This is a genomic window from Calditerrivibrio sp. (assembly GCF_049968475.1).
Taxonomy (GTDB): Bacteria; Chrysiogenota; Deferribacteres; order Deferribacterales; family Calditerrivibrionaceae; genus Calditerrivibrio; species Calditerrivibrio nitroreducens_A.
Genome location: NZ_JBMFQS010000006.1, coordinates 1 through 115343, shown reverse-complemented (window position 1 = coordinate 115343; position 115343 = coordinate 1). Strand labels below are relative to the sequence as shown.

The following is a 115343-nucleotide window of genomic DNA, read 5'->3' as shown; positions in this document are numbered from 1 at the left end:
ATATCTTCTAAGCTATGCTTTATTGATACTATGTCAATTATTTCGACAGAAGAGTTTTTTAAGATTTCCATCACGTAAAAGAAATCATTCTTGTTGACTTCTACTTGCATAAGATCGTCATTTAATGCATCAATTTTATAGTTGGGGATAAGAATATTTCGTTTTTTGAAAATTATTTGAAAACCTGATGTGGTTAGATGTTTTATTTGAAGCCGATCAAGCTCATTTACGACTTGTCCAGACTTTACTATAATTACCTTTGAGCATATCTCTTCTATATCTGGGATGATGTGAGAACTAAAAAATATTGTAGTCCCATTTTTATTCAATTCATTCATGATATTTTTAAATAGAACACGTCCTATAGGGTCAAGACCGCTCATCGGCTCATCTAAAATCAAAATTTTAGGATCATGGATTATAGCTGATGCAAAACCTATTTTTTGAATCATACCTTTACTATATTTCCTAAGCTGTTTTTTTGCTGAGTCTATCAAACCAAAAGTCTCCAAAAGATTCAAAGCTTTTTTGTATGCTATATCTCTTTTTAATTTAAACATAAAAGCAGAAAGCATTAATAGATCTAAGCCCGTTATATTATCATAATATTGAGGATTTTCTGGCATGAAACCGATATTGATACGGGCTTTATAATCAGTTGAAGGTAATCCCATAATCCTAACTTCGCCAGTATCAGCTCTAATAAGATCCATAATGATTTTTATAGTAGTACTTTTACCGGCACCATTAGGTCCTAAAAATCCGTAAATCTCACCCTGTTTAACGGAAAAACTCATTCCATTTAGTGCTGCTACCTTTATATACTTCGATTTAAAAGTTTTAAATAATCTATCAACTTCTATTACATTCATCTCTTCATTTCACCTTCACTATTTTTATTCAAGAATGCCAATTTGCTTGTTGTTCTTACTCTATTGTTTTCATCTAAATAAAAATTTCCACCGTAGGGATCTTTTGGGATCTGTTTTAAGTACCCTAATAAAACCAACTCTTCAATATTACGAGGAAACCTGTCTTTTTCTGCTTTGAATTTTTTAACTGCATTTTCTATCTCAAATATAGCCTCAAGAGCTTTCAGTCTCACTTGATACTGCTTTTTTAAGTTATCTTTTGTTGTGGTAGAGATCATAACTTTAATATAGTTTATAGCCATAGCTGTATCCCCCCCCTCGAAAAAGAACCTTGATGCAAGCCCAACATAGAGGGGAGCACCTGATAATTCTGAAGCTTTTTTGAAATAGAAAGCAGCTTTTTTATAATCTTTTAAAAAATAAAAATGATTAAAGCCAAGAAAGAAAGGTATTTTATAGTCCCAATTTCTAAAATTGCTTACATACTCCAATATCATATTTATCTCTCTTACACGGCCAATATCCCAAGTAAAAACCGATTGTGCGAAATAATATATATCTTCATTGTAGGGGTTTAGTAATACAGAGGCTTCAACAGTTCTGTATAAATTATAATATTCGATCTCTTCAAGTATACCTTGTTGCAGATATTCAAATCTGCTACCATAGTAAATAATCGACTTAAAAGATAGGTAGTCACCTAAATACCACCTGTATTCTCCAGCAACAGCCTTATAAAATTTACCAGAAGGGGTATACCCAAGTTTTTGAATGTTGGATTTTGTTTTGTTGACTTCTATAAAATGGTCCAAAAAAACAGTATAAGTTGAAATAAGAATTAATAACGTTATTATAATGAATTTTGTTTTATAAAAGAAACACATACCTGTTTTATGTAAAATCTCTTCTATTGATCATTAATATAGTGCATAATATAACTATACCAAGATAAAGTATGAAGTAGATGAATGTTTTTAGTAAAATACTTGGTTCGTAAGGTAAAGAATAGCTCGCATGAGCTGTAAAATCAAAGGAAGATAGATTTGGGAAAGTATAGTAAATAAAATTTATCACTTTTTTTATTATTATATTAAATTTATCCCCTTCTTTCGATACAAAATCGTATAGACCCTGAGAAGCATTGCCTATAATATATACTGAAATGGTTAGAAAAATAGGAACATAAAATGATGTTGCAATAGAGGAAAATAAAAATGCAAATGCTAAGATAAGGATATATTTAAAGAGAGAAAAGAAATAAGCAACAACAATATGATCTAATAAAAGTGGTAAATCAGATTTATAAATAGTAGATGAAAATTTAATCACTATAAGTCCTATTAACAAATTAACAACGTTAATGAAAAACAAAACAATCACTACCGCAAAAAATCTCTGTAATAAATAACTCGCTCTGGATATAGGGTAGCTTAAAACAGTAAAAGCATACTTTTTCTCGATATCTCTCCATATAGTAAAGGTACCACCAAAAATGGATATAATTAGAAGTATGAAGGAGTTTAATGTCAATGACATTGTAATCGCTATCTCTTGTAACTGTCTAATAGAAAAGTAACTAAATACCGGTATTAAGAAGTAAAAAAAAATGAAGATTAGCATCAAAACAAAAACTCTATCTGAAATTAAAGCCTTAATTGTTTTTGATATCAATGCCATTCTTATGAAATTAAGAGGTGCCTTTCGGCACCTTGGCTGTAATTTTTATTTAGCAGTAAAACCACTAAAAATAGTTGCTGTGTCATTATCACTATATGAACTAGGTTCTGTAGTGATTAATTGAGAGCTATTATTATCCGAAGCTGCAAATGATTTTTCCCAAATTTGAGTAGTCATACTTCCTGTAGCATAAGCTTTTGTACCTTTATTATGCACTGTAGATATTACAAAAGCGGATTTATTATTAGGAGAGAAATAAGTTCCAATTACATCATTAGACAACTTTGCTGCATTACCTAAATCACCGCTAAGAACAGTAGCTAAATCTTTAGCAAATGCTACACTAACAACAATCGAAAGCATAGATATAATTATAAAAAGTTTTCTCATAATTTCCTCCTATTAGTCTTCTGGGTATTCTTGCTTGTCTGCAAAGTAAGATTCAAGTGCTGTTTTTGCATTCCTGATATCTGAATTAGCTGCAGAATTATATGCGTTTTGCCTGTACTTCGCAAACTGTGGAATAGCAATTGCGGCAAGGATTGCAATAATTGCCACAACTACCAATAGCTCGATGAGCGTAAAACCTTTTTTTACACTTTTCATAAATATTACCTCCTTATTTTTGTTTTATACGCTATTTAAGCAATTTAAGGCTATTAATGCAATTTAAATGCCAACACAAGCTATTTAAACCCAACATTCAAGACCCTTATCTATCCCGACATAATGATAGATATCTTTAATACACTTTTACATTTTTGTCAACCTATTTGACAAAAATGTCAAATAGGCTTCATCCCATACATCTTACACTTACTCCAATCCTGATAAATTGTAATCTTTTGGATACTCCACGCTGTATTTCAACAATATCTCCTTTTTTTTCTTGCGGGGATAGGCTAATGTTCCAGGATATTATACCATAATCAGATATTATCGCTTTATCCTTAGTAGGATCTATCTGATTTACTTTTATCATCTCATATCTGTATACAGGCAACTGGTCTTTTACGTTTAATATTATTCCATTCTTCTTCGTATTTTGGATGGTAATGAGATACTCATAGCTTACCCTAACATTCTTATCCCCAAAACCAACGTATTCGGTAAACCTTTTGACCTGTTTTCTATCTACTTTTATACTTTCATCCTTTCCTAAGGAAACCTCTACCCCCTCATCCGGCATCGTCTTATTGAGATTTATCTTTGCCACATAGTTACCATCCAGATAGATTGAGGCACTCCCCTGAAGTAATGGATAGCCAAAGCTATTTTTCACAGTGGGCTTTAAAAAAGCCGATTTGTCCATCTTTGGTATAGCATAATAGAAAAATTCCACTTTACTTTCCTTTTCAGCTATCTGAAACTTATAAAAACTATTACCCGAAGGTATAGTTACCTTATAAGGTATTTTGAATAAAAAAGATGTTGCCTCTTCCTTTATCTACGGATCGATAAATGATAAAGACTTGTTTGTCTTAGACGCAACACTATCCTCCAAGAAATCCTCTTCCTTTTTATACCCAAACTGCGGAACATATTTTTCAAGATAAATGGGGAATATCTCCGGAAGCCTTCCGGTGAAGCTTTTCAAGCTCTCTATCCAGATAAACCAATTTTTCCAGTTTTGCAGAGATGATCTTTTCATTAAAATATCTTCTTCATATGCACCTCCTGAATATTATTATAACAGATAAAATATTTAATAAACAAAATCATATGATAAAAAATAAAAAATCTCTTTGGTATTGACAAAAGAGATAAAGATTGCTATATGTTTACTTCCATTAAAAAGCCTGGGTGGTGGAACTGGTAGACACGCAGGACTAAGGATCCTGTGGGGTAAAACCTGTGGGGGTTCGAGTCCCCCCTCAGGCATTTTTTCAAAGTCCGACGTCTGAAGTTCAAGGTTTAAAGTTTGTCGATAAAAAATGGGGAGCCGTTAACTGCTCCCATCATCACCTGTTAGATAGTATTCATCATCAGATCCGCTATTTTTCTGGAAAAAGCTGACGGGTCTTTCGGCTTTTCTCCATCCGAAATCAGCGCTATATCAAAAATCATATTTGCAATTTCTGTGATCTTTGAGCTTTTGGGATCGATATCGTAGAGATCTTTGAGTTTTTTCATCACCGGATGATCGAGATTCAATTCTAAGATCTTTTTCGACTTTGGCACCTCCTGCCCCATAGATTCAAACAGTCTTCTCATCGACTCATCCATTGCATTTTCATCCATCACAAGACAGCAGAGGGAATCTGTCAATCTTGCACTCGCTTTTACATCCTGCAGATCTTCTTTTAGTTCATCTTTTATCTTTTCCAGAAGAGGTTTGTAGCTTTCTTCTTTCTCATTGAGATCCTTCAAATCCTCATCTTTGATCTTTATATCCCCCTTTGTGACAGATTTTAATTTTTTACCTTTATACTCAAAAAGTCCTCCGATGATAATTTCGTCAAATTCACCTGTAAAAAGGATGACGTCGATCCCTTTTGTTTTAAAATACTCTAATTGTGGGGAATTGATCAACTCCTCCACAGAACGCCCCACTATATAATAGATTTCCTCCTGACCATCTTTGAAATTTTCTATATAGGTATCAAGATCTATCATCTTTTCCCTATGGTTTAGCGTGTTGAATATCATAAGCGACGCAATCTCTTCTCTTCTTTCAAAATCTGTATGGATCCCCTCTTTTAACACATTTCCAAACTCATCAAAAAACTTTTTATATTTTTCCGGATCATTTTTCTTCATACCTTTGAGGGTATCTAAAACTTTTTTCGTGATATTTTTATTTATGTTTGCGACCTGCCTATTGTTTTGAAGCATCTCCCGGGAAACATTCAGAGGTAGATCTGAAGAGTCCACGACCCCTTTTATAAACCTGAGGTACGCCGGAATCAGTTCATCACAGGCATCCATAATTTGCACTTTTTTTACGTAGAGTGCTGGCCCAATCTTTGCACTTTTATAATATATATCAAAAGGTTTCTTTGAAGGGATAAATAAAAGGGCGGTGAATTCATTAACACCTTCGGCTTTATAGTGGATAGTTTCAAGTGGATCGTTAAAATCGTGGGAGATATGCTTGTAAAATTCGTTGTACTCCTCAGGCTTGATCTCCGATCTCGATTTAAGCCATAAGGCCTGCATAGAATTTAAAGTTTCCTCTTCCACCTTCCCATCCTTTTTCGACTCAAGGACTATCGGGTATTCTATGTAATCAGAATACTTTTTGACAATCTGTCTTATTCTCCATTCATCTAAAAACTCTTTTTCATCTTCCTTCATATGAAGAATCACAGTGGTACCAAAACCTTCCCTTTCCACCTCATCAATTTCGTAGCTTCCATCTGCGGAAGAAGTCCACTTAATCCCCTTTTCCTCCCCTATCTTCTTTGAAATCACGTCTATTCTACCTGCCACCATAAAAGCAGAGTAAAAACCCACACCAAATTGCCCTATCAGGTTGATATCTCCGGTTTCTTTTGCCTTTTTAAGGGTTTCCAGAAATTCTTTTGTACCAGATTTTGCAATCGTACCAAGATTGTTTATCGCTTCCTCTTTATTCATACCGATACCGTTATCAATTATCTTAAGCATCATAGAATCCTTATCCGGCACTATCTTTATCTTCCAATCTGTACCCACAAGATTCAATTCGCTATTGGTAAGACTTAGATAACGTGCCTTATCAATGGCGTCAGATGCGTTGGATATAAGCTCCCTCAAAAATATCTCCTTGTGGGAATATAGTGAATTGATGACAAGGTTTAATAGCTCTTTTACTTCCGCCCTAAATTCAAATTTCTCCATACTGTTAGCACCTCCATTTCATTGTTGCCAGATTGATAAAATATCTTTTTTTTTATTTTTTGCAAGAGATTAAAGATTAAGTAGCATTTAAGTTGACCAATATGTTTTTTTATAGTATCTATTTTAAATCAGGAGGTTGTATGGGATTTAACTGTGGAATCGTAGGTTTACCAAATGTAGGGAAATCTACGCTGTTTAATGCACTTACAAAAGCTCATGTGGAAAGTGCAAACTACCCTTTTTGTACTATAGATCCAAATATTGGAATTGTAAATGTACCGGATGAACGACTCGACTTCATCGCATCAGTGATAAACCCCAGAAAGGTCACCCCCACCACGATTGAGTTTGTGGATATAGCAGGTCTGGTGAAGGGGGCAAGTAAGGGGGAAGGGCTTGGAAATCAGTTTTTGACTCATATCCGTCAGGTGGATGCCATCGCACATATCGTGAGATGTTTTGAAAATGACGATGTTACCCATGTTGAGGGGGCAATCGATCCAATCAGGGATATCGAGATTATCAATAGCGAGCTTTTACTCTCAGACCTTGAGATATTGGAAAAAGCCCTCAATAAGTATAGCAAAGCCGCAAAGAGTGGGGATAAAGATTTAAAGGAAAAGGTGGAAATTCTAAAAAGGCTTTATGACAGTGCTTCAAACGGCGTAATGCTCAGGAATCTAATGACTGCAGAAGAAAAGGAACTTTTGAAGGAATACAATTTTATCACATCAAAACCGGTGATGTTTGTAATGAATGTGGATGAAGAGGGATTACAAAAAGACAACGATTACGTAAAAAAAGTCATCGATTACGCCAATAAAGAAGGATCAGTTTGCATAAAGATATCCGCCAAAATCGAAGCTGAGATTTCAGAGTTGGAAAAAGCGGAGGCTAAAGAGTTTTTAACCGCTTTGGGATTAAAGAAGTCTGGCTTGGAAATGATGATACAAGAAGGGTACAAACTACTTAATCTCATTACCTTTTTCACCGCAGGGGAAAAAGAGGTGAAAGCTTGGACAATTCAAAACGGCACCAATGCCCAAAAAGCCGCCGGAAAGATACACACCGACATAGAAAGGGGGTTTATCAGGGCTGAAGTCACCGATTACGAAACGTTTGTGGAGCTAAAATCTCTGCAGAAAGCTAAAGAATTGGGAAAAACACGATTGGAAGGGAAAGATTATATCGTAAAAGATGGGGATATCATATATTTTAGATTCAACGTATGAGGTAATATATGAAATTGACGCACTTTGATGAGGAAGGCAGAAGTAGAATGGTGGATGTCACAGAAAAAAATGACACCTTCAGAGTGGCTGTGGCATCAGGAAAAGTCTTTATGAAACCTGAAACGTTGAAGAGGATTTTGGATAAAGAGATTGAAAAGGGGGATGTATTTGGGGTTGCCAGAGTGGCAGCCATTATGGGGCTAAAAAAGACTTCAGATCTTATCCCTATGTGTCACCCTTTGAATATCACCGGGACAGATGTCTATTTCAAACCGAATACAGAAGAGTCTTATGTGGAAATAACCGTATCTGTCAAATTGACCGGTAAGACAGGTGTGGAGATGGAGGCTCTCACAGGGGTATCGATTGCGGCACTTACCATCTATGATATGTGTAAAGCTATTGACAAAGAGATGACAATATCTGATATTATGCTATTATCAAAAAGTGGTGGCAAAAGTGGAGAATTTAAAAGGGGTAGTCTGTGAAGATCTATATCTCCCAGATAAAACCGTTCCTCGGGGACCTATCAAAAAATATAGAGCTACATAAAAACGAGATTCAACATGCTATAGATCAAAAAGCTGATATAGTAATCTTCCCGGAGCTATCACTAACTGGCTACTTTTTAAGGGATTTAGTCCATGATGTAGCATTAAAAAGTAACTCTGAAACTATAAAACTATTTGAATCTACCTCCAAACGTATAGGTATTATTGCAGGTTTTGTTTATGAAGATGAAAACCATCAGTTTTTTAATGCAGCCGGATACTTTGAGGCTGGGTCGCTGAAACACCTGCACAGAAAGGTTTATCTACCAAACTATACAATGTTTGAAGAATCCCGTTATTTTGCTGCAGGTAAAAGTTTTGAAACATTCGATATGTTTGGAAGTAAAACTGGGATTCTGATATGTGAAGATGCCCTGCATTTGAGCTCCCTCTATCTTTATTCACTGCAGGGGGTAAAGAATCTATTGATAGTATCAAATTCACCAGCCCGAGGCTTCTATAGCGATAGATTCTACTCTCAAGAGTTGTGGTATAATACTATTAAATTTATAGCCAATAACCTCACGGTAAACACCATCTTCGTAAACAGAGTGGGTGTAGAAGATGGGGTGACATTCTGGGGTGGATCTTTGGCAATAGATGCATTAGGTAGTGAGATTGGAAGATGTGATCTGATTAGAGAAGACAACCGGATCGTTGAAATAAAAGATGAAACTGTTCGTAGAAGTAGAATATTATCCCCATTTTACAGGGATGAGGATCCTGAGCTCTTTTTGGAATTCATCAGAAATAAGGGGATCATAAAATGAATTTAAACTATAAAATGGTGGCAGATGTTTTGGTAAATTTTATAAAAGAGGAAACAGAAAAAACAGGTTTTGCAAATTTGGTAGTTGGTTTAAGTGGTGGAATCGACTCTGCACTTTCGGCAGTCCTTGCAACTAAGGCTGTAGGAAGGGATAAACTATTTGCTTTTGCCCTTCCATATAAAACAAGCAGTAAAGAGAGTTTAGATGATGCAAAACTGTTGGCGGATAAATTTGGTATAAATCTGCAAGTAATAGAGATTACCCCATACGTAGACCCCTTTCTTGAAACGTTAAATCTGGATAATAAGCTCCGTATGGGAAATGTAATGGCAAGGATGAGAATGGTAACCCTTTTTGATATGTCTTCAAAATATCGGGCGTTGGTGTTGGGTACCAGCAACAAGACAGAACTCCTCTTAGGGTATGGTACATGGTATGGGGATCTTGCTTCGGCTATAAATCCGATCGGAGATCTTTACAAAACGCAGGTTTGGGAGCTTTCCAAATATCTCGGAATCCCCGAGAAGCTGATCAATAAAAAACCTACAGCAGATCTCTGGCTTGGACAAACAGATGAGGATGAATTGGGGTTTTCCTACACAGAAGTGGATAGACTACTTTATCATATGATCGACGAAAGATTGTCAAAGAGCGAACTGATAAACTTGGGATTCAGCGAACAGTTTATAATGAATGTAGCCGAAAGGGTAAGAAAAAATCAGTTTAAAAGACAGCTGCCTATAATCGCAAAGATAAGCAATAGAACTATCGATAGAGATTTTAGATATAGTAGAGATTGGGGATATTGACAGGCAAAATTTAGAAGGTAAAAATACTTACAATTTTTTCTCAAGTTTTCCTTATACAGAGCATTTTATATGTATTTGAGAATAAATTTTTTAGGAGCAACTGATGAATAAAATAATCAAAGAAGCATTGACTTTTGATGATGTCCTATTGGTCCCTGCTAAAAGTGACGTGCTACCCCATGAGGTTAGTACCAAAACGATGTTGACCAAAACGATATCTCTCAATATCCCAATTGTCAGCGCTGCAATGGATACCGTTACCGAGGCAAAAATGGCTATTGCCATAGCCCAAGAAGGTGGAATAGGGTTCATACATAAGAATATGACTATAGCAGAGCAGGCGGAAGAGGTGGACAAGGTGAAAAGGTCCGAAAGTGGCATGATAGTGGATCCAATAACGATTGAGTCCGGTAGTACTGTGGAAGATGCCCTGAAATTGATGGCAAAATACAAGATCTCCGGCATTCCTGTTATAAAGAATAACAGGCTTGTGGGAATATTGACAAATAGAGACCTCCGTTTTGTGGATAAATACAATGAACCAATCGATAATTACATGACAAAAGAGAATCTGGTCACCGTCCCGGTTGGGACATGCCTTGAAGAGGCAAAAAAACATCTCCAGGAACATCGGATAGAAAAACTACTTGTGGTGGATGACAATTACAATCTTAAAGGGCTTATTACCATCAAAGATATAAACAAAAAGCTCAAATACCCCTACGCCACCAAGGATAAATTAGGTAGACTTATGGTGGGGGCAGCCGTTGGTACCGGTATAGATACGATGGAGAGAGTGGCAGCCCTTGTTGAAAAAGGGGTGGACGTCATTGTGGTGGATACCGCCCATGGACATTCAAAAAAGGTACTAGAAACAGTGGAAAAGATCAGATCAAAATACAACGATCTACAGATTGTAGCAGGAAATGTTGCAACATATGAAGCGGTAATAGATCTTGCAAAGGCTGGTGCCGACTGCGTAAAGGTGGGGATCGGACCAGGATCCATCTGTACCACAAGAGTGGTGGCAGGTGTGGGGGTACCGCAAATCACAGCCATTATGGACTGTGCCGAAGCGGCTGCCAAAGCTGGAGTAACAATTATAGCAGATGGTGGGATCAAGTATTCTGGGGATATCGTAAAGGCAATTGCCGCCGGGGCAAATGCCGTAATGATAGGATCTCTACTTGCAGGTACAACAGAATCACCAGGAGAGATAGAGCTATATCAGGGCAGAAGCTACAAGGTTTACCGAGGAATGGGATCTGTGGGTGCAATGAAAAAAGGCAGTAAAGACAGATACTTCCAGGGTGAAGTCGAGATGGAAAGTAAGTTCGTTCCGGAAGGGATCGAAGGTAGGGTACATTACAAAGGTGATTTAAGCCATACTATTTATCAGCTTGTGGGGGGATTAAAATCTGGCATGGGTTATACCGGATGTGCCACCATAGAAGAATTGATGAAAAAAGCTAAATTCGTCAAGATAACCAATGCCGGATTGCGGGAAAGTCACGTGCATGACGTAATTATTACCAAAGAAGCACCAAATTATTGGATTAATACTTAGGTGATACTATGGATATACATTCTGAAAAAATTTTAATATTAGATTTTGGTTCCCAGTATACCCAGCTTATAGCAAGAAGAGTGAGGGAGCATAGGGTTTACTGTGAAATTTTCCCTTGCAACGTTAGCTACGAAAAGATAGTGGAGTTTGCTCCAAAAGGTATCATCCTATCCGGAGGTCCCTCCTCCGTTTACGATAAAAATGCCCCCTTTTGCGACAGAAGGGTCTTTAATCTTAATATTCCGATATTAGGTATATGCTACGGGATGCAGCTCATCTGTCAACATTTTGGTGGTATTGTGGCAGCCGCCCAACACAGGGAGTATGGTAGAAGTGAACTGTTTATCAAAGAAGACCCATTTTTTGATAATCTTAAACTTAATGGTAATAAACTCACCGTATGGATGAGTCATGGTGATAGGCTGGAAAAGATCCCGGAGCTATTTGAAATCGTTGGATGGACGGATAATGCCCCCATAGCCGCGATGAAGCATAGAGAAAAACCGATCTATGCAATTCAATTCCATCCTGAAGTTGCCCATACCGACCAGGGGGATATCCTTTTGAAAAACTTTGTTGTGGATATATGTGGTTGCAAACAGATATGGACCCCGGGAAATTTTATACATTCAGAGATAGAGAAGATTAGAAATATTGTGGGGGATAAAAAGGTCCTCTGCGCCCTGAGTGGTGGAGTGGATTCATCAGTGGCAGCAGTGTTAGTACATGAAGCAATAGGTGACAATTTAACCTGTGTTTTTGTAAACAACGGCCTTTTAAGATATAAAGAGGCGGATCAGGTTTTGAAAACCTTCAGGGATAATTTTAAAATCAACCTTGTATACGTTGATGCTGAGGACAGATTTTTACAAGCATTAAAAGATGTGGAAGAACCTGAAAAAAAGAGGAAGATAATCGGTAATCTTTTTATAAGGATTTTTGAAGAGGAAGCTAAAAAACTTGGTGATTTTGAATTTTTAGTTCAGGGAACCCTTTATCCAGACGTAATAGAGTCTGTATCCTTTAAGGGACCTTCCGCCACCATAAAGACCCATCACAACGTTGGGGGTCTGCCGGAGGATATGAAATTTAAATTGATCGAGCCCTTACGGGAGCTTTTTAAGGATGAAGTAAGAAAAGTGGGACTGGAATTAGGCCTTTCGGAGGATATCGTTTTCAGACACCCCTTCCCTGGACCTGGACTTGCCATAAGGGTATTGGGCAGTGTTGATAAATCAAGGCTTGACCTTTTGAGGATAGCGGATCATATCTTCATCGAGGAGATAAAAAAAGCTGGACTTTATAGAGAGATATGGCAGGCATTTTCGGTGCTTTTACCCGTAAGATCTGTGGGGGTCATGGGTGATGAGAGGACGTACGAAAATGTGCTTGCTTTAAGAGCAGTCACAAGTGTGGATGGTATGACCGCCGACTGGGCAAAGATCCCTTACGAGATTTTGGGAAAGATATCAAACCGTATAATAAACGAAGTAAAAGGTATAAATCGAGTGGTATACGACATCAGTTCAAAACCACCAGCAACAATAGAATGGGAATAAGCTACTGATGAAAACAGAAAACTTTATAGCACTAAGATATATAAAATCAAAAAAAGAGACAAAAGCCATCTCTTTTATCTCCGTAATAGCCGTCATCGGAATACTTCTGGGTGTAGCCACTCTGATAGTAGTCACAAACGTCTTTACTGGATTCGAAAATAACCTGAAGGATAAAATACTGGGCGCCAACTCCCACATAATAGTAAATAGGATAGACGTGGGTACCATTTCAGATTGGCAGAAAGTGGAAAATAAAATTAGAGAAACAAAGGGGGTGGTGGCGGTATCACCTTTTGTTTTCAGCCAGGTACTTCTAACAGGACCTGCCAATGTAAGTGGTGTGATGCTGAGGGGGATAATCCCGGAAAAGGAGGCCCAAGCCATCAATATAAAGCAGTTTATCACGGCTGGGGATCTTTTTAAATTAAGATATGATTTTGACAATAAAAGTGGGATAGTACTGGGCAAAGATCTTGCTTTGACACTTGGTGTAAGGCTATACGATGAAGTGGTAATGGTGGCACCTTTTGGAAAAAAAGGCCCCTTTGGATTTACCCCAAAGATGCAAAAGTTTCATGTGGTGGCTATATTCGATTCCGGCATGTATGATTACAACAATGGTCTTGCATTTGTGGATATAAAAGCAGCGCAAAAATTCTTTGACCTCGGGGATTCCATAACAGGGTTTAGCGTCAAAGTGGATAATATAGATAGGGCATCCAAAATAGCCAAAGAGATAGCCGCAAAGTTAGACTTCCCCTTCTGGGCAAGAGACTGGTTGAGTATGAATAAAAATCTATTTTCAGCCCTTGAACTGGAAAAAGCAGCTATGTTTGTGGTACTTACACTTATTGTGGTGGTGGCATCCTTTAATATCGTAAGTCTCATTACAATGACCGTAAAAGATAAAAAGCGTGATATCGCTATACTAAGGGCGATGGGTGCCTCCGAAAAGATGATCCAGAAGATCTTCATAAAGCAGGGGCTGATAATCGGTGTGGTGGGTACTTTTCTGGGGGATATACTTGCTCTTGTGATCTGTCTAATATTAAAAAAATACAAGATCATATCCCTTCCCAAAGATGTCTATTTTATGGACAGAATCCCCGTGGAAATCGTACCGGAGGTATTTTTAATCGTAACCGTATCTGCAATACTAATTACCTACCTTTCCGCCCTTTATCCGGCAAGGCAGGGGGCAAAGATGGATCCTATAGCTGCGTTGAGGAATGAATGATGAGCTTTTTAGAAATCCTGAATATATCCAAAAGCTACAGAAAATCAAACAACGTAATCCAGGTTTTAAATAACTTTGTTTTAAACGTTGAAAAAGGGGAATCGGTGGTTGTTGTGGGGCCATCTGGATCAGGTAAATCCACACTTATGCATATCATAGGTGGATTGGATAGACCAGATACCGGAAGTATAGTCTTCAAAGGGGAGAATATCTTTAATCAAAACTACCCCATCGATGAATATCGGAATAAAAAAGTAGGTTTTGTATTCCAATTCCACTACCTATTAAATGATTTTACCGCATTGGAAAATGTAGCGATGCCCGCAATGATAGCCGGCACTCCCATTAATAAAGCACTTAAACATGCCGAATTCCTTCTGGATAAGGTGGGGCTATCCCAGAGATACCATCATCATCCCAATGAGCTTTCCGGTGGAGAACAGCAGAGGGTTGCGGTGGCAAGAGCACTGATGAACGATCCGGAGCTTCTTCTGGCAGATGAACCAACGGGTAACCTTGATGGTGCAAACACACTGGAGATCATGAAGATATTTGATAAATTAAAATCAGAAGGGGTCACCATCATAATGGTAACCCATGATGAAAAGCTCACCCACAATTTTAATAAAAAAGTGGTGTTAGAGAAATTATGACCATCCTGTACCTTCTTGACCTATTGGGCACCATAGCCTTTGCAATTAGTGGAGCCCTGGCAGGCGTAAGAAAAGAGATGGATCTATATGGGATATCAGTGTTGAGCCTTGTGACGGCGGTGGGTGGTGGAACTATTAGAGATCTGCTTGTGGGGCGAATTCCACCTTTTATTTTTAGAGATTACAATTATATAGTTTTATCACTATTATCGGCACTTATCGTATTTTTCTTTTATAGAAAAGTTGAAAGGGGATATAATACACTACTGATTATGGATGCACTGGGATTGGGTGTTTTTACTGTAATCGGAGTTAAGGTGGGGATTGACTATAATATCGGTTATATCGGTTCGATATTCATGGGGGTTATGACCGGTACAGTAGGTGGGATGATTAGAGATCTTTTGCAGGGAGAGATTCCACTGGTACTAAAAAAAGAGGTTTACGCATCAGCATCTCTAATTGGTGGTGTAGTATACTTAATACTTTTCGAATCTATAGGCGAAAACTATATCACTATTATTATTGCCATTCTGGTGGTATTTCTTTTGAGGGTGTTGGCTATATGGAGAAACTGGAACCTACCAAAACCAAGGGTATAAAATTCAAATATAATTTAGTGGAGTTAGCATGAAAATAGGGATTATAAGTGGCACAGGCTTCCTCGTGGAAGAAGGGTTTAAGTTTGTGGAAGAGATAAATTTATCAAATAAGTACGGTTTACCATCCTCCAGCTACAAAAAATATCTCTTTGGGGATAATGAGATCTATTCCCTTGCAAGGCATGGAGAAAAACATGAATTCCCTCCCCATTTAATCAATTATAGATCAAATATATACGGATTTTATGAACTCGGCGTGGACTTCATTGTGGCTTTTGGGGCTGTGGGGGGGATAAATACCCTACTTTTGCCCGGTGATTTTTTGATACCGGATAATATAGCAGACTGGACATACGGCCGTGCATCAACATATTCAGATGTAGGAGATACTTACCATATAGATTTCACATATCCATTCTGCCCATCAATAAGGGAAGAGCTTATAAATATACTAAAAAAATCCGGATCACGTTTTCATCCAAAGGGGGTATACCTATGCACAAACGGCCCAAGATTGGAGAGTGCGGCGGAGATAAACGCTTTTTCAAAACTGGGGTTTGATGTTGTTGGAATGACCCTTATGCCGGAAGCCGCCCTTGCAAGGGAGCTTGGTATATGCTATGCAGCCGTAAATATCGTATCAAATTTCGCAGCCGGTATTAGTAAAACTCAGCTTACCACAGATGAAGTGGTGGAGCATGTGAGAAGAAATGAAGTTGTCATCAGGCTTATAATCAAAGAGATGGCTTCGATGAAGACGAAATCCCCCTGTAGCTGCCATGAGGCAATAAAAAATGCTAGATTTAAATAAGATCATCAGAAGCAACGAACCTTTAGGTAACCATTGCAGCTATAAAACCGGAGGCCCAGCGAGATTTTTTGCCGAACCAAAAAATAACTTAGAGTTAAAGCTCACCTGGGACTTTTTGCATGAGAGGAACTTAAGATATATTGTAATAGGCAACGGGACGAATGTACTCTTCGACGATGCAGGTTTCGACGGAGTGGTTTTATCTCTAAAAAAACTTAATCGATTTATGATAATAGATAAAAATATCCTGACCGCCGGATCCGGGATTTTACTGGATGATATGGTGGTATTTTCTATCATAAACAATCTTTCCGGCATCGAACATCTATCAGGTATCCCCGGCACAGTTGGGGGAGCCATTTACATGAACGCCGGAGCCTTTGACACAGAGATAAAAGACGTTGTTTACTCTGTGGAGATATTCAAAGATGGTAAATTTACCACATTAAAGGCCAGTGAATTATCCTTTTCTTACAGAAAAAGCTCAATAAAGGATGAAATTATCGTATCCGGATCGTTTAAACTCAATTTCGCCAAGAATGATCTAAAAAAGATAAGGGAAGAGATATTAAATAAAAGGGGGGAGAAACAACCCCTTGAATACCCATCCTGCGGATCTGTATTCAAAAGACCTTCAGGGACATATGCCGGCAAGCTTATAGAAGAATGCGGACTGAAAGGGTTTTCCATCGGTGGGGCAAAGGTTTCGGAAAAACACAGTAATTTTATCATAAACTTTAACAATGCCAGCAGTAAGGATATAAAAGATCTGATATCCCACGTAAAAATGGTTGTTTTCCAAAAAACCGGCATTAAGTTAGAGGAAGAGGTAAAAATAATTGAAAGGTAGATATGTACAAATACTTCGGTAAACGTATAATGGATGTAATATTTTCTGCATTGGCAATCCTACTGCTCTTACCAGTGTTTATCGTCATTGCATTATTGATAAAGCTTGATTCAAAAGGTCCGATATTTTATCGACAGATCAGGATGGGTAAAGATTTTAAACCTTTTGGACTTTACAAATTCCGCACTATGGTGGTGGATGCCGATAAGATAGGCCCCCTTGTTACCAAAGATAGAGATCCCCGCATCACAAAGGTGGGGTATTATTTGAGAAAATGGAAGTTAGATGAGCTACCTCAATTTCTAAACGTTTTAAAAGGGGATATGAGTCTTGTGGGACCAAGGCCTGAGGTGGAAAGATTCGTAAAACTATTCAAAGATGATTACAGCATCGTATTGACTGTCAAACCAGGGATAACCGATTATGCAACGATACTATTCCGTGATGAAGAGGATATTATAGCTCAGCTTGATGACATTGAAAAGGGGTATACCCAGGTGATCCTTCCCAAAAAGATTGAGCTTTATAAAAAATACATCGAAGATATCTCATTTTTTACAGATATAAAATTATTATATTTGACTTTTTTAAAAATATTGAGAATATAATACTATGCTAAAGAATAGAAAGTTTATAAGGGTTGCAATCATTTTGCTAATACTACTAATCGTAGGCATATCGTCAGGATTCAGGTATTACCAGCTATATGATTGGAAAGTAAACCACCCATCTTATTTTGTGGGAAATACCGTTTCTTTAACCACCCTCGATGGGTATTACTGGTTAAGACTCGCCAAAACCTATGACAATCTGACAGACAAAAACACCCCCGATACCTATAGGGGTTACCCTGATTACCCATATACCTACAAGCTTGAAATGAACAATCTTCTGGTCTATCTCATCAACAAAACTTCAAAACTCATAGGGAATTACTATTACGCAGGAGTATATCTTGTAATAATACTCTCCAGCCTCTTTATCATCCCCCTTTTTTTGTATCTCTCCTCCTGTGGTTTTACTTCCCCAGCTATAGTTGCAACACTACTAACCACCTTCAGCTATTCATATCTTTACAGAACATTTGTGGGGAGGGTGGACACAGACTGTCTAAATCTATTTTTCCCTTTCATGATGAGCTACCTGATCTATCTCATACCTAGGCTCGAAGGTTATCGTAGATATATCGCTTCAATTGCCCTTGGCATTACCGCATATCTCTTTATGTGGTGGTACCCGTATCCAGGTTTTCTGATAGTTTATCTGGGGGTATTTGTATTATACCTCATCATAAAAAGGGTAAAGTTCTGGGCTATCTTGACCTCAAGCGTCCTATTCATCCTATTTGCAAACCCAAAATATTTTATAACCGGTATCGATAATATTATATATTTCATCTTTGGTTCGAAATATTTTGCCGGTGAGGCAATAAATGTAAATAAAATAGCTTGGCCAAATATAGCAGAATTCATATCAGAAACCCAAAAACAAGGGTGGCAAACAATTCTATTATACGCCGCCGGCAACAAGTATTTAGGATTGGCAGGATTAATCGGTCTTGCACTTTTTATTCTCCGATTAAGATTTGATATATTACCTCTTTTACCAATATTACTGCTGGGGCTTATATCATTTAAATCTGGCAATCGATTCACCATGTACCTGTCTCCATTTATTTTTGCTGGTCTGGGATTTTTAATATACTTCTCATCGGAATATTTCGTTTACAATGGGCTAAAGGTATTTAAAGAATATGTAAAAATGTTCACTGAAACTATATCCACCATCATATCCATAATATTTGTGGCTATTGCAATCTATTTTTTTAGTGGTATTCATTACAAACCCACCCCATCAGTACCTTTGAATATCCAGCAAACTATGATAGATATGAGAAATCGATTTGGAGCAGCTCCGGTAGTCTGGACATGGTGGGATTTTGGTTATGCTTACCAGGATCTTGCAAATTTTAGCACCGTCCATGATGGAGGGATACATGGAAAGGAGAGAACTTACTTTGTGGGTTTGAGTCTTTCATTGCCGGATCAGATGAAGATGAGAAACATCATAAGCTATTTTGATAATAAAGGATTTAGAATGCTTGAAAAAGGTGATTTAGATCCCAAAAAAATCGTCCTCGAGGCAACAAATTTTACACTTCCGGTAAAAAATAGAGATATACTTGTGGTAGTTTCTTACGATATGGTACACAAATATGATGGAATCGATTTTTTTGCCAAATGGGATTTTGATAAGAAAAAAAGCGACTACGACGATTACGAAAAGCTCTCCTGCAATTACGATAGTTCTACTCTTAGATGTAATGACGTAGACGTGGATTTAACTCAGGGGGGTTGGGGGGATGAACAGCTTTCAAAAGTATATATAATAGATGAATCCGGCATATTAAAATATTATGATTTCAACGTCGATGGAAGAATTATTCAGATCGTATTGAAGAATAATCAGGTTTTTATATCATATATTTTAGATGATTCTGTGTTTCAATCAAATTTCAACCAGTTATACTTTTTTGGAAAATATGATGCCAAAATATTTGAAAAGGTTTATGACAATTTTCCCATAATGAGAGTTTTTAGAGTAAAGTAGGGGGTTTTTGATGAAGAAGATTTCCATATCAGTTGTTCTTTTAATTGTTTTTACCACAATAACGTTTGGAATATCCACGTATAAAAGGTTCTGGCAGCTTTCCGTATGGAACACCCAGAAAGAAGCCACCTATGCTAAGGATGGTAGAATTTCAATGACCACACTTGATGCATATTACTGGACAAGGCTGGCAAAGGAATACAATAACGGTAAATTTGGGGATAACAAAACAGATCCACTCAAATCTTACCCCGATCATGAATCATTCCCTTCATATCCTACACTGCTGGTTTTTCTGCTGGCAAAACTACCAAAACTTTTCTCCAGTGACATGTACATTACAGGGATATACTTCACATCCATCTTCGCCGGTCTTTTTATCATCCCCCTTGGAATTTATTTCTACAGAATTGGTCTTGGTCTTGTGGGTATTGCCGGAGGGTTATTCGGAACATTCAGTTATGCCTATTATGTACGATCCTGTAATGGAAGGGTTGATACAGACAGCTTACTCCTTTTTTTCCCCATAATAATTGGGTTGTTTTTCCTTATGATTACCCAAACGGAAGATAAGAAGAAGCAGTACATTTATGCAGGATTGGCAGGATTTTTCATGCTTTTGATGAACTGGTGGTATCAGCATTACGGGTTTGCCGTTGTTTATGGAGTTGTACTTGTGATATATCTTTTGATTTATAGATTTAAAATAAAAGATATAACTATACTTACAGGTATTTATATCCTTTTCTCCAATCCATTGTTTTTCATCTATGGCATTGGAAACCTCTTCGATTTTGTTTTCAAAACAGGTTACTTTCATAAAACCTCATTAAAACTGGCGAATGTATCATGGCCAAATATAATGGAAACAATATCTGAATCGAATAAGAAAAACTGGGGTGAGATCCTGAGCATGATTTTGGGAAACCCTAAAGTGGCAGCTATTGGGATCATTGGTATTTTGATGACATTTATTACGAAATTTAAGCAGATGATCCCCCTTTCCCCTCTGCTTGTGCTTGGTATGCTGGCATTTATCTCAGGAAATAGATTTTCTATGTTTCTGGCACCACTTGCAGGGGCAGGTCTGGCTTATATACTATTTCTTATACTGTATTACGGATTGAAATACCTTAATATGAATCAGAAGATCAATGATTTCGTTTTACCTCTCGTTATCTACCTTATATTTTTTGGGGCTTCAAACACCCTTACCGCCTACAACGTAGTGCTACCCCCATCCATCCCCATACCGATCCAAAACAGCTTTCTTGATATAAAAGATAAAGTCCCAAAAGGATCTCCGGTATTTACCTGGTGGGATTTTGGATATGCCCTGATGGATATCGGGGAGTTTTCAGTCTACCATGATGGGGGTGCTCATGGGGCTGACAGAAGTTATTTTGCCGCCAAAGCATTTGTGGAAACCGACCAGAAAAAGATGTATGGTATCATTAGTGCTATAGACAACTTTAAGTTTGAAGGGATAAACAGGATGCTTGATGACAACAAATCCACCAACTCCGTGGTTCAGAGAATAATGAATTACGCAGGAAAACCAAAAAACGAAAATATCATCGTTCTCTACACCTCCGATATGATTGGAAAATATGGTGCACTTGCCTTTTTCGGAAACTGGGATTTTGAAAAAAAAGAGACAAAGCCTGAGGGATACCGGGAGTTGAGTTGTAAAAGCTTTGATGGTAAAATCCTACAATGTGAAAATGCCATTCTGGATACGGAGACTGGTCTAATAAATAAACAGGTACCCATAAAACGTTTCGTTATTACCCAAAATGGTAAACTTATTCAAAACCTTGAATATCCCCATACTTCGGATATAACAATCCAACTCGTTGCTTATAATAACAATCTAATAGGATCATTTATTCTTACCGAATCGGTATATAGATCAAACTTCAACCAGATGTACCTTCTGGGAAATTATGATACCACTCTGTTTGAAGAGATATACAACAATTTTCCCCACGCAAGAGCCTTCAAGGTAAAAGTGAAATAGGATATGAACGTAAAAAAGGTTGTGGCAGTAATTTTATTTATAACTATCGCCATCTTTTCCATATATGCATCGTATCTTTTAAGATTTGAATTTAATATTCCAGATGACTTTTTTAACGAACTTGTAAAACATCTACCTTTGATAGTATTCACGAAGCTTTTAGTATTCTGGTATTTCAACTTTTTTAGAGGTTGGTGGAGGTTTGTATCTATCTATGATGCAATAAATATAACCCGATCAAGCTTTATATCAACCTTTTTTATAATGGTTTACCTATACCTGATTTACGGCTTCTACAAAATGCCACGATCTGCTTTCATCATAGATCTGTTCCTTTTTACGATCCTTATATTCATTTTAAGGGTATCCCCAAGGCTTTTAAAAGAAAGTTATGGTAAATTTTTAGGGAAAAAGGTCATTAAAAAGAGGGTGTTGATTGTGGGGGCAGGCAGCGCAGGGCAGATGATAGCAAGGGAGATAAAAAACAACGACAAATTACATGCAGAAGTGGTGGGATTTGTGGATGATGATGCGAGAAAGATTAAAACAAAAATCCTTGGGATACCAGTAATTGGATCCACCGAAGAGATACCCATAATAGCCAAGGATGATGAGATAGATGAAATAATAATAGCAATCCCCTCCGCAACTAAAGAAGAGATGCAGAGGATCGTTGAAAAATGTAGGGAATCTGGTGTTAAATATAAGATTACACCGGGGTTTGGGGAAATACTTGAGGGTAAACTTTCTGTAAATAGGATAAGAGATGTTGAGATCGAAGATCTGCTTGGGCGTCCACCCATTCAGCTTAAACTTGCTGAAATTGAAAAATACCTCAAGGATAAAGTAGTACTTGTGACGGGGGCTGGTGGTAGTATTGGTGGAGAGATCGCAAGACAGGTATCTAGATATTTCCCTAAAAATCTTATAATTCTGGATATAGCAGAAACTCCCCTCTTTTTTATAGAAAATCATCTGAAATCCTCTACGACTGATTTAAATTTAACAACAGTAATCGGTGATGTAAAGAATATTAATAAGATGGAACAGCTGTTTAAATCTCACAAACCTGATATCGTAATACACGCCGCAGCCTATAAACATGTCCCGATGATGGAATTAAATCCAGACGAAGCTATATGGAATAATATATTTGGTACAAAGGTAATAGCTGATCTATCGTGTAAATATGAAGCGGATAAATTTATACTGATATCCACGGATAAAGCAGTTAACCCCACAAATATAATGGGGGCAACAAAAAGAATTTCAGAGCTTTACATAAAAACATTCCCGGATGGTATAAAGACAAAGTTTATCATTGTGAGATTTGGAAATGTCTTAGGAAGCAACGGCTCCGTGATACCTATATTTAAAGAGCAAATAAAAAATGGTGGCCCCGTCACAGTTACCCATCCTGAGGTCACAAGATATTTCATGACGATACCTGAGGCGGCTCAACTGGTACTACAGGCGGGGGGTATTGGCAAAGGTGGTGAGCTATTTCTACTTGATATGGGGGAACCTGTAAAGATTCTCAAACTTGCCGAAGAGATGATAAGACTTTCAAATTTTGAGCCTTATAAAGATATAGAGATCGTGTTTACAGGATTAAGACCTGGAGAAAAGCTCTACGAAGAGCTTCTGCTGGTTGAAGAAGGTAGCACGAAAACGGAATATGATAAAATATGGATAGCAAAACAGAAACCAGTGGATAGTGATCTTATATTAAACATCATAACTGAGCTACTGGAAAAAAGTGGGAGCTTGAACCTATCAGAGATCAAAGATATTATGAGGAGAATAATACCTAATTTAAAATAGAGGAGGATTTATGAAAAGATACATTTTTACGATCTTTTTTACAGCATTCTTTTCCCTTTTTGCCCATGGAACCCCAATCAAGATCGGGTCCCTATCAAACCCCAATGTGGTGGTTGCATTTGTTATGAAGGAAAAGAACTACGCAGAGATGCAATTTGTGCCTGTGATGGGCGATGTTTCAACGATGGTGGGGCTTATGAAATCAGGTAAAGTTGATGCGGTATTTGTAAACTACGAAGCTGCCCAGAAATTGGCAAAAGATCTAAATTGGGTATATGCAGGATCCTCCATAAGCAAGGCGGTTCATATCATCACCACAGAGCCGATCAAAGACAAAACCGATCTGGAAAGATTTAATATCGTCGGTTCCTTCAGAGGTGGTTCACCGGATATTCTCTTTAGAAAGCTCAATATCAAAAAAGAGCCTCTTTTCACCGATTTAAATATAGCTGTGCAGCTATTTCTCAAAGGTGAATACAATGCCATATTCCTGCCGGAACCCCATGTGAGCAACGTTATACTGAAAATGAAAAAACTTAATAAAAATTATTACGTTTATGATATTCTTTCTCTTTATAATACCCCTTATAGGTATCCAATAAATGCCCTATTGGTAAAAGATCTGGAAACTCAAAAAATATTAGTTGAAGCAACTAAGAAGGTGGTGGAGTTTATCGAAAACAATCCGGAGGAGACCGTAAAAATATTTAACAAAAACTTTAAAAATTATTTCAACATGGAATTTCCTTCCGCAGCACTGGAGGAAGCCATAAAAAATAAAAGATTGAAATTCGAATATTTTGAACACAAAGAATGAAGTTAAAGATTTTTTTGGTGATCCTGTTTGTATCGATCTGGGAGGTTGCTTCCTTTTTTACCGAAAGCTACATCCTCCCGGATCCTTTACAAGTATTAAAAGTAATCTACCAATCCATAAATTATGACCTTTTCAAGAATATCTCAGGTAGTCTTCTGAGGCTACTTATTGGATATACCATTTCCCTCATAACAGCACTTCTACTTTCGATATTTGCACAAAAATACGACATCATAAAAAGATCCGTCTCAATAGTATCATCTTCCGCTTTAAAGGTGCCAAATATCGCTTATCTTACCTTCTTTATGCTTTTTGTGGGGGTTGGAGATTATACCGTTATCCTGACTATTGTTGTGACATTAATCCCTACGATAACGTTATCTTTTCTATCAGTTTTCGATCAGCTAAATAGACATGTGACAGAGATCTCTGATATATTCAAAGTCCCATTTTATAGAAGAACCATTTATTTTTACATCCCATCCCTCGTGGAAAGTTTTTCATCGATACTGAGCCTTACATTCTCTTTGGGATTCAAATTACTCATAATGGCCGAGTTTATAGCTGGCACAAACGGTCTTGGATATAGACTCGTGGAAAAAAAGGTAAGTTTCAACATGGATGAAGTGATGGCTTATATCTTAATCATAGTCATCTCCGGACTATTAGCAGAAAAAGTTTTAGAAATTGGATTTAAGAGAATAAAACGATGGATATTCTAAGATTACAATCACTATCGTTTGGCTACGAAGGCAAAACGATCATAAAGGATCTCAATATCAGTTTTAAATTAAACAGATTTGAGGCTATCTTAGGTGAAAGTGGAATAGGGAAAACCACACTGACCAACCTGATCCTTGGAAGATTAAAACCAACCAGAGGGGAGATAATTAGAAACTTTAGAAAGGTGGGGTTCGTTTCCCAATATGATTCTTTGATAGAAAATATATCGGTACTTAAGAATATAGAGTATGTATCCGGAGATAAAGATAGTTCATTAGAAGCTCTCAAGCTGGTGGGACTTTCAAACGTTGCCCATCTTAAAGCTCGGGTCTTGAGTAAGGGGATGAAAAAAAGGGTGGAGATAGCAAGGGCTTTAAGCATAAATCCAGATCTGATTATAATGGATGAGCCTTTTGGTAATTTAGATTACTTCACAAAATTAAACCTCGTAGCAAGATTAAAACATTTCATAAAAAGTATAAATGCCACATTCATATATATCACCCATGATATCGATGAGGCTCTAATTATATCAGACAACGTAACAATTTTTAATACAAAACCGTTACAAAATAATTATATGCGTATAGAAGGGGTAGAATTGCTTGATAAAAAGAGTACTAAAGAAGATATTTTAAAATTTATTTCAAAAGGTCAGATAAAAATAACCTCAGGGGGATAAAAATGGACATCCATCAGATGAAGATATTTTTATCAGTGTTTACCGAAAGGAGCATCACAAAAGCGGCGGAGAAACTGAACATCACCCAGCCAACCATAAGCGAACATATAAGAAACATGGAAAATGTTATGGGAAAAAAGCTCTTCATAAGAAGCGGTAAAGAGATGAAACCCACAGAGTTTGCCTGTGAAATATTTCCAGGCATTATAGATTTAATAAACCGATATGATAAATTTTTAGATCAGCTTGATATAAAGAAAGAATCTGTCGATAAGCTTTCTATTGGAAGTAGTAGTGTACCCAAGATCGTAATTTTACCTATAGCAATTCATAACTTCCAGATGCACTATCCAGATGTCAAAATGATTATTAATATATCCGATTCCGTAAGTATCATCGAAAAAGTCAAAAGATATGAAATTCCATTGGGCTTTGTGGGAACTGTTATCCCGGATGACAGACTTACATATGAGAAGATATTCGAAGATGAGCTTATAATAGCTTGCAGAAAAGGGTTATTTCATAGAATCGACTTGGAGATTGATGATCTATTTAAATATAAATTCGTATCAAGGGATGAGGGCTCTGGGACGAGAAAAGAGGCGGAATCTTATCTAAAAAAAGCAGGCTTATCAATCAACAAATTTAAGCCTACCATAGTTACGAACGACTTTGATATCTACGTTGATCTTATTAGAAAAAACGACTTTTTTGGATTTATGTCGAAAGTTGTAGCCGAAAAAAAAGAGCTATCTATACATCGCATTAAAAATATCAAACTGAAAAGAGGGATATACGCTCTATATAGAAATGATATAGAACTCCCCCACGAATATAATAGCTTTAAAAATATCTGCAAATCGATATAGGCTAAACCTATATTTTGAAAATCACAATTCCTATTTTTCTATTTGACTATTAGCATATTTAAATATATCTATAATACCTACATTAAAACCATTCAGGAGGCATAATGAAGAAGCTACAATTAATTTTACTGTTTGTATTAATATCCATTTCAGCTTTTGCAGGACTTTTTTCCAGCTACAACTATATTTCTGGTGATGAGCTGGTAAACTGGATCAAAGCAAAAAAACAGTTCATCATAGTTGATATTCAACCCCAAAAAGCCTTTGATGATGAACATATTGTCGGAGCAATACCAACCTATGCATTTCCAGCCAAAACTGATGAAGAGAAAAAAAGGCTTGATCCTGTTATTGAAAAGATCAAACAAAACAACCTGCCCGTAATCATTGTTTGCCCCTCCGGTAAAACTGGGGCAGAAAATGCCTACAAATATATAAAAAGCAAAGGTATCAGTGATAAGAGACTTTACATACTAACAGGTGGCATGGGGAGCTGGACTCACAATGAATTTTCAGAACCAAAATAAGATAAAACAGCTTTCAGAAAAATACTTCAAAGAAGGGCTATACTGTTCTGAGTCGATTTTAAAAGCCTTTGAAGATGTCACCGGATACAGCTTTTCAGAAGACTTCAAAAGGTCAATGACGATTTTAGGTGAAGGGATTGGGGAAAGCGGATGCATCTGCGGAGCCCTTTCCTCCGCCATTCTAATAGCAGGCCATTTTTCCGGAAGAACTTCGGTGGAAGCCGATAGAGGATATGCCCAGAAATTAGGTAAGATAATCATAGATAAATTTAAATCTAAATATCAAACAACCTGTTGCAAAACACTTAAAAAAAGAAGTGAGATAATGTTTGGGATAGGCCAGTATAGACATTGTCCCGAAATGACTTCCTTTTGTGCAGAGATGATCTACAAGATTGCCTTAGAAGAAGGCTGGATAAAGGAGGAATAGATTGTACAACGTTGGTGATCTGATAAAGAAATCGTATGAAGGTGAAAGTCTTAATTTTGAAGAGATAGTCTATCTGCTCAATTTTTTGCCAAATTCACCGGAGGGCTACGAAATAATCAAAGCTGGAGGCCTTCTTTCGAGAAAACTATCAAACAACGTAGCAGAGATACACGGACAGTTTGCCCTCAATCTTTCCCCCTGCCCTGCGGACTGCAAATTCTGTTCATTTGCATCCATCAACAAAGTATTTACCGAGCCCAAAGAATTGAGTATCACAGAGGCAATAAACTATGCCCTTGATTTTGAGAAAAATTCTGAATGCGCATGTATATACATAATGACCACAGCCAACTACGATTTTGGAAAATTTATAGAATATACCACAGAAATCAAAAAATATTTAAAACCAGAAACTATACTAATAGCAAATATAGGTGATCAACCATTAAATAATGCCATAAGAATGAAAGAAGCAGGGTTTACCGGAGTATACCATGCAGTAAGAATGGGTGAAGGAAGAGACAACAAACTATCGAAAAAATTAAGACTGAAGTCGATAGAAAATTTTAAGTCTGCAGGGCTTCTGGTGGGCACATGTGTGGAGCCAATAGGTTCGGAGCATACAATGGAGGAGATTGCGGAAAAAATACTCATTGCCGCTGAGATAAACCCGGTTTTCAGCGGTGCCATGAGGAGAATAAATATACCTGGCAGCGAACTGGCCAAATTCCAAATGGTATCAGAGCTTAAAATGGCTCAAATAGTAGCAGTCACAAGACTTGCCACTCCACATAATATAATCGGCAACTGCACCCACGAACCGAATCCATTGGGGATCTTTGCCGGTGCAAACCTTATCTGGGCGGAAAGTGGCGCCAATCCTAGAGATGTAAAAGAAAAGACTGAGGAGAGTAGAGGCTTTTCTGTCTCTAAATGTGCCGATATGATGGAAGATATGGGCTGGAACCTCTTACATGGACCGTCAAAATATTACAGTGGTTGATAAAGCAATAGCAATATTCTGCAAGCCTCCAAAAAAGGGGTATGTAAAAACAAGACTTGCAGCTGATACAGATGAGGAGTTTGCTCTTAGGATCTACGAGATACTTTTAAGAAAGATCCTAATACAGCTCGATGCCTTTAATCAGATGGATAAAACTGTAGATATATACTATTACATTTCTGATGCGGATAGGTCGGAATTTGAAAGATTCCTCTCAGATAACCTATTGCTCTCAAGAGATAAATTCCTAAGGGTTCAAAATGGCTCCGATTTAGGTGAGCGAATAAAGAAAGCTTTTGAAGAACTTTTTAGTAATAATTACCAAAAAGTAATCATCATAGGTAGTGATATATTAGGAGACCTGGTCTATAATATTACAATAGCTTTTGAATATTTAAAAAAAAGTAACTACGTGGTAGGCCCCTCCTTTGACGGGGGGTTTTATCTCATTGGTGCAAATCGGTCTTTTGATGAAGAGCTATTCAACGGAATCACATGGAGTAGTAATAATGTATTAAATAAGCTTAAAGATAATCTCCATGGAAAGCTTTATAGCTATCGCCTTCTTGATACTTTGTTGGATGTTGATAGGTATGAAGATCTAATAAAGGGTATACAGATGGGGATTTTGGATAAAAATCTACTCTACAGAAGCAAATAATGAAAAGGTTTGGGGTATTTGTGATCATTTTTTCGATTTTTTTGGTTATCAGATTCTCTGGGGTTGCAGAATATCTTACACTGGAAAATCTTCAAAAATATAAAGTTATTTTGGAAGAATATGTTCATAAGTACTTTTTCATAACATCTATCAGTTATATCATTTTGTACATTTTAGTGGTCACCTTTTCAATACCTGGAGCTTCTGTCCTAAGCCTCGCAGGGGGTTATATATTTGGTCTCTTCCCAGGTCTTTTATATATAAACTTTTCGGCTGTTGCAGGAGCTACCTTAGCATTTTTAGCTGCACGATATATAATCGGTGATCTTCTGCAGAAAAAATATGCAGAAAAATTGCATCGATTCAATGAAGAGATGGAACAAAACGGACACCTACATCTACTCACACTGCGGTTTGTTCCTATATTCCCATTTTTTATGGTAAATATATTTGCTGCCCTCACCAATGTGAAGCTTTACACATATATATGGACAACAGCCGTTGGGATATTCCCAGCTTCCATAGCATTTACCTATGCTGGTAAGACATTGGCAAACATAAGATCTGTAGACGAAGTTTTATCCAAAGAGCTATTTTTTGCTCTAATATTACTCGGAATAGTTTCCCAACTTCCCCGCATAATAAAAACTGTTCGAAAAAAATAGATCCTTTTATGAAAGTCACCCTCATCATACCCACATACAATGAGATCGGTATAGAGGATAAGATCATAAAACTTACGGATGAGCTAAGATCCTTCGATTACGAAATTATCATTGTGGAGGGTTTTGATAGCCCCATACCACCGGTTGAAGAGATAAAAACCCCTTTTAAAGGTCTTAAAGGTATATATCATATAAAATATCCAAAAGGGCGAGGTATTCAACTTGCCAAAGGGGTAAATCTGGCAGAAGGTGAATTGTTAATCTTCCTACATGCAGATACTGCCTTTACCAGAAATCAGTTGGAAGATATTTTTGAAAACTGGGAAGATTTTGATTATGGAGCCTTTAGATTGAAAATAGATGGTGGAGGTCTGTTGTACCGCCTTATCGAATTTTTTGTCTATCTTAGAAGCAGAATATTTAAGCTTCCCTACGGTGACCAAACAATATTCATAAAAAGTGATAAGTTAAAAAAAATCGGCTCGATAAAACCGTTACCTCTGTTCGAAGATGTTGAGCTTATGATCCGATGTAAAAAAGAGGATCTCAGATTCTACCTTTCCAAATACCATTCGATCACATCTAATAGACGATGGCAGAAAAATGGAGTATTAAAAACATCTGTAAAAAATCTATCCCTATTAATTCTATATTTAGCCGGAGTAAAAGTAGAAAAGCTCTACAGGCTTTATTATAACAATCGGTGAATCCTCATTTGTCAATTTCTACTGGAAAACGGAAGTTGTATATAATCATTTAAGATAATAAAGTGTCACAAATATGACTGTTGATTACGAGATTTTTGGGTAGGAGAATTTAACGGCTATATTATAAAACATTATGCCTTTGAAAGAAAACAAATAAGAGTTCGGATGAAAATAGTATTGCTAAATAAATATCAGATACCTATTAAGACAAAGCTACTATTAAATGTGTGTCATCTCGTTTATAAAATCTCAGGTTTTGGAATTGAAAAAAAATAAACCGATTATCGGTGCAAACAGTTTTACTCATGAATCCGGCATGCATGTTGATGGTGTGTTGAAGGACCCATCCACATGCGAGCCTTACAACCCAGATATTCTAAATTTAAAAAGAAAGATCACCTTTGGTTCTACATGTGGTAGAGTAAATATTGTATTCTTAAATATGCTAAAAAACAGATTATCTTCCAAAAAATATATCCCGATGGAACTACTTGATGACTTGAAATATGCAAATTATAATATTATTAATAGAGGATAAAATTTTTTAAAAATCTGCCATCACTCTCAACCCCTCTTTTTGGGATCTATCTTGTTATAAAGGTGGTAAGCGGTATCAGGACCGGTTAATTTCTTAGCAGCCTCAGTGGGTAAATTTATTTTGCCTTTCAATATCAACTCTTTATACTTAGCTTTAATTCTTATCTCTTCCGCCTTGATATCTTTCATATCATCCCCTTTTCATGTTATAATAAATTTAAAGATAAAAAAAACAAGAGATTCTTGACATTATAAAAAGTAACGATATATTAAAACAAAAAAAAAGGTGAAAATATGCAAGAATTAACGTTGTATGGTGTTTTTTTTGCGGGACTGCTTACTTTTCTTTCCCCCTGTGTACTACCCCTTTTGCCGGGATATATATCGTTCATATCAGGGGAAAGCATAGATTGCTTGACCACTCAGGGATGCAAAGGTGCAAAATTAAAAGCTTTTTTTGGCGCCGTATTCTTTGGATTGGGCTTCACCATCGTTTTTGTGGCATTAGGGGCATCCGCCACAACCGTAGGTAAAATTCTAAATGAATATAGGTTATATTTTGAAAAGGTTGCGGGGGTAATAGTCATTTTACTTGGAATCCATCTTATTGGACTATATAGGATAAATCAACTACTAATGCAAAAAAAATGGAATTATAAAAAGATAAATGCACCTTTCTTTGTGGAGGCATTTCTTCTGGGTGTGGCCTTCGTTCTGGGATGGACCCCCTGCGTAGGGCCAATACTTGCGGGGATTTTATCCCTTGCAGCAAAAGAAAACACTGTATCCCAGGGGATTTTTATGCTTTTCATCTACTCTCTCGGGTTGTGGATCCCCTTTCTCATTTCGGCGGTTGCTTTAGGATACGTAATTGGTGGGATCAAAAAAGCTTCAAAATACTTTGTAATTGTGGAAAAGTTAGCTGGATTACTTTTGATATTGATAGGTGTTCTCATGCTTACCGGCTCACTCACCTCCATTGTATCATTTTTGACTACAATATTCCCCTTTCTACTGGAGCTTGGATAAATGAAATTACACACCATATATCGTACTCAGAGGATATTTTCAGATTTAAAGAAGATATGGAGCTTTTTTTCTTCACCACTAAATCTTGCCACAATAACCCCAAAATGGCTAAATTTCACCGTTTTATCTGAAATACCGGAGAAAATGTATGAAGGAATAATAATTGAATATAAAATCACACCTCTTTTAAACATCCCGGTTAAATGGATAACAGAAATTACCCACATAAAAGAACCCTATTTTTTTGTGGATGAACAGCGATTTGGCCCTTATAAGTTCTGGCATCACAAACATTTTTTCATTCAAAAAGATGGCTTTGTGGAAATGATCGATAAAGTGGATTACATACTCCCATACGGAATTTTTGGTGAAATGATACATCCTTATGTAGCAGAAAAACTCAAGGAAATATTCGATTACCGCCAGAAAAAAGTGGATGAGATTTTTAATTAAAAAAATTATATGTATCTTGACAACATCCTTATAAATATGTAATAGTTTTTTCAAGGGGGATTTATGAAAGTTTTGCTTATTGATGATGACCCTGTTACAAAAGAAATTATTTTTTCCTACCTTGAAACTTTGGGTAACGATCTTTGTTATGCTAAATCGGCGGAAGAAGGATTAAATCTACTTAGTGAAGAGAAATATGACATAGTCATATGTGATTTTATCCTGCCAGGCATGAATGGGATAGAGCTCTGTAAAGAGATAAGAAGACGTGAAGAAGGTAGCCTTGATTATACATATTTTATAATGATTACCCACAAGTTATCAAAAGAAGTCTTCAACAACAGCCTTTCCTGTGGTGCAGATGATTTTATCTTCAAGCCTTTCGACGAAAATGAATTTATCTCAAGATTCAGAGCTGGTGTCAGGATCATTGAGCTTATAAAAAGATTAAAAAGTGCAAAGCAAGAGATTGAAGAAATTTCAAGAACAGATTATCTAACAGGGATATACAATCGCCGTGCCCTGATGGAGATTCTCTCTGCTGAGCTTTTCAGATCCATTAGAGAAAAAACAGAATTATGCGCTGCAATACTTGATCTTGACAATTTTAAAAATGTTAACGATGTATACGGCCATTTTGTTGGTGATGAAGTATTGAAGGGATTTGTGGAAATAGCAAAATCGTGTATCAGAAGATACGACGTAATTGGCAGATTTGGTGGAGAAGAGTTTATAATAATACTACCAAAAACCACAAAAGAAACTGGATATATGGTAATGGAACGAATCCGAAGCACCCTCGAAGATAAAGGGATAAAAACATCCTCTGGAACTATAAATATCACTGTTAGTATTGGTGTTGCATGTACATGCGACAGTAAAAATGTAGACCAACTTATACATGACGCAGATATCTCACTCTATAAAGCCAAAACATCCGGCAGGAATAGAGTTGAAGTATTTAATGATAACCAAAATTGCAGATAGGACTGGGTAAACGATGGAAAAATCTTTTTGTTTTGTCAGTGATTTTTTAAATTTTCAAAAAAACTTTCCCAATGACAACATAAAGAAAAAGCTTATCAATATATTTTTAGATGAATTGTCTGATAAATTACATGAACTTGAAGGTAGTTTTGCAAATAGAGATATTGAAAGCTTTAAATACCTCATCCATCACATAAAAGGTATGGTGGCAAATATGAGGTTTTCATCATTGTTAAAAGAGATAGAAAAAATCAACGAAATCACTAATAAAGAACTATTCCCGGATAAAGAGCTTTTTGAATCTTTACTTCAAAAATTAAAAGATATAATAATCTATCTGAAAAATTTTGATATTTAAATATGTTAACAATTTCAAAACAATTGTCAGATATCCTTTCAAAACCCCCATTTCCCCAGTTTACCAATATGACATTTTAATAGATTTAATTTAAAAAATCTGTTATAATTTCTGTAGATAACACTAAATATAATATATATAAACTCTCTGGTGGAGGCAGTTTATGAGTGATCTGCGGGAAAAAGCTGAAAAATTGGTGGATGAAACAAAACTCTTCAACACCGATTTAACTAAAGAGGACAAGCTGTCCATCATTTACGAATTGCTCGTTCATCAGAGGGAACTCGAAATCCAGAATGAAGAGATAAGAAGGGCAAACATTGAACTTGAAGAGCTTAAAAATAGCTACCTCGAGCTTTATAATTCTGTTCCGGTGGGGTATCTCACCCTGGATGAAGTGGGTATAATCCTATCATACAATAAAACATTTATAAATATGGTAAACTCTGACAATAATATAAAAGACAGGGCATTCTCAGACTTTATATACGATAAAGATAAAAGGACATTTTTAAGCGTATACAGGGAATTCTTCTCAAATCCAGAGAATAAATCAATAGAGCTAAGACTCAAGAATAAAACTAACTATTTCTATGGTTTAATCACAGGTAGAAAAAATAAGTCAAACTCAAATCTTAATATAACCATAACAGATATCTCAAGCGTAAAAGAAGCCAATCTAAAGCTGCAAACCTATATGAATATATTAGAATCTGCGCCTGTTTCAATAATTATTACGGATAGAAAAAATAAAATAGTTTATTTAAACAATCATTATTGCAACATAACTGGATATAGTAAAAATGAACTTATTGGAAAAGACCCCGGCATCTTAAAATCCGGCAAAACACCCAACGAAACCTATAAATCCCTTTGGGATTCCATTAGGAAAAAAACTCCATGGGAGGGAATCTTTATAAATAAAAAGAAAAATGGTGAGTTTTTCACCGAAGAGTCCAAAATAAATCCTATAATTGACGAAGACGGAAATATCGTATACTACGTAGCCGTTAAAACAGATATTACAGAAAAGCTAAAGCTTCAGGAAAAGATGCAAAAGTTCGAAAAGCTAAGATCCCTCATCTCAATATCCGCTGGGATTGCCCATCATCTTAACAACATAAATACCCCCATCATGATAATGTCAGAGGAACTGAGTAGAGAGCTCGACAACCCCAAATACAAAGAGATGCTTAATGTAATTAGAAACTCTGTTATAAAGGCAACGGATATTATAAACTCCATAAGAAAGTTTAGCAGAAACATGGTGATGATGAAAAGGAATATAAAAATAAAAAATCTGATCGATTTTATTCTGAAACAATCTGAAATCTTATTAAAAGAGATAACTATCATAAAAGAATACAATATTCCTGACGATCTTGAGATTAAGGTTGATATAGATCTCATAAACCAGGCCATCCAGCATATCCTGAAAAATTCAAAAGAGGCCATTTCAAATGATGGCAAAATCGTTATACGCTTACACACAACTTATTTTGATGAAAACAAAATGTCCGGGAAATATCTTCTAATTCAGATTGAGGACAACGGCATAGGAATACCTGAACATATTATGCCTAACATTTTTGAACCATTTTTCACAACAAAACTTATGCATAATGCTCCCGGCCTTGGACTATCAGAGGCACTTGGGATTATTGAGCAGCATGGTGGCACCATTCAGATTAAATCAGACGTAAACAAAGGTACTGAAGTAACTATTATATTGCCATTAAAAAATGATTAAGGGGTTTACATGGACGAAAAGGTTAAAATTCCAGATTATTACATCGCAATAGGGGCATCCGCCGGTGGATTAGAGGCAATTGAACAGTTCATCACCAATATGCCGGAAAATAATAATTTCGGAATAATAATAATTCAGCATTTATCACCGGATTACAAAAGTATGATGGTGGAGATCCTCTCTAAAAAAACTAAAATTCCTGTTAACAAATCTGAAGATGGAATGCTGGTGCAGGCGGGCAACATTTATCTGATCCCCCCCAAAAAGAATCTTACCATAAAAGATGGGAAACTTTTGTTGAACGATCCTACCTATTCCGGTGGTCTAAATTTCCCGATAGACCTTTTTTTAAGGTCCCTTGCGGAGGATCAGGGGGAGAAATCAATTGCAGTGATCCTATCCGGTACCGGAAGTGACGGAGTAAGAGGTGTAAGAGCCATAAAACAACATGGCGGGTTGATTTTTGTACAGGATGAATCGACAGCAAAATTCGATGGTATGCCCAAAGCTGCCATCTCCACTGGCCTTGTGGATTTCATAATGCCCCCTGCAGATATGCCAAAGCAGATAATCTCTTTATTAAATTACCCCTCAAATTTGATAAAAGTGGAATACGATAAGATAATTACCGATCAGGAGGTACTTAATAAGATATTTGCCCTTATAAAGATGAACTATGGGGTTGACTTCTCCCATTATAAACCATCCACAATAACCAGAAGACTCGAAAGAAGGATGAGCATAAATAAAATTGACAATATCTCAGAATACCTAAACTACATCTATCTAAACCCATCTGAGGCAGGTATTCTATTTAAAGAATTCCTGATAGGTGTAACCAGCTTTTTCAGGGATACAGAGGTTTTTCAAAAACTTGAAGAAGAAATCATTCCAGATCTTTTAAATAATATCATAGATAATGAAATAAGAATATGGGTGGCCGGGTGTTCCACAGGTGAAGAGGCCTATTCAATAGCAATTATTTTCAAAGAGGTCTTAGAAAAGCTCAATATCTCAAAACAGATAAAGATATTTGCCACCGATATAGACAAAAAAGCTCTTCAATTTGCCGCTTTAGGTTCCTATCCGGAGAGTATAACAGCAGATGTCCCGATTAATTATTTAAGCAAGTATTTCATAAAACAGGGTAGCCAGTTTGTGATATCCAGAAATATTAGAGAAAATATCGTATTTGCAGAACATAATCTAATCAAAGACCCCCCTTTTACAAATATCTCTTTTATAAGTTGCAGAAATCTACTTATATATTTGAAACCTGAAGCCCAATTTAAGGTCCTCAACCATTTTCGCTTTTCACTGAAACAAAATGGGATTATGATACTTGGTACAAGCGAGACAATTGGCGATATGCCAGATCTTTTTGATACTATAGATCCCAAACTAAAAATCTATAGAGCAATAGGTACAACCAAAATTTTGATTGATCCCCAGACAGACAAACCTCTGGCAAACAATTCCAGAAAGGTCATCTCTTCTTTTGAGAGACTTAGATACCATTCCAATGAAGAAAACGAAAAGATACTTGAAAAGGCACTGGCGGAGCTAAGCAATGGTTACTATGATGCATTGGTAGTTGTAAACCATAACATGGATGTTTTATATTTAGAGGGGAATATAGATGAATATTTCAATATGCCAAAAGGTAAGCCGATAATAGAATTAGAAAAGATAACCTCAAAGGATCTATCGATCTCCATCATCAATGGATTAAAAAAATCCTTAAAATACAACAAAAGGGTAAAATACAGAAAGATAATAACTAAAAAAAACAAAAAAATTACCCTGTTAATAGATATATTACCATTTTTAGGGTACAAGAAAGAGCTTTATTGCCTTATAGTCATAACAAATGTAGATGAACAGAAAGAGATAACACCTTTTGAAAATCTACAGATGGATGTCCCTTCAGAATTTGAAGAGAGACTAAAAGATTTAGAAAATGAACTACAGATAACAAAAGAGAATCTGCAGGCCACCATAGAAGAACTTGAAACATCAAATGAAGAATTGCAGGCAACAAATGAAGAACTCCTCGCAAGCAACGAAGAACTTCAGTCCACAAACGAAGAGCTTCAATCCACTAATGAAGAGCTGTACACCGTAAACAATGAACTACAGGCAAAGATTTTGGAATTGAGCGAGTTGCAAAACGATCTTGACAGTATCCTAACATCATCCAACATAGGAATCTTGCTCCTTGACAATGAGATGAAAATTAGAAAATTTTCTCCAAGGATTAAAAATATCTTCAAAGTGCTGGAAATGGACGTTGGAAGACCAATAACCCATATAACCCATTATATCGAAAATATCGACCCATATCAGCTTATTAGATCATCATTGAATGAATTTCACCAACAGGAGTTTGAAATAAAAACAAATGAAGGTAATTTTTACCTGATGAGGATAATCCCCTTTAAGTCAGAATTACCAAAAAATGACGGTGTTGTGGTGACATTTATAGAGATAACACAGTACAAAAAACTTTCAAATTCCGTCATCATAAGAGACCATATCATCAAAGCCACCCAGAAACAATCCAGAATGGGTGGTTGGTATTACGACATAGTACATAATACCATGTTCTGGACAGATGAAGTGTACGTCATTCATGGATTGGATAGGAAATATTTCAATGATGACCCTATGACTCATATAGAGCGATCTCTCCTATGTTACGGAGATAAGGCTGATCTGGTGATGGATGCTTTTAAAAAATGCGTTCTGGAGGGAGTTCCTTACGATCTGGTGTTGCCATTTAAGAAATATACAGGTGAGGAGATAATGATAAAAACCACCGGTAATCCTGTATATGAAGGGGAAAAGATCATAGGTGTGGTGGGAACAATCATAGATATTACAAACACTGAAACTAATAAATAGTATGGCAAAGGATATTTTTGACAACAACGATTATGAAATCTTAGGTGAGAATATTCAAAATAGTTACCTTCTGGATAGAAATCTAAACATTATCGATCTGCACCCAAACTGGGATCTCTTCGTTTATGAAAATTCCGGCGATAAAAAAATTTTAAAATCAAGTATATTAGGGAGAAATATCTTCGAGTTTATCAAAGGCGATAGCGTACGGATGTGGTTTGAATCTCTCATTACCCTGGTAAAATTCTCAAATAGATCGATAACAAGGAATTACAGTTGTGATTCCCCTGATGTCAAGAGATTTATGAAGATGAGGATCACCCCCCAGGAAGGTGGTCAGATAAAATTTGATCATTATATAATAAGCCTTACAAAGATCCCGATAAAAGCTAAAATGCACTTTTATAATAATGCTGAAAATATTATTACACGCTGCTCCGTATGCAACCGCTTTCTGTATCATGAAAAATGGCAGGAGATTGAATTAGTGGCAAATCTTATCGACTTGTCCCGGGTATCAATAGTGGATATAGTATGCGGAGATTGTATAAAAATTAATTACTGAGTTACCTGATGATAGATTTTGAGATATTCAACCTTATAAAATAAGCTGTTTTGATTATGGACGATGATCAACAGATCGTATTTATCAGTGAAACCTTCAAGGATATCTTCCCTAAAGATCTGGATGATGTTAGGCATTTAGATGAACTTATCTTAAGATTCTATGGAAAAGAAAGTTACAAAAATTCAATTTTATTTTCTAATATCAAAAATCCAGACTCCCAATACAGTAGAACGCCTCCGCATCTGAAGAGATGGCATCCACATCTGAAGAGCTTACTTCCCAATCAGAGCAGCTTCTTCATGCAATGGAGTTTTTTAAGTTAAATAATACACAGAGTCATCGAGAGTATCTTAAACCTAAAAAAACGGTAAATGTGGCACACCTCAAAAAGGAACCAAAATCTCTACCGCAATCATCAGAAAACAAAAAAGATAAAAATTGATCCTTTTTCTGATTTAATATCTCTTCAGGAAAACCGATAAACATATCAGGATGGTACTTAGATACCATTTTTTTTATATGCAGACTCAACCAGATCCATGGTGACATATTTTATGACAGATGAATCCACGCAATCAAATTCTTCGAAAAGAACCCTATAAGCTTTTATCAAATCTATAGATCGCATAGTTTTATTTTAAAATAAAATCGATATATTTTCCATATCTTTTTAATCTGGATATACCAGCACAAAAAGTAGTTGACTTGCATCCATCTCGGGTTTATTTTATTCTCTTAAGTTAGATGGAAGGTGAAGGGATGAACAATGTATTCTCTTTTGTAGGTGCATCCGGAAGTGGTAAAACCACTTTTATAGAAAAGCTGATCCTTTTTCTCACAGAAAAAGGGTATAAGGTAGGCGCCATAAAGCATGATGCACATAAATTTGAAATAGATAAGCCTGGAAAGGATTCCTTTAGATTTAAAGCAGCCGGTGCGATTGTGTCTCTTATTTCAAGTCATGAAAAATTAGCTCTTGTAAAATCGAATATCGAAGATGAACCAGATCTCCATGAGATAATTTTAAAATATATGAGTGGAGTGGATATCGTAATCACAGAGGGGTATAAAAAAAGTGCTATCCCAAAGTTTGAGGTTTTTCGTAAAGGGAATGGAAACTTACCGGTATCTTTCGATAGCAGATATCTTATTGGTGTTATTACAGATTATGAACCTTCAGAGGTGATAAATTTACTGAAACATTACTCAACAGAACCCAGACGGGAGATCAAAATCTTCCATTTAGATGATGTGGAAAAAGTTGCCGAATATTTGATTGATATCTGCATAGATGCCAATCCTAAAATTGAAATAGAATCCGGAAATGAAATTATCCAAAAATATTTAGCCGCCCATTTAGATGCTTTAAAATTTTTTTCTGATATAAAAAACGTCAAAATTGAAATCAGGTAGTTTAAATGAAAAGCAGAGATTTTGTCCATCTTCATCTTCATAGCCAATATTCCCTACTGGACGGTGCCATACAGATCAATAAGATGATGGATAAGTTAAAAAAATTTGGATCAACTGCAGTGGCGGTCACCGACCATGGTACTATGTACGGTGTGGTGGATTTTTATAAAAAGGCCATTTCAAACAATATAAAGCCGATCATCGGTTGTGAGGTATATGTAGCCCCGGATAACAGAAAAAACAGAAATTATGAAAAAGGGGAAGATAAAAATTACCATCTAATCCTCCTTGCAAAAAACAATAAAGGGTTGAAAAATCTCCAATATCTCGTTTCCTTGGCCCAATTGGAGGGGTTTTACTATAAGCCCAGGATCGATAAAGAGCTTCTGGCAAACTATTCGGAAGGTTTAATCGGCTTATCGGCATGTTTGGCGGGGGAGATACCAAGACAGATCCTAAGGGGTGATTTAAAAGAAGCGGTGAAATCTGCAAAGGAATATGAAGATATCCTAGGGAAAGGGAATTTCTATCTCGAACTTCAGGAAAATGGGATCCCTGATCAGCGGATGGTAAATAGGGAACTTATCACCATAGCAAAGGAGAATCAGCTACCACTTGTGGCCACAAATGACTGTCATTATCTTGAAAAAGGGGACCATGTAGCTCATCAAATACTGATGTGTATCCAGATGCAAACAACCATCTCAAACAGGGACAAACTTGAGTTTCATTCCGACCAGCTATACGTAAAATCACCGGATGAGATGTGGGAGGCTTTTTCCGAAATACCGGAAGCCTGCTTAAATACCCTTAAAATTGCCGAGGAATGCAATGTAACAATAGACCTTGGAAAACTACACCTGCCACAGTATAAAGTTCCTGAAGGATATACGGTGGAATCCTACTTTGAACACCTTGCCAGAACAGGCTTACACAGAAGATTAGCCAGAATCCCGGCGGATGAACATAAAAAGTACATAGATAGATTAAATTTCGAATTAAAGGTAATAACAGAAAAGAACTACGCTGGATACTATCTTATCGTCTGGGATTTCATCAATTATTCAAAAGAAAACGATATCCCTGTTGGACCTGGTAGAGGTTCTGGAGCAGGTTCCCTTGTGGCTTATGCCCTGGGCATTACGGATATAGATCCCATAAAATTTAATCTCCTCTTTGAAAGATTTCTAAATCCCGAACGGAAAAGTATGCCCGACTTCGATATAGATTTCTGCAAAAATAGAAGGGACGAGGTTATAAAATATGTCATTGACAAATATGGAAATGACAGAGTCGCCCAGATTGTAACCTTTGGACAGCTTCTGGCGAGAGGTGTGATCAGGGATGTGGGAAGAGTGCTGGAGATCCCCCTTAAAACGGTGGACAAAGTGGCCAAAATGATCCCCGAGGCCCCCGGTATGACACTTGAAAAAGCCTTAAAAGATGACCCGGATCTTGAAAAAAATATAAAACAGATAGAAAAAGGGGAAGAACTTCTCACCAATGCAAGAAAGTTAGAAGGACTCTTGAGACAAACTGGGATGCATGCTGCAGGGATAGTGATTTCAGACAAACCACTCATAGAATATGTCCCACTTTGTAAAGGGCAGAATGATGAGGTTCTAACACAATACGAAAAAAATACCCTGGAAGAGATTGGACTTGTAAAATTCGACTTTCTGGGTCTAAAAAACCTCACGGTAATAGATGACACTGTTAAGCTTATAAGAAAAAGATACAACAATAACTTTGATATTAATAGCATCCCATTAAACGACAAGAAGACCTATGAACTTTTGTCAAACGGAGAGACAACCGGAGTATTTCAGCTTGAAAGTGCCGGGATGAAAAACCTCCTGAAAAAGTTAAGACCAAATAAGTTTGAAGATATCATAGCTCTTGTGGCCCTTTACCGCCCAGGACCCATAGGCAGTGGCATGCTGGATGACTTCGTAAAAAGGAAACATGGTGAGCAAAATGTCACCTACTTCCTTCCGGAACTGGAGCCGATTCTTCAGGATACCTACGGCATAATAGTCTACCAGGAGCAGGTAATGCAGATAGCACAGGTAATCGCCGGATACAGTCTTGGTAGTGCTGACCTTCTTAGAAGGGCTATGGGGAAGAAAAAACCTGAGGAGATGCAAAAACACAAAGAGATCTTCCTCTATGGTAGCGAGGAACTCAAAATAGAAGGGGCCAAAAAGCGTGGTTTTGATCTAAAAATAGCCGAAGAGATATTCAATCTCATGGAAAAATTCGCCGAATATGGTTTCAACAAGAGTCACTCGGCGGCATACGCCCTAATATCGTATCAAACTGCTTACCTGAAAGCCCATTACCCTGTTGAATATATGTCTCAGCTTTTATCTTCGGAGCTTGATAAAGGTGAAAAGGTGGTGGTCTTTATAGAAGAGTGTAAAAGGATGGGGATCAAGGTTTTACCACCAACTATAAATAAAAGTAGTAAAGATTTCATCATAGACGAAAACTCCATCCGATTTGGCCTTGGTGCCATCAAAAATGTTGGATTTGCCGCCATAGAATCTATCGTACAGGCTCGGGAAAAAGGTGAGTTTAAAAGTATTTACGATTTTTGCAGCAGGGTAGATTTGAGAACTGTAAACAAACGAGTTGTGGAATCACTTATAAAGACAGGTGTATTTGATGAGTTTGGCAAAAAAAGAAAAGTACTCTTAAATGTACTGGATGCGGCAATAGAGGAAGGGCAGAGAAAACAGAAAAACAGAGAGATAGGGATCACAACAGTGGAAGAATTATTGGGTCTTTCCGATACCGAAGAATACTACCCAGATCTTGATGAATTTCAAGAACATGATATACTGAAAATGGAGAAGGAACTTTTAGGCTTTTACCTCACCAATCACCCCCTTTCCTCATACAGCAATATCCTTAATACCCTCACCATTGGATCCAATGATCTGGAGCTGATGGAAGAGGAAAAAGATGTTGTGGTGGGAGGAATCATAAAAAATATCAAAACTCACTTCACCAGAACCGGAGAAAAAATGGCTTTTGTAACCCTGGAGGATCTGGAGGGAAGCTTTGATATTGTGGTATTTGCTTCACTTTACAAAGAATATATACACATTTTAGAGGAAGATAAAATTATAATCGTAAAAGGAAGATACAGTAGCAACGGTGAGAATCGATCTGTAGTGGCAAACGAGATTTTAGAGCCAAACGAAGCAATGGAAAAGCTCATAACATCCATCACCATATATCTAAACCTCACTGGATTCACTGAGGATCGTATTCTAAAACTCAAAAATATCATAGATAATTACAATGGGGAATCTATTGTAAAATTTGTCCTAGAGCAAACGGGGAAGTTTAAAGCTCATTTAAAAATAAATAGCAATCTTAAAGTAAAACCCTGCCTTGCACTATTTTCTCAATTGGATGGCTTTTTGGGTGAAAATAGATATGAAATAGATGTGGATCATTAGAAGATAAATAAACTATCTCAGGGAGGTAATTTATGATACAGGTTTTAACAATCGCAGGTTCTGATAGTGGCGCAGGCGCTGGTATTCAGGCGGATCTGAAAGCGATATCGGCAAATGGTGCCTATGGACTTACGGCCATCACATCCATAACTGCCCAAAACACCCTTGGGGTAACAGACATATTTGATCTTCCACTTTCAATAATATATAGTCAGATAGATTCTATATTCAACGATTTTGAGGTATCCGCCGTTAAAACTGGGATGCTATCTTCGTCAGAAATCATTGAAGTGGTGGTGGACAGGATGAAAAAATATGCGGTTGAAAAACTGGTGGTGGACCCTGTAATGGTAGCAAAAGGTGGTAGTAAGCTGTTAAAGGATTCAGCAATAGATAAATTAAAAAATGAACTGATTCCCCTTGCCTACGTCATAACCCCTAATATTGAAGAAGCTAAAGTTTTATTAGGGATGGATGGAATACAGACCCTTGACGATATGAAAGCTGCTGCGGTGGAATTGAAAAAATTGGGTTGCAAAAATGTGTTATTAAAAGGTGGTCATCTGGATGGTGAATACACCTATGACGTAGCTTACAATGGGGAAGATCTGGAGGTATTTTCTATGCAAAGAATAGATACTAAAAATACCCACGGTACAGGATGTACGATGGCCTCCACATTGGCTGTCAATATTGCTAAAGGATACGACTTTTTCACTTCTGTATTGCTTGCCAAAAGTTATGTGTATAATGCCATACTCCATGCGGCAGATATGAATATCGGTCGGGGTCACGGTCCTTTAAAACATTTCTTTCTCTTCTGATATGTTTTTAAACACTTTATCATCTGGATTTAAAAATGGGGTGAAAGTGAGCTATAAAATGATAATATACACCTTCCCCTTTTATATACTCGTCGATATTCTGAAACAAAGCGGTCTTCTTGCTAAAATAGGTCATTTATGTTCCCCCATAATGCAATTGATAGGGCTTCCAGGTGAAGCTGCAATTGGCATAATATCAGGAATGACATTAAACATGTACACTGCTATTGCAGCCCTTGTACCCCTTCATTTAAATACCAAAGAGATGACTATAGCAGGACTTTTCCTCGGGCTCGCCCATAATCTATTTATTGAAACTGCCGTGTTATCAAGGGCAGGTGCAAATGGAGTATTGATTCTTTCTGTAAGGATAATAGGTGCATTAATAGCTGCGGGGGTATTAAATTTAGTATGGATATAAATATTTTGTCATCTTTACATTCTGCTCTTATTCTGAGTGCAAAGCTTTTCATCGTTATAGTAGCTTTGATGATTATTTATGAGTTTTATGAAAAATCAAAACTATTCGAAATAACACAGCGATACGCCAAATCACCCATTGAAGCAATCGGAATATCCACAAATGCATCCATAACGATGATTGTAGGTTTTATACTTGGTATAACTTACGGTGCCGGAGTTTTGATCAAAAATGCAATGGAAAACAAGATGAACAAACAGGATACCATTCTGTCAGCCATATTCCTTTCTATATGTCATGCGGTCATCGAGGATACGCTGATATTCGTTGCGGTAGGGGCTAATGGATTTATCCTTTTTGGAATCCGATTTGTAATGGCAATAGCCGTAATTATTGCCATACAAAAACTATTTTTTAAGAAAAGAAACATATAGAAATAATAATTGCGGTTGTATTATCCTAAAAACAACCTTTAGGCTGTGGCAAAGGATCTTTCGATAGCCGCCGGGATATCTGAACCGATAGCTTTTGGCTCCTCCTCCAGCTCGATAATGCTATAAAGATCAGTGGAAACTAGAAGGGATCTGGCGAATATATTATTTATAAGATGTCCCGACTTGTAGGCCCTTACGTGACCAAAGAACCTATAACCTATCAGGGAAAGGTCCCCAAGCAGATCCAGAGCCTTGTGTTTTACCAATTCATCAGGCATCCTCAACCCACCGGGATTCAATACTTTGTCATTATCGATTACCACTGCATTATCAAGGGATCCACCTTTCGCAAGTCCCAAAGACCATAGCTGTTCCACATCCTTTTTGAAACCAAAAGTTCTTGCCGGAGCCAACTCCCTTGCAAATGTTTCAGGGGTAATATTCACAAAAGCTTTCTGGTAACCTATAAAAGGGTTGTCAAAATCTATATGGGTGGTAATCTTCATAAATCTTGAAGGGAGCATTTCAATTAGCTTACCATCTTTTTCAATTACAATTTTTCTATTTATTTTCAGGTATTTTCTCTTTCTTGTAAGAGTCTTTATCCCAACTTCATTTATCATATTTACAAACGGAAGGGCACTGCCATCTAATATAGGAACCTCAGCTCCAAAAACCTCCACTAAGACATTATCCACCCCCATACCATAAAAGGCAGCCGAAATATGCTCTATCGTACTTATAGGCAATTCACCACATTTTATTGAAGTGGCAAGCTGTGTGGACAATACACTGAAAGGAGAAATCTTAACACTTTCGGAATTTAATACATCCCCCCTTTTAAACCTTACACCAAAGTCTGCAGGAGCGGGGTGGACTCTCACCTGAATCTCTTTACCAGAATGCAAACCGATTCCGGAGAATCTTATTTCTGAACAAATTGTAGTTTGATAAGCGCTATAATTTTTCATATTTTTTAATAAGCAAATAGTATGCCAATAATAAAATCTATATCTAATAGCATCTATAAAATAAATTGTAATAAAAATTTTACATTTTCCACAGAAAACTGTATATTTTTTTATACAGCTGAATGTTCCAGGTTGGCAAATTTTGTAAATTCTTTCAAGAATGCAAGCTCCACTGTTCCTGTGGGACCATTTCTATGCTTGGCTATTATTATCTCTGCCACACCTGGTTTTTTTGTATCTTTATTGTATACTTCATCCCTGTAGAGGAATATTATTATGTCGGCATCCTGCTCAATGGCGCCAGACTCCCTTAGATCGGATGGCACAGGCCTTTTGTCCTGTCTATTTTCCACACTTCTATTAAGCTGAGAAAGTGCAATCACCGGCACATCAAGTTCCTTGGCAAGAGCTTTAAGTGATCTGGATATTTCTGAGATCTGTTGCTCTCTACTCTCTCCTTTGTTGCTACTCATAAGCTGAAGATAATCTATTATAATAAGATCAAGCCCCCTTTCCCTTTTTATCCTTCTGGATTTTGCCCTCACCTCTGTAACGGATATGGCTGGTGTATCATCTATGTAAAACTGTATCTCATTGAGTTCTCCAGCCACCGAAGCCAATCTCTGCCACTCATCCATCGAAAGTCTACCATTTCTCAGTTTTTGAGACTCGATATTCGCTTCCGCAGACAAAAGCCTCTGAACTAACTGACCCGAAGACATTTCAAGGGAAAACATCGCAATCACTTTATTGTATTTTACGCAGGCATTAAGAGCTAAATTTAGGGCAAATGCCGTTTTACCCATCGCTGGTCTACCTGCCACAATGATAAGATCCGATTTCTGAAGTCCATTGGTAATTTTATCTAAATCCACAAATCCAGTTGGGGTTCCGGTGATCTGCCCCTGTCTATGATACAACGATTCTATAATTTCAAAGGTATGACTTATAATATTACCTATAGGCTTTATATCCCCTCTAATTCTGGATTCTGCAATTGCAAATATCTTCCTTTCTGCTTCATCCAGAAGCTCATTTAGATCACCGGTATAACCATAGGCCATTTCAGATATCTCCACAGACCGTTCAATCAGTTTCCTCTGGAGGCTTTTTTCCCTCACAATATTGGCATAGTGCACAACATTGGCGGCGTTTGGCAATATATTCACCAGGGATGAGATATATTCCATACCCCCAGCCTTTTCGATGAGATTCTCAGAAATCAATCGTTCTGCTAAAGTTACCAGATCTATTGCTCTACCTTCCTCCTGCAACTCAAGCATCTTCTGCATAATCAACCTATTGTAGGGGATATAAAAATCATCTGCATTTATGATATGCGTAATTCTATCCAGAGATCTACTGTCAATTAATATAGATGCTAACACAGCCTGTTCAGCTTCGATACTGTGGGGTAATGTCTTAAAATTATTGTTGTTCATCAACCTTTAAAATAAACTCCCCTTTTATCTCTTTATACAGATTCACTTTAATCTTATATTCACCCAATTCCTTAATAGGATTTTTCAAATCTATATGCTTCTTATCTATGCAGATCCCCATCTTCTCCAGCTCTTCGGCTATTTCGGTATTGGTGATAGCTCCAAAAAGTCTCCCCTTATCACCAGCTTTCCTTTTAAGAATAAGATTTGTGCCATTTAACTTTTCCGCAAGCTTTTTTGCCTCTTCTATCTTATTCTGCTCCGCAAGAGCTTCCTGCTCTTTTTTTCTTTTCAAATTATTTAGATTTGCTTCAGTGGCTTCAATCGCCAGATTATTTTTGAAAAGAAAATTTCTTGCGTACCCCTCTTTTACCTCTTTTATCTCCCCTGCTTTTGCCACATTTTTAACATCCTTAAGAAATATAACCTTCATCCTCTATTACCTCCGATATCAGCCTTTTGATAAGATTATAAGGATAACCTTTTCTATAAAAATAAGCAACTGTCTTCTCATAATCATTATGATATTTATGCAATTTTTCTGCTATCTTCCTTTTTAATTCTTCCTCTTCCAAAAGATACGCACCAATTTCCGAAATTGATATATCCACCCCTTTTTCCATCAACTTTTTCTTGATCAAATACTGTCCGTACCCTTTTTTAAGTTGAGACTTTATAAACTGCTCTAATACCCTATTGTCATCAATATATCTTAAATCCTTCAATTTTTTTATTACCACTTCCACCTCATCACTATTTTCAAACTTTTTAACAAGCTTCCCCTTCAATTCAGACTCAAAATAATCCTTTTTGCTAAGTAGTCTTATGGCATACTTTAATATATCATCTATCATCCACACCCCAGGTATCTGAAGAGCTACTAATACCTTTGATTTTGAGTTTGAAGTCATCTGGTCTTTTGACATATTTGAGGGCTTCTTCCACCGTTACAAGGTCAGCTTTGTAGAGATCGTACAGAGATTGATCAAAGCTCTGACTACCGTATACCGATTTCCCCTGCTCGATGTAATCATTGATCATCTGAGTTTTATCTTTGTCTATGATACACTCTTTTATCGTTGCAGTATTTATCATCACTTCCACCGCAGGGATCCTACCTGTGCCATCCTTTCTCTGAACCAATCTCATAGATATTATGGCCCTCAATACAGAAGCGAGCTGTATTCTCACCTGTTTCTGGTGATATGGTGGAAATATTGAGATGATCCTGTTGATAGTCTCTGGAGCATCTAAAGTATGAAGTGTGCTCATAACAAGGTGTCCTGTTTCGGCTGCATGAAGGGCAGTCTCAATCGTTTCAAGGTCTCTCATCTCACCCACCAGTATCACATCCGGATCCTGACGGAGTGATCTCTTTAAAGCTTCCGCAAATGAGAGGGTATCTGTACCTATTTCTCGCTGAGAAATAATCGATTTTTTGTCTCTATGTAAAAATTCTATAGGGTCTTCAATCGTTATGATATTCACATCATCGTTTGTATTTATATAATCTATCATCCCCGCAAGGGTGGTGGACTTACCACTTCCCGTAGTACCTGTTACAAGTATCAATCCTCTTTGTTCCTCCGCTATCTTAGATATTACCTTGGGTAAACCAAGACTATCCAGAGATGGAATCTCATGAGGTATCACCCTGAATACTAAAGCCACTGTGCCCCTCTGGATATAAGCGTTTACCCTGAATCTTGCAAAACCTGCCACACTATATGAAAAATCAGCCTCATACTGCTCCTTAAATTTAGCTTTTACGTGGTTGCTCATTACCATTCCGGCAATTTTTAGAGTATCCTCCGGTGTTAATCTTGGGAAATCGATGGATGGGATAAGCTGTCCATTTATTCTAAAGATGGGATTTTTCCCTGCCTTTATATGGATATCTGATGCTTTTTTAGTAAAAGCAAGTTTTAATATATCATCGATCACACTATCCTCCATAACTTTTATAATTAACTAAAATGAGGGTGGAATCCCACCCTCATTGGAAAATCATATTAGCAATATTTGAATCTTTTGATATCCTAATCAGTTTTCCACCGTTGGCAAACCAAGTTTTTTCCGAATCTCCAATTCAATCTCTTTCATAATTTCCGGATTATCTTTTAGATACTGTCTGGCGTTCTCTTTCCCCTGCCCAATCTTGGTATCTTTATAGCTAAACCAGGCACCTGACTTCCCTATTAATCCCTCTTCGACACCCAGATCTATCAATATCCCCTCTTTGGATACACCTGTCCCGTATAAAATATCGAATTTAGCCTGTTTGAAAGGTGGGGCCACTTTATTTTTGACAACTTTTGCCACAGTTTCACTTCCGACATTCTCCTCTTTATCTTTTAAATGACCCGATCTTTTAACTTCAATTCTAATTGTGGCATAAAATTTCAGTGCATTACCACCAGTGGTTGTCTCAGGGTTCCCGTATGATATCCCTATCTTTTGTCTTGTTTGGTTTATAAACACAAGGGCTGTCTTGGATTTATTCACAATTGCGGTAAGCTTTCTCAATGCCTGACTCATAAGTCTTGCCTGCAGACCCATAAAAGAATCCCCCATATCCCCTTCTATCTCAGCTTTAGGGGTGAGGGCTGCCACAGAGTCTATCACTATGATATCGATAGCTCCACTTCTCACAAGAGTCTCGGCAATCTCAAGGGCAGCTTCTCCGTTGTCCGGCTGACTTACAAAAAGATTATCCACATCAACCCCTATTGCCTTTGCATAAACAGGATCCATTGCATGTTCGGCATCTATAAAGGCAGCTATACCACCCAGTTTTTGTGCTTCAGCTATCATATGAAAAGCAACTGTCGTCTTACCACTCGATTCACTGCCAAATATTTCAATAATTCTACCCCGAGGAATCCCCCCAACCCCCAACGCCGCATCAAGTGTGAGTATACCAGTGGGGATAACAGGTGGCTTTTCAATCGCTTTATCACCCAATTTCATTACAGCCCCTTTGCCAAAATCTTTTTCTATCTTGCTAAGGGCTGCATCCAGGGCTTTTAATTTCTCATTGTCCATACTATTCCTCCTGACCTGATTCTGAATTAGTGATATTATACACTAAAAAATAAAAAAAACAAAGTAAAAGCTAAGTTTATCTTTCAAATATACAGAATATCTTATATTTAAACTTTTACTTTAAAAACCCCCACAAGCCTATCTAAATTTTCAACAATCTTTTCAAGATTATTAATTGTATTCACACTTATATCAATGGCTGATTTAATATCATTTGCACTCTGCAATACCTTATCAGTCTGCTCAGCCAATTCATTCATAGCAACAGATTGCTCTTTAATGGATAGATTTATTTCAGCTATTTTATTTTTGAGTTCTTTTATCATATTAGAAATCATATTAAAAACACTCTGCACTTCTGATATCTTCCCAATCTCAACAGGTACAACATCATTCACCGTTTCTATTTTCTGCTGTACGTTATTTGATTGCATGGTAATATCTTTTGCTAACTTTTCTATCTCTTTAGTGGAATCAGATGTCTTACCTGCAAGTTTTCTAACTTCATCTGCGACAACAGCAAACCCCCTACCATGCTCTCCAGCTCTTGCCGCTTCTATAGCAACATTCAATGCAAGCAAGTTAGTTTGATCAGCTATATCATTTATTACACTCACAACATCCTGTATCATACTCACATTTTCAATAAATTTCTCAAATATATCCATTAATTGGGATGTTTCTTCACCTATATTATTTATACTGATTATACTATCTTCCACATTTCTGTTTCCTCTTACTATCGACATATCAATTTCTTCAGACATTTCTGTAAGATTATTAGAATTTTCAGCTACTACGTGCACTTTCGAATTCATCTCTTCTATAGCGGATGATAAAGATGAGACAATATCGCTGAGTAAACTTGCCGTTTGATCGAGCTGCTCCATCATCACGGTTATCTTTTTTGTTTCTTCCTTATTTTCATTTGAATGATCCATAACTTTTTTGATGATCCTTTCCAGTTTAGCTACAGTCTGAACAGATTTTCTATAGATTACATCTTCACGTTGTAAATATCTTCGATGTAAGAATTACCCTTTTTAATCTGCATAAATGAATATGCGAAATGATTATGATTATAGTAAATAAAGAAATAAAAGATAAAGCAAGCTTGTATTTCACACTCATAAAATGCCTCCTAAGGATATTAACTAATTAAATCAAATCAAATTTTTTTGGATAAAAAAAAGGCAGACCTTTTAAGTCTGCCTTACACACTATGGTATTAATCTCTCTGAGGTTTCCATCCGGAAAAAATGGAGCTAATTTCTCCAGATTGGGTCTTAAAGTCAAAAAGGACGGCACTGTAAATATGGTTGATAACAAATCCTCCAATTAGAAACATAACCAGGTAATGAAAAAATCTAATCCACTGATTACTTGCGATCGAGAATACCCATCCGGTTAACGCAGAGAGAGTGCTATCAGGATTTGCCTGTGCCCATAGGGCAAAACCCGTAATAATCTGCAGGATAAACAGGTTGAAAAGTACGATGTATGCCATTAATGCCACTGGGTTGTGTCCAAGCGTATGTGGTGGATTCTTCTCAAGAAAAATATAATATTTAAAATAACTCATCAGTATCTTTCTATCCTTCTTGTTTAAAGGGTTTGCAAATGATTTCCAGCTTGCGTATCTGTTCCCCACAAAAAGCCAGTAAAGCCTGATGATAATACTCACCGCAAACACTATCCCCGTCAGATAATGGATATATCTGACAGTACCCATAATGTATGGTGGATAGTACATATCGTGAACATCTATAAAGGGATTATGTATGTAATAACCTGTGATACTCAAGATGATGATTGAAAATACGTTTACCCAGTGGGTTATCCTTACAGGCCCTTCCCATACATATATAAACCGCTTAGCGGCACAGTAATTTGTATTAGCCATAAACACCTCCTACAGTACCTTTACTTTGGACTGTAGCTCACCCTTTTCATCATATACATGAACAGCACACGCAAGGCATGGGTCAAAAGAGTGTATAGTTCTTAATATCTCAAGAGGCTTCTTGGGATCTGCAATAGGTGTACCTATAAGAGATTCCTCATACTGTCCCCTAATACCTTTAGCATCTCTTGGAGATGCGTTCCAGGTAGAAGGAACCACTGCCTGATAATTTTTTATCTTTTTGTCCTCTACCACGATCCAGTGGCCAAGGGCTCCTCTCGGAGCTTCATGCCAACCATAGCCCTTTGCGGATTGTGGCCAATGCTCTGGATCCCATTTTTCACCATTGTGAATTGATAAATCGCCAGTTTTAATGTTTGCCACGAGCATATCCACCCATTTTGGAAGTCTGTTTACAACTATGAGGGTCTCAATAGCCCTTGCCGCTGTTCTACCTAAAGTGGAGAAAAGAACCTCAGGTCCCACACCAAGCTTTTTCAATACGGCATCAACTGTTTCTTTTATCTCCTTGTGCCCTTTTGCATACCCTATCAGCATCCTAGATAGAGGTCCCACCTCCATAGCCTTATCATCATATCTTGGGGCTTTTACCCATGAATATTTTTTATCCGTTTCCAGATACTCATACGGAGGTTTTGGGCCTGTGTATTTCCATATCAGCTCACCTTCGTATGGGTGTTTGGCCTTATCATCACCACCTGTGTACTCATACCATGAATGGGTCACATATTCTGTAATTTTTTCTTGCGCTACAGGTAAAACTTTTGACAGATCACCATTTAAAATCATACCAGATGGGAACCATAGGTCATTCGGGAATCCATTTTGTCCTTCAGGGAACTCACCATAAGAGAGATAATTTTTATGACCAGTACCTATTTTTGCCCATTCAAGATAAAATGGGGCAACTGCAAGAACATCAGGGATATAAACCTGCTCCACAAATTCCTTTGCCATTGCGAAGTACTTATTTATCATGGCTATTTTATCCGCATTAAGTGCATTTTGGCTGGTTGGGTCAACAGGGATAGACATACCGCCCACAAGGAATGTCTGTGGATGTGGATTCTTAGATCCCAATATTGCATGAACCTTGATAATCTCTTTTTGAAGATTCAAAGCTTCCAGATAGTGGGCAACCGCCATAAGATTTGCTTCAGGTGGAAGCTTGTATGCTGGGTGCCCCCAATACGCATTACCAAAAGGCCCAAGTCTTCCGGTCTTTGCAAAAGCTGCAACCTTATCCTGTACCCCTTTAAAATAAGACTCACTGGAATATTTCCAAGGAGAGATAGATTGCTGTAATGCAGCTGTCTTTTTGGGATCCGCTTTTAAAGCAGAAACAATATCCACCCAGTCAAGGGCATGTAAATGATAAAAATGGATCACATGATCCTGTACAAGCTGAATACCTATTATGAGATTTCTTATCATTTCAGCATTAAAAGGGATTTTTATATTAAGGGCGTTTTCCACAGCTCGTATGGAGGCTATTGAGTGAACCGTCGTACAAACACCACAAAACCTCTGGGTAAAATACCATGCATCCCTTGGGTCTCTACCCTGAAGAATCTTTTCTACGCCCCTAAACATTGTGGAGCTTGACCATGCATCAGTAATCTTACCATTTTCCACCACTGCTTCTATTCTTAAGTGACCCTCTATCCTTGTAATAGGATCCACAACTATTTTTTGTGCCATAAAGCCCCCTTATTTATTCTCTTCTTCTATTTCTACTTCGTTATTTTCGACTTTTTTGATAAGCCCTCTATTCCTGATAAGGCTGACGATGCCATGAGTACCAAAAATAACTGCAGAAGCCCCCACAACAGCAGTACCAATTTTAGTAGCAGTGGACTCCACTCCAAATCCCGGTACATTTGGCAACCTATTGTAGAGTGGCGTCATGGTATCCCAGAATCCAGGTTCACTGCATCCTGCACATCCGTGTCCAGCCATAACAGGCCAGCTTAAACCATCATTCCAGCGTATAGTTGGACAATTATGGAAAGTTTCAGGACCTTTACACCCCATTTTGTATAAACACCACCCTTTCCGATGGGCATCATCGCCCCATGCTTCCACAAACTGACCAGCATCAAAATGCGCCCTTCTCTCGCAATTGTCGTGTATCCTCTTGCCATAGGCAAATTTTGGTCTGAGAAATTTGTCAAGGGCAGGAGCAGCACCAAAAAGAAGATAATGAACTATTGTTCCGGTTAGGTTATCCACATTCATAGGACAACCAGGAAGATTGATTACAGTTTTATGCGGTAAAATATCTTTTACACCCTTTGCCCCAGTTGGGTTTGGATATGCCGCCGGTAGCCCACCATAAGCAGCACAAGTCCCAACAGCTATTATAAATGCAGCCCCTTCACCAGCCTCTTTCAGGATATCAAGGGCGGTTTTCCCACCAATAGTACAGTATACTCCGTCATCCTTAGTTGGTATAGAACCTTCCACCACGACTATATATTTTCCTTTATATTTTTCCAGAGTACCTTTTTTGGCCTCTTCCGCCTGAAAACCTGCGGCAGCCATTATCGTTTCATGATAATCTATTGACAGATGATCCAGTACAAGCTCGGCCACGGTAGGTCTATCTGCCCTCAATAGAGATTCTGAATCACCAGCACAATCCTGAAACTCAAGCCAGATGACTGGAGGCCTATTATCAGATTCAATAGCTTCCGCAACCCTTGGTGCCAAAGCAGGAGAGAGTGCCAACATACCACTTAAAGCAGTACAATACTTCAAAAAATCCCTTCTACTAATACCGTACTCTTTTAAAAAATCAGTTACTCTGGACATATATATCCTCCATGTAAGTTATCCTTAACGATATTATAACTAAATAAAATCTCTTGTCAACTAAAATATAAATGAATTATATTTTTAAATTTACACGTATTTTACAATAATTTAACTTAAAATAAAAAAAGCGGGTTACCCCGCTTTTCATTAATTTTTTCCTGAAATCTTCTCTTTTATCAATTCACCAAGACTAAATGAATCCTCCGTTTGCTTCTGAAGCTTTTTCATGTATTCTTTAACTTCTGATCTTTCGGAATCGTACTTATATTTCTTAATGGATAATAAAATTTTTTTATTTTTTACATCTGTTTTCATCACAGTAGCTTTAACAACATCCCCCGGATTAAACTGCTCAGAAAGATTAGTTTTCCCCTCATCCACCTCTTTTATCGGGATAAAACCTTTTATCCCCTTTGTTAGATTTACCACAAGTTGATCTTTTCCCACAGAGTCCACAACAGCTTCCACAACCTTTCCAACAGGGTATAGCTTATCGATCTCTTTCCATGGATTCTTCTCTAATTGTTTAATCCCCAATGATATCCTCTCCTTTTCCGGATCAATAGCCAGAATTTTTGCCTCTATCTCATCACCCACTTTAAATTTCTCACTCAAATCGCTAACCTCTTCTGTCCATGAGATATCTGTCTTTCTCACAAGACCATCCACAACTCCGCCAAAATCCACAAAAATACCAAAATCTGTAATACCTTTTATCTTCCCCTTAACGATGGAACCCTCCGGATGACTCTTCTTCATGAGGTCCCATGGATTTTCCTGAAGTGCTTTTACAGAAATTACCAATTTTTCTCTTTTATCATCGATATCTATAACTCTTCCTATTACCTGATCCCCTTTATTTAAAGATATATTCGATTTTTTAATCCAGCTGAGCTCTTCATAAGGGACAAACCCTTCCACACCACTTTCTATCTCCAAAACGTAACCATTCTTCAATTTTACGATTACAGTTCCTTTTATCTCGGAACCAACGGGGTATTTAGATTTGACTGCTGCCCATGGATTTTCCTTTAAGTCTTTCATACTAAGTTCTATCTTTGAATTTTCTCTGTCTATCTTAATTATCTTAACATCAACCTTATCATCCACTTCCAGATACTTTTCAACCTTTGTAACCCTTCCCCATGCAATATTTTCTCTTGCCAGAAAACCATCCACGTGTCCAAGATTTATAAAAGCACCAAACTCTTTTATTGATTTTACGGTGCCTTTTAGCACATCCCCTTCTTTTATAGAATTAAAAAAGTTCCTTTTCTCCTCCTCCTGAGCTTCTATGAGGTACTGTTTTCTGGAAGCAAGAGCGGTTTTACTTTTAGAATCGAATTTTAATACCTTACAATTAAACACCTTACCGACGTAATGCTTTGGATCTTTGATTTTATTTTTATGGTCTATCTGATGCTCTAAAATATGGACATCCACTTCACCATGCTTACCTATGTATTTCTTATTTTTTTCATCATATTTTACTATTTTCACAGGGATAGCTTTACCTTTATTTATAGATTTCACCACTTCATCTATGTCATGTCTTAATTCCAGACCTTTCTTAGAAAGTTTAACGTACGCCCCACCACCACTTACAGAAACAACCTCCAGCTCCAGCTCATCCCCAATCTTTACGGATAGTTCTCCATCTTTTCTGAACTCGTTTATATCTACCACACCTTCTGTTTTATAACCAAAATTCACTAATATATCATTATCATTTATACCAACAACAGTACATTTGACAGTACTACCTTTAGTAGGCGGATTTATTGAACTTTCTAACATCGATTCAAAATCTTCAAATTCATTAAAATTACCATTTTCTGTTTGGATTTCCTTATTCTCTGCCATTATTAACCCCATTTAAATATTCTATAACATCATCTATGATGTTCTTAGGTGTACTGGCACCAGCAGTTACACCCACCTTATTTACTCCTATTAATACCGATTTGTCAATCTCTTCTTTTGTTTCTATGTGAAATGTCTTCTTACAAATTTCACTGCATATCTTATACAGCCTTCTTGTATTGGCACTATTTTTACCACCCACCACAAACATCACTTCCACCATTTCCGCCACCTTTCTGGCGGCATTCTGTCTCAGGGTGGTGGCATTACATATCGTATTTGATATTTTAATTTCGTTACATCTGTTTTTCAGAATATCAACGATTTTATCAAAAACAGCCTTCTCCTGAGTAGTTTGGGCCACAACACCTATCTTTTCCCTGAAATCTGTACTGTAAGCCTCTTCAGGGGAAGAAATGATGGTGTATTCCCCTTCGATGTAGCTTGCAATTCCCTTTACCTCCGGATGATCTTTTTCCCCGAAGATCACCACAAAATACCCATCTCTACTTAGATTTACCGCTTCAGTATGAGCTTTATTCACGTACGGACAGGTAGCATCCACGACATGTATATTTTTGTTGGCAAGTATGTCGAGTTCTTTTTTTTCAACTCCATGGGATCTCAGCACAACAGTAGATCCTTCTTTTAGATCTTCCGTAGATTCCGCAACATCCACACCCTGACTTTTCAAATCATTCACAAGCTGCGGATTATGAATGATAGGTCCCAGCGTGTATAGATTTTTATATTCTCCGGCTGCATTGCGGACTATTTTTACAGCCCTTTCCACTCCAAAACAAAAACCTGCATGCTGAGCAACATAGATCTCCATATATCCTAAAAACCCTTCTTCTTTATAATCTTTTCTATCTCTAAAACAACTTCATCTATCGACATATCTGTGGTATCCAATTCATAAGCATCATCAGCCTTTTTTAACGGTGCCACAGCTCTATTAGCGTCATTTTTGTCCCTTTCTACTATCTCACCCAAAAGGTTATCAAAATCCACATTCAAACCTTTACCAATAAACTCATTGTACCTTCTTTTTGCCCGCTCCTGCGCTGAAGCAGTGAGAAATATCTTAACCTCTGCATCAGGAATCACAACAGTACCAATATCCCTTCCATCCATAACCACAGAAGATCTTTTTGCAACCGCCTTCTGCTGATCTGTCATCACAGACCTCACCTCCGGAATGGAAGCTATTTCACTTGTTTTCATAGATATCTCAGGCAACCTTATATCATCCGTCACATCATAAATTTTCCCATCCAGTTCAACTAAAACTCTATCTTTCTCAAGCATAATACGACTACGCTTCAGATAATTTAATAGTTCCTCCACAGAGAGATTAAACTTCACATACATCCATGCAGCTGCTCTATAAAAAGCACCGCTATCGATGTATAAAAGGTTATATTTTTCTGCTAATTTCTTTGAAATTGTACTTTTCCCACTTCCCGCAGGTCCATCAATGGCTATTCTAAGCAACAACAACCTCAATATCCTTTAATTTTTCCAAAAAATCGGGAAATGATACATCAATAGCAGATATTTCGTCAATAAAAATATTACCGAACCTTTTGGATAAAAGGATATTCACCATAGCTATTCTATGATCATCGAATGATTTTAAAACGATATCTTTATCTTTCAGCTTTTTTAGAGGGTATACCTTTAGTCCATCCGCATACTCCTCCACCTCTCCACCCAAAGCAGAGATATTTTCCACCACTGACTTTATCCTATCTGATTCTTTCACCCGTAACTCTTCCGCCCCTCTTATCTCCAGAGGTGATTCGGCAAATAAGCCTAAAATGGCCAGCATAGGGATCTCATCAATGATATTTGGAATGATCTCACCACTAATTTTTCCCCCCTTTAATCTTCCATTCTTTAAGAAGATATTCCCCATAGGTTCAGCTGAACTGTTGGTCAACTCAGTTTCTATCTGTACCCCCATATCTTTCAATACCGTTAACAATCCTGTCCTGGTGGGGTTTAAACCTACGGATCTTATCTCAATCTCAGATCCTTCAAACATAATGGCTGCACCTATAAAAAATGCTGCCGAAGAAAAATCTCCTGGTACTGTTGCTTTCTGAGGGGTAAGGTTTTTTCCACCCCTAACGGTAATCTTTTTCCCTTCCACCATAATGTCAGCGCCAAAATCCCTCAACATCGTTTCGGTGTGGTTTCTTGTGATCTCTTTTTCTGTATAACTTGTGTATCCATCAAGCTGCAGACCTGAAAGAATAACTGCACTTTTCACCTGAGCACTGCTCACCTCCGCCATAACATCAGCCGGATGCATCTTTGAGGGAAGTATCGCCATTGGCAAAAACCTATCACTTCTCAATCTGATATCCGCTCCCATTGTTTGTAAGGGTCTTTTAACCCTGTCCATGGGCCGTCTTCTGAGGGAGTTATCCCCCGTCAGGACTACAAATCTTCCTGATGGAGCAAATAGTCCGGTAATTAGCCTTGCCGTGGTGCCAGAGTTTTCACAATTTATAACATCATGTGGTTCATTAAACCCTCTATACCCTTTAGAAACGATCTCAAATCCGTTATCTATCTTTATAAATTCCACCCCAACAGCCTTCATGGCGTTCATCGTGGCGATGGTATCCCTTGACATAAGAGGATTTAACACTACTGATCTCCCCTCCGCCATGCCGGAAAATATAAATGCTCTGTGGGTAATCGATTTATCCGGAGGAACAGTCACAGAACCCTTCAAAGTTGCTATTCTATCGAAACTTACCATCATAACCCCCTTCGGATATTGCTGGCATCCTTTATCTTATCGTATATATTTATCCTGTCATTTGACTCAATCAACCTTTTCCATTGTGATAAGATTTCTATATATCTATCTATAATATGCACAATATTTTCATGATTATCAGAAAAGATATTTGACCACATTGTGGGATCACTACCAGCAATCCTAGTAAAATCTTTAAAGCCTCCACCTGTAAAATTAAATGCTTCTGGCTCTATATTCTGCACCAATTCTACCAGCGAAAAAGCAGCCAGATGGGGGAAATGACTGATGAGGGCAAATATAAAATCATGGAATTCAGGTTTCATAAAATAAATATTCATACCTATGGATCTATGCAATTCTTTGAGCAATTCAAAATGGGGAGCATCTTTGTTTGTGAGTATGTGGGCTGCCCCCTGAAATATTGCAGGATCCGAATGTTCAAAACCAGATTTTTCCCTTCCGGCGATGGGGTGACCCCCGCAAAATACAAGGTCAAAATCTGAAGCAAGCTTTTCTATGCTCGATTTTGTGCTGGAAGCATCTGTAATAGGTACTTTACATTCCACCTCCGCAAGATGCAAAAGGATCTCCTTTGTGGCACTTACCGGCGTAGCTATATACAAAAGATCGAGGCTTTCCTCCAGCATGTCATCCAGCGTTTCAAAACAGTTTTCAAACATCGATGTATCTTTTGCACTTTTTATCGTCTCATGGTTTGAATCAAGACAAAAAATGGTATGCCCCTTCTCTTTGAAAGCTTTAGCAAGGGATCCACCAATCAGTCCCAGACCAATAATACCGATTTTTAGATTATTTTCCATCATTCTTCTATATGTCTTTCCAATGTGGCCGCAATGATTTTTACCCTTTTCATCAAGAGATCAAAATCATCTGGTAATATTGATTGATCACCGTCGCTTAAAGCCTCTTCGGGGCAATGATGTACCTCCACCATCAAACCATCTGCACCAGCCGCAATGGCCGCCTGAGCCATAGGCAAAATGCAATCTGACCTACCGGTACCATGACTTGGATCGGCAATCACAGGTAGATGCGACATACTTTTTATAACAGGTATGGCAGAAAGATCTAGTATATTTCTGGTCTCTGTGTCAAAGCTCCTAATCCCCCTTTCGCAGAGGATAATATCATTATTCCCTTCTGATGCTATATACTCCGCAGCCATTAAAAACTCTTTAATGGTGGCGGCTAAACCCCTTTTAAGCAAAACTGGCACCTTAGCCTTCCCCACCTCTTTTAATAACCTGAAATTTTGCATGTTTCTGGCACCTATCTGAACGATATCGGTATATTTTAAAATAAGATCGATATCCCTTGGATCCATCAATTCAGTTACCACAAGCATACCGAGGCTGTCCGCAGCCTCCCTGAGAAATTTCAGTCCCTCTTCACCTAACCCTTGAAAAGCATAAGGCGACGTCCTGGGTTTAAAAGCACCACCTCTAAGAATTCTGGCTCCTGCCCTGTAAACCCTTTCGGCAATATAAAAAAGCATATCTCTATTTTCAACAGAGCAGGGACCGGCCATAACAGCGATATGTTTGCCACCTATCTTTACACCCTTAATGTTGAGTACCGTAGGCTCTTTTTTAAATTCTTTACTTACCAGCTTAAATGGTTTTAATATCGGGACTACCTTCTCCACACCCGGCAGTGTAGAAAGGGGCTTATCCCTCAATGCCCTTTCATCACCTATCGCACCAATAATTGTCCTTTCAGCAGCTTTTGAAAGGTATGTTTTAAAACCAAACTTTTCCAATCTGTCTACGATGTGTTGTATCTCTATTTCACCTGCATCAGGTTTTAAAACTATTATCATTTACTTAACCTTTGTTTAATATTTTTTTAAGCTTACTTATAAAAATTTCATTTTCCTGCATAGTACCAATTGAAACCCTGATATACTCTTTGAGATTTGGACCCAAAAACCTTACTATTACACCTTCCTTTAAAAGTCTTTCAAAAACATCTTTACCATCTTTCACATTAACCAGGATAAAATTTGCCTGAGTCTCTATATAATCAAGCCCAAGTTCTTTAAATTGTTTGTAAAGATATGCTTTACCTTCCCTATTCACCTTAATAGAATTTCTCACAAATTCCCTATCCTCAAGGGCAGCTATTGCGGCAATCTGCGCAACCATATTAACATTAAACGGCTGTCTTACCCTATTGAGCATATCTATGGCATCTTGATGTCCGATAGCATATCCTATCCTGAACCCTGCCAATCCATATGCCTTTGAAAAAGTCCTCATGGTAATGAGATTTGGGTATTTTTTAAGTAGTTTCAAAGATTCTGGAAAATCTGGAGCATCAACATATTCTATATAAGCTTCATCAAGAATGACGATGGTTTCTTTGGGAATATAGTTTAAGAAGTCCACCAATTCCTCTTCTGAAAAATAGACCCCTGTGGGATTATTTGGATTAGCTAAAAAAACTAACCTTGTGCTATTTTCCACCGCTTCTTTAAGTTTATCAAAATCCACTCTAAACCGATCCCCTGTCTGTACCCATTTACAAAAACTACCAGCAGCCTGGGCAATGATACCATAAACAGAAAAAGATGGGGCATACGATAGGACATGTTCACCATCTTTCACAAAGGTACGGATGGCAAGCTCGATTATTTCATTTGAACCTGTCCCAAAAATTATCTGGTGTGGCGACACATCCAGAAATCTACTCAATTCCTGCCTCAGATAAAATGCATCACCTAAAGGATACCTATTCATTTCATGCAAAGCCTCAGTTACAGCCTGAATAACTTTTTTTGAAACACCTAAGGGATTTTCATTAGAGGCAAGCTTAATAGCCTCTTTTACTCCGAGCTCCCTCTCCAACTCCTTTATCGGTTTACCCGGCTGATACGGGATGAGGGAACTTATCTTTTCGCCTGCTAACTTTTTATAATCTATCATTTTACCCCCTTTGGATATGAACCAAGAATCTTCATAAAAGATACATTTTCTGAAAATTTTTCAAGTGCTTTTTTTATCTTATCTGTTTTAGAATGTCCATCGATATCCACATAAAATATATATTCCCAAGCCTTTAGCTTTGATGGGCGGGATTCTATCTTGGTCATATTTATCTCCTCTTCGGCAAAGGCTTTTAGTGCCTGAAAAAGAGACCCTGACCTATGGGTAACACTGAAAAGGATAGATGTTTTATCGTTACCTGTGGGCTCCGGTTCAAAGTTTCCTATTACAAGGAACCGTGTAAAATTATTGGACATATCTTCAATGTTTTTATAGATAATCTTCAAATTATACTGCAACTCCGCCATTTCAGATGATATCGCAGCGATGGTTTCATCCGTTGATGCTATTTCAGCAGCCTTTGCCGTGGACTCAACCTCCACGATCGGCACATTTGGGATATTTTCCGTAATCCATTTTCTGCATTGGGCAATGGCATGGGGATGGGAATATATCCGTTTTACATCTTCTATCTTGCCAGATTTATTCATCAAATGATGTGATACTTCCAAAAAGATCTCCCCGCATATTTTGAGATTAGACTGACTAAACATGTCAAGGGTATGATTTACAACACCTTCAAGGGAATTCTCTATCGGCACAACCCCGTAATCGCATCTCTTTTTCTCAACATCTTCAAACACCTCTGGGATACTTCTACAGGGGATAGGCTTGACTGAAAGTCCAAAATGCTTAATTGCAGCCAAATTTGTGAATGTCCCTTGGGGTCCTAAATAGGCCACCTTTTGAACCTCTTCTAAAGAAAGAGAGGCAGATATAATCTCCCGAAAAACATTCCTAAGGGCATCGTTGGGAAATGGTCCCTGGTTAAGCGCCTTTAGTCGCTCATATATAGCTTTTTCCCTTGATGGGACATACAGAGGTGCATTTTGAGACTTTTTTATATGACCGATCTCTATGACAAGCCTTGCTCTCTTATTTAAAAGATCCAGAATGTTATTGTCTATATCGTCTATCTGTTGTCTTAATTCATCCAATCTATCCATCTTTTAAATATATCAAAAAGTTAAAAAATATTCAACAGATTTTTATAGTTTATGTTATCAATTCCAACATCTAACATTTATTTACTATTTTTAGATCTTATGATTCTGGCAGTTTCACCATCTTAGATATCTCACAAAAAGATTAAATTTTTAAGTATAGATGGGTGTCTGAGTTGGAAAGCTTCTAAAATAAAAGTTCTAAATATATCTATATCATCCACGATTGAATTTTTCTTAGAAAATTATGCAATAATTTTAAATAAGGATAAATGTGACTTCAACAATAGCCAAAAAAGAGATTTTTATCATTTGAATTGTATCGAAGGTAAAAATATAAAAAAACTTAGCTATGGGTGGAAACGTTAGGAAGCTTGACAATAAGATAGAGTTAAGGGTAAAAACAAGTATCCGTTACACTGAGCCTACTGAAACAGGATATACGCAAACGTAGCAAAATACTGGGTCAAAGTCACTACAGAAGATGAAGAGGCAGGAAGAGGGTGCGTCCATTGTGCACGATGCGTTGAAGCATGCACACATAAGGGACAGGTATTAAATGTGAAGAGATAACCGTTAGAGGGCTCGTTGGAAACCACAGCTTTGCATTTGTTGACAATGTCACTATCAACGTAATACCAAACCATACATTTAAAACTTCGATCCCAGCTAATACCCATGTGGGAGTTGCAAACAGTTCAAACCCAAAAGAGATCAATATTGCCGGGCATGTGAGCGATCTTTTTGCTTCATACGCGGTGAGTGGAACCTTTAGGGTTGCTAAGAGTGGTGGGGTAAGAAATCTTCTTTTGATCAAAGCCGGAATACCTGAGGAATGGAGAAATCTCAATCTCGATAAGTACAAAGATTTTACAAATGACGAGATCCTAAAAGAGCTAAGGATAAAGTACCAAAAGAGGAGGGGGTATTTAGACAACTTAGGCTGGAATAGATTCATAAAAACCTTTGAAGAGAAACTCAACAAGAGAAAACCCCCTGTTGCCATATACGGTCTTGGTGAAGAGAAAGGTATGGGTGATTATTTTATGGAATTCACCCAAGGTGGTATAGGGATAGTATTAAACATCTTTAATCATGAATACCCTATGGGGTATTATATATGCAGTGGAATGACTGCTGGTGCTGCCTATATAAGAGGAAAGATAAGGGATGAGCAGTTGGGGGTAGGGGTTAAAAAGATCGATTACCTTACAGAAGAGGACAAGCGATTCCTAAAAAATGAGATAAAAGCTTTTTTAGATCAATTTTTAAATATCGAAATTGATAAAAATTATGATCGAAGGTTAAAGATATTTGCCGAACTCTACGAGAAAGACCCAGAATATATACTTAGCGAATTTTGTAAAGTGATACCATTAAATTGATGAGGATAAACATCAAATGAGTTAAAGGGTTTTTAGAATCTCATCCCTTAAATTATTAAGCTCTTCCTCTGTCATTTCGGAGAAGTTATATTCTGATAGCTTTTTATTGATTTTAACCATATTAAGCTCTTTATCTGTCTCAGAGATCAATCTACTGATAAACATTGCTTTTTTAGCTTCCGGAGACAATTCTAACTTATCCGTGGATGATGGCTTATCCACAATAGCTGAAATCCTACCGTATTTCAGCTGTTTATTATAGGTCCTCAAAATGTTTGATATACTTCCACTATCGATTACCATAGCCGTCACCTTCCCTGTCAGTTCGACTATCGACTAAATCCTGAAAAACTTTAGAAAAATTTTTATCTAAAATTTTCAGGCAGTCGCTTATAGTATCCAGTAGCCCTTTCGTAAAAGGATGCCAGAGATAATAATCTATTCTCGTCAAAATAGTTCCCAAGGAGTTGGACACCAATCGGAAGCCCATTTGCATCAAAACCACCAGGGATTGACAAACCGCAACCACCGAAAAGATTCAATGAAATAGTATATATATCACTTAAATACATTTCGAGAGGGTTGCTTGATTTCTCCCCTAGCCTGAATGCCGTGGTGGGGGATGTGGGGGTGAGGATAAAGTCCACCTTATTGAATGCTTCAATAAAATCTTTTTTTATCAGTGTTCTAACTTTTTGAGCTTTAAGATAATAAGCATCATAATACCCGGAGCTCAAAACATAAGTCCCTAGCATTATTCTCCTCTTCACCTCGGTACCAAAACCTCTGGAACGGGTAAGGGTATACATATCGTTTAGATCTTCACATCTCTCCCTGAAACCATATTTTACTCCATCAAATCTGGCAAGATTACTGGAAGCCTCTGCTGTGGCAAGGATATAATATACGGCAACGGCATAATCTGTATGGGGCATACTTATATCCACTATCTCTGCCCCATTATTTTTAAAAAATTCTATCGCATCTTCAGTAGCCTTAGCCACTTCCGGAGAAAGTCCTTCCGCAAAATACTCTTTTGGTAGACCTATTTTTACACCCTTTATTGAATCCCTATAAGGATCTGTATATTTAAAACTATCCGTATTAAAGGATGTGGAGTCTCTCTTATCATACTTGCCTATCACTTCCAGAAGCAAAGCAGCATCTTCCACAGTTTTCGTCATAGGACCTATCTGATCAAGACTTGAAGCAAAAGCAACCAATCCAAATCTGGAAACCCTACCGTAAGTGGGCTTGAGTCCTACAATATTGCATAGAGCAGCCGGCTGTCTGATGGAACCTCCGGTATCGCTACCAAGGGAAGCAGGCACAAGCCTTGCCGCCACAGACGCCGCAGACCCACCGCTGGAACCTCCCGGAACCCTATTTATATCGTAAGGGTTTACAGTCTTTTTATAAAATGATGTCTCACAGGAAGACCCCATTGCAAACTCATCCATGTTGAGCTTGCCAATGATTATAAAGCCTGCATCCTTAAGCTCTTTTATAACTGTTGCATCATAAGGGGGAATAAAATTATTTAAAATATTTGAACCGCAGGTGGTAAGAAGCCCTTTGGTTACCATATTGTCTTTTACAGCAATAGGGATACCTGCAAAGGGTCTGTCACTGTTTGCACCACTATCATACGATTCTGCCTCTTTTTGTGCTTCAGAATTTAACGTGATAAAAGAGTTTACGATATTATCATATTTTTTAATTCTACCAAGGTAGAAATCCACCATCTCTTTACTGGAAATCTTTTTACTTTTTAATAGTTCTACATGAGTTTTCAATGAAGCATTTAAAAGATCCATAACCATCACCTATTCGATTATTATTGGGACTTTGAAATGATTGTACCCCTCATCCGGAGCATTCTGAAGAGCCTCTTCTCTCGTAATTATCCTTTCAGGGATATCGGGGCGGGTGACATTTGTAAGATCAAGAGCGTGTGAAGTTGGCTCAACATCAGATGTATCAAGTTCATTCAATTTATTTATGTAGTCTAAAATACTGTTTAACTCGTTTACAAATCTACCAATCTCTTTATCTTCAAACGTAAGTTTAGACAGCTTTGCGATATGTTTTACATTATCTTCTGTAATGATTCCGTTCACACTCTACCTCCAAAAATGTACTGGTGAAAACTATATAATTAAAAATAGAAATTGTAAATTATTTTCTTTTGTTATATAATTTTCAGCTATGAAAGACTTAATAGATTTGGCATATCTCGAAAAAAGAAGATATCAGGACATAGGCTTGATAGACGTAAGATCAGAAAATGAATTTTCTATTGACCATCTACCAAATGCCATCAATATCCCTCTATTAAACAATGAAGAAAGAACGATAATTGGAACAATATACAAGCAACAGGGTCCTAAGGAAGCAAGGCTAAAGGGTGTTGAAATTGTCTCACCCAAACTGATAGATTTTATAGATAAAATCAAAAAGGTAACCGAAAATTATAAAGACACCATTATATATTGCTGGCGGGGAGGTTTAAGGAGTGAAACATCTGTTACTTTTGCAAGATTGGCGGGACTTACCGTTTCACGACTATCCGGAGGGTATAAAATTTACAGAAGTAGAGTAAACAGTTTTTTTGAAAACGATATCGAAAAATACACTTTTATAACCCTTTACGGTCCAACTGGAGGCGGAAAAACTGAAATATTGAGATGTTTAAATAACCTAAACTATCCGGTGATGGATATAGAAAAACACGCCTCCCACAAAGGTTCAATATTTGGGCATATTGAGGAACCTGGCTACGACAATGTAAATCAGAAAAATTTTGAAACTGGACTTTACTATGACCTCATTAAAACCAATAAATCTCTATATTTAGCAGAGGGGGAAAGTAAAAAAGTTGGTAAAGTAGTCATTCCCACTAAACTTTTTGCAAAAATTACAGGAGGCGTTGCGGTTGTGTGCAACCCTTCTATGGAATTTAGAATCAATTACACAGTAAAAAACTACAACCCCTCCCACAACCTTAAAGAGATAGTAGACTCTCTGGAAAAGATAAAAAGATATACGGAAAAGGGAATATACAATGACCTTATGGTAAATCTGGAAAAAGGGGACTTTCATAAATTCACAGAAATTATCCTTGAAAAATACTACGATCCAATGTATAAGCACTCTTATCCTAAAAACATAGCCTGTGAGATAAGCTATAATACAATTGATGAAGCTGTAAAAAAGATTAAGGAGTTTTACGATGCAATTTTTGCCGGTGATAATTTTTTTATTGATTCTGAATAGTTCCCTCCATGCTAAAATCATTTTAATTGAGGATAACTTATCAGATAATAAATCTACTTTACAGAATTTAAATACAGATAGTAACGCAGAAAAAGAGAATAAAATTGTTTACGGAAAACCTTATACCGTTTTTGGGGTAACCTACTATCCAATGGATTATATACACAAATACGAAGAGGAGGGGATCGCCTCATGGTATGGAGCCGATTTCCATGGTAAAACCACATCAAGCAAAGAAATGTACAATATGTACGATATGACCGCCGCCCATAAAACCCTGCCATTAGGAAGCACTGTGCTTGTAAAATCACTTGAAAATGACAAAGAGGTGGTGGTGAGAATCAACGACAGAGGACCTTTTGTAAAGGATAGAATCATAGACCTATCCTACAAAGCCGCGAAGGAGCTGGGAATCGATCAAAAAGGGACCGCAAAAGTTAGAGTTACACTTCTATCCGAATCCCCAAATCAGTTTGTTTTAAACGGTAAACCTGTTGACCTAAACAGAGGAAATTTTTCAATCCAGATAGGTGCTTTTCAGGATAAAAGGAATGCCACCGCATTAAAAGATAAGTTTTTAAATGCCGACATTGTGGAAGCCATGATAAACGGTAAAAAGTTTTATAGAGTAAGGCTGCTCGGTTTTGAAACCAGAACCAGTGCGGAGATAAAGCTTATAACCCTTGAAAAGCAATTTCCAGGTGCATTTGTAGTAGCTGATTAAAATTCTATGCAAAACATTGTGGAATTATTAGATAAGCCTCTTGATGAGGTTAATTTTGTAGTGTTTGATCTTGAAACCACAGGATTAAATCCTGACAATGGGGATCAGATAATCGAGATGGGGGCTTTTAAAATTGAAGAAGGTTTTAAATTGATCAGGGATCCTTTTCACACAATGGTAAAACCTGACATTTTCATCCCCAACGAAATACATGGTATTACCGAGATGGAGCTGAAAAATGCCCCTGATATATGCACTGCTTTGTATGATTTCATAGACTTTTCGAGAGGATCTGTCCTCGTAGCCCATAAAGCTTCCAAAGATATTGCTTTTTTGAGGGCTGCTATGCGGGAATACCTTATCGATGATAGTTTTGATTTTTTGGTAATCGATACCATCAAGTTTTCCCAGAGGCTATACCCTGACTTCAAATATCACAATCTTGACTACTTGATAGAAAAACATCACGTATCCATCAATTCAAAATTTAAGCGCCACAGGGCTGTTTACGATGCCGAAGCCACCGCAAAGATCTTTTTAAAAATGATCCGAAAAATTTTCAATGAACGATGTTATCTGCTATCTGAACTATTTGAGTTTATTTCGAAATAAAAATATATATGTAAAAAAATTTACACACTTGAATAAAAAAAATAATTGATATAATGTAAAAAATATGAAAAAACATCTTATCTTAATGTTATGCATACTTATCTTTGGGGCATGTGAAAAATCCAAAGATATTTTCACTTCCAGTAGTGAAAAACCTGTGGTGGTAATAGGTAATGATAAATACTATCAAAAAGATATCATTGAATTTATCTATTTTGAGCTTCCAGACATAGACCCTTCTACGCTAAAAGACAGGGATTTCAAAAAACAGATGATAAATGAATTTATAAAACATAAGCTTCTTCTTATGGAGGCTAAAAAAGCAAAACTTACCGTTGATAAAAAAGCATTGATGGATATAGCCAGTAAATTAACAACCAATAATACCCCAAAAGGAATAGACAAAAAATACGAAAAGCTGATGGAAGAAAAGTTATTAGCCAAGAAATTTTTCGAAGATAAAATAAAATCTGAGATAAAAATCAGCGAAGAAGAACTGAAGTCTTATTATGAAGAATTCGTAAAAACCAGGCAATCCAAAGTCTACTACCATATCTACCAAATCATAAATGAAGATAAACATAAGATCGAAGAGGCATACAAACTTCTAAAATCAGGTAAAAGCTTTGAGGATGTGGCAAAAGAATACTCAACAGGCCCTGAGGCGGAAAATGGTGGAGACATGGGAATTGTAGATATTGAAAATTTCCCACCAGTCTTTGATATGGTAAAAAACATGAAGCCCAACGAGTTATCCAAAATCGTTACCTCTGAATATGGTTATCATATAATCCTGCTAAAAGAAACTATATCCTCCGATAAACCATCATTTGAAGAGATCAAAGATCTTTTGCTGGATGAACTTATTGCAGAGAAAAAGGATCAATACTTAGAAAATTATCTTAAGGAGAAGATGAAGGATGTTAAAGTCGAAATTAACCCTGATTTTGATTTTGCTGTTGACAATAGCACAACAGAGCAAAAGTGAGATTATTAATAGAATTTTAGCTGTAGTAGGAAACAATATTATTACACAATATGAGGTGGAATCATTTAACCCAAACAGGGTAAAAGAGATATACTCCATCCAGGATGAGGATAAAAGATCACAGGCCATAAAGACATATTACAAAAATGTACTTGATTTTTTAGTGGAGCAATACACTCTTCAGGAGATTGGTAAAAAGTACAATGTGGTTGTGACTGAAAAAGAGGCTGAGGAAGCGATAGATGATATCATAAAGAGAAATAATATAACTGTAAAGGATCTTGAGGAAGCCCTCGCAAAAGAGGGGATCACAATGGCACAATATAGATGGCAGATAAAAATGGATATATTAGCCACAAGGCTCAAAAGTAGAGTTATAAATCAACTTGTGGTAATCACCGAAAACGACATAAAAAAGTATGTGGATGAACATCAAAAAGAGATAGGGAGTTATGATGAATATGAACTTCGATATATACTACTTAAAGATCGATCTAAACTATCAGATGTGAGAAAGCTGATAAAGGAAAAAGGGGTTATTGCCGCCGCCATTCAACTTTCGGAAGATAAAACGGGGAAAAATGGTGGATACTTGGGTTTGGTAAATATCGAACACCTCACAAAAGATATCAAAGAGAAGATAAAAGATCTCAAACCAAAAGAACTTGTGGAAATAGAATCCAATAATGAAGTAAAGATATTTTACGTTGAATCGATAAAAAGCAGATACGACCTATCCAAAGAACAGAGGGAAAAGGTGATTGCAGCTCTTATGGATACAATGTACAAAGATGTATACAAAAGCTGGTTAGAGAAAAATAAAGAAACGATTTTTACCAGGTACCTTACATATTGATGAGGATTGACAAATTCTTAAAGCTTACAAATGTAATAAAACGTCGAACAGTGGCAAATGAGGTGGCTACCGACGGTTCCATCTTTATAAATGGAAAGTCCGTCAAACCTTCCTATTCCGTAAAAGTGGGGGATATAATCACGGTAAAAATGTGGAACTATGAAAAAACTGTGAGAATCCTTCAGATCCCCACCAAACAGATTGGAAAAAGTGACTTGGACAATTACTTGGAATTGATCTCATACAAAACCATAGATGTAAGAGACGAAATTAGAGAAGAAACCTCTGAAGATATATTTTAGATTTATTTATTTTCTATCTGAAAACAACCTATTCCTGCTATTCGTATTAAAGGATTTTCGAAAAAAGTGATATCCTTAATCATCCTTCTTTCAGAATGACAGGTACCTATGTAAAATATTACTTTGAAACTTGCATCTATAGATATAATCTGCTATATTTTATTACTAGGAGGTACATCATGTATACTCTAAAAAAGCCTACAATGGTGATATTGTTTATCTTGTATATGACTATAAATTTATACCCAAAGGAGGTAAAAGATATGACCGACATTCACTGGCTGGGACATGATACATTTAAGATTGTGGGGGAAAAAATTATCTACACCGATCCTTTTAAGATCAATAAACATGACAAAGCCGACATCATCCTCATCACCCACGAACATTACGACCACTGTTCACCGGAGGATGTAAAAAAATTGCAAACTGATGACACCGTTATCGTTACAGTGGCGGACTGTGCCAAAAAATTATCCGGCAAAATAAAAATCTTAAAACCCGGTGATAAAATTAACATAAACCAAATTGAGATAGAAGCAGTACCTGCCTACAATATTGACAAACAATTTCATCCTAAAAACAAAAACTGGGTTGGATTTATTTTCAAGATTGGAGGAAAAAGGATATACTTAGCAGGTGATACCGACAGAATACCTGAAATGAAAAGTTTTAAGAATATAGATATCGCTCTACTTCCTGTGTCCGGCAAATACGTAATGACTGCCGACGAAGCTGCAGAAGCAGCCCTTGATATAAACCCCAAACTTGCAATCCCGATGCATTACGACTCAATTGTTGGTAATATAAATGATGCAAAAAGGTTTGCCGATAAGCTGAAGGGGAAAATAGACGTAATGCTGTTAAACAGAGAATAACAAGTAAATAGAAATATTTCTACATAGATGAAAATCCTCCTCATACAACCTCCCATTGAGGATTACTACACCACCAGAATTAGAAGCTATCCCCTTGGGCTTTTGTTTATTGCTTCAAAAGTATCAGATATATGTGACGTGGAGATAGTGGATCTCAGGCAATCTAAGAAACCGATTAAAACCATTCCCCCATTCAAAGAATTAGACGATATATACAACACACACTATTCCCCCTTTTCGCTATTTCACACCTACCACCGTTTCGGTATGACGAATGAAGATATTAGACGTTTAATCTCCACCAAAAAACCTGACCTTATCGGAATAAGCTCCCTTTTTACCACCTATTTTGAGGAGGCAGTTGATATTGCAAAAATTGCAAAAGAAGTGGATAAATCTATAATCACTGTGATGGGTGGTAATCACCCAACCCTTTTTCCGGAAGAGGTACTCAGATATGACTGTGTTGATTTTATCATAAGGGGGGAAGGGGAATTGCCATTTAGAATGTTAGTGGAAAATATTAAAAAAGGTAAATCCTTAAATGATATACCTGGGCTATGCTACAAAAGCAATGGTAGTATGGAAATAAAAAAGATTTATTCAGATACAGATCGCAATTTAAGATTGAAGAGAGAAATGATCCAAAAAGATTTTTACAGATACGGCAAAGGGTTCATAGCCCCCACCCTGACGAGTAAAGGATGCCCCCATAGTTGCTATTTTTGCGGAAAACCAGCTGTAAAGTTTAAAAGATTTAATACCGAAGATATCAAAAATGATCTGGAAAAGCTTATGAATTTGGGATTTGACACCATCGATTTTGAAGATGACTATCTTGATCTCACCTCCCCCCACACAAAAGATATATTCAAGTGGCTATCAGATAAAAATCTGAGGTTAACTGCAATGAATGGCGTCATCCCTAAAATTGATAAGGACACCATAAATATAGTAAGAGATGCTGGTTTTCAGAGGATCAATCTATCTTTAGTGGATATGAGTGAACATATTCAAAAAGAGACAAATAGAGATCAATTTTCTGGATTCAATGAAATATTGGATGATTTTATTACGACAGGTATACCGATTGAAGTTCACTTTATTCTGGGACTTCCAGCCCAGACTGAAAATGATATCATAAACACGATGATTTATCTTGCAGAAAAAAAGGTGCTTTTAGGCTCCAGTGTTTATTACCTCTCTCCGGGTAGTCCTGCCTTTAAAAACTTTTTAAATGAACATGGAAGATTCAATTTAAAATATGCCCGTTCAAGCGCCCTATTACCATCAAATAACTTTTTTACACCCGTAAAACTTGCCACATACCTGAAACTATCGAGATTTATAAACTATGTAAAATCTATTCTGGATAGCACATCATCAGATTTATCGATAACAGATATATTAAAGGTAATAGAAAATAAAAACCCATTAGATTACGAAATCTTGAAATCCTTAATAATAGAAAAAAGACTTATCAGCTTTGAAAAGCACTCCAGAAAATTCAAAGCAGACCCCTTCGACAGAGATGCTGTATTAGGACTGCTTAATAAGTTAAAATTTATAAAAGGTTATAAATCAAACAATGGATGCCACTTTCGTTAAATATATGATTATACCCCCCTCCAGCCATACTAACCAAATCAAAGGATATATAACGATCTTAATTGATATAATTTTCTTTGATTTTTTTATTTTAGCTGTATAATTATATAAAATCTGGGAAAGTGGTTATGGTTTTTTCGTTTTACTACAATAGATATAAAATCTAGCTAATTTTTTATAAAGGGGGATAGCAATTATTGGGAGTGTGGAAATGATAAATAAGGTATTTTTTCTATTGATGTAAAGATATTTTATAAGGCAAACAAGGATTGCTATGTATATATCTTCCCCAGAGCATCGGATGGATCTGTTACGCTTCTTTTGCCAAATTCTGCATGAAAGATAATTTTATAAAAGAGGAAAAAATTATTTGAAGGTGTGAAATAAAGAAAAAAGGATAATAAACACATTTTCATCCTTGAAAAATATTACTAAAAATGTATAATATCACCAAAAATTGCTGGAGGAAGAATGAGCGAATTTATACAAAACATTATAGCCGAAAGATTAGGCGGTAAAATGTTCGGCAAAGACACAAAAATCTACAAATTTGAAAAAATCAAAAGGGCAAAGAGGGCTGCTCTTGAGGCAAATCCCGGTGCAGAATTGATAGATATGGGAGTAGGAGAGCCAGACGATATGGCTGATGCATCCATCGTCAATGTATTAAAGGTGGAAGCTGAAAAAAAGGAAAATAGGTTTTATTCAGACAACGGTATCCAGGAGTTCAAAGATTCCGCAGCTGAATATATGAAAAAAAGGTTTGGCGTAGATATAGACCCCATTACAGAAGTAAACCACAGCATAGGATCCAAGCCTGCCCTTGCTATGATCCCATTCTGCCTAATAAATCCCGGTGATTACGCCCTGATGACTGTCCCTGGCTACCCTGTCACCGGCACCATCACAAAATACCTTGGTGGTGAAGTTTACAACATGCCACTTTTAAAAGAGAATAATTTTCTTCCGGACCTCGATGCGGTGCCAGAGGATGTGGCTAAAAAAGCCAAAATATTGTATATTAATTATCCAAACAACCCCACAGGCGCCATCGCACCAGTAAGCTTTTTTGAAAAAGTGGTGGCTTTTGCCAAAAAATACAATATTGCAGTTATCCATGATGCCGCATACATTGAATTGACTTACGGAGAAAAGCAGGAGTCATTCCTATCCGTCCCAGGTGCAAAAGAAGTTGGTATAGAGATACATTCACTATCAAAATCTTTTAACATGACCGGCTGGAGAATGGCCTTTGTTTGCGGTAATGAAGTACTTGTGAAGGCATTTGCCACTGTGAAAGATAACAACGACTCCGGACAGTTTATCCCTATACAGAAAGCAGCAGCATACGCTTTGAGAAATCCACAAATTATATCCGGCATAACCACAAAATACCAGAGAAGATTGAAAAGAGTTGCGGATATTTTAAGAAGAAACGGTTTTTTTGTCAATGAACCAAAGGGTACCTTCTATCTCTATTTTGAAATCCCAAAAGGTACAAAAAGTGGTAGAAAATTTCAAAATGCCGAAGAATTCTGTGATTTCCTCATAAGGGAAAAGCTGATATCTTCAGTACCATGGGATGATGCCGGTCACTTTTTGAGATTCACAGTTACTTTTGAAGCAAAAGACATTCAGGATGAGGAAAGGATCTTAAACGAAATCGAAAAAAGACTCTCATCAGAAGAATATATTTTTTAACGAGGATTAAATGAAAATAGTATTTATGGGGACACCAGAGATGGCTGTCCCCACTCTTGAGATGATTTTAAAAGAGGGATTTGAGGTACCACTCGTCGTATGCCAGCCGGATAAACCAAAAGGTAGAGGCAACAAACTACAGCCACCTCCGGTAAAAGAGTTTGCCCTTGAACATAATCTTGAGGTATTTCAGCCGGAAAAGATTAAAAATAATCCGGAAGCAATAGAAAAAATCAGATCTTTAAAGCCAGATTTTTTAGTCGTCGTCGCATATGGGAAAATCCTCCCCAAAGATTTACTTGACATCCCCAATTTTGCCCCAATAAATGTTCATTTTTCTCTATTACCTAAATATAGAGGAGCTGCTCCGGTAAACTGGGCAATTATCAATGGGGAAAAAGAAACAGGGGTTGCCACAATGAAGATGGATGAAGGTTTAGACACCGGAGATATACTCCTTATGAAAAGTATACCCATAGAAAAGGATGACACCGCCATAACCCTATCGGAAAAACTTTCAAAACTTGGTGCGGATCTCTTAATAGAAACATTAAAAAATTATGATCATATAACCCCCACCCCCCAGGATCACGCCTCACATACCTATGCACCCATAATAAAAAAAGAAGATGGAAAAATAGATTTTACCAAACATGCAGAAGTTATTGAAAGGATGATCAGGGGTTTTCAACCATGGCCAACAGCCTACTGCTTTTACAAAGGAAAGATGGTAAAGTTTTTCAAAGCAGAAGTGGTAAGATCAGAAGGTAAACCAGGAGAAGTGGTGGAAGTGGATAAATCGACCTTTAAACTGGCATGTGGTGACAATTCCGGACTTAGAATACTTGAGCTTCAGATGGAAGGGAAAAATAGAGTTGACACAAAAAGCTTCCTGTCTGGCAACACCATAAATGTAGGGGACATGTTTGAATAACTTTTTATCACCCGAAAAGAAGCGGATTTTTATATTTTTCCTATTTTGCACATCTCTAATGGTGATATCATTTATAGGTCTTATATGGTATATTTCATATAAAGGTATAGGTGAAATTTCATCATTTTTAGGACTTGCATTTACTCTCATCGTGGCTACGCTGGGCATATTCCTATTCTTTTCAACTATGATACTTGTTTTTACAATGATCTCAGGAAAACAATCGAAGCTGAGTATTAAATTAAGAGGGCTGGTGACCAAACTTTTGTTCCCTATTGTCCTGAAAATTGCAAAGCTTTTCAAAATAGATAAAGACAAAGTTATAAGGTCCTTCATAGCTGTAAATAATGAATTAGTACTTGAGTCTGTAAGGGAAAGAGGTGTAAATAACCTGCTGATCCTTCTCCCCCACTGCATCCAGTTAGAAAACTGTGAACTAAAAATATCCCACAACATTCTTAACTGTAAAAAGTGTGGGAAGTGCGATATCGGAGATCTTGCAAAATTGTCAGAAAAGTATAATTTAAATATCAAGGTGGCAACTGGCGGTACTATTGCCCGAAGAATAGTAAAAGATACAAGACCTGATCTAATAATAGCAGTGGCCTGCGAAAGGGATATGCTAAGCGGAATACAGGACACCTTTCCGCTACCAGTAATAGGACTTATAAACGAAAGACCCTATGGTCCATGTATAAATACCAGAGTGAATGTAGCATTTATCGAAAAAACACTTGAAATAATAAATTACAGGAGGCAAGATGAACGGACTTAAAACTGCTTTGTTGATGACGTTACTTACAATTCTATTTCTATTTATAGGTAAAATGATAGGTGGACAAAACGGAATGGTCATAGCACTCATTATAGCATTGGGGATGAACTTTTTCTCCTACTGGTTTAGCGATAAGATCGTGTTATCGATGTATGGGGCAAAAGAGGTTACTGAGGCAGAAGCACCAAATTTATATAATATTGTCAGAAGGGTGGCCACCAGAGCTGGCATACCAATGCCAAAAGTGTACATCATGCAAAATCCAACACCAAACGCTTTTGCAACGGGTAGAAATCCAGATCATGCCGCTGTGGCTGTAACAACCGGAATACTGCAATTACTTGATTCTGAAGAGTTAGAAGGTGTTATTGCCCACGAAATCGCCCATATAAGCAATAGAGACATTCTCATAGGTACAATAGCAGCTACCTTTGCCGCCGCAATCATGTTTTTAGCGGACATGGCAAGGTGGGCAATGATATTCGGTGGTTCGAGACACGACGATGAGGATGGAGGAAGCCCATTTTCCGCCATAGCTGCAATTGTTGCCATGATCATAGCACCCCTTGCTGCTACCCTTATTCAGATGGCTATTTCCAGATCGAGGGAATACCTTGCGGATGAAACTGGGGCTAAATACTGTGGTAAACCACTTGCTCTTGCCTCTGCATTGAAAAAGATAGCATATGGTAATGAGATGATGCCGATGGATGCAAAGCCTGCCACTGCTCATATGTTTATAATGAATCCCCTCAGCGGAAACAGTATACTTCATCTGTTCTCAACTCATCCACCAATAGAAAAAAGGATAGAGCGTCTCCAGGCTATGGCCTCAGGTAGACTATAAAATTAGGGGGTCATCCCCCTATTTTACTTTAACTTATTAACTATGTTAAAAATATATCTCAATGGCAAAGAAACCCACATAAAAGAAGGTACCACCCTTCATCAAATTCGCAGACAATTTAAGCCTCAGGCTGATCTTATTATACTAAATAGTTTTCCAGCAAACGAGAATATGTTGATCGAAGATGGGGATCATATTTTTTTAATCAAAAAGTCTGAGATACCGTCGAAAGATGAGATGGAATATCTTCTTATTTCAAGACACACCCCCAATATTTATGAAAAACTGAAAAATGGATCTGTTGTGATAGCCGGAGTGGGGGGATTAGGTTCAAATATTGCGATTTCTTTAGCAAGGATGGGTATTGGTAGAATAAGATTCATAGATTTTGACATTGTAGAACCATCAAACTTAAACAGACAACAGTATTTTATCGACCAATTAGGAGAAAAAAAGGTATTTGCCCTATATGAAACTTTAAAAAGAATAAACCCTTACATAAATTATGAACCGGTGGATGCCTACATTGACGAAAATAACATGTTTGATTTGCTTTCAGGCTTTGATGTCGTTTTAGAAGCCTTTGATAAAGCAGAGGAAAAGGCGAAACTCACCAGGTTTATGCTTAAAAATATGACAGATTGCTTTTATATTGCAGCTTCCGGTGTTGCTGGATATTCTGATACTGAAAAAATTAAGATACTTAAGATAAAAGAAAAATTTTTTTTAGTAGGTGATCAGGAGTCTGAGGCAAAACCAGGTATGGGGCTAATGGCTCCGAGGGTGGCAGTGGCTGCTAATACACAGGCAAATCTTGCGGTAAGAATACTTTTGGGGGATATATGAAAATAAAAGTAAATGGTAATTATTTAGAGGTGGAAGATAATATCACTTTATCCAGATTAATTGAAAACCTAAAATTAAACAGTAAAAAAATTGTAATAGAATTAAATAGAAAAATAATTGATGAAAAAGATTACATCTTGACAGAAATTAAAGATGGCGATACAGTAGAAATTGTTCATTTCGTAGGTGGCGGTTAAGATATTTTTAAGACAAAAGCTCTACTGAAATATGAAATTTATTTAAATATGGGAAGGCATAAATGAAAAAGTATGTTTTAATTTTATTGATATCAGCATTCTTTATCTCCACGTCCTATGCAGATGTAACATATATAGACGAATCTGGATTAAACAAATTATTGCACCAGGGTTACAATAAGACAGTTTTGGTATTCTGGGCTACCTATTGCCCATATTGTAAGGCTCTGCTACAAACTATAAATGAAAACATCAACTACCTTAAAAAAAACAAAATCAATATAATAGCCATATCTGTGGATAAAAAGCCTTCCCTCGTTACTGAATTTGTGCAGAAAGTCAAATACCCTTTTAATTTTTATATCGACAAAGGTGATCTAAAAAGAAAGTTTAATGCCTACTACATACCGCTCACAGCGATATTTGATAAATATGGACATCTGGAAGATACCTTCCCGGGGAATAAACCGTTTTCAGAATTAAAAAGTTATCTGGAAGACTAAAATAAAAAAGGCGGGTCATCCCCGCCTTATCTATGTTTAGAATTCTATAGAGATATTAGCCTGTAATCTTGCTTCGTTTGGGTAATCTTTGTCATCATATGAACTTTTCTTACCAGAGATAGCTACACCAAGATCCGCTCTTATCAAGTAAAGATTTAGTCCCAATCCAGCTGTATACATATTACCGATGTCTGATTCGGCAATATTTCTATAGACTCCAGCTCTAAGAGCCAAAAATTTTAATACGTCCCACTCCAAACCTACACCAATATTTTGACTTTTGTAACCATCAACTGCTGTTTCATTCTTTGTTACGTCTGCATCAGCTGCAATAGTAAGTGTTTCAAAAGGGTTAACAGCAATCCCTAACCTACCTTGAGGTTTTACTTTGTAATCCCCACCATTTGGCCTGTCAAACTTAGGAGAGTTTAGATACTTTGCAACTGCCCCTATCTTGATCCAATTGTTTGGCATATATATGGCACCCAGATCGACTGCAAAATTGTTAGACTCCTCATATTTATCTTTGATCCTATCCACTATATCACTCGAATTATTGTTAAATATAGTTATCTTCTCCTCGTATACCCTTCCCTTTATTAGCTTAAGATTTACCCCAAAGGCAAGGGTGTCATTAACTGGATGACCATAGGTGATAGGGACTTCCAATAATCCGATACCGATGACATCGATACTACTTTGGTTTTTATCTATAGTATTACCATTTACAGAAGCATTTACAGAATCTGACACAAGATTTATGGCATTACTTACGTATGTAGATGGGATCCCTGAACTGCTCAGTTGGGAAGCAGCAGTATTTATTATATCTATAGCCTGATCTGATGTAAACCCTGCTGATTGAAGTGCTGATTGTAATGTTGAAATCGTGGAGCTTCCAAAATAGTTTTGTGCCGTAGAAGTAATAGAACTACTACCAGAGCCATCGTCTGTTGCATTTACGATGGCATTTTTTACAGTCGTACTATCTGTACTGTTGGTAAACCCCACATTCACTAAGTCAAGATTAGGCTTACCTGATGCTTCCACAAGACCGTATATCCCTATTCCAAATCTTTTAATCCTTGAGGCAACGGCTGCATTACCATTTAAGGTAAGAGCACCCCCTTTATCTCTGATTTTAGTCAAGTATGATAGAAGTTTAACAGCATTTTCAAAGTCGTTTCTAGTTAAGTTTGAGGAGCTGCTGGCGATGTTAGATAATGCATCATAATCGATTTTAGCAAGTTCATCGATCGTTTCACCCAAATCATTATTCAACCTTATCCCTGCACCAATTTGTGCATTGATGCCAAACCTCTTTTTCTCTAAGGTCTCTTTACCCTCTTTCCCATAAAATCCAAAAATCGCTGGGTTGTAATACTGGGCAGTTGCATCAATTGTGGATGCCACCCCAACACCACCCATACCAAGCTGCCTTGCACCTATCGGCTGAAACTCCAATGCATACGACGTCGAGCAAATTCCTAAAATCGATAAAACAGCAAGTAATCTTTTCATAAAAACCCCCTTATTTGTTATAACTATCACAAAAGCTGAAATAATCTACCGAAAACTACTTTATCTTTTCACTAATCTTTTAGTCATATAAAATCTATATTCACCATTCTCATAAGAATAAGATACCTCATCCACAAGCTTTTTTATTATGTAAAGCCCTCTGCCGGAGTCCTGGTTTTCAGGAATTTTGGAGATATCAACCTCTTTTTTTTCAAGCCTGAAGCCTTCACCGCAGTCTGTCACCTCAATTTTTAAAACATCCTTTTCAAGCTCTATTAAAAGCTTTACGGGTAGCTCCTCTTTTTCTTTGTTTCCATGTTTTATGGCATTCGCAATAGCCTCTGTTACGGCAAGATTAATTTTAAATGCCAGATCTTCAAAATCCACATTCCCCAACTCATCCCTTGCTTTTGTAATAAATGTCTCCACCATATCCCCTATTAATGGCAACAACTTAATGTTACTCGGCAAAGTAAGTTCTAATCTTATCATAGAGTTCATTTTTTTACCCTCAAATAATCTTCAATAGAGTAAAATATCTTAACAATACACGTAAGTCCTATGATATCAAGTATGCCTGTTATTCTACAATTTGCCCCAAGGAGTCCAAAAATTTTTCCCTTTTTCTTATACTTTTTATATAGCCCAGCAATTACACCTATACCGGAACTATCTATAAATTGTAACTGGCTTATATCTAAAATAAGATCCTTTTTATCATCTATCTTGTTAAGTAAAGTATTTATTTCATCAATATTGCTCACATCTATTCGTTTTATATTTATCCTGGCTATAATATAATCTTCATTTTCCACAAACTCTATCATAGACTCCTCTGACATATGACTACCTTTCTAAATATATTATAGCATATTTTTACTTTTTTGTTGAAATTATCTTCTTTTATTATATAAATTATATCAAAAATAGTTTAAAGGTGTGTTATGGAAAAAGTATATGTAATCGGTCATAAAAATCCCGATACAGACTCCATCTGCTCTGCTTATTGTTATGCATATCTAAAAAATACTATCGATACATCGAAACATTACATAGCTTCCAGATGTGGAAATCTAAATAGCCAAACAAGATATATTTTTTCAAAATTGAACTTAGAACCTCCAGTTTTTTTAAAAGATATCTATCCAAAAGTTTCCGATGTAATGACAAAGAATGTGTACGCAAATCATTTAAATGATCCATTATCAACTGTTATGAAGAATGTAAAAGAGTTAGGTATAAGGTTAACTCCTATAGTTGATGATAATAGAAAATATTTAGGGATTGCGAGTGTTTTCGAAATAGCTCAGTTTTTTGTCACTGAAGAGGACTCTAATAGACCTTTTTACACATTTAGACTGGATAATTTTGAAAAAACTATCGGAGGATATTTTCTCAAAAAGGGGGAAAAGGATGAATTTCTCGCCACAGTTATGATAGGAGCAATGCCTTTTGATAGATTCGTAAAAAGAATTGATGAAGTAGGACCAGAAAATACCGTACTTATCGTGGGTAAAAGAAGGGATATTATTGAGTATGCAATGAATAAAAATACACCCGCCATCATAGTTACAGGCATATCAAATATTAACGATTTTGACTTCGATTATTCTAAATATTCTGGATCTTTATTCATATCAAATTGTGACACTGCGGAATCCTTCAGACGAATTACCCTTTCTGTACCATGCAAGTCTGTAATGGGAACCACAAATACAATTAAACCTGATGATTACATTGATAATGCAAAGGAGGTTATGCTAAAAGAAAACAGAAGAGGATTACCTGTGGTTGATGAAAATGGCACCCTTGTGGGAATCATAACTCGATCAGATATCATAAAAAAGCCAGAAAATCAGATTATCTTAATGGACCATAATGAACTAACCCAGGCAATAGATGGTGCAGAATCGGCAGAAATCCTTGAAATAGTAGACCATCATAGATTAGGAACAATTAAAACCAAAAAACCTGTCACCTTTTTTGCAAAACCTGTGGGAAGTACCTGCACACTTGTGTATCAACAATATAAAATTAACAATGTGGCGATACCAACCAATATTGCATATCTTCTTGCTTCCGGAATTCTTGCTGATACCGTTATTTTAAAGTCTCCAACCGCAACAGATGAAGATAAAAAGGCATTAGAAGATCTATCCAAAATTGGAAATTTTGACTATATCGAATACGGAAAAGAGATCTTTTCTTCAACGGATAGTTTAAAAAATAGAACAGCTTCAGATATCATTAATGCAGATTTTAAAATGTATACAGAGTTTGGAATCTCTTTTGGGGTGGGTCAAGTGGAAGTGGTGAACATAGGTGAACTAAAAGAAGTTAAGCCAAACTTAATTTCAGAACTCGAGAATATCAAAACTAAAAATAATTTACATTTGGCAATGCTGCTTGTGACTGATATAATAACAGAAAATAGCATACTTCTCACAACAAAATATAAACCATTAGAAAAAATCATCAAATACAAAAAATTGGATGATAATTCATATGATTTGCCTGGCGTTTTATCGAGAAAAAAACAGCTACTTCCAGAACTTCTCAGGGCACTTGAAGACTTGACGAATAGATAATATTATTTTTTTTCACTAAATGTTAAAATAATATTAAAAAACTCAAAATAGACTCTTTTTTAGTATTGACAACATAATTAAAAATAGTTTATAGTTTAACACGATTAAAAAACAAAATTTCATAAAAATGAACAGGAGGCTTCAGACCAGATGAAAACCATTATTAATATTTGCGATAAGATTAGCGGTTTTTTTGGTTACATTGCAGCATGGCTAACTTCAGCTCTTGTACTTGTCATTATTTATGATGTATTCACGAGATATTTACTAAATAGCAGTAAAATTTGGATTCAGGAATTGGAGTGGCATATCTTTGCATTGGTAATCCTATTTGGAGCAGCATATACTCTAAGACAAAACGGCCATGTTAGGGTGGATATAATTTACTCTAAACTATCTCCCAGAAAAAGAGCTTTAATCGACCTAATGGGAGTTATTATCCTTCTGATACCATTTAGCATTTTTATAATATACACCTCAAAAGATTTTGTCATCTCCTCATGGCAATGTGGCGAAGGATCCCCAGATCCAGGAGGATTACCCGCAAGATACCTACTCAAAGCCATGATCCCTTTTTGCTTTATTCTCATGATAAACCAGGGGATATCTATGTTTTTAAAGGCATTATTAACCCTTAAGGGGGATACATCATATTACACAGAAAAAACAAAGCATTAGGAGCAAATGATGAGCGCATTGATATTATTCATAACCGTTTTTGGTGCTTTACTTTTAGGATTCCCTGTGGCTTTTACCCTTGGGGGAGTATCGATGATTTTAGGGTTAATAAACTTTGGACCTGAGCTTTTTAACCTGATGCCTCTCAGGATATGGGGTGGAGTTACAAATTTTGTTTTGGTGGCAATACCTCTTTTTGTTTACATGGGCGTGATGCTTGAAAAGTCAGGTATTGCAGAAGAAATGCTCGAAACGATGGCTTTGCTCTTTGGCAAGATCAGAGGTGGTATGGGAATATCTGTAATACTCGTGGGTGCAATGCTTGCCGCAGCCACAGGAATAGTCGGGGCCACCGTTGTCACCATGGGACTATTGAGCCTTCCTACTATGATAAAAAGAGGCTATAATATACCGTTATCATGTGGAATCATCTGTGCTGCAGGAACATTGGGGCAGATAATTCCACCGAGCGTTGCATTAGTAATAATTGCGAGTGTTTTCAACCTGTCCATTGGAGATATCTATCTTGGGGCATTTATCCCCGGTTTTTTACTTGTGGGATTATATCTTTTATATGTTATTGTTATAGCTATATTCAAAGGTGAACAGGTACCAGCAATGCCTGAAGAGGAACTTGCTAAATTTAAAAGTGATAATATGTTTAGAAGAATATTTTTTGCCTTTTTACTTCCTATGGCTCTTATTGTGGCGGTATTGGGTTCCATATTCGCAGGGATAGCTTCCCCCACAGAATCAGCTGCTGTTGGAGCCTTCGGTGCCACTCTACTTGCTCTTGCCAAAAGAAGCTTAAGTTATGAAAAAGCAATGGCGGTAATGTATGATACGATGAACCTTACCGCAATGGTATTTACCCTTTTAATTGGAGCAACAGCTTTCGGTCTTGTTTTCAGAGGAATGCATGGGGATACGTTTATTATAGAATTCATAGAAAAGACAAATATGAGTCCCACTACATTTTTGATCATGGTAAACGTCTTGATTTTCATAGCTGGCTTCTTCATAGATTACATTGAAATCTCCTTTATAGTTCTGCCAATAGTAGGACCTATTTTCCAGAGTATGGGTCTTGACCTACTATGGATAGGGGTCCTTATTGGACTTAATTTTCAGACGAGCTTCCTTACCCCACCATTTGGATTTTCATTATTCTATCTACAAAGTGTAGCCCCAAAAGAGGTTACAATAAATCACATATATAAAGGGATAGTCCCTTTTATAATACTTCAGGTTATAGCTGTAGGAATACTGATATACTATCCTCAGCTTGCTCTGTGGCTGCCTAGGGTATTATCAGAATAAAATAAAAAGCCGGGAAACCCCGGCTTTTTTATTACATAATAGACGTATAGTATGGTATCTCAGAGATTTTTGCCCAAGCGTCAACTTTTTTACTGAAAGCAGTGAAATGATCAAATACCTTTTTGGATATCGGATCTTTGGATGTAATTTCAGAGATAACTTCCACTGAAGCTTTTCTGAATGATTCCATAACATCTTTTGGGAAAGGTTTAAGATTAACTTTGTGTTCGTGAGTCAGTTTATATAAGTACTCGTTATTTTTGGATTCAAATGTGGCGAGCATCCATGCATTTGATCTATACATTGCGGTGGTGATTATCTCCTGTAAGTCTTTTGGTAACGCATCATAAGCTTTTTTATTCACAAAAGACTCAAGTACTGTACCTGGCTCATGCCATCCTGGGTAATAGTAAAATTTTGCAACCTTGTAAAATCCCATCAGATAATCATGGTATGGTCCAACCCATTCGGTGGCATCTATTACCCCTCTTTCAAGGTTTGAGTAGATCTCACCGCCAGCCACATTTATGGATGAACCACCAAGCTTGGTAATAACTTTTCCACCAAGACCAGGGATCCTCATTTTAAGACCTTTAATATCTGCCACTGATTTTATCTCTTTTCTGAACCATCCCCCCATCTGAACCCCTGTATTTCCAGCTGCAAATGGTTTAAGATTGAACGCTGCATATACTTCATCCCAGAGCTGCTGGCCACCACCAGCATAAAGCCAGGCATTCATACCTTGAGCATTTAATCCAAATGGAACGGCCGCAAAAAACTGAGCCGCCTGAGACTTACCAGCCCAGTAGTATGATGCTCCATGACCCATCTCCACAGTACCAGAACTAACTGCATTGAATGCTTCCAGAGCTGGAACTAGCTCACCTGCACCATAAACCTGAATCTTCAATCTTCCTTCTGACATTGTTTCTATCCATTTTGCAACCATTACAGCCCCCTCACCCATAACCGGGAAATTAGGTGGCCATGTTGTTACCATTTTCCAAAGGTATTTCTGAGACGCGTGAATAGCTGGTGCCCCTATTGTCATTGCTGCACCGGCGGCAGTGGCTGCTCCAGCAGTTTTTAAAAACTGTCTTCTTGTTACTTTTTTACTCATAGTTAACCTCCAGTGTTTAAGTTACGCTTAATTATAATACATCATTTGAAAAAATCAAGTATAAAATCATTCTCTTGAAAAAAATCTTAATATTGTTTAATATCTTTTAAAAAAGTTTGGAGAGGATATGAACCACTCACATTATGTAAATCCACTTACAGAAAGATATGCAAGCTCGGAAATGATGGAGCTTTTTTCCCCTTTGAAAAAATTTATTACATGGAGAAAGCTATGGGTAGCTCTTGCCGAAACAGAAAAGGAGCTTGGGCTTAATATCACAGATGAACAGATAGAGGAGATGCGTAACAATTTAAATAACATAGATTTTGAATATGCCAAAGAGATGGAAAAGAAATTTAGACATGACGTAATGGCGCATGTGCATACCTTTGGTAAAGTCTGCCCCAAAGCAATGCCAATAATTCACCTCGGTGCCACAAGCGCTTACGTAGGGGACAACACAGACCTTATCATCATGAAAGAGGGGCTAAACCTTATCAAAAAACAGATGGTCAACCTGATACACAATCTTAAAGAATTTGCATTAAAATACAAAAACTTACCAACTCTCGGTTTTACACATTTTCAGCCAGCTCAGCTGACAACAGTGGGTAAAAGAGCCTGCATCTGGCTTCAGGATTTTTTACTCGACTTTGCAGATCTTGAATACGTTTCATCCAATCTAAAATTTAGAGGTGTAAAAGGTACCACAGGAACTCAGGCATCTTTTCTGTCTCTTTTCAATGGTGATCATGAAAAGGTTAGAATGCTTGACAGACTTGTTTCCCAAAAAATGGGTTTTGACAAAGTGCTTACTATAACAGGTCAAACATATACGAGAAAACAGGATACACAGGTGCTTAAAGTCCTAGCCGGCATTGCCGAATCTGCCCATAAAATGGCCACAGATATAAGACTTCTGCAAAACCTCAAAGAGGTTGAAGAACCATTTGAAAAGCACCAGATAGGTTCAAGTGCCATGGCATACAAGAGAAATCCGATGCGAAGTGAAAGGGTCTGCTCCCTTGCAAGACTCGTCATCACAAATTCCATCAACCCATATCTAACCCATGCAACACAGTGGTTTGAAAGAACCCTTGACGATTCGGCAAATAGAAGAGTAGTAATACCGGAATCCTTTTTGGCTATAGATGCCATTTTACAGCTTTTAATCAATATCACAGACGGACTTGTGGTTTATAAAAAAATCATAGAAAAGCATATCATGGATGAGCTACCATTCATGGCTACAGAAAATATCATTATGGAATCAGTAAAAAGAGGTGCCGATAGGCAAAAGATGCATGAATTGATCCGCAAGCATTCAATGGATGCTGGTAGAATCGTGAAAATGGAAGGTGGTCAAAACGATCTTCTGGATCGCCTTGCAAATGATGAAAATATCCCCCTCAGCAAGGAAGAGATTTTAAAAATTATTAATCCATTAGATTTTATTGGTAGAGCACCACATCAGGTGGAAGAATTTATTAATGATGAAGTTAATCCAATTTTAGACCAATACAGAGATCTTTTGGGTGTAAAAGTGGAAATAAAAGTATAACTTATGGCTAAATATCTATTTTTTTTGTTAATTGGATCGGCACTGGGCTTTGCCACAAAACAGATTGACATAAAAGGGGCAAATAAGTGGATCTTGAACTTTAGCGTAATTATACTACTTTTTTTCATGGGTATCGGTATAGGAAAAGACCCCGATTTGAAAATAAAGATTTTAAATTTCGGATTTATTGCATTTATTATATCCTCATTAGCAGTTTTTTTTAGCATTACTTTTGTGTATGCAATTGTAAAACTTTTCGGAAAACAGAAATGATCTTTTTAATGATTATTGCAGTGATCTCAGGAGCTATTTCATCCCAATTAAATCTTCTACCTCACTTTTTTTTATCCTATTCATCCGATATTACCGACTACGCTCTTTATTTACTTCTTTTTATTGTGGGGTTTGATATAGGTAGAGATACTGAAGCACTGAAAAGACTATTCACCGCCGATAGATACGCTTTTTTAATTCCCCTTGGGACTATAATTGGAACCCTTTTTGGAGGATTTGTCGCATCCTTTTTAATACCAATAAGTATCAAACACTCTATGGCTATTGCTTCCGGTTTTGGATGGTATTCGCTATCTGCTGTTATCATATCCAAATCTGCAGGTTCAGATCTTGGTTCCATCGCTTTCCTATCAAATGTTTTCCGGGAATCGATGAGCATTCTGGCAATACCTATAATTTCAAAATATTTGGGCCCTTTTATAGCCATACCTCCGGCAGGCGCCACATCAATGGACACCACCCTGCCAATAATTCAAAAGTATGCCGGTGATGAAGCGGCGGTAGTAGCTTTCCTGCATGGTTTTATATTAAGTGCCCTGGTACCGGTATTTGTATCTTTTTTCCTTGAGCTTTAAACAATATCTCTTATTCTTATCTGTAGATATCTATTATTGTTGTACTCATTGATTATAGGAACACCTATGATATTTAATTTATCTGTGATCTTTTGTTCATCCCCATTAAACCATACCCCCCTGATAGTACGACCATCCTGTCGTAGATTTATACTATAATGATTCCCATCCCCCATTTTCCTAAAATCGATAACCTCCACATTTGTGAATAAAAATTTAGGCATCTCATTACCATATCCAAACGGCTCCATCTTTTTAATGTAATCAATTAGCTCAAAATTTATATCTGCAAAACTCAACTCCATATCATAACATATTTTTTTTCTATTATCTATATTTAGATCTTGTAAGATACCTGTATATGCTTCCACAAAAACCTCAAAATCCTCCTCATATATGGATAACCCACATGCCTTCACATGCCCCCCATATCTTATCATCAACCCTGGATATTGCCTATCGATCTCCACCAGTAGTTCATGTAGATTCAGATCATCGGTGGATCTGCCGGAGCCACTTATTATCCCACCATCATCTTTCCTACCAACACTTGTACCGAATATTATCGTTGGTAGATTGAATCTTTCCACAAGACGTGAAGCAACAATCCCTATTACCCCTTTGTTCCAGCTACTTTTATAAAGGCATATACCATATTTAGGAATCTGGGGTATTAAACAGAGTGCCTCTTTGAATATCTCATCACATTCCTTTTTTCTTGCCTGATTGATTTCTTCTAAGATTTTGGCGTATTTTGCTGCAGTATCTTCACAATTTTGCATCAACAGATAATAGCTGGTATCAGCAATATCAAGCCTACCACTTGCATTGATTCTGGGCCCTATTATAAAACCTATATGGTAAGAATTTAAAGCAGATTTTAAACCAGATACATTAATGAGTGCTTTGACACCTTCTGATGGGGTCTCATTTATCACTTCTAAACCATTTTTTACCAATATCCTATTATCTCCAATAAGTGGGACAATGTCGGCAACGGTGGCAATCGCCACATGTTCCAGATATTTCTTTAAATCAACGCTATCAAGACCCCACAATACTTTTAAAACATGTATCAATTTAAAAACCACACCACAGCCGCAAAGATGGTAATCACCTTTCTCTTCTGTGGAGGATAATTTAGGATTTATAACTATATCAGCAGAAGGGATCTTGTCCTGTGGTAGATGATGGTCTGTAATGACAACAAAGACTCCAAGTTGCTTCAAATACTCCACTTCATCCACAGACCCAATTCCACAATCAAAAGTGATAAGCATATCAAAAGGGTTTGACTTAAATTCCTTCTTGATCTTTTCAAGATTAAGCCCGTATCCATCTTTAAATCTATCCGGAATCACCACCTTATAATTTTTAATCCCCACATCATTTAAAAACCTGCTGAAAACAGCTGAAGATGTCACACCATCCACATCGTAGTCACTGTAAAGTAATATTAATCTGGATTGCTTCAATTTTTCAACGATTAATCGAGCCTGATCTATAGATACAAGGTTTGTTGACTTTTCGAGATACTTAGGCTTAGGATTGAAGTACCGTTCAAAATCTCTGATGCCCCTTGATTTCAGTATCTTCTCAATTATCTCCTGCGGTGTCATATTGGAATAAAAAAATTGGGTGAAGATCCCTTCACCCAAGGTAAATCTATCCTTCCAGAACCTTCATGCCAAATTCTCGACCCCATTCAAATGCTTTCTGGAGTTCCTCTTCGGAAGGTGTCATCTGAACTTTAAAAGATTCAAGCGGAAGTTTCATCCTCATAGTTTTCAATATATCTTCACACATCTTTATCCCTTCACCACTCCAGCCGTATGACCCGAAAACACCTGCTTTTCTATTTGACACATTAAGCACAACAAGCTCAGAAAATATATTAAATATAGGTTTAGGGGCTTTAGCATTGATAGTTGCTGTACCCATGAGTAATCCGTGGGACACTTCAATTTCATCTATTATATCATCCATATTTGCTTCTGCAGCATCAAACATTTTAACAGGAACCCCTGTATCCTCAATACCTGCCTTTATCCGATCCGCAAGCATTTTGGTGTTCCCATATGCCGTAGCGTACACCATTGTTATCTGCCTTGTGGGGTTATTTAAATAGTATCTACTTGCTTGATTTTTGTAAAAATTAAGGTAAAAATCCAGATCACCTCTTATTATAGGCCCGTGGGATGGGCATATCATCGATATAGGTAAACCATCTATCTTTTTAAGTGCGTTTAATATATGCTCCTTATATGGTCTCATTATAGACTTGTAATAGAAAACAAAGGCCTCCCGTGCACTTTCCTTATCCACCATTTCATCGTTGAAGATCTTTCCAATCTCCTGAGGACAATAGTGAGCACCTAAAAAGTCACATGGAAACAGAATCTGCTCTTCTTCAAGATATGTAAACATCGTATCTGGCCAGTGTAAAAATGGTGTATGGAAAAACCTCAGCGTCTTTCCACCTAAATCAATTTTATCACCATCCCCCACTGCTCTACCTTTAAATTCACTATTCACAATGTTTTGAACAAAAACTTTTGCCGTTTTGGAATATATCACCTCGATATCTGGATTTAGTTCAAGGATTGCCGGAAGAGTACCGGAGTGATCCGGTTCATTATGATTTAAGATTATGTAATCTATCTCTTTTATGGGCTTTATAGATTCAACCGTTTTTATATAAGTGTCAGTAAAAAGCTTTTTATTTGCTTCGATGAGAGCAGTCTTATCTTTACCTATAACTAAATAGCTATTGTAAGTTGTACCATGTTCTGTTGGAATTACAATATCAAAAATTTCCAGATTAGGGTCATAAACCCCCACCCAATATATATCTTCACGAATTTTAATCCCTTTCATTTGTGGCCTCCATTAGATACATAAGAATGTTTAAAAGTGGGGATAACTCCCCACAGTTCTATTTTTAAACATTCAACAATTTCTAAAAATTATTAATTAGTTGGCTCGAAGCTGTCTTTTGGTGCACCACATTCAGGACATACCCATGACTCAGGGACATCTTCCCATTTTGTTCCAGCTGCCACATCGTTTTCTGGATCCCCCAATACAGGATCGTAAATGTAGCCACATATTGTACAGATATACTTTTGCATAGTTTCCTCCTTATTTTTTTAAATTATAATATATCTATATTGCATCTTGTCAAATAGTTTTTGCATCTGAACCTTTTATTTTTATTTTCCTCATTAATCGTTTCTTTATTTCTAATACATATTCTTCGTAGTTAGAACCTTTTTTTATAGGTATCTGACCGCCAGCCGACTTCATATGACCACCACCGGTACCTATCCCTTTTACAATACCCAAGGCAATCATACCCACCTTTCTCTTGGTCTGTTTACATCTTAAAGAAAAAAATGCCATATCATCTACTTTCCCTATCACAAAAGACCATTTTATATCCCTCATCCTCAGGAAAAAATCAGAAGTCTCCGCTATGAGATCAGCATTTCGCACATCTTTTAGATCACAAAATATCAGGTCATTGTATATCAATGCATTCTCTAAAGCGATCTTGATATTCTTAAAATAATATTTTGGTAATTCTGGGGTCTCTATTTTAGAAAGCTTTTTAAGTGATATATGGGGTAATACGTAGCTCATCATTGATAGATCTATCCTGTTGTTTTGTCTACCTGCCCCCACAGTGTCTGTGCGTATTCCATAGAAAAGTGCCGTGGCCACATCCTGTTCGCATATCAATCCCAACTCTTTGCAGTATTCAACTATTATGGAGCTGGTACTTCCATATTCGAGCCTTACATCGTAAACTTTAACCTGCTTTGTAGGATCTCTAAAATTATGGTGATCCACCACCACATCAGGGAAAAACCCCTTTGGGATATAAACATTTCCAGCAGTGGGCTGAGTATCCACCACCACAAGCCCATCATACCTTGAAAAATCAAGCATGGTTGATGGGTATATATCTATATTACATTGTCTTACAAGCTCACGGTTTTCTGCCCTACCTATGATACCATGATACGCAATTGTACATCTTTTCTGCAGGAGTTTATAAAGGATAAACTTTAATCCAAATGCAGCCGCAAGAGTATCTGGATCCGGGTTGTTATGCGTGAGAATTAGTATCTTTCTTTTGGGTTTTAATACATCTAAAATCTGCTTTATCATAAGCTATTGAAACTCCAGAATGAGGACATTATCTTCTATAGACAGATTATGGGGTTGGTCCTTCAATCGATCTTCCACAACTTTTTTAATAGCCTCTAAATTTGATTTTGTGACCATTTCAAACTCCGCCTTTCCGGTTACAACAGACTTAACCTTTACAGTGGTAAAAAACCCTTTAGAACGCAAATAATCCATAACACCCATAACCTGATTAAAGGATTTGAAGTTTATAAATACCAGATCAAATCTATTTTCATGTTGGTCGGCTGTTATCTGATTTTTTATAAAATTGGAGATAATATACGAAACGGTTGTTTGATAAACCTTGTTGAAAGCCTCCTCAACCCCTTCAGTATTCATTTTGGTAACAGTCGATTCAGCTCTTATCACAGGGTAAGTATCTTTTTTGGTATAAAAATAGGTTTCCGAAACAAGTAAATTGGATGTTTTCGATTTCTCTATTTTAAGCGTTGTATGCAGCAGATATCTACTCTTAGTAATACTAAAAATTGCATAAGCCTGTTCGGGATTGCCTGATTTATCAACATTTACAATAAAATCTTCCTGATATTTCAAAGAAAGATTATTCCCCTCTAATATCTTTTTTGCGTCCTTTGCGAATAGATCTTGAAACTCTTTTAAAGAAGGATCTATTTTTATGTAATATACCAATGTGTTGGGATTTACTTTATTTGCAATATTAACCGATCCTATCTCATCAAACTCTGCCTCCACCTTGTAGTAAACATTACCATTTTCCACACCTCTTTCAAGTATTCTAAATTTTTTTATCAATTTCAGATGTTCCATGGTAATATTTTTTTCACTTTCGGAAGATTCAGAATAGTAGGATGAGATGGCATTGATGAGAGCATTGTTCAGGGCTCTTTTATCGGCTACCCTTATCCCCCCATCCATAGATGAACTGCCAACTCCTATAGATGTAGCAGCCCAGAGGTTGATGGTAAAAAAGACCAACAGAAAACTAAGAACAACTTTTTTCATCTAAGATAGCCTTTAAGGTTTTTTCTAAACCCCGATAGAGTTCTGTCCAGTTTTTCCATTTTAACACCTTATACGCATAATCGGATGAAACACAACAGTTTTTATGTAATTTACTGTTAAATCTAATTAATTCTACACTTCTTTCTTCTCCGGTAAGATAACTGAACACATCCACAACAGTCCTTACAAATTCCCCTAACGATACGTTAACCCCACCCATGTTGAAAATGTCAAAACTTTTTGATCTGTATGTAATCAATTTTTCAAGTCCAATAAGCAGATCCTCGTAAAATATAGCATTGATGAACGATTTCTCCGAAAAATTCACCTCTATGCTACGATTTTCTATAATGGCATTTATTATATTCATCAATAGATGATCCCCTTTCATTCCATACCCATAAAAAGATGGGATACGTAAAATTGTAATGGGAAGATTGAAATTTAGATGCAGTGATTTTAAAAGATGCTCCACAGACAGCTTTATGGAGGCATTCTTAGTGACAGGGTTGGGAGGGATATCTTCTTTTAAAAGTTTATCTTCAGCGGTAAACCCATAAACGTATATCGAACTAAGATACACAAGTCTTTTGATCTCATTTTTTGCTAAGATATACTCCATTGCAATATTCAAAGTACCAAGTATGTTATTCTGATAATATTCCAGACCATCTTCAGAAATATCATGTAGCATCGATTCAAATGCAGTTGTATAAACGATATCTATTCCATGGATTTCTGAAATACTGCTCAAAGTAGTGTGGTTTTGAAGGAAAATATCCCTTAACAGTTTTTTATTTAGAATATCACCTTTTATGTAATAGTAGTTTGGATAATTGATTAAAATCTCTTTATTATGGGCATATTTTTCATCCTTTTCATTATCAATACCCACCACGTTGTACATTGGGAAATTTTCTGCCAGAAGCTTACCAAGATTAAAACCAAGAAAACCCAATGCTCCAGTAATGAAAATATTCCTTTTCATCAGTTCCTATAAACCTCCCTCTGAGTTCCTCCAATCCCTTTTAACTCCAGCAGAATAAATATTACTTTTTCTCTTTTCTTATCGCTGCCTGTTTTTGTTAGGTCAAGATAATCATCCTGTTTATACAAAAACCCTAAGTTCCAGCATTCCGATTTATATAATATTTTCAGGTAAAATTCCCTTGAATTTAGATCAAAGGGTGAGAATTTGAAATTATTGTTTGCAGAGCCGAGTTTTTTATAAACTTCAAAATCAAACTTTTCAAACTTTCCCCCAAACTTCAACCCGGCATTTTCATTATCCCCGGAAGTAATAGCTTTATCGAAAGATTGTGTATATGAAAGATAATAGTTATCATAATTAATCGTAGCTGCTTTTTTGTAGTAATCTATCTTACTGGTATAGTAGTTATATTTATTTTCAAGATCAAAAGATAGCCATTTTGCATAGGTGAGATTGAGCTTCGTATGTATAGGTGAAAACTTATCATCATTAAGAGTCTGATCATACCCCTGAATTACCTCAAACTTTATGCTAACATTATCACTTCTAAAATAATTGGTCATCGTATATCTATACATCTTCTCCTGGGATATCTGGTCATAGTCGATATTGTTGGGAAGTGCCGACTGATCAAGCCTTGGGGTCTGAATATATTCAAAAGTGTTGTATATTGAATGACGGAAAATAGTATAATTTTTGTAGATTTCATTTAAACTCAACCCATAGCCTATGGAGTAAATATACCTGTTAGCTGAATCCTCATCTGTTTCGATTTTGTGTAATGAGGTTTCCTGAATATCTGTTTTATTCAACTTATAATCGAAGTTTCTCCAGTATGTGATATACTGAGTGTAAAATGGTGTAAATGTGGCAATTTTGAGATTGAATGGTTTGTAAAGTTTGACCTTTGTGTTATATCTATCGTAGGAAAATACATTTTTTGTTTTGTTATTTTCACTATAGAAAGTCATACTTTTTTTCTCAACACTATTGTAATCTGCAAGATAGTCCAGTTTAATATAACGTAGATCTATCCCATATTTCTCCGCCTGGATATTTGGCTTTTGATAAAGGTTGTCTTTACGATAATTATCAGTATAATCGTAATACTGCATACTATCTTTATATCTTATTGACAAATCAGAATATTTTGTATAATAATTGAGTCTGAGCTCCGCTATATATTCATTTTTATCTGGATCCATTCCCGGAAGCTTATCCACCATGTTGTAATCTTTGAAATCCCTTTTATATCTAAAATCGGATGCATAATTTATGTTAAATTTAAACTCAAGATTATCAGCAATAAATTTATTCCCTACGCCGTATAAACGCCACCTTGAGCTTTTATCTGCTTCAGAATCCCTATCATCGATAAATTCTCCGATAAGATGTATATTCTCCTTTTTACTTACTGCATAACGAAATTCATTTAAAATCATTGCTCCATTATTGGTAAAAAGATTTACCCCCGTGGTCATATCTTTGTCCACGTCCATTGCCCAGAAATACTTTGGTGTTATAAAGAGCCCTTTGGTACTGCTGAATCCAAATTGCGGCACGAGAAAGCCACTTTCCCTATCCTTTTTTATCGGCCAGACAAAATAGGGAAAATAAGCCACAGGAACATTTTTTAAATTGCCAAAAGAATGTTTGGCTCTAAAATACTGACCTAAATCGATTCTTGCCTTATTGGCGGAAAATGACCAATCCGGAACATCTCCAGAGCAGGCGGATATTGTGGCATTATCCAGCAGAAAGGTATTCCCTTCAAGCTTTTCAAGCTTATCCGCACTGAAATAGCTCCAGGGGGCATAAAACCCCTTCCCTTTTTCAAAATATCCACTCTTATTATCCAGATTTATCCGGGCAAAACTTCCCCTTATGATATTTTCTTTATCTTTGTAAACGACATTTCCAGATAACTCCACAACATTTATATCTTTAAAGTATGTGGCATTGTCGGATGTTACAACCATATCACTGTATAGTATAAGCACAGAACCTTCCGCATACGTGGTATTATCTATGGTGTAAATTTTATCTGACTCTATTGTAACCTTTTCCGCAAAGGATAAAACAGTTTGTAAAAGCAGAATTAAACACAGAAAAAATCTAACCACAAAATCCCTTTACATATTTTCTTAAGTAACCACATAGATAAAACGAACCGATTATTATTATATCAGATTTACCAGAAATGTAAATTGATTTATCCACCGCATCCATTGGATTTTTTATCTTTAATACCTTATCGGCTTTCACACTTTCTATATATATAGTCCTATCATTATTCGGTATCTCTGTGAGGATTATATTTTTAAATTTTACTTTCAGTATGTTAATCATTTTTTCAAAAGGTCTATCTTTTGTACAGGAAAAAATTACAGTATCTGAATCGAAGTTTGAAATGGTATTAATAAGTCCTGAGGGGTTGTGGGAACCATCCAATATAAATCGCCCTATACGCTCCAGCCGACATGGAGGAAGCTTATAATCGTCATAAGGGATATCTCTATTAACTAAATACGAAACAACACTTTTGGCAAGATTAAAATTATAGGAATAAGGCTTCGGCAAAGAAGATCCACCATCCTCCGTCTGGACAGAAATGATTCTTTTATCATCCAACTTTTTAAATATATATTCCATCAAGAATTCAGGGTTTTTTCCCACAAAAACAGGATCGTTGTCCTTAACGATTGCAAGTTTTTCATCCGTAATATGATAAATATTCTTACCTAAAAAATCTGAGTGATCCTGAGAAATGGATGTAATTACCGGAATCTTTTCATCCACAATATTCGTGGCATCAAGCCTTCCCCCCATACCTGTTTCCAGAATGGTAAAGTCTGGATTAAAATCGTCAAATACTTTAAATGCTATAAGAGTCAATGCCTCAAAGAAGGTAAGTCTATATTTTGATATCAAAGGTTTCATCGCTTCAAATGTTTTATCAAAAAATTCTTCTTCTATATCGTTAAGGTCAAGCTTTATCCTTTCGGTTATAGATTCTATATGGGGAGAAGTGTAAAGGGCTGTTTTAAAGTTCTGTTTTTGTAAAATCTGGGCAATAAAAAACGCCGTACTCCCTTTGCCATTTGTGCCAGCTATGTGTATGACCTTCCCAAGCCGCTTTAAATCTATGGCTGCATCCAGCACAGCCATCCTTATCCTATCAAGGGAAAAATCGATAGTTTGAAACTCTTTTGTATAATGGAAAAAATTATCCATAAATGGTAAAGGATATTTTAGTGCAAATTATCCAAAAAATTGTAGTAGTTTATAGATAGTATCCTTCCATTCTTTTCTATGAAGCACCATATCCACCATACCGTGTTGTAACAGGAATTCGGCAGTCTGAAACCCTTCCGGAAGTTTCTGCCGTATAGTCTGCTCGATAACCCTTGGCCCGGCAAAACCTATCAGTGCTCCTGGTTCGGCTATATGTACATCCCCCAGCATGGCAAAACTTGCCGTAACCCCACCAGTGGTTGGATCGGTAAGGATAGAGATATGGGCAAGCCCTTCGTTTGACAGTTTTTTTAGAGCTGCAGAAGTCTTTGCCATCTGCATAAGGGAAAGGATACTCTCCTGCATTCTGGCGCCACCTGAACAACTTATCGTAATTACATGGTTTTTATTTGCTATTGCAGATTCTATAAGTCTTGTGATCTTCTCCCCAACAACGCTCCCCATACTACCACCCAGAAAGGAAAACTCAAAAGCCCCTATATGGACAGTCTTTTTGTATACTGTACCATATCCAGAAATAAAAGCCTCGTTTAAGGAGGTTTTCTTTACGGTATCCCTTATCCTATCTATATACTTTTTAGTATCCTTAAACTGGAGAGGATCCAGAGATTTTAGATTGGCATCTATTTCCACGAAAGATCCCGCATCTATTATCATATTTATTTTATCCATAGCCCCCACTTTGAAATGATAACCACAGGCGGGGCAGGTATGAAAATTATTTATTATATCATCTTTGTAGCTTACTTCACCACATTTATCACACTTTACCCATATATCTTTCTGAATCTCTTTCCTTTTACCTACTGTAACCTTTTGTATTTTTTCCAGCAAAAAACTTCTTAGTCCCATACACAACCTCCAAATATGTTAATTCAAAAATCTGCTTGCATTTTACACTAATTAAAGTATTATGCAATACTATTTTTTAATCTCAATTAACAAAAATAGGTATCTGTCTATTAAATATATTTTCTTCACGGAGTTGATATGTTTAAAATGGTTATGCTCTTCTTGGTTGGGACACTTACAGGGTTTATAAACGTGTTAGGTGGAGGAGGATCTTTTCTGACACTTCCCCTCTTGATATTCTTCGGCCTACCAGCCACTGTGGCAAATGGAACAAACCGGATAGGAATCCTCTTACAGAACATTTCCGCCATTATAAAATATATATCCGCAGGACATTTCCCAGTAAAATTTGCACTTCTCATTTCGATTCCCGTCGTCATGGGCAGTATCACAGGGGCAAAAGTAGCTGTAATGATCAGTGACAAAAGCTTTACCAAATACCTTGCCATCTTTATGTTTGCCATTACAATACTTACCATTTTCAATCCCACAAAAACCATCAAGATACAAAACAGATATCTCTATTCTGTATTATCTTTTATCATTTTCTTTGTAATAGGTCTTTACGGTGGTTTCATACAGGCGGGTGTAGGTTTTTTACTTCTGGCAGGTACCACATTACTTGGATACGACCTTGTGAAAGGTAATGCTGTGAAGGTTTTTATAGTGTTTATATTAACTGTTGCGGCCTTACCAGTATTTATAACATCTGGAAAAATTGATTATATGATGGGGATCTCTTTAGGTTTAGGAAATATTCTGGGGGGGATAATAGGTGCCAGTTTCAGTATTAACAAAGGGGCAAAATTTATCCGAAATTTTGTAACGGCATCCATTATATTCTTTTCAATAATACTGCTATTTTCCAAATGATCGTTTTTCAGCGGCTTTTTTTATGTACCTTATTACTAAATAAAAAATTAAACCTGCAGTAGGAAAAGCCACATACCAATGTTTTTTTAAATAATGCAATATAGCTAGTAGATAATCACCAAACCAGTAGGCTAATACAATTGTAATCGATGCCCAGATGAATGCACTAATTAAATTTATAATGGCAAACTTCTTCCAGGATAGCTTTGTGGTACCTATAGTTATCGGGATGATCGTTCTCAGTCCATACATATACCGCTGGATAAAAATTATATACCAACCATATTTATTGAGCAAAAGGCTTGCCATAGCAAATTTTCTCCGGTGTCTTGAAAACTTTTTTTGAACGTAATTTCTATTGAATCTACCAATGTAAAAAAATATTTGATCCCCTGTAAATCCCCCTAAACCAGCCACCAAAATAGCGTAAAATATATTCATATCCCCCGTATACGAAAGGATACCAGCCATAACAAGCCCCAGCTCACCTTCCATGATACTCCAGATAAAAAGTATATAATAACCGTAATCCAGTATAAGTCTTAAAAGTATCTCTTCCATCAGCTTCCTTAATCGATTTATATTTCCCTCTTTTATAACATAGATAAAAAAACTTGCAATATCGATTATTATGTAATAAATTAGTTAAAAATTCCGAGGGGAAGTTATGTCTAAAGCTTTTTTAGTATTTGAAGATGGTCTGGTATTAGAAGGGAAAAGCTTCGGTGCAGATGGAGAATCCACCGGTGAGGTAGTATTTAATACCTCCATGACAGGTTATCAGGAGATTTTGACAGACCCTTCCTATTATGGGCAGATGGTGACCATGACCTACCCATTAATAGGGAATTATGGTATAAACGAAGAGGACTTTGAATCTATAAAACCTTTTGTTTCAGCTTTTATAGTAAAAGAATATAGCCCCATTTATTCAAACTATAGAGCCACATCATCCTTGGGGGACTTCTTAAAAAAGCATGGTATCATAGGAATTGAAGGGATAGACACCAGAATGGTGGTTAGACATATCAGAGAAGCTGGTTCAATGAATGCGGTTATATCCACAATTGACAACGATATAGAGAGCTTGAAGCAAAAAGCAAAAAATATCCCATCCATCGTTGGACAGGATTTAGTACAGTATGTCACCTGTAGTGAATCTTACGAATGGCTGGAAGGTAGCTGGCAGCTTAATGGATCTTTTTATAAACCTGAGAAGTATTCTAAGCATGTAGTTGCTTTAGATTTCGGTATCAAAAGAAATATCCTGAGGTATCTTGTGGATGAAGGTTGCAGGGTAACTGTGGTTCCGGCCAAAACATCCTTCGAAGTGATTGAAAAACTTAAACCTGATGGGGTATTTATCTCAAATGGGCCAGGGGATCCGGCACCTTTATATTATGCCATCGAAACAGTGGCAAAAGTAACCGAAAAATATCCATCATTTGGTATATGCCTTGGTAATCAGCTACTTGCATTGGCGCATGGTGGAACCACTTATAAGCTTAAATTTGGTCATCATGGTGGTAATCAGCCGGTTAAAGATTTAACCACTGGCAAAGTGGAGATAACCGCCCAAAATCACTGTTTTGCCGTCGATATTCAAAAGATACTCGATAAATTCGAGATAACACACCTAAACCTAAACGATAACACCGTTGAGGGGATCAAACATAAAACTAAGCCGATATTCGCAGTTCAATATCATCCAGAAAATGGTCCCGGCCCCCATGATGCAAAATATCTCTTTAAAAGGTTTGTAGAGCTTTTGTAATATGTTTTTCAGGGTTGCCACAGCTCTACTTGTACCAATATTTTTGTTTTCATTTGCTCTCGGCTACTGGATATACAACAACGAACAGTTTTTAAACAACACAAAGATTAACAAAAAAGTCAAGATCGAAAAAAATGAAAGATTCTCCAGTGTTTACAACAAAATTTTTGAAGGGGTCAAAACCCCTTTTTTATTTGAATACTATTTAAAAAAGGTAAAACGATTCCCGGAAAAGATGCGATTCGGCTACTACAAAGCTGATAATATAACGATATCCGAATTTTTAAAAAATATAGAAGAAGGAAAAGAATCTGTTTTTAAGATTACCATCCCCGAAGGATTCACCATAAATGATATTGCCATAAGATTAAAAGAGAATTCAGACATAGACGTGGACAGATTTCTAATGCTTACCAAAGACAAATATTTTATCCTGAAATTAACCGGCAACCCTTTTAAAACCCTCGAAGGTTTTTTTTATCCAGACACATATTTTCTTAAAACTGATACCACTGCCGAAACTTTTATAGAACAGGCGTATATGAATTTTAAGTCAAAACTTCCCCCAGATTTTGAGGAAAAAGTAAATGCCCAGGGTCTAACATTTTACGAAGGGATTATTTTAGCATCAATCATACAGAAAGAGACATTTGTGGAGTCGGAGTATCCTATTATAGCTTCAGTATTCTACAACAGGCTAAGAAAAGGGATGCCACTTCAATCTGACCCAACTATTATATACGGTCTGGGTGATAAGTTTGATGGTAATTTAAAAAGATCCCACCTAGAGGACGGTAGCAATATTTACAACACATATATGCACAAAGGGTTACCCCCATCCCCCATATGCAACCCGTCGATTGGGGCAATAAGAGGGGTAATGGAACCTGCAAAAACGTCTTACATCTATTTTGTTTCCAAAAAAGATGGAACACATATCTTTTCAATTGACTACCAGACACACTTATTGAATATCAAAAAGTATCAGCTTTCAAGATAAAACTTTTCGGAGGTGGATATGAAGCTTTGCAGATTCTCATCAGGTAAAGAAGAAAAGAAAGGTATTCTGGAAAATGGGAAGATTAAAGAGGTTATCGGATCATTTTTCACCGGCTTTACCGTAACCACAAATGAATATGATCCGGATAAAGTTAAGCTTTTACCTCCTGTCTTACCATCAAAAGTGGTCTGTGTGGGTAGAAATTATGCTGAACATGCTAAAGAACTTGGCAACGAAGTGCCTGAAGAGCCTCTGATTTTCTTAAAACCATCCACAGCTGTTATAGGCCCTGAAGATGGTATAATCTATCCTTCCGCCAGCCATGAGGTACATTTTGAGGCGGAACTGGGAGTTGTAATTGGTAAAAGGTGTAAAGCTGTAACACCTGATCAGGCAAAAGATTATATTTTAGGTTTTACATGTGTAAACGATGTAACCGCCCGAGATATACAGAAAAAGGAAAATAAATTTACCCGCGCCAAGTCGTTTGACACCTTCTGCCCCATAGGCCCTGTTATTCAAACGGAGCTAAACCCCCTAAGTGTGGAGGTGGTAAGTAGACTTAATGGAATTATCAAGCAAAACGGTAATACAAAAAATATGATTCATAATGTATATCAACTTATAAGCTTTATATCAAATGTAATGACTCTTTTACCTGGTGATGTAATTGCCACAGGCACCCCATCCGGCGTTGGACCTATGAATGTTGGGGATACAATAGAAGTGGAAGTGGACGGGATAGGTATATTAAAAAACTATGTCAAACAGTGAGATAAAATGTCATATGTGTGGCGCCTGCTGTATAGCCTACGATATATCCACGTTGAATAAACCCGCAGGCACCCCCTGCCCACACCTGCTGCCCAATGGAAGATGCGGAGATTATGAACACAGACCTCAGGTATGTAGATCTTTTAAGCCTGATGAAATATGTGAATTGATATCGACATGCACATTGGAAGAGAAGATACATATTATACATAAAATTTATGGCTTAAAATGAAAAAGATACGTTACCTTGGTCTCACCGGTGGCATTGCTTCTGGTAAAAGCACAGTCGGGAGACTTTTTGAGAAATTGGGTGCATTTGTGATCGATGCCGATGAGATAAGTAGAGCTGTAATGAAAAAAGGTGGTTCTGCTTATAACGATATAATAGATCACTTTGGAGAATCGATCCTTGAAAAAGATGGGGAAATAGATAGAAAAAAACTCAAAGAGATCGTCTTCAATAATCCGGATAAAAAGAAGAAGCTGGAGGAGATCACACACCCAAAAATACTTCAATACGAAAAAGAACTCGTTTCAAACTTTAAAAGCAAAAATGACAAAGATCTCATAATCACTCAGGCTGCTTTAATAGTGGAAAAGGGAACTTACACACGATTTGACGCAGTAATATTAATCTATGTGGATAAAAAAACACAACTTGAGAGGCTTCTAAAAAGGGACGGCATAGATGAAACCCTTGCCAAAAAAATCATAGACTCCCAGATGAGCTTTGACGAAAAAATGAAATATGCCACCTTTGTAATCGACAATTCCGGTACGATTGAAAACACTGAACGGGAGGTCAGAAGGGTTTTCGAACTCATTAATAAGCTTAACTACTGTGCAAGACATCAGAAAGCGTATGATATTAATTTCACAGGGGTACAATAATGAAAAAACTATTAATTATTCTTTTTACTCCTCTGATTTTGCTATCATGTACAATGGAGCAAAAGAAAAAGTTTAAAGATTTTGAGGCAGAAACGATAGGGTTAAATAGAGAGATTACCCTCTATTCAGACAATGGCCAGGTAATCAAAAGATGGGAAGGTAGATTCAATATAACAAGAGCCGGTAGTAGCCTCTACTTCATTGACAACAATGGAAAATCTGTTATTATAAATGGGACTTATATCGTTCAGGAAAAGTAATGCTAAAAGATCAATTAATTAAAATCATCTTTTCCGCTGCAAACATCCAGAGGTGGAACGACCACATAAGGCCATCTGTGGGATTTTCAGAGTTGGATAAACAGGCACACAAAATGTTTATCGCTTATATCCTGGCAAAACTTGAGGAGAGGAAAAGAGATGTAAATTGGATCTTACTTATAGAAGGTTCTATCTTTGAAATGCTCCAGAGGGTTATCATTACTGATATTAAGCCACCTATATACTATAAAATTGTAAAATCTTACGGAAAAGAGCTTAACAATTGGGTCTTAAATGAACTAAAAAGAAATTCAGGTCTTCAAAACGACGACTTTTTCAAAAAATTTGAAGATTATTTCGAAAATACTAACGACAATTTTGAAAAAAGAATACTAAGAGCCGCCCATTATCTTGCCACAAACTGGGAATACAATATAATTTATGAGATGAATAAGAACCTCTACGGTGCGGAAAAAACAAAAAATGAGATCCTCTCTGAATTAGAAAATCACTATAAACTGGATTCTGTAAAGGAGTTTATAACCACAAACGAAAAACTCAGAAACTTTGTGGATCTCGTTGGCCAACTACGTTATCAAAAAAGATGGGCAAATACCCCCAGAATACCTGAAACAACGGTATTAGGACATATGTACACCGTGGCCATATTTAGCTACTTTGAACTATACGAAAAAGATGTATGCAATAGATTAAAGAGAAACACATTCCTTTCTGGTCTTTTCCACGATCTTCCGGAGGTATTGACAAGGGATATTATCTCACCAGTTAAAAAATCGGTGGCGGGACTTGATGAAATCATAAAAAAGATCGAAAAGGAACATATTACAAATGAACTTTTACCCCTTTTACCCCCTTTCATGCATGAAGAGATGCGATACTTACTGTTTGATGAATTTAAATGTAAGATTTTTGATAGTGATGTTAAATTTGTTTCAAGAGATAGCATATACGAAGAGTATAATAAAGATCACTTTGAGCCTGTTGATGGTTCCCTGTTAAAGGAGTGCGATCTCATTTCAGCCTATTATGAGGCGGCCATTTCCATAGAAAATGGTATAAAACCCACACATCTATTGGAAGTAAAAAGCAATATGGAAAATAAATACCCATTTATAAGAAGGTTAATCCCAAAAAAACAGATTCTATAAATTTATTCATTTGTTACAAACCTTTTGGGGTCAAGCTGTTTGATCGTTTTAATAGGCAATAATCCAGAAAGTATTACAAAAAACACTAGGATGATCAGCAGGTAAAAGTTTTTAGTTAGATCTATATGAAACGCTATCGACCAGCCAAAAGATTTTGTATTTACAACTCTCACAATGATCACACTTAAAATATACCCAAGGACAAACCCATAAACTGTCCCCACCACCCCCACAAATCCGGCGGAAAGAGTATAAATCTTTGTCAAAAGTTTGTCATCCGTCCCAAGGTATTTTAAAATACTAATCTCCCTCCTTCTTTCAAGGGCAACTGCATACAGCATATTACCAACCCCCAAAAGAGAGACTATCAAAGCAATCCCCTGAATGGCATACGTTATGGCAAATGTTTTATCAAATATTTTTAAAACTTTCTTTCTGATAACCTGATTGTCGAAAATATCTAATTCACCTTTTGCATTCACTAAATCTTCAAGTTTTTTTAAAACCTGATCCCTATCGACACCTTCTTTTAAATAAATGCTAATTTGGGTAAATTTTAGTTCGTCCCAGTATTTCTTTTGAAAATAATTATCTAATATTATAAACCCATTAAGATTTGAATAGCTTGTGAAAACCTCTCTGATTTTAAACTTTACCCTCCCCTTCGGGGTATCGATTTCTATCGTATCCCCTTCTTTAAGTCCATATCTAATATTAAAAAATTCAGAAACAGCAACGCTATCTGTCACCACGTAATCATCCTTACCATTGTGATATTTTTTTACGACCTTTTCGTCACCAAACCCCAGCAGTATCTCTTTACCATTAAAGCTCCCCTTCATTGCCCGGAAGGCACTTACTGCAGCCACCCCATCCAGAGACTTAATCTTCTCCAATAGCCCATCATTTAGCGGCTCGAAACAAAAATTTGAGGAGCAGCTTGCTGCTTTTATAAAAATATCCGCCTTAAGGTTGTCATTGATCCACTTTCCAAGTGATATCTTAAATGAATCTATTAGGGTAACCATACTCACAATGAGGGCTGTAGAGATTGCCACACTCACAAGCGCTATGGTAAACCTGTAGGAACTACTCCGTATATCTGCAAAGGATAGAAAACCGGCAGCCTTAAAAATTCTTTTTATAAATCTTTCCATAAGTTGCACAACTCTATCAAGGTATAAAAAAGCAGAAGCACAAAACCCCATCAGTATGAAGAATACTCCAATATATGAAAGATAAGGGTATGGATATGTTTTGTAATAAAAATCTATGAAGCTGAGTGTTATACCTATTGATACAAACATTACACCTATAATAAACCAGTTGGTGTAGTACTTTTTGAATTTTATCTCAAAAGTCCCCTTTTTCACCGTTTCAGAAGGGTTCACCTTTGTTGATTCTAAGGCAGGAAAAATAGAGGATATGAAGGATATAAAAATCCCTGAAAAAAAGGCAAAAAAAGTGTATCTATCTATCGTAAAAAACCCTTTTATGTACACAGGACTAAACATTGTACTGATGGTATCCTCCACCACAGCAGAGGAGTAAATACTCAACAATCCACCTAAAAATAATCCCAAAAAAGAACCCAAGGTACCCAACAGAAGAGCCTGAAATACGAAGATCGAAAGAATCTGATACTTTGTGCCCCCAAGAGTTCTCAAAACCCCTATCTGCTCCCTCTGTTTCACAACCGTGATAAAAATCGTATTAAAAAGCATAAAAAACCCTACCAAAAATGCTATGAAGCTTATGAAATAAAGATTCATCTTAAACGATTTTAAAATCTCCCCACGATTTTTTACCACAGAGGATTTTTCCTGCAAGATGAGGTTTTCTGGTAAAATAGACATCAATTCGTCAACCTGCTTTACATCCAGCATCAGATCAATCCTTGAAATTTTACCAAAATACTTAAATTTCTCCTGGAAATTACCTATATCCTGATAAAACCCTGAGGGAATCTGCTCAGCATCCAACAATCCAGCAACTATAAATCGCCTAACACCATTTGCATTTATCTGTATCTCGTCCCCTTTTTTTAGGTTAATTCTTTTCCCTATGTCATCTGTGATGAAAACAGCATCGGTATTCTGAAAAAATAAAAGCAGATCAAGATCGTTTTTTTTCATATCGATATTGCTATTTTTTATCAGCTTTAATGAATCTACCCCATATATCGATATAATAAGCTTCCGATTTTCCTCCTGCCCATTAATTTTTATTACAGGAAAATTCCGTATCCCTTTCAGATTTAATGTATCTAATATCGATTCGTCAAATGGATTCCCAAATTTGTCCACAATTTCATAATTGGCCATAGGGTTTAATCTTTCTATATCGTTTGTCATACTTTTAATTGCACTCTGAGTAGAATTTAGTATCGATAGAAACAATCCTACCCCCAGTGCCACACCAAATATGGAGATAAAGCTAAACAACTTCTCCTCTTTTAAGTTTCTCATGGCAAATATAAAAATAAGATAGAAATTATTCAGAAAGGATCTGACCATCTTTTATTCTCACTATCCTATCGGTAAACCTTGCAATCTCTTCATTGTGAGTAACGATGACGATAGTTGTCTTAAGATCTTTATTCAAACTCTTAAGTATTTCCAGAATCTTCACCCCAGTGATTGTATCGAGACTACCGGTGGGCTCATCCGCCAGGATTATTTTAGGATCTTTGACAATAGCCCTGGCTATTGCCACCCTTTGCTGTTCGCCACCTGATAGCTGATGGGCAAGGTTGTATATCTTACCCTTCAGTCCAAATTCTTCAAGAATCTTTACAATCTGTTCCTTTTTATCCAACCCTGATATCAATAGCGGTATCAATAGATTTTCATAGACGGTAAGATTGCTAAAAAGATTGAAAAACTGAAATACAAAACCTATATACCTCTTCCTGAAATCGGTCAATTCCTCTTCATCGAATTTAGTAATATCGACACCATTTATAAAAACATCTCCCCCATCAGCCCTATCCATTGCACCTATGATATTTAAAAGTGTCGTTTTACCAGATCCAGAAGGGCCCATAATGGATACAAATTCCCCATCAGCAATATGAAGATTTACCCCTTTTAGTACGGTTGTCTCCCCATATCTTTTCCAAACATCTCTTAAATCTATCATATATTATCACCAAACACATTATTTTTTAGCTCAATACCCTGTAAGCTCCATGTACCCCTTCCCCGTAAGATCCCCATATACCCTACAGGCACCCTCATAATAGTAATTAAATGTAGATTTGGAGGCGACAAACTCCTGATCCTCCACCATCGACTGAACGTATATCTTTTTATTACTTATAACCATCTCCCATTTTATCGGATATTTTGCACCAGTTTTTTTGGAGATATAAAAATCAAGTGGTTTTATATTAATATCCTTGAAATCTATATTAACCTTACCACCATAATTATCTATGAATGCCGCATAAGAGCTTTTATCCACATTTCCATTTCTGTTTTTTATTCTATATACAATCAGTTCGGTTCCGTCATCCAACATCAATGAAAACCAGTCCCACCCCTTTAATTTATCTGTTTTATAATCTGAATTTATCTCCCTATCAAACCAGCTTTCACCAGCTACATTATCTTTTTTACCGTTTAGTTCAACGATCCCTTTGGTTTTTAACCTTGTAATTGAAAAATATAAAGAAGCACATTCTTCACAACCATAAATTTTATTTGAATAACCATTTAAACCATTAATTATAGGCTTTTTTATCGGTATTAATTCAAGTTCAAAAGAGAAATTTGCTCCTTTCCCTTTTAGAAAAAATTTTTCTATGCCGCCAGATATCGAATCATCAAACACCTTCACAAAGAGCCTACCACTATCGGCAAATGCTTCGTTGTGGGCACCTCTTGAGGTATCATCTTCAAAATAATATTTTTTATTATCAATATCTGTTATGGCAAGATGAGAAATATAGATCCTATTAAGCCCAAACTTGCTCTTATAATCTATTTTGTTTAAATTTACCACAAATATCGTAAATTCAAAACCATACTTTTTACCGCCGGTGGCTGTCAGATGGCCGGTGAAATACCACCATTGACTTTTATAATCCCCTCTGTAGTAGAGATCCTGAGGAAGAGAGACCTGATCATTTCGGTTTAATTTTCTAAAATCTTCACCATATACCAGAGTACAAAAGAATAGGAATAATATGATAATGTATCTCAACTTATCACCCTTGAGAGATATCTATTCATATCAAACTTCTGCTTCAGTCCATTTTCTGACATATATCTTACTTTACCAAAGATCTTTCTTTCCTGAAAAGCCCTATCATGCATACCAAAACACCAGGCAATACCTGCATATCCGTTTGGATCCCTACCATCGAGGGCATATTTGTCGTTTAGATAAACAAGGACCTTATAAGCATCTTCAAAAGATTCAGTCCATTCAATTACTTTTTTACCCCAATACATACGCATATAATTGTGTATTTTCCCTTTATGTATAAGTTCGTATTGGGCAGCATTCCAGAATTTATCATGAGTTTTAAAACTCTCAAAATCCTCAAGGGTATAGCGATAATTTCTCATATCATTTTTGTGTTCTATCAGTGTATTAATGGCCCAATCAGGTAAAAAGGAAAAAAGATCGTATATATCATCACAGTAATATGTAAAATTATGGGCTAATTCCCTTCTCACCACAAGCTGCTCAAATAGAGTTTCATAGTTTTCAGGATTAGTATCTATTTTTAATGCTTCTTTCAAGATTTTTATAGGGCTTATAAATCCAAAATGTAGATAAAAGCTCAAATTTGACTCAAAGTCTAAAGCAGGATCCCCTCTTTTTTCTGCAAAAAAATAATACTTCTCATTTAAAAAATCTCTAAGTAGCTTATCTGCCTCACTTTCTCCACCCTTAAAATCAACAGGTTTGAGGTAATGAACTGATTTTAATTTTTCATCAATACTTAAACCATTTAAATCATTTTCTATTTCAAAACTTCTGCCCTGATAATCAAAAATGACAAAATCGTTCAAAAATTTTTCCTTTAACTTATGAATCTTAGGTCTTATCGTATATGCTCCGTATTCAATCTTTGTACTTGCAGCCTGCACAGGCACCACAAGGTTTGTATCAACCTCATAAATATTAACATCATTATTTTTATAAATTTCATTTCTCACATCTTTAAGCCATTTTAAATAGGCCTTATCAGTTATAAGACTGTCAGCTTTTCTTAAATACTGTGGGACAATTTCTGTAAAAGGGCCAATTTTAACATGAAATGATATTTTCAAATCTTTAAATCTATCGACAAGTTCCAAAAGACCGTCTATAAAAAATTTAAAATGTCTGTAATTGGCATCTTTATAGCTAAAATCAACTACCACCAAAACTTTTAAAGGTAGATTTTTATCAATTGCTAAATATTTTGCAAATTCAAGGCTGTGGTTGTATTCCACCCTGAAAGCACCCTGCATCCAATACAGCAAATAATCCCCTCTTTTAGATGACTTTTTTACCTGTCTGACCCTTTCAAGATAATCCATTTGCCTGCCTGATTATATCTTTTTGCATAAGTTTGAATATAATTTTGTGAAATGGGAGCATTAAATACCAGTAAATTCTTCCAGATAGACCCTTTGGATAATAGTATGCTGTTATTGTAAAATCATCATCTAAAATTGAAAACTCCAACCATGCCTTGCCGGGTAACTTCATCTGTGCCTCAAGTAAAATCCTCTTATTATCCACAACATCTACTACTTTCCAGAAATCTATACTGTCCCCTATCCGCAAATTCCCTTTTCTTTTCCCCCTGTTAAGCCCGTAACCACCTGCAAACTTGTCAATCAAGCCTCTAATCCACCAGAGAAAATTCAAGGCAAACCACCCATTTTCTCCACCAACTGATTTGCACACCTTAAAAATCTTACCAGCCTTTTCTTCATCAATTTTTGCAAAATATCTGTCCACATAAATTGCCTTTGACACTTCCGGCACAAAAGGGACATCGCAAACTTGTGATTTACTACTGTCGCACCATCTGCTAATCACCTGATTTTTTTCAATCTCTTCTATGGATAGCCTTACAGCCTCTTCAAATTCAGTAACCTTCACACCAGGGAAAATTTCTTTTGCATTACTATTTTCAATAATACTTTCATGTTTGAGCCCCATGACAAGCTCTCTTGCTATGTCAAAATTGACAGGGGAAAAAAGTATCAACCAATAAGAAGATAGCCTAGGAGTTAGGAATGGAACAGATAGAATATACCTTTTAAGCCCCAATACTTTTGCTGTCTTTAATACCATATCTTTGAAAGTCATAGTTGGCATACCTATATCAATCTGAGCTGTTTTGTAAAAATCAGATAAAATAACAGCTTTTAAATATTTAATTACATCATTGATAAATATAGGTGAAGTGAGTGTATTTACCCACTTTGGTGCAATCATTACGGGCAATTTTTCCACAAGACTTCTAATAATCTCAAAACTTGCACTTCCTGATCCAATTATTACCCCAGCCCTGAACCATATACAGGAAACTTTAGGAGAGCTACTTAAAATCTCACCGGTAATATATCTACTTTTTAGGTGAATACTTAAATTCTCTTTATTACCAAGACCACCCAGATAAATAACTCTTTTTACAGATCTCTTCTCACAAATCTTGATAAAATTTTCCGCACTTCTTTTTTCAGCTTCAAGATAGTTCTTGTCACTACCCATCATATGAACAAGATAAACCGCCGTATCAACCCCTTCTAAAGCTCTTTCAAGAATATCCTTATTAAAGGTATCCCCTTCAAAAACATTGCATCTACTTTTAAACTTTTCTTCTAATTTATTGGAGTTTCTGACTAAAAGATTAATTTCAATATTTTCGTTAAATAGTTCCTCAGCAAGTCTTCTGCCTACAAATCCTGTCACACCGGTTAATAGTATTTTCATATCTAGATTTTATCATAGATATATAAAAAAATAAACATGTAATTGGTAATGCCAACTCAATTGTTTCAATCATCACCCTCGAACTATTTTTATCCATTAAAAGTTTTTTCTTTTATAAAAAATATCAATAATATATTAGATACGTTGAGTGAGAAATTCAATTTTTTTATTCTATTAATTTCAAAAAGCCAAAAGGCAGTCAGGAGTTGTGGTATTTCTTCAATCACTTTTTTCTGGTAGAAAGCCAATTTAGGAGTTTATGAAAAATAAGGTGTATAAAAAAGGCGTATAAAAGATGTAAAAATGTTTATGTTCGCAAGACTAAAGAGGAAAGAGCTCAAAGACAGGTTATAGAAGGAGTATTTTCAATTTAAAAGTAGATAGAGTAGTTTATAGCTTTTTTAGGTCTATTGAGGTAAATTTATGTGGTTAATTTCTCACTCAACGTATTACTTTTTTCATAATTACCTCTGATTTTGTTAATTTGTCAAAGTTTTTGCTTTTTAAGGTATTCTTTTTTGATTTTTTCTCTGTGTTTTAGGACTGTGATTTTAGCTTCTTCTTTTGGCATTCCTGTTTTTTCTAAGTATTCTTTTGAGAGTATAAACATTACGTGTGTTAGCATTATTCCTTCTTCTTGTGTTAGTAGGTATATTAATTCTTCGAAGGAGAAGTTAGCAGGTTCTACAGGTAGGTTTTTAGAGAAGATGTTTCTTAGAAGTTTGGAGTAGTTAATTTTTA

The 115343-nt window shown here is 36.7% G+C and carries 122 protein-coding genes and 1 tRNA gene (1 of these 123 running past the window's edge); 71 read left to right on the top strand and 52 right to left on the bottom strand.

Features of this window, described 5'->3' with window-relative positions:
- From ACP5Q2_RS06950 to ACP5Q2_RS06920, 7 genes are all read right to left on the bottom strand, one after another.
- A protein-coding gene (locus tag ACP5Q2_RS06950) for an ABC transporter ATP-binding protein (protein WP_424605070.1) crosses the window boundary here: on the bottom strand, positions 1-872 show its 5' portion. It extends 19 nt beyond the left edge of the window; 872 of the gene's 891 nt are visible here — the first part of the coding sequence; the start codon lies at positions 870-872; its stop codon lies beyond the left edge, outside the window.
- On the bottom strand, positions 869-1684 hold the full coding sequence (locus ACP5Q2_RS06945) for a hypothetical protein (protein WP_424605071.1): 816 nt from the start codon (positions 1682-1684) through the stop codon (positions 869-871). Before ACP5Q2_RS06945 ends, ACP5Q2_RS06950 begins: the two co-directional genes overlap by 4 nt.
- A 79-nt stretch (positions 1685-1763) precedes the next feature.
- The gene (locus ACP5Q2_RS06940) at positions 1764-2408 is read right to left on the bottom strand and encodes an ABC transporter permease (protein WP_424605072.1); all 645 of its coding nucleotides are present in this window, start codon (positions 2406-2408) and stop codon (positions 1764-1766) included.
- Positions 2409-2594: 186 nt separating this feature from the next.
- Positions 2595-2939, bottom strand: a complete 345-nt coding sequence (locus ACP5Q2_RS06935; protein ID WP_428098580.1) for a hypothetical protein — start codon at positions 2937-2939, stop codon at positions 2595-2597.
- A 12-nt stretch (positions 2940-2951) separates the two neighbouring features.
- Complete coding sequence (locus tag ACP5Q2_RS06930) at positions 2952-3155, bottom strand: prepilin-type N-terminal cleavage/methylation domain-containing protein (RefSeq protein WP_428098578.1); 204 nt, start codon at positions 3153-3155, stop codon at positions 2952-2954.
- 190 nt (positions 3156-3345) lie between these two features.
- Positions 3346-3996 carry a DUF4139 domain-containing protein gene (locus ACP5Q2_RS06925; protein WP_428098600.1) on the bottom strand — a complete coding sequence of 217 codons (651 nt, stop codon included), beginning with the start codon at positions 3994-3996 and terminating at the stop codon, positions 3346-3348.
- Positions 3997-4200 (bottom strand): hypothetical protein, encoded by a 204-nt coding sequence (locus ACP5Q2_RS06920; RefSeq protein ID WP_424605075.1) that lies wholly within the window; start codon positions 4198-4200, stop codon positions 3997-3999.
- A gap of 146 nt (positions 4201-4346) precedes the next feature.
- On the opposite strand from ACP5Q2_RS06920, the gene ACP5Q2_RS06915 reads away from it, so the two are divergent.
- Positions 4347-4430: transfer RNA gene (locus ACP5Q2_RS06915), tRNA-Leu, on the top strand.
- An 87-nt stretch (positions 4431-4517) separates the two neighbouring features.
- On the opposite strand, the gene htpG is transcribed toward ACP5Q2_RS06915, so the two are convergent.
- Positions 4518-6371, bottom strand: coding sequence for a molecular chaperone HtpG (gene htpG, locus ACP5Q2_RS06910; RefSeq protein WP_424605076.1), 1854 nt, complete (start codon positions 6369-6371; stop codon positions 4518-4520).
- Between the two features lie 140 nt (positions 6372-6511).
- On the opposite strand from htpG, the gene ychF reads away from it, so the two are divergent.
- The 26 genes from ychF to ACP5Q2_RS06780 all read left to right on the top strand — a co-directional run bounded on the left by ychF (position 6512) and on the right by ACP5Q2_RS06780 (position 31088).
- Positions 6512-7603, top strand: coding sequence for a redox-regulated ATPase YchF (gene ychF, locus ACP5Q2_RS06905; protein ID WP_424605077.1), 1092 nt, complete (start codon positions 6512-6514; stop codon positions 7601-7603).
- 8 nt (positions 7604-7611) lie between these two features.
- Positions 7612-8091 carry a cyclic pyranopterin monophosphate synthase MoaC gene (moaC, locus tag ACP5Q2_RS06900; protein ID WP_424605078.1) on the top strand — a complete coding sequence of 160 codons (480 nt, stop codon included), beginning with the start codon at positions 7612-7614 and terminating at the stop codon, positions 8089-8091.
- On the top strand, positions 8088-8924 hold the full coding sequence (locus tag ACP5Q2_RS06895; protein WP_424605079.1) for a nitrilase-related carbon-nitrogen hydrolase: 837 nt from the start codon (positions 8088-8090) through the stop codon (positions 8922-8924). The genes moaC and ACP5Q2_RS06895 overlap by 4 nt, the downstream gene beginning before the upstream one ends.
- A complete protein-coding gene (locus tag ACP5Q2_RS06890; RefSeq protein WP_428098574.1) occupies positions 8921-9733 on the top strand; it encodes an NAD+ synthase in 813 nt (270 codons plus the stop codon). Before ACP5Q2_RS06895 ends, ACP5Q2_RS06890 begins: the two co-directional genes overlap by 4 nt.
- A gap of 103 nt (positions 9734-9836) precedes the next feature.
- The gene (gene guaB, locus ACP5Q2_RS06885) at positions 9837-11300 is read left to right on the top strand and encodes an IMP dehydrogenase (protein ID WP_428098571.1); all 1464 of its coding nucleotides are present in this window, start codon (positions 9837-9839) and stop codon (positions 11298-11300) included.
- 8 nt (positions 11301-11308) lie between these two features.
- The gene (gene guaA / locus ACP5Q2_RS06880) at positions 11309-12859 is read left to right on the top strand and encodes a glutamine-hydrolyzing GMP synthase (protein ID WP_428098569.1); all 1551 of its coding nucleotides are present in this window, start codon (positions 11309-11311) and stop codon (positions 12857-12859) included.
- Positions 12860-12866: 7 nt separating this feature from the next.
- Positions 12867-14096: a lipoprotein-releasing ABC transporter permease subunit gene (locus ACP5Q2_RS06875; RefSeq protein ID WP_428098566.1), complete on the top strand. Its 1230-nt coding sequence runs from the start codon at positions 12867-12869 to the stop codon at positions 14094-14096.
- Complete coding sequence (locus tag ACP5Q2_RS06870; protein ID WP_424605084.1) at positions 14093-14749, top strand: ABC transporter ATP-binding protein; 657 nt, start codon at positions 14093-14095, stop codon at positions 14747-14749. The genes ACP5Q2_RS06875 and ACP5Q2_RS06870 overlap by 4 nt, the downstream gene beginning before the upstream one ends.
- Complete coding sequence (locus ACP5Q2_RS06865) at positions 14746-15351, top strand: trimeric intracellular cation channel family protein (RefSeq protein ID WP_424605085.1); 606 nt, start codon at positions 14746-14748, stop codon at positions 15349-15351. Before ACP5Q2_RS06870 ends, ACP5Q2_RS06865 begins: the two co-directional genes overlap by 4 nt.
- Before the next feature lie 28 nt (positions 15352-15379).
- Positions 15380-16162 (top strand): S-methyl-5'-thioinosine phosphorylase, encoded by a 783-nt coding sequence (locus tag ACP5Q2_RS06860; RefSeq protein ID WP_424605086.1) that lies wholly within the window; start codon positions 15380-15382, stop codon positions 16160-16162.
- Positions 16146-17012, top strand: a complete 867-nt coding sequence (murB, locus tag ACP5Q2_RS06855) for a UDP-N-acetylmuramate dehydrogenase (RefSeq protein WP_424605087.1) — start codon at positions 16146-16148, stop codon at positions 17010-17012. The genes ACP5Q2_RS06860 and murB overlap by 17 nt, the downstream gene beginning before the upstream one ends.
- A 2-nt stretch (positions 17013-17014) precedes the next feature.
- The gene (locus ACP5Q2_RS06850) at positions 17015-17620 is read left to right on the top strand and encodes a sugar transferase (RefSeq protein WP_424605088.1); all 606 of its coding nucleotides are present in this window, start codon (positions 17015-17017) and stop codon (positions 17618-17620) included.
- Between the two features lie 4 nt (positions 17621-17624).
- Positions 17625-19622 carry an STT3 domain-containing protein gene (locus ACP5Q2_RS06845; protein ID WP_428098560.1) on the top strand — a complete coding sequence of 666 codons (1998 nt, stop codon included), beginning with the start codon at positions 17625-17627 and terminating at the stop codon, positions 19620-19622.
- A gap of 10 nt (positions 19623-19632) precedes the next feature.
- Positions 19633-21642, top strand: a complete 2010-nt coding sequence (locus ACP5Q2_RS06840) for an STT3 domain-containing protein (RefSeq protein WP_424605090.1) — start codon at positions 19633-19635, stop codon at positions 21640-21642.
- A 3-nt stretch (positions 21643-21645) separates the two neighbouring features.
- Entirely contained in the window at positions 21646-23466 is a 1821-nt protein-coding gene (locus ACP5Q2_RS06835; RefSeq protein ID WP_428098555.1) for a polysaccharide biosynthesis protein, read from the top strand.
- A 10-nt stretch (positions 23467-23476) separates the two neighbouring features.
- Positions 23477-24283 carry an ABC transporter substrate-binding protein gene (locus tag ACP5Q2_RS06830; protein ID WP_428098553.1) on the top strand — a complete coding sequence of 269 codons (807 nt, stop codon included), beginning with the start codon at positions 23477-23479 and terminating at the stop codon, positions 24281-24283.
- Positions 24280-25005 (top strand): ABC transporter permease, encoded by a 726-nt coding sequence (locus ACP5Q2_RS06825; protein WP_428098550.1) that lies wholly within the window; start codon positions 24280-24282, stop codon positions 25003-25005. The genes ACP5Q2_RS06830 and ACP5Q2_RS06825 overlap by 4 nt, the downstream gene beginning before the upstream one ends.
- Positions 24993-25688, top strand: coding sequence for an ATP-binding cassette domain-containing protein (locus ACP5Q2_RS06820; protein ID WP_424605094.1), 696 nt, complete (start codon positions 24993-24995; stop codon positions 25686-25688). Before ACP5Q2_RS06825 ends, ACP5Q2_RS06820 begins: the two co-directional genes overlap by 13 nt.
- 2 nt (positions 25689-25690) lie before the next feature.
- Positions 25691-26557 (top strand): LysR substrate-binding domain-containing protein, encoded by an 867-nt coding sequence (locus tag ACP5Q2_RS06815; protein ID WP_428098547.1) that lies wholly within the window; start codon positions 25691-25693, stop codon positions 26555-26557.
- A gap of 104 nt (positions 26558-26661) precedes the next feature.
- A complete protein-coding gene (locus ACP5Q2_RS06810; protein WP_424605096.1) occupies positions 26662-27084 on the top strand; it encodes a rhodanese-like domain-containing protein in 423 nt (140 codons plus the stop codon).
- The gene (locus ACP5Q2_RS06805; RefSeq protein ID WP_428098543.1) at positions 27062-27514 is read left to right on the top strand and encodes a C-GCAxxG-C-C family protein; all 453 of its coding nucleotides are present in this window, start codon (positions 27062-27064) and stop codon (positions 27512-27514) included. The genes ACP5Q2_RS06810 and ACP5Q2_RS06805 overlap by 23 nt, the downstream gene beginning before the upstream one ends.
- A 1-nt stretch (position 27515) precedes the next feature.
- On the top strand, positions 27516-28517 hold the full coding sequence (locus ACP5Q2_RS06800) for a radical SAM protein (RefSeq protein WP_428098541.1): 1002 nt from the start codon (positions 27516-27518) through the stop codon (positions 28515-28517).
- Positions 28489-29178 (top strand): TIGR04282 family arsenosugar biosynthesis glycosyltransferase, encoded by a 690-nt coding sequence (locus tag ACP5Q2_RS06795; RefSeq protein WP_428098538.1) that lies wholly within the window; start codon positions 28489-28491, stop codon positions 29176-29178. The genes ACP5Q2_RS06800 and ACP5Q2_RS06795 overlap by 29 nt, the downstream gene beginning before the upstream one ends.
- Positions 29178-29843: a TVP38/TMEM64 family protein gene (locus ACP5Q2_RS06790; RefSeq protein ID WP_424605100.1), complete on the top strand. Its 666-nt coding sequence runs from the start codon at positions 29178-29180 to the stop codon at positions 29841-29843. Before ACP5Q2_RS06795 ends, ACP5Q2_RS06790 begins: the two co-directional genes overlap by 1 nt.
- An 8-nt stretch (positions 29844-29851) precedes the next feature.
- On the top strand, positions 29852-30550 hold the full coding sequence (locus tag ACP5Q2_RS06785) for a glycosyltransferase (RefSeq protein WP_428098535.1): 699 nt from the start codon (positions 29852-29854) through the stop codon (positions 30548-30550).
- A gap of 262 nt (positions 30551-30812) precedes the next feature.
- Positions 30813-31088 carry a homocitrate synthase/isopropylmalate synthase family protein gene (locus ACP5Q2_RS06780; protein WP_428098532.1) on the top strand — a complete coding sequence of 92 codons (276 nt, stop codon included), beginning with the start codon at positions 30813-30815 and terminating at the stop codon, positions 31086-31088.
- Between the two features lie 26 nt (positions 31089-31114).
- On the opposite strand, the gene ACP5Q2_RS06775 is transcribed toward ACP5Q2_RS06780, so the two are convergent.
- Complete coding sequence (locus ACP5Q2_RS06775; RefSeq protein WP_424605103.1) at positions 31115-31276, bottom strand: hypothetical protein; 162 nt, start codon at positions 31274-31276, stop codon at positions 31115-31117.
- A gap of 105 nt (positions 31277-31381) precedes the next feature.
- On the opposite strand from ACP5Q2_RS06775, the gene ACP5Q2_RS06770 reads away from it, so the two are divergent.
- The 8 genes from ACP5Q2_RS06770 (at position 31382) to ACP5Q2_RS06735 (ending at position 39459) form a co-directional block, all read left to right on the top strand.
- Positions 31382-32116, top strand: coding sequence for a cytochrome c biogenesis CcdA family protein (locus ACP5Q2_RS06770; RefSeq protein WP_424605104.1), 735 nt, complete (start codon positions 31382-31384; stop codon positions 32114-32116).
- Entirely contained in the window at positions 32117-32569 is a 453-nt protein-coding gene (locus ACP5Q2_RS06765; RefSeq protein ID WP_424605105.1) for an SRPBCC family protein, read from the top strand.
- A 63-nt stretch (positions 32570-32632) separates the two neighbouring features.
- A complete protein-coding gene (locus ACP5Q2_RS06760) occupies positions 32633-33556 on the top strand; it encodes a GGDEF domain-containing response regulator (RefSeq protein ID WP_428098527.1) in 924 nt (307 codons plus the stop codon).
- A gap of 13 nt (positions 33557-33569) precedes the next feature.
- Positions 33570-33914, top strand: a complete 345-nt coding sequence (locus ACP5Q2_RS06755) for an Hpt domain-containing protein (protein WP_428098523.1) — start codon at positions 33570-33572, stop codon at positions 33912-33914.
- Between the two features lie 163 nt (positions 33915-34077).
- Complete coding sequence (locus ACP5Q2_RS06750) at positions 34078-35664, top strand: PAS domain-containing sensor histidine kinase (RefSeq protein ID WP_428098520.1); 1587 nt, start codon at positions 34078-34080, stop codon at positions 35662-35664.
- Positions 35665-35673: 9 nt separating this feature from the next.
- Positions 35674-38568 (top strand): chemotaxis protein CheB, encoded by a 2895-nt coding sequence (locus ACP5Q2_RS06745; RefSeq protein ID WP_428098517.1) that lies wholly within the window; start codon positions 35674-35676, stop codon positions 38566-38568.
- A 1-nt stretch (position 38569) separates the two neighbouring features.
- On the top strand, positions 38570-39133 hold the full coding sequence (locus ACP5Q2_RS06740; RefSeq protein WP_428098515.1) for a hypothetical protein: 564 nt from the start codon (positions 38570-38572) through the stop codon (positions 39131-39133).
- Positions 39134-39189: 56 nt separating this feature from the next.
- Positions 39190-39459 carry a hypothetical protein gene (locus ACP5Q2_RS06735; RefSeq protein WP_428098512.1) on the top strand — a complete coding sequence of 90 codons (270 nt, stop codon included), beginning with the start codon at positions 39190-39192 and terminating at the stop codon, positions 39457-39459.
- A 13-nt stretch (positions 39460-39472) separates the two neighbouring features.
- On the opposite strand, the gene ACP5Q2_RS06730 is transcribed toward ACP5Q2_RS06735, so the two are convergent.
- Together ACP5Q2_RS06730 and ACP5Q2_RS06725 are read right to left on the bottom strand one after the other, a co-directional pair.
- Positions 39473-39646 (bottom strand): hypothetical protein, encoded by a 174-nt coding sequence (locus ACP5Q2_RS06730; protein ID WP_428098510.1) that lies wholly within the window; start codon positions 39644-39646, stop codon positions 39473-39475.
- On the bottom strand, positions 39636-39764 hold the full coding sequence (locus tag ACP5Q2_RS06725) for a hypothetical protein (protein ID WP_428098507.1): 129 nt from the start codon (positions 39762-39764) through the stop codon (positions 39636-39638). Before ACP5Q2_RS06725 ends, ACP5Q2_RS06730 begins: the two co-directional genes overlap by 11 nt.
- A gap of 131 nt (positions 39765-39895) precedes the next feature.
- On the opposite strand from ACP5Q2_RS06725, the gene mobB reads away from it, so the two are divergent.
- Genes mobB through ACP5Q2_RS06700 form a run of 5 tightly spaced genes read left to right on the top strand, consistent with a single transcriptional unit; the run spans position 39896 to position 45698 of the window.
- Positions 39896-40549: a molybdopterin-guanine dinucleotide biosynthesis protein B gene (gene mobB / locus ACP5Q2_RS06720; RefSeq protein WP_428098504.1), complete on the top strand. Its 654-nt coding sequence runs from the start codon at positions 39896-39898 to the stop codon at positions 40547-40549.
- 5 nt (positions 40550-40554) lie between these two features.
- A complete protein-coding gene (locus ACP5Q2_RS06715; protein ID WP_428098501.1) occupies positions 40555-44019 on the top strand; it encodes a DNA polymerase III subunit alpha in 3465 nt (1154 codons plus the stop codon).
- Positions 44020-44051: 32 nt separating this feature from the next.
- Positions 44052-44843: a bifunctional hydroxymethylpyrimidine kinase/phosphomethylpyrimidine kinase gene (thiD, locus tag ACP5Q2_RS06710; protein WP_428098499.1), complete on the top strand. Its 792-nt coding sequence runs from the start codon at positions 44052-44054 to the stop codon at positions 44841-44843.
- A 46-nt stretch (positions 44844-44889) separates the two neighbouring features.
- A complete protein-coding gene (locus tag ACP5Q2_RS06705; RefSeq protein WP_428098496.1) occupies positions 44890-45264 on the top strand; it encodes a nucleoside recognition domain-containing protein in 375 nt (124 codons plus the stop codon).
- On the top strand, positions 45255-45698 hold the full coding sequence (locus ACP5Q2_RS06700; RefSeq protein ID WP_428098493.1) for a nucleoside recognition protein: 444 nt from the start codon (positions 45255-45257) through the stop codon (positions 45696-45698). Before ACP5Q2_RS06705 ends, ACP5Q2_RS06700 begins: the two co-directional genes overlap by 10 nt.
- Positions 45699-45736: 38 nt before the next feature.
- On the opposite strand, the gene lpxC is transcribed toward ACP5Q2_RS06700, so the two are convergent.
- From lpxC to pheA, 18 genes are all read right to left on the bottom strand, one after another.
- A complete protein-coding gene (lpxC, locus tag ACP5Q2_RS06695) occupies positions 45737-46669 on the bottom strand; it encodes a UDP-3-O-acyl-N-acetylglucosamine deacetylase (RefSeq protein WP_428098491.1) in 933 nt (310 codons plus the stop codon).
- A gap of 110 nt (positions 46670-46779) precedes the next feature.
- A complete protein-coding gene (gene dnaB, locus ACP5Q2_RS06690) occupies positions 46780-48111 on the bottom strand; it encodes a replicative DNA helicase (RefSeq protein WP_424605119.1) in 1332 nt (443 codons plus the stop codon).
- Positions 48098-48544: a 50S ribosomal protein L9 gene (gene rplI / locus ACP5Q2_RS06685; RefSeq protein ID WP_424605120.1), complete on the bottom strand. Its 447-nt coding sequence runs from the start codon at positions 48542-48544 to the stop codon at positions 48098-48100. The genes dnaB and rplI overlap by 14 nt, the downstream gene beginning before the upstream one ends.
- Entirely contained in the window at positions 48525-48965 is a 441-nt protein-coding gene (locus ACP5Q2_RS06680) for a regulatory protein RecX (protein WP_428098487.1), read from the bottom strand. Before ACP5Q2_RS06680 ends, rplI begins: the two co-directional genes overlap by 20 nt.
- The gene (locus tag ACP5Q2_RS06675) at positions 48955-50067 is read right to left on the bottom strand and encodes a type IV pilus twitching motility protein PilT (RefSeq protein WP_428098484.1); all 1113 of its coding nucleotides are present in this window, start codon (positions 50065-50067) and stop codon (positions 48955-48957) included. The genes ACP5Q2_RS06680 and ACP5Q2_RS06675 overlap by 11 nt, the downstream gene beginning before the upstream one ends.
- A gap of 87 nt (positions 50068-50154) precedes the next feature.
- Positions 50155-51156: a recombinase RecA gene (gene recA, locus ACP5Q2_RS06670; protein ID WP_424605123.1), complete on the bottom strand. Its 1002-nt coding sequence runs from the start codon at positions 51154-51156 to the stop codon at positions 50155-50157.
- A 107-nt stretch (positions 51157-51263) separates the two neighbouring features.
- Positions 51264-52097, bottom strand: coding sequence for a methyl-accepting chemotaxis protein (locus ACP5Q2_RS06665; RefSeq protein WP_428098481.1), 834 nt, complete (start codon positions 52095-52097; stop codon positions 51264-51266).
- Positions 52098-52384: 287 nt separating this feature from the next.
- Positions 52385-53059, bottom strand: a complete 675-nt coding sequence (gene cybH, locus ACP5Q2_RS06660; protein ID WP_428098477.1) for a Ni/Fe-hydrogenase, b-type cytochrome subunit — start codon at positions 53057-53059, stop codon at positions 52385-52387.
- 9 nt (positions 53060-53068) lie between these two features.
- Positions 53069-54781: a nickel-dependent hydrogenase large subunit gene (locus tag ACP5Q2_RS06655; RefSeq protein ID WP_428098474.1), complete on the bottom strand. Its 1713-nt coding sequence runs from the start codon at positions 54779-54781 to the stop codon at positions 53069-53071.
- A 9-nt stretch (positions 54782-54790) separates the two neighbouring features.
- On the bottom strand, positions 54791-55894 hold the full coding sequence (locus ACP5Q2_RS06650; protein WP_428098471.1) for a hydrogenase small subunit: 1104 nt from the start codon (positions 55892-55894) through the stop codon (positions 54791-54793).
- 150 nt (positions 55895-56044) lie between these two features.
- Positions 56045-57760, bottom strand: a complete 1716-nt coding sequence (locus tag ACP5Q2_RS06645; RefSeq protein WP_428098469.1) for a S1 RNA-binding domain-containing protein — start codon at positions 57758-57760, stop codon at positions 56045-56047.
- Positions 57747-58595 (bottom strand): 4-hydroxy-3-methylbut-2-enyl diphosphate reductase, encoded by an 849-nt coding sequence (ispH, locus tag ACP5Q2_RS06640; RefSeq protein WP_428098466.1) that lies wholly within the window; start codon positions 58593-58595, stop codon positions 57747-57749. Before ispH ends, ACP5Q2_RS06645 begins: the two co-directional genes overlap by 14 nt.
- A gap of 5 nt (positions 58596-58600) precedes the next feature.
- Complete coding sequence (gene cmk / locus ACP5Q2_RS06635; protein ID WP_424605130.1) at positions 58601-59257, bottom strand: (d)CMP kinase; 657 nt, start codon at positions 59255-59257, stop codon at positions 58601-58603.
- Positions 59250-60536 carry a 3-phosphoshikimate 1-carboxyvinyltransferase gene (gene aroA / locus ACP5Q2_RS06630; protein WP_424605131.1) on the bottom strand — a complete coding sequence of 429 codons (1287 nt, stop codon included), beginning with the start codon at positions 60534-60536 and terminating at the stop codon, positions 59250-59252. The genes cmk and aroA overlap by 8 nt, the downstream gene beginning before the upstream one ends.
- On the bottom strand, positions 60536-61360 hold the full coding sequence (locus ACP5Q2_RS06625) for a prephenate dehydrogenase (protein WP_428098462.1): 825 nt from the start codon (positions 61358-61360) through the stop codon (positions 60536-60538). Before ACP5Q2_RS06625 ends, aroA begins: the two co-directional genes overlap by 1 nt.
- Complete coding sequence (gene aroF, locus ACP5Q2_RS06620) at positions 61360-62379, bottom strand: 3-deoxy-7-phosphoheptulonate synthase (RefSeq protein ID WP_424605133.1); 1020 nt, start codon at positions 62377-62379, stop codon at positions 61360-61362. The genes ACP5Q2_RS06625 and aroF overlap by 1 nt, the downstream gene beginning before the upstream one ends.
- A 4-nt stretch (positions 62380-62383) precedes the next feature.
- Complete coding sequence (gene hisC, locus ACP5Q2_RS06615; protein ID WP_428098459.1) at positions 62384-63484, bottom strand: histidinol-phosphate transaminase; 1101 nt, start codon at positions 63482-63484, stop codon at positions 62384-62386.
- On the bottom strand, positions 63481-64551 hold the full coding sequence (gene pheA / locus ACP5Q2_RS06610) for a prephenate dehydratase (RefSeq protein ID WP_424605135.1): 1071 nt from the start codon (positions 64549-64551) through the stop codon (positions 63481-63483). The genes hisC and pheA overlap by 4 nt, the downstream gene beginning before the upstream one ends.
- A gap of 677 nt (positions 64552-65228) precedes the next feature.
- Between pheA and ACP5Q2_RS06605 the strand changes: the two genes are divergently transcribed.
- Positions 65229-65933, top strand: a complete 705-nt coding sequence (locus ACP5Q2_RS06605; RefSeq protein WP_428098456.1) for a hypothetical protein — start codon at positions 65229-65231, stop codon at positions 65931-65933.
- A gap of 21 nt (positions 65934-65954) precedes the next feature.
- Here ACP5Q2_RS06605 and ACP5Q2_RS06600 read toward each other — a convergent pair whose 3' ends face one another.
- From ACP5Q2_RS06600 to gatC, 3 genes are all read right to left on the bottom strand, one after another.
- Positions 65955-66236, bottom strand: coding sequence for a hypothetical protein (locus ACP5Q2_RS06600; RefSeq protein WP_424605138.1), 282 nt, complete (start codon positions 66234-66236; stop codon positions 65955-65957).
- Between the two features lie 62 nt (positions 66237-66298).
- Entirely contained in the window at positions 66299-67750 is a 1452-nt protein-coding gene (gatA, locus tag ACP5Q2_RS06595; RefSeq protein WP_424605139.1) for an Asp-tRNA(Asn)/Glu-tRNA(Gln) amidotransferase subunit GatA, read from the bottom strand.
- 9 nt (positions 67751-67759) lie between these two features.
- A complete protein-coding gene (gatC, locus tag ACP5Q2_RS06590) occupies positions 67760-68053 on the bottom strand; it encodes an Asp-tRNA(Asn)/Glu-tRNA(Gln) amidotransferase subunit GatC (protein ID WP_424605141.1) in 294 nt (97 codons plus the stop codon).
- An 88-nt stretch (positions 68054-68141) separates the two neighbouring features.
- On the opposite strand from gatC, the gene mnmH reads away from it, so the two are divergent.
- The 16 genes from mnmH to ACP5Q2_RS06510 all read left to right on the top strand — a co-directional run bounded on the left by mnmH (position 68142) and on the right by ACP5Q2_RS06510 (position 80980).
- Positions 68142-69209, top strand: a complete 1068-nt coding sequence (gene mnmH / locus ACP5Q2_RS06585) for a tRNA 2-selenouridine(34) synthase MnmH (RefSeq protein ID WP_428098451.1) — start codon at positions 68142-68144, stop codon at positions 69207-69209.
- Positions 69166-69933 carry a septal ring lytic transglycosylase RlpA family protein gene (locus tag ACP5Q2_RS06580; RefSeq protein WP_424605143.1) on the top strand — a complete coding sequence of 256 codons (768 nt, stop codon included), beginning with the start codon at positions 69166-69168 and terminating at the stop codon, positions 69931-69933. Before mnmH ends, ACP5Q2_RS06580 begins: the two co-directional genes overlap by 44 nt.
- 6 nt (positions 69934-69939) lie before the next feature.
- Positions 69940-70545, top strand: a complete 606-nt coding sequence (locus ACP5Q2_RS06575) for a 3'-5' exonuclease (RefSeq protein ID WP_428098448.1) — start codon at positions 69940-69942, stop codon at positions 70543-70545.
- Positions 70546-70609: 64 nt separating this feature from the next.
- The gene (locus ACP5Q2_RS06570; protein WP_428098446.1) at positions 70610-71533 is read left to right on the top strand and encodes a peptidylprolyl isomerase; all 924 of its coding nucleotides are present in this window, start codon (positions 70610-70612) and stop codon (positions 71531-71533) included.
- The gene (locus ACP5Q2_RS06565) at positions 71505-72389 is read left to right on the top strand and encodes a peptidylprolyl isomerase (protein ID WP_428098443.1); all 885 of its coding nucleotides are present in this window, start codon (positions 71505-71507) and stop codon (positions 72387-72389) included. The genes ACP5Q2_RS06570 and ACP5Q2_RS06565 overlap by 29 nt, the downstream gene beginning before the upstream one ends.
- Positions 72389-72691, top strand: coding sequence for an RNA-binding S4 domain-containing protein (locus ACP5Q2_RS06560; protein WP_424605147.1), 303 nt, complete (start codon positions 72389-72391; stop codon positions 72689-72691). The genes ACP5Q2_RS06565 and ACP5Q2_RS06560 overlap by 1 nt, the downstream gene beginning before the upstream one ends.
- Positions 72692-72870: 179 nt before the next feature.
- Positions 72871-73569, top strand: coding sequence for an MBL fold metallo-hydrolase (locus ACP5Q2_RS06555; protein WP_424605148.1), 699 nt, complete (start codon positions 72871-72873; stop codon positions 73567-73569).
- A gap of 27 nt (positions 73570-73596) precedes the next feature.
- Positions 73597-75177, top strand: a complete 1581-nt coding sequence (locus ACP5Q2_RS06550; protein ID WP_428098440.1) for a B12-binding domain-containing radical SAM protein — start codon at positions 73597-73599, stop codon at positions 75175-75177.
- Positions 75178-75402: 225 nt separating this feature from the next.
- A complete protein-coding gene (locus ACP5Q2_RS06545; RefSeq protein ID WP_428098598.1) occupies positions 75403-75516 on the top strand; it encodes a DUF4384 domain-containing protein in 114 nt (37 codons plus the stop codon).
- A gap of 132 nt (positions 75517-75648) precedes the next feature.
- Positions 75649-76878 (top strand): LL-diaminopimelate aminotransferase, encoded by a 1230-nt coding sequence (locus ACP5Q2_RS06540; RefSeq protein ID WP_424605150.1) that lies wholly within the window; start codon positions 75649-75651, stop codon positions 76876-76878.
- A gap of 10 nt (positions 76879-76888) precedes the next feature.
- The gene (fmt, locus tag ACP5Q2_RS06535) at positions 76889-77812 is read left to right on the top strand and encodes a methionyl-tRNA formyltransferase (RefSeq protein WP_424605151.1); all 924 of its coding nucleotides are present in this window, start codon (positions 76889-76891) and stop codon (positions 77810-77812) included.
- A gap of 58 nt (positions 77813-77870) precedes the next feature.
- Positions 77871-78587 (top strand): DUF116 domain-containing protein, encoded by a 717-nt coding sequence (locus tag ACP5Q2_RS06530; RefSeq protein ID WP_428098436.1) that lies wholly within the window; start codon positions 77871-77873, stop codon positions 78585-78587.
- Positions 78574-79434, top strand: a complete 861-nt coding sequence (htpX, locus tag ACP5Q2_RS06525; RefSeq protein WP_428098434.1) for a zinc metalloprotease HtpX — start codon at positions 78574-78576, stop codon at positions 79432-79434. The genes ACP5Q2_RS06530 and htpX overlap by 14 nt, the downstream gene beginning before the upstream one ends.
- A 42-nt stretch (positions 79435-79476) precedes the next feature.
- Complete coding sequence (gene thiF, locus ACP5Q2_RS06520; RefSeq protein ID WP_428098431.1) at positions 79477-80280, top strand: sulfur carrier protein ThiS adenylyltransferase ThiF; 804 nt, start codon at positions 79477-79479, stop codon at positions 80278-80280.
- A complete protein-coding gene (gene thiS / locus ACP5Q2_RS06515; protein ID WP_424605155.1) occupies positions 80277-80477 on the top strand; it encodes a sulfur carrier protein ThiS in 201 nt (66 codons plus the stop codon). Before thiF ends, thiS begins: the two co-directional genes overlap by 4 nt.
- Positions 80478-80539: 62 nt before the next feature.
- The gene (locus ACP5Q2_RS06510; RefSeq protein WP_428098428.1) at positions 80540-80980 is read left to right on the top strand and encodes a TlpA family protein disulfide reductase; all 441 of its coding nucleotides are present in this window, start codon (positions 80540-80542) and stop codon (positions 80978-80980) included.
- A gap of 36 nt (positions 80981-81016) precedes the next feature.
- Here the strand turns inward: ACP5Q2_RS06510 and traF are convergent, their stop codons facing one another.
- The 3 genes from traF to ACP5Q2_RS06495 are packed head-to-tail and all read right to left on the bottom strand — an operon-like array spanning position 81017 to position 83343.
- Positions 81017-82501, bottom strand: coding sequence for a conjugal transfer protein TraF (gene traF, locus ACP5Q2_RS06505; RefSeq protein WP_428098425.1), 1485 nt, complete (start codon positions 82499-82501; stop codon positions 81017-81019).
- A gap of 60 nt (positions 82502-82561) precedes the next feature.
- On the bottom strand, positions 82562-82993 hold the full coding sequence (locus ACP5Q2_RS06500) for an ATP-binding protein (RefSeq protein ID WP_424605158.1): 432 nt from the start codon (positions 82991-82993) through the stop codon (positions 82562-82564).
- A 5-nt stretch (positions 82994-82998) separates the two neighbouring features.
- Entirely contained in the window at positions 82999-83343 is a 345-nt protein-coding gene (locus tag ACP5Q2_RS06495; protein WP_428098422.1) for an STAS domain-containing protein, read from the bottom strand.
- A 102-nt stretch (positions 83344-83445) separates the two neighbouring features.
- Between ACP5Q2_RS06495 and ACP5Q2_RS06490 the strand changes: the two genes are divergently transcribed.
- The 3 genes from ACP5Q2_RS06490 to ACP5Q2_RS06480 all read left to right on the top strand — a co-directional run bounded on the left by ACP5Q2_RS06490 (position 83446) and on the right by ACP5Q2_RS06480 (position 87087).
- Positions 83446-85089: a putative manganese-dependent inorganic diphosphatase gene (locus tag ACP5Q2_RS06490; protein WP_428098419.1), complete on the top strand. Its 1644-nt coding sequence runs from the start codon at positions 83446-83448 to the stop codon at positions 85087-85089.
- A gap of 150 nt (positions 85090-85239) precedes the next feature.
- Entirely contained in the window at positions 85240-85767 is a 528-nt protein-coding gene (locus ACP5Q2_RS06485) for a TRAP transporter small permease subunit (RefSeq protein ID WP_428098417.1), read from the top strand.
- 9 nt (positions 85768-85776) lie between these two features.
- Positions 85777-87087: a TRAP transporter large permease gene (locus ACP5Q2_RS06480; protein WP_428098414.1), complete on the top strand. Its 1311-nt coding sequence runs from the start codon at positions 85777-85779 to the stop codon at positions 87085-87087.
- A gap of 31 nt (positions 87088-87118) precedes the next feature.
- Here ACP5Q2_RS06480 and ACP5Q2_RS06475 read toward each other — a convergent pair whose 3' ends face one another.
- The gene (locus ACP5Q2_RS06475) at positions 87119-88210 is read right to left on the bottom strand and encodes a TRAP transporter substrate-binding protein (protein WP_428098411.1); all 1092 of its coding nucleotides are present in this window, start codon (positions 88208-88210) and stop codon (positions 87119-87121) included.
- Between the two features lie 127 nt (positions 88211-88337).
- On the opposite strand from ACP5Q2_RS06475, the gene purB reads away from it, so the two are divergent.
- Genes purB through ACP5Q2_RS06460 form a run of 3 tightly spaced genes read left to right on the top strand, consistent with a single transcriptional unit; the run spans position 88338 to position 90640 of the window.
- Positions 88338-89771: an adenylosuccinate lyase gene (purB, locus tag ACP5Q2_RS06470; RefSeq protein ID WP_428098408.1), complete on the top strand. Its 1434-nt coding sequence runs from the start codon at positions 88338-88340 to the stop codon at positions 89769-89771.
- A 3-nt stretch (positions 89772-89774) separates the two neighbouring features.
- Positions 89775-90044 (top strand): LysO family transporter, encoded by a 270-nt coding sequence (locus ACP5Q2_RS06465; protein ID WP_428098405.1) that lies wholly within the window; start codon positions 89775-89777, stop codon positions 90042-90044.
- An 8-nt stretch (positions 90045-90052) separates the two neighbouring features.
- A complete protein-coding gene (locus ACP5Q2_RS06460) occupies positions 90053-90640 on the top strand; it encodes a lysine exporter LysO family protein (RefSeq protein ID WP_428098402.1) in 588 nt (195 codons plus the stop codon).
- On the opposite strand, the gene recJ is transcribed toward ACP5Q2_RS06460, so the two are convergent.
- The 9 genes from recJ to accD all read right to left on the bottom strand — a co-directional run bounded on the left by recJ (position 90637) and on the right by accD (position 100916).
- The gene (gene recJ, locus ACP5Q2_RS06455; protein WP_428098400.1) at positions 90637-92259 is read right to left on the bottom strand and encodes a single-stranded-DNA-specific exonuclease RecJ; all 1623 of its coding nucleotides are present in this window, start codon (positions 92257-92259) and stop codon (positions 90637-90639) included. The two genes, ACP5Q2_RS06460 and recJ, sit on opposite strands and share 4 nt — an antisense overlap.
- 46 nt (positions 92260-92305) lie before the next feature.
- Positions 92306-93517, bottom strand: coding sequence for an FprA family A-type flavoprotein (locus tag ACP5Q2_RS06450; RefSeq protein ID WP_428098397.1), 1212 nt, complete (start codon positions 93515-93517; stop codon positions 92306-92308).
- Positions 93518-93609: 92 nt separating this feature from the next.
- On the bottom strand, positions 93610-93771 hold the full coding sequence (rd, locus tag ACP5Q2_RS06445) for a rubredoxin (protein WP_424605169.1): 162 nt from the start codon (positions 93769-93771) through the stop codon (positions 93610-93612).
- Between the two features lie 49 nt (positions 93772-93820).
- A complete protein-coding gene (locus tag ACP5Q2_RS06440) occupies positions 93821-94813 on the bottom strand; it encodes a DHH family phosphoesterase (protein WP_428098394.1) in 993 nt (330 codons plus the stop codon).
- Positions 94814-94816: 3 nt separating this feature from the next.
- Positions 94817-95818 carry a hypothetical protein gene (locus ACP5Q2_RS06435; protein ID WP_428098391.1) on the bottom strand — a complete coding sequence of 334 codons (1002 nt, stop codon included), beginning with the start codon at positions 95816-95818 and terminating at the stop codon, positions 94817-94819.
- Positions 95799-96806, bottom strand: a complete 1008-nt coding sequence (locus ACP5Q2_RS06430) for an NAD-dependent epimerase/dehydratase family protein (protein ID WP_428098389.1) — start codon at positions 96804-96806, stop codon at positions 95799-95801. Before ACP5Q2_RS06430 ends, ACP5Q2_RS06435 begins: the two co-directional genes overlap by 20 nt.
- Positions 96806-98932, bottom strand: a complete 2127-nt coding sequence (locus tag ACP5Q2_RS06425) for an LPS-assembly protein LptD (RefSeq protein ID WP_428098386.1) — start codon at positions 98930-98932, stop codon at positions 96806-96808. Before ACP5Q2_RS06425 ends, ACP5Q2_RS06430 begins: the two co-directional genes overlap by 1 nt.
- Positions 98925-100043 carry a bifunctional folylpolyglutamate synthase/dihydrofolate synthase gene (locus ACP5Q2_RS06420; protein ID WP_428098383.1) on the bottom strand — a complete coding sequence of 373 codons (1119 nt, stop codon included), beginning with the start codon at positions 100041-100043 and terminating at the stop codon, positions 98925-98927. Before ACP5Q2_RS06420 ends, ACP5Q2_RS06425 begins: the two co-directional genes overlap by 8 nt.
- A 27-nt stretch (positions 100044-100070) precedes the next feature.
- The gene (gene accD, locus ACP5Q2_RS06415; protein WP_428098380.1) at positions 100071-100916 is read right to left on the bottom strand and encodes an acetyl-CoA carboxylase carboxyltransferase subunit beta; all 846 of its coding nucleotides are present in this window, start codon (positions 100914-100916) and stop codon (positions 100071-100073) included.
- Between the two features lie 138 nt (positions 100917-101054).
- Between accD and ACP5Q2_RS06410 the strand changes: the two genes are divergently transcribed.
- Positions 101055-101789 (top strand): sulfite exporter TauE/SafE family protein, encoded by a 735-nt coding sequence (locus ACP5Q2_RS06410; RefSeq protein WP_424605176.1) that lies wholly within the window; start codon positions 101055-101057, stop codon positions 101787-101789.
- On the opposite strand, the gene ACP5Q2_RS06405 is transcribed toward ACP5Q2_RS06410, so the two are convergent.
- A complete protein-coding gene (locus tag ACP5Q2_RS06405; protein WP_424605177.1) occupies positions 101775-102350 on the bottom strand; it encodes a DedA family protein in 576 nt (191 codons plus the stop codon). The two genes, ACP5Q2_RS06410 and ACP5Q2_RS06405, sit on opposite strands and share 15 nt — an antisense overlap.
- A 106-nt stretch (positions 102351-102456) precedes the next feature.
- On the opposite strand from ACP5Q2_RS06405, the gene carA reads away from it, so the two are divergent.
- The 7 genes from carA to ACP5Q2_RS06370 are packed head-to-tail and all read left to right on the top strand — an operon-like array spanning position 102457 to position 107657.
- Positions 102457-103563, top strand: coding sequence for a glutamine-hydrolyzing carbamoyl-phosphate synthase small subunit (carA, locus tag ACP5Q2_RS06400; RefSeq protein WP_428098376.1), 1107 nt, complete (start codon positions 102457-102459; stop codon positions 103561-103563).
- Between the two features lies 1 nt (position 103564).
- Positions 103565-104563, top strand: coding sequence for an endolytic transglycosylase MltG (mltG, locus tag ACP5Q2_RS06395; RefSeq protein ID WP_428098373.1), 999 nt, complete (start codon positions 103565-103567; stop codon positions 104561-104563).
- A gap of 18 nt (positions 104564-104581) precedes the next feature.
- Positions 104582-105337 (top strand): fumarylacetoacetate hydrolase family protein, encoded by a 756-nt coding sequence (locus ACP5Q2_RS06390; RefSeq protein ID WP_428098370.1) that lies wholly within the window; start codon positions 104582-104584, stop codon positions 105335-105337.
- Complete coding sequence (locus ACP5Q2_RS06385) at positions 105324-105569, top strand: YkgJ family cysteine cluster protein (protein WP_424605181.1); 246 nt, start codon at positions 105324-105326, stop codon at positions 105567-105569. The genes ACP5Q2_RS06390 and ACP5Q2_RS06385 overlap by 14 nt, the downstream gene beginning before the upstream one ends.
- Positions 105566-106228 (top strand): dephospho-CoA kinase, encoded by a 663-nt coding sequence (coaE, locus tag ACP5Q2_RS06380; RefSeq protein WP_428098367.1) that lies wholly within the window; start codon positions 105566-105568, stop codon positions 106226-106228. Before ACP5Q2_RS06385 ends, coaE begins: the two co-directional genes overlap by 4 nt.
- Positions 106228-106488 carry a hypothetical protein gene (locus ACP5Q2_RS06375; RefSeq protein ID WP_424605183.1) on the top strand — a complete coding sequence of 87 codons (261 nt, stop codon included), beginning with the start codon at positions 106228-106230 and terminating at the stop codon, positions 106486-106488. Before coaE ends, ACP5Q2_RS06375 begins: the two co-directional genes overlap by 1 nt.
- Entirely contained in the window at positions 106488-107657 is a 1170-nt protein-coding gene (locus ACP5Q2_RS06370; protein WP_428098363.1) for an HD domain-containing protein, read from the top strand. The genes ACP5Q2_RS06375 and ACP5Q2_RS06370 overlap by 1 nt, the downstream gene beginning before the upstream one ends.
- Before the next feature lie 2 nt (positions 107658-107659).
- Here ACP5Q2_RS06370 and ACP5Q2_RS06365 read toward each other — a convergent pair whose 3' ends face one another.
- The 6 genes from ACP5Q2_RS06365 to ACP5Q2_RS06340 all read right to left on the bottom strand — a co-directional run.
- On the bottom strand, positions 107660-110173 hold the full coding sequence (locus ACP5Q2_RS06365) for an ABC transporter permease (RefSeq protein ID WP_428098360.1): 2514 nt from the start codon (positions 110171-110173) through the stop codon (positions 107660-107662).
- Positions 110151-110798, bottom strand: coding sequence for an ABC transporter ATP-binding protein (locus ACP5Q2_RS06360; RefSeq protein ID WP_424605186.1), 648 nt, complete (start codon positions 110796-110798; stop codon positions 110151-110153). The genes ACP5Q2_RS06365 and ACP5Q2_RS06360 overlap by 23 nt, the downstream gene beginning before the upstream one ends.
- 30 nt (positions 110799-110828) lie before the next feature.
- Positions 110829-111863: a lipocalin-like domain-containing protein gene (locus ACP5Q2_RS06355; RefSeq protein ID WP_428098356.1), complete on the bottom strand. Its 1035-nt coding sequence runs from the start codon at positions 111861-111863 to the stop codon at positions 110829-110831.
- Positions 111860-113194: a deoxyribodipyrimidine photo-lyase gene (locus tag ACP5Q2_RS06350; RefSeq protein WP_428098353.1), complete on the bottom strand. Its 1335-nt coding sequence runs from the start codon at positions 113192-113194 to the stop codon at positions 111860-111862. Before ACP5Q2_RS06350 ends, ACP5Q2_RS06355 begins: the two co-directional genes overlap by 4 nt.
- Positions 113181-114602: an SDR family oxidoreductase gene (locus ACP5Q2_RS06345; RefSeq protein ID WP_428098350.1), complete on the bottom strand. Its 1422-nt coding sequence runs from the start codon at positions 114600-114602 to the stop codon at positions 113181-113183. The genes ACP5Q2_RS06350 and ACP5Q2_RS06345 overlap by 14 nt, the downstream gene beginning before the upstream one ends.
- A 487-nt stretch (positions 114603-115089) precedes the next feature.
- A partial coding sequence (locus ACP5Q2_RS06340) for a hypothetical protein (RefSeq protein ID WP_428098347.1) occupies positions 115090-115343 on the bottom strand: 254 nt, incomplete at its 5' end.

Coding starts and splice junctions, on each gene's coding strand:
- ACP5Q2_RS06940 (WP_424605072.1), bottom strand. CDS start 2,408: ATGTCATTGACATTAAACTCCTTCATACTTCTAATTATATCCATTTTT.
- ACP5Q2_RS06935 (WP_428098580.1), bottom strand. CDS start 2,939: ATGAGAAAACTTTTTATAATTATATCTATGCTTTCGATTGTTGTTAGT.
- ACP5Q2_RS06930 (WP_428098578.1), bottom strand. CDS start 3,155: ATGAAAAGTGTAAAAAAAGGTTTTACGCTCATCGAGCTATTGGTAGTT.
- ACP5Q2_RS06920 (WP_424605075.1), bottom strand. CDS start 4,200: ATGAAAAGATCATCTCTGCAAAACTGGAAAAATTGGTTTATCTGGATA.
- htpG (WP_424605076.1), bottom strand. CDS start 6,371: ATGGAGAAATTTGAATTTAGGGCGGAAGTAAAAGAGCTATTAAACCTT.
- ychF (WP_424605077.1), top strand. CDS start 6,512: ATGGGATTTAACTGTGGAATCGTAGGTTTACCAAATGTAGGGAAATCT.
- moaC (WP_424605078.1), top strand. CDS start 7,612: ATGAAATTGACGCACTTTGATGAGGAAGGCAGAAGTAGAATGGTGGAT.
- ACP5Q2_RS06890 (WP_428098574.1), top strand. CDS start 8,921: ATGAATTTAAACTATAAAATGGTGGCAGATGTTTTGGTAAATTTTATA.
- guaB (WP_428098571.1), top strand. CDS start 9,837: ATGAATAAAATAATCAAAGAAGCATTGACTTTTGATGATGTCCTATTG.
- guaA (WP_428098569.1), top strand. CDS start 11,309: ATGGATATACATTCTGAAAAAATTTTAATATTAGATTTTGGTTCCCAG.
- ACP5Q2_RS06875 (WP_428098566.1), top strand. CDS start 12,867: ATGAAAACAGAAAACTTTATAGCACTAAGATATATAAAATCAAAAAAA.
- ACP5Q2_RS06870 (WP_424605084.1), top strand. CDS start 14,093: ATGATGAGCTTTTTAGAAATCCTGAATATATCCAAAAGCTACAGAAAA.
- ACP5Q2_RS06865 (WP_424605085.1), top strand. CDS start 14,746: ATGACCATCCTGTACCTTCTTGACCTATTGGGCACCATAGCCTTTGCA.
- ACP5Q2_RS06860 (WP_424605086.1), top strand. CDS start 15,380: ATGAAAATAGGGATTATAAGTGGCACAGGCTTCCTCGTGGAAGAAGGG.
- murB (WP_424605087.1), top strand. CDS start 16,146: ATGCTAGATTTAAATAAGATCATCAGAAGCAACGAACCTTTAGGTAAC.
- ACP5Q2_RS06850 (WP_424605088.1), top strand. CDS start 17,015: ATGTACAAATACTTCGGTAAACGTATAATGGATGTAATATTTTCTGCA.
- ACP5Q2_RS06845 (WP_428098560.1), top strand. CDS start 17,625: ATGCTAAAGAATAGAAAGTTTATAAGGGTTGCAATCATTTTGCTAATA.
- ACP5Q2_RS06840 (WP_424605090.1), top strand. CDS start 19,633: ATGAAGAAGATTTCCATATCAGTTGTTCTTTTAATTGTTTTTACCACA.
- ACP5Q2_RS06835 (WP_428098555.1), top strand. CDS start 21,646: ATGAACGTAAAAAAGGTTGTGGCAGTAATTTTATTTATAACTATCGCC.
- ACP5Q2_RS06830 (WP_428098553.1), top strand. CDS start 23,477: ATGAAAAGATACATTTTTACGATCTTTTTTACAGCATTCTTTTCCCTT.
- ACP5Q2_RS06825 (WP_428098550.1), top strand. CDS start 24,280: ATGAAGTTAAAGATTTTTTTGGTGATCCTGTTTGTATCGATCTGGGAG.
- ACP5Q2_RS06820 (WP_424605094.1), top strand. CDS start 24,993: ATGGATATTCTAAGATTACAATCACTATCGTTTGGCTACGAAGGCAAA.
- ACP5Q2_RS06815 (WP_428098547.1), top strand. CDS start 25,691: ATGGACATCCATCAGATGAAGATATTTTTATCAGTGTTTACCGAAAGG.
- ACP5Q2_RS06810 (WP_424605096.1), top strand. CDS start 26,662: ATGAAGAAGCTACAATTAATTTTACTGTTTGTATTAATATCCATTTCA.
- ACP5Q2_RS06805 (WP_428098543.1), top strand. CDS start 27,062: ATGAATTTTCAGAACCAAAATAAGATAAAACAGCTTTCAGAAAAATAC.
- ACP5Q2_RS06795 (WP_428098538.1), top strand. CDS start 28,489: ATGGACCGTCAAAATATTACAGTGGTTGATAAAGCAATAGCAATATTC.
- ACP5Q2_RS06790 (WP_424605100.1), top strand. CDS start 29,178: ATGAAAAGGTTTGGGGTATTTGTGATCATTTTTTCGATTTTTTTGGTT.
- ACP5Q2_RS06785 (WP_428098535.1), top strand. CDS start 29,852: ATGAAAGTCACCCTCATCATACCCACATACAATGAGATCGGTATAGAG.
- ACP5Q2_RS06775 (WP_424605103.1), bottom strand. CDS start 31,276: ATGAAAGATATCAAGGCGGAAGAGATAAGAATTAAAGCTAAGTATAAA.
- ACP5Q2_RS06770 (WP_424605104.1), top strand. CDS start 31,382: ATGCAAGAATTAACGTTGTATGGTGTTTTTTTTGCGGGACTGCTTACT.
- ACP5Q2_RS06765 (WP_424605105.1), top strand. CDS start 32,117: ATGAAATTACACACCATATATCGTACTCAGAGGATATTTTCAGATTTA.
- ACP5Q2_RS06760 (WP_428098527.1), top strand. CDS start 32,633: ATGAAAGTTTTGCTTATTGATGATGACCCTGTTACAAAAGAAATTATT.
- ACP5Q2_RS06755 (WP_428098523.1), top strand. CDS start 33,570: ATGGAAAAATCTTTTTGTTTTGTCAGTGATTTTTTAAATTTTCAAAAA.
- ACP5Q2_RS06750 (WP_428098520.1), top strand. CDS start 34,078: ATGAGTGATCTGCGGGAAAAAGCTGAAAAATTGGTGGATGAAACAAAA.
- ACP5Q2_RS06745 (WP_428098517.1), top strand. CDS start 35,674: ATGGACGAAAAGGTTAAAATTCCAGATTATTACATCGCAATAGGGGCA.
- ACP5Q2_RS06740 (WP_428098515.1), top strand. CDS start 38,570: ATGGCAAAGGATATTTTTGACAACAACGATTATGAAATCTTAGGTGAG.
- ACP5Q2_RS06735 (WP_428098512.1), top strand. CDS start 39,190: ATGGACGATGATCAACAGATCGTATTTATCAGTGAAACCTTCAAGGAT.
- ACP5Q2_RS06730 (WP_428098510.1), bottom strand. CDS start 39,646: ATGGTATCTAAGTACCATCCTGATATGTTTATCGGTTTTCCTGAAGAG.
- ACP5Q2_RS06725 (WP_428098507.1), bottom strand. CDS start 39,764: ATGCGATCTATAGATTTGATAAAAGCTTATAGGGTTCTTTTCGAAGAA.
- mobB (WP_428098504.1), top strand. CDS start 39,896: ATGAACAATGTATTCTCTTTTGTAGGTGCATCCGGAAGTGGTAAAACC.
- ACP5Q2_RS06715 (WP_428098501.1), top strand. CDS start 40,555: ATGAAAAGCAGAGATTTTGTCCATCTTCATCTTCATAGCCAATATTCC.
- thiD (WP_428098499.1), top strand. CDS start 44,052: ATGATACAGGTTTTAACAATCGCAGGTTCTGATAGTGGCGCAGGCGCT.
- ACP5Q2_RS06700 (WP_428098493.1), top strand. CDS start 45,255: ATGGATATAAATATTTTGTCATCTTTACATTCTGCTCTTATTCTGAGT.
- lpxC (WP_428098491.1), bottom strand. CDS start 46,669: ATGAAAAATTATAGCGCTTATCAAACTACAATTTGTTCAGAAATAAGA.
- dnaB (WP_424605119.1), bottom strand. CDS start 48,111: ATGAACAACAATAATTTTAAGACATTACCCCACAGTATCGAAGCTGAA.
- rplI (WP_424605120.1), bottom strand. CDS start 48,544: ATGAAGGTTATATTTCTTAAGGATGTTAAAAATGTGGCAAAAGCAGGG.
- ACP5Q2_RS06680 (WP_428098487.1), bottom strand. CDS start 48,965: ATGATAGATGATATATTAAAGTATGCCATAAGACTACTTAGCAAAAAG.
- ACP5Q2_RS06675 (WP_428098484.1), bottom strand. CDS start 50,067: ATGGAGGATAGTGTGATCGATGATATATTAAAACTTGCTTTTACTAAA.
- recA (WP_424605123.1), bottom strand. CDS start 51,156: ATGGACAATGAGAAATTAAAAGCCCTGGATGCAGCCCTTAGCAAGATA.
- ACP5Q2_RS06665 (WP_428098481.1), bottom strand. CDS start 52,097: ATGGATCATTCAAATGAAAATAAGGAAGAAACAAAAAAGATAACCGTG.
- cybH (WP_428098477.1), bottom strand. CDS start 53,059: ATGGCTAATACAAATTACTGTGCCGCTAAGCGGTTTATATATGTATGG.
- ACP5Q2_RS06655 (WP_428098474.1), bottom strand. CDS start 54,781: ATGGCACAAAAAATAGTTGTGGATCCTATTACAAGGATAGAGGGTCAC.
- ACP5Q2_RS06650 (WP_428098471.1), bottom strand. CDS start 55,894: ATGTCCAGAGTAACTGATTTTTTAAAAGAGTACGGTATTAGTAGAAGG.
- ACP5Q2_RS06645 (WP_428098469.1), bottom strand. CDS start 57,760: ATGGCAGAGAATAAGGAAATCCAAACAGAAAATGGTAATTTTAATGAA.
- ispH (WP_428098466.1), bottom strand. CDS start 58,595: ATGGAGATCTATGTTGCTCAGCATGCAGGTTTTTGTTTTGGAGTGGAA.
- aroA (WP_424605131.1), bottom strand. CDS start 60,536: ATGGTAAGTTTCGATAGAATAGCAACTTTGAAGGGTTCTGTGACTGTT.
- ACP5Q2_RS06625 (WP_428098462.1), bottom strand. CDS start 61,360: ATGGAAAATAATCTAAAAATCGGTATTATTGGTCTGGGACTGATTGGT.
- aroF (WP_424605133.1), bottom strand. CDS start 62,379: ATGATAATAGTTTTAAAACCTGATGCAGGTGAAATAGAGATACAACAC.
- hisC (WP_428098459.1), bottom strand. CDS start 63,484: ATGATAGATTATAAAAAGTTAGCAGGCGAAAAGATAAGTTCCCTCATC.
- pheA (WP_424605135.1), bottom strand. CDS start 64,551: ATGGATAGATTGGATGAATTAAGACAACAGATAGACGATATAGACAAT.
- ACP5Q2_RS06600 (WP_424605138.1), bottom strand. CDS start 66,236: ATGGTAATCGATAGTGGAAGTATATCAAACATTTTGAGGACCTATAAT.
- gatA (WP_424605139.1), bottom strand. CDS start 67,750: ATGGATCTTTTAAATGCTTCATTGAAAACTCATGTAGAACTATTAAAA.
- mnmH (WP_428098451.1), top strand. CDS start 68,142: ATGAAAGACTTAATAGATTTGGCATATCTCGAAAAAAGAAGATATCAG.
- ACP5Q2_RS06580 (WP_424605143.1), top strand. CDS start 69,166: ATGCAATTTTTGCCGGTGATAATTTTTTTATTGATTCTGAATAGTTCC.
- ACP5Q2_RS06575 (WP_428098448.1), top strand. CDS start 69,940: ATGCAAAACATTGTGGAATTATTAGATAAGCCTCTTGATGAGGTTAAT.
- ACP5Q2_RS06570 (WP_428098446.1), top strand. CDS start 70,610: ATGAAAAAACATCTTATCTTAATGTTATGCATACTTATCTTTGGGGCA.
- ACP5Q2_RS06560 (WP_424605147.1), top strand. CDS start 72,389: ATGAGGATTGACAAATTCTTAAAGCTTACAAATGTAATAAAACGTCGA.
- ACP5Q2_RS06555 (WP_424605148.1), top strand. CDS start 72,871: ATGTATACTCTAAAAAAGCCTACAATGGTGATATTGTTTATCTTGTAT.
- ACP5Q2_RS06550 (WP_428098440.1), top strand. CDS start 73,597: ATGAAAATCCTCCTCATACAACCTCCCATTGAGGATTACTACACCACC.
- ACP5Q2_RS06540 (WP_424605150.1), top strand. CDS start 75,649: ATGAGCGAATTTATACAAAACATTATAGCCGAAAGATTAGGCGGTAAA.
- fmt (WP_424605151.1), top strand. CDS start 76,889: ATGAAAATAGTATTTATGGGGACACCAGAGATGGCTGTCCCCACTCTT.
- ACP5Q2_RS06530 (WP_428098436.1), top strand. CDS start 77,871: ATGGTGATATCATTTATAGGTCTTATATGGTATATTTCATATAAAGGT.
- htpX (WP_428098434.1), top strand. CDS start 78,574: ATGAACGGACTTAAAACTGCTTTGTTGATGACGTTACTTACAATTCTA.
- thiF (WP_428098431.1), top strand. CDS start 79,477: ATGTTAAAAATATATCTCAATGGCAAAGAAACCCACATAAAAGAAGGT.
- thiS (WP_424605155.1), top strand. CDS start 80,277: ATGAAAATAAAAGTAAATGGTAATTATTTAGAGGTGGAAGATAATATC.
- ACP5Q2_RS06510 (WP_428098428.1), top strand. CDS start 80,540: ATGAAAAAGTATGTTTTAATTTTATTGATATCAGCATTCTTTATCTCC.
- traF (WP_428098425.1), bottom strand. CDS start 82,501: ATGAAAAGATTACTTGCTGTTTTATCGATTTTAGGAATTTGCTCGACG.
- ACP5Q2_RS06500 (WP_424605158.1), bottom strand. CDS start 82,993: ATGATAAGATTAGAACTTACTTTGCCGAGTAACATTAAGTTGTTGCCA.
- ACP5Q2_RS06495 (WP_428098422.1), bottom strand. CDS start 83,343: ATGTCAGAGGAGTCTATGATAGAGTTTGTGGAAAATGAAGATTATATT.
- ACP5Q2_RS06490 (WP_428098419.1), top strand. CDS start 83,446: ATGGAAAAAGTATATGTAATCGGTCATAAAAATCCCGATACAGACTCC.
- ACP5Q2_RS06485 (WP_428098417.1), top strand. CDS start 85,240: ATGAAAACCATTATTAATATTTGCGATAAGATTAGCGGTTTTTTTGGT.
- ACP5Q2_RS06480 (WP_428098414.1), top strand. CDS start 85,777: ATGAGCGCATTGATATTATTCATAACCGTTTTTGGTGCTTTACTTTTA.
- ACP5Q2_RS06475 (WP_428098411.1), bottom strand. CDS start 88,210: ATGAGTAAAAAAGTAACAAGAAGACAGTTTTTAAAAACTGCTGGAGCA.
- purB (WP_428098408.1), top strand. CDS start 88,338: ATGAACCACTCACATTATGTAAATCCACTTACAGAAAGATATGCAAGC.
- ACP5Q2_RS06465 (WP_428098405.1), top strand. CDS start 89,775: ATGGCTAAATATCTATTTTTTTTGTTAATTGGATCGGCACTGGGCTTT.
- ACP5Q2_RS06460 (WP_428098402.1), top strand. CDS start 90,053: ATGATTATTGCAGTGATCTCAGGAGCTATTTCATCCCAATTAAATCTT.
- recJ (WP_428098400.1), bottom strand. CDS start 92,259: ATGACACCGCAGGAGATAATTGAGAAGATACTGAAATCAAGGGGCATC.
- ACP5Q2_RS06450 (WP_428098397.1), bottom strand. CDS start 93,517: ATGAAAGGGATTAAAATTCGTGAAGATATATATTGGGTGGGGGTTTAT.
- rd (WP_424605169.1), bottom strand. CDS start 93,771: ATGCAAAAGTATATCTGTACAATATGTGGCTACATTTACGATCCTGTA.
- ACP5Q2_RS06440 (WP_428098394.1), bottom strand. CDS start 94,813: ATGATAAAGCAGATTTTAGATGTATTAAAACCCAAAAGAAAGATACTA.
- ACP5Q2_RS06435 (WP_428098391.1), bottom strand. CDS start 95,818: ATGAAAAAAGTTGTTCTTAGTTTTCTGTTGGTCTTTTTTACCATCAAC.
- ACP5Q2_RS06430 (WP_428098389.1), bottom strand. CDS start 96,806: ATGAAAAGGAATATTTTCATTACTGGAGCATTGGGTTTTCTTGGTTTT.
- ACP5Q2_RS06420 (WP_428098383.1), bottom strand. CDS start 100,043: ATGGATAATTTTTTCCATTATACAAAAGAGTTTCAAACTATCGATTTT.
- accD (WP_428098380.1), bottom strand. CDS start 100,916: ATGGGACTAAGAAGTTTTTTGCTGGAAAAAATACAAAAGGTTACAGTA.
- ACP5Q2_RS06410 (WP_424605176.1), top strand. CDS start 101,055: ATGTTTAAAATGGTTATGCTCTTCTTGGTTGGGACACTTACAGGGTTT.
- ACP5Q2_RS06405 (WP_424605177.1), bottom strand. CDS start 102,350: ATGGAAGAGATACTTTTAAGACTTATACTGGATTACGGTTATTATATA.
- carA (WP_428098376.1), top strand. CDS start 102,457: ATGTCTAAAGCTTTTTTAGTATTTGAAGATGGTCTGGTATTAGAAGGG.
- mltG (WP_428098373.1), top strand. CDS start 103,565: ATGTTTTTCAGGGTTGCCACAGCTCTACTTGTACCAATATTTTTGTTT.
- ACP5Q2_RS06390 (WP_428098370.1), top strand. CDS start 104,582: ATGAAGCTTTGCAGATTCTCATCAGGTAAAGAAGAAAAGAAAGGTATT.
- ACP5Q2_RS06385 (WP_424605181.1), top strand. CDS start 105,324: ATGTCAAACAGTGAGATAAAATGTCATATGTGTGGCGCCTGCTGTATA.
- coaE (WP_428098367.1), top strand. CDS start 105,566: ATGAAAAAGATACGTTACCTTGGTCTCACCGGTGGCATTGCTTCTGGT.
- ACP5Q2_RS06375 (WP_424605183.1), top strand. CDS start 106,228: ATGAAAAAACTATTAATTATTCTTTTTACTCCTCTGATTTTGCTATCA.
- ACP5Q2_RS06370 (WP_428098363.1), top strand. CDS start 106,488: ATGCTAAAAGATCAATTAATTAAAATCATCTTTTCCGCTGCAAACATC.
- ACP5Q2_RS06365 (WP_428098360.1), bottom strand. CDS start 110,173: ATGGTCAGATCCTTTCTGAATAATTTCTATCTTATTTTTATATTTGCC.
- ACP5Q2_RS06360 (WP_424605186.1), bottom strand. CDS start 110,798: ATGATAGATTTAAGAGATGTTTGGAAAAGATATGGGGAGACAACCGTA.
- ACP5Q2_RS06350 (WP_428098353.1), bottom strand. CDS start 113,194: ATGGATTATCTTGAAAGGGTCAGACAGGTAAAAAAGTCATCTAAAAGA.
- ACP5Q2_RS06345 (WP_428098350.1), bottom strand. CDS start 114,602: ATGAAAATACTATTAACCGGTGTGACAGGATTTGTAGGCAGAAGACTT.